This window comes from Gottfriedia acidiceleris (genome assembly GCF_036421055.1).
Taxonomy (GTDB): Bacteria; Bacillota; Bacilli; order Bacillales; family Bacillaceae_G; genus Gottfriedia; species Gottfriedia acidiceleris_C.
Genome location: NZ_JAZGQS010000009.1, coordinates 115,343 through 209,127, shown reverse-complemented (window position 1 = coordinate 209,127; position 93,785 = coordinate 115,343). Strand labels below are relative to the sequence as shown.

The following is a 93,785-nucleotide window of genomic DNA, read 5'->3' as shown; positions in this document are numbered from 1 at the left end:
TTAATTTTTAAATTCTAGGTTGGTAGTCCTAATTTAAGTCTGTCTAAAAATTGAAAAATCCCTAAATTAAAACCTTTTTGGTTTGGTGGTTTGACAGTTTCGTTCATATCAGTTGCATAAGCATAAACCAATAATTTATCTAGGAGCTATTATTTTTAATATTAACGATTTAAAGGTATCCATGAAATTACATCAGTAATTTATCTCTTACAGGTTGTAATCTTTTAAATTTTTTATTATAAGATTGTCTAACTAACAATTCTTCTACCAATTTAATAGCATCTTCTTTTCTATTAGCTTTTACATAACTTTCAATGATTTCTATATATTGTTTGTCGTAAGGAATTTTCTCATGTTTAATTAGATCAAATGCCTTATCGAAGCAGTTAGTAGCATTTATAAAATCATTTAAATTAAGATATGTACCACCATTACCTACATGTAAATCAGCACGTTGTAGAACATTTAGTGCTTGTATCTTTAAACCTTCATTTCTAATTTGAATTGCTTTCTCAAATTCTTTTCTTGTCTCTGCATTAAATGCTTCACTATGAAAATGGTCAAACTTAGTTAAATTTTTTCTAGGCTTTTTTGTTTTAAGTATGAGCCATATAAAGACTAAATCAACTATTATTGTTAACAAATCATATACTAGTTTTTCTAGACTAAAATGTCCCCAATTTCTATATATTGTATGAATAATATGCCATGTAAGGTTTATGTAAAATAAATATAAAATAATTTTACTCACTTAAATACCAACTTTCACTTTCTAAGATTATGTAAATTTATTATACATTATAGATATATATATAGCGCCCATATATTTAAATTATAAACTAAACTGAAATTGTTATTATGCAACTAATCTGCCATTTACTTTAATAAGAAAAAGCTACCGAAGTAGCTTTTAGGTTGTTAAACTATTGCATGCTTTAGTTGAAGAAGATTTAACAAATTTTTTTATAACTTACAAGCGTCATTTTTTCATTTAAGCGTTTTGTTTCTCCTGTGAGGCTATAACCCATTTTTTCATATAAATAACAGTTACGCTTTTCTTCTAAGATAGTTCTTAATTCCCAAGTAGTTGCTTGTGGAAATTGTTTCTCAATTAACTGGATAGCTTTCTGTGCAATTCCCATTCCTTGGTACTCGGGTAAAATGAACATCGGACTGATCCAAAATTGCGTTTCTTCTTTCCAATAGATACAAATTGCACCTACAAGAATATCATCGTGCAAAATTTTATAAAACCCTCCAGTAGAGTAATTAATTCTCTTAATTACATTATCAATCGGTTCGTTCGCTGGATTTGTATCGGTATCTTTATATTTCTCTAACAATGGCATAAATGCTTTCACTTGCATTTCAAAAATTACTTGTACATCTGCGTCTGTTGCTTTGTCTAATCTTAAGTGCACTAATTCTCACCTCTAAATACTTTATTTTCAATTAATTATTAAATTCTATATCATTTCTTGTTTTCCTTGTTCAACTAAAACTACCAATTAGCTTAATAAAAAAAAATCGACTATCCAGCCGATATTGTTCAACTTTTGAGTGCGTTAGTTGTATAGTTTAATTCCACTCGTTTACTAATAGACCGTAAATAATATGGTCTACATAATGATCATATAACCATTCTGCATGCCTGATTTTACCTTCTTCAACAAATCCAAATCTTTCAGGAAGTGCTCTGCTTTTGTTATTTTCAGCAGCGACACTAACTTCAATTTTATTCAGTCCAAGATCTTTAAATCCATAATCAATTATAGATTTAAATGCTTTTGACATAATTCCTTTACCTTGGAAATGTTCCCCTAACCAAAAGCCTATTGTTCCAATTTTATTTGACTTATTAATGTCGTTAAAACCAATTGTCCCTGCAATTTCCCCTTTATAAATAATAGCGAATGACCTTGGTATTCCACCATTTTCAGCAAATGATTTCAACCTTGCATTAATGTTTTGAGCAGTATCTTCTACACTTTCAATAAAATCTAACCAACCAAGCCATTCTTTTAAATAAGCCTTTGAACTGATCGTTAAATTATAAAATTCTTGAGCATCTTCAATATTCAACATTCTTAACGACACATCTTCGTCAACCTTATGTAATAACATTTCTTTCCCCTCGCTTATAAAAACCTTTTAAATATTTTACCAAAAATAATCTATTACTTCATACTTCTTATTGAACTATCCTGCCATTTAAAAAACGATCCTTCGTTATTGAAGAATCGCATTAGTTAGTTGAATAAGGAATATCACTTAATAATAGGGATTTGGACCTCATTCAGCCAATCCTCGATAAATGGAGCCTGATGAGAATTTAAGTTTTTAGGAATATCATTTTTATTTAGAAAACATAATTCAATACTTTCATCATTATGTTGTAAAGTTCCTACATAATCAGTTATATGAAAAATAATTTGTACACTAAATACTTTATCTCCATTCGCATATTGAGCAAATCCATTTTTGCCAGAGTATATACCAAATAATTTAACATTATTAATAGTCAAATTTGTTTCCTCAAAAACTTCTCTTTTAACTGTATCTTCAAAAGTTTCCCCTAATTCTAATAGACCACCAGGAATCCCCCAAACATCATAATCAGTTCTACGTTGTAGAAGAATTCGTCCCGCATTATCTTCAATAATTGCACCACAGCCAACCGTTAATATAGTCTCATTTCCAACCATTTCTCTCATTGTTTTAATATAATCGTTCATAAGAATAACCTCGTATATTTTTTATTACTTATTTCGACAAAAAACGTAAAACCTCCTGCTTTTGAATTAATACATCAACCTACATTTAATTTTTCTTATTGAACTAAACTGCCAATTAGTTGAATAAAAATATCAACAATATACTTTAACAGAGCCTATTTATTAACAAATATTAGTACACATACAAAAAATAAAAAACTTAAAATAAAAGATAGGTAATTTCGTTTAGTTCGAGGCATTAGTATAAAAATAATTAAGTAACTTAACAAAAATAAACATGTGATTAATACCTTCACAATACTTTCTATCATAAAACGTGCATTTAACATAATAAGAACACCCTGTAACCCTGATGAAATATTTAGTATTCTATTCAAAGTAAATTCTTTTTCGTCATTTGGAAAAACATTCTCATCCATAATCTTCAATTACTCCTTTTTCAAAATTAATCTATAAAATCATTTTCCATCAACATTCCTCAATTATAATACATCTACTATATCCTAAATAAAAAAACATCCATATTATTCCATTACTAGAAATTAAATTAAAATGCTTATATTTATTAATATTATAATCCAAATATTGGTAAATTTGTTAAAAATCCTTGTTCAACTAAACTGCCATTTAGTGCAATAAAAAAGACCGACAAATCGTCGATCCTGTTATGTAATTAACGCATGCTTTAGTTGAATAAGGAAAAAAGAATCTTCAATTTTTGAAAATCCTTTTTTTCATTTCCGATATTCATTTTTTGGTTAACCTTGATGTAACTTTGAAAATCGAACCTCATTGATTTGTTCTTTCGCAGAACGTGTTGCAGTAGCAATTTCATTAAACATGCTATTCTCTGTGATGTTTTTCCAATCGTTATTAAATTCGCTATAATAACAATATGTAATTCCTCTAGAAGACGAAATGACTGCCCCAAGACCTTTTTCGTCAAAATATGCTTTCATATCTTCAGCCTTACCACCTTGTGCACCTAAACCTGGAACTAGAAAAATTGAATGCGGCATTAATTGTCTTATTTTTATTGCTTCTTCTGGATATGTTGCACCTACAACTGCACCGATGAAAGAGTAGTTATTCTCTCCAAGTGTTTTTGATGCTAATTTATTAATCTCTTTTGCCATGTTCGCATATAGTATTTCGCCATTCTCTAGTTTCAGATCCTGAATTTCGAATGATGAGGGGTTTGATGTTTTGATTAATAGAAAGATTCCTTTTTCATATTTATTAGCCGTTTCAATAAACGGCATATATCCATCACTTCCTAAAAAAGGATTAACAGTTACCATATCACCACTTAACTTACTTGTTCCTAGAAATGCTTCAGCATACGCCTCTGATGTTGAGCCGATATCCCCTCTTTTAGCATCTTGAATTACAATAAGATTTTTTAAACGTGCGTACTCAATTGTTTTCTCTAAAACTTCAAGACCTAAACTACCATACACTTCGTAATAAGCTAATTGTGGTTTCACTGCTACGGCATGTTCATGAACCGCATCTATTACCAGTTTGTTAAATTTTAGAATAGCATGACAAACCTCTTCATTTGTTGCATCAGCTTCTAATAAAAAAGACGGAAAATACTTAGGATTAGGATCCAATCCAACCACTAAAGCTGTTTCTTTCTTTTGAATGTGTTCTATTAATATATCCACAAAATTTTTCATACAATTTTTCTCCTTAATAATTTAACTAACACTATTATACTATAAGTAATTTTTTCCAAATTGAAAATTTAGAATTTTTTCACCAGAATTCATAAATTATAAAGGGAATTCAATATATGTTTATTATTCCTTATTCAACTATCCTGCCATTTAGTGACATAAAAAAAATCGACTAAACAGCCGATCTTGTTGTTCAACTAATGCATGCTTTAGTTGAATAAGAGTTTTGGTAATATTTTATATTCGTTAAATATCCAATAGTTCCATTACTCCTATGAATAGAAACATAATTCCGCTCAATATCCAAGCATCAAAATTATTTGTTTCTTTCTTTTTTAAAATTTTATGTTCAAGACTATTTAATAATAATAAAGTTGCTAATGAAAGATAGAATATACCTTTGTATATATGATTAACGTTCTCAGACGTAAAAGAATAAACCAAATATATCAACATTAACACGCTCAACATTTTTCTAATAAGTGAAATTTGTTTAATTTCGATATTATATAATTTATTTATAAATTTTCTAAAGGTAGTTCTCATATTAATCTTCCTCATAAACATATTATAAAAGTAAAATATTTAACAACATTTTTATTTACATTTTAATTCTAAAATTACCCTATCTTATTGAACTATCCTGCCATTAACTTCAATAAAAAAACTGCAATTAAGCAGCTTGTGATCTTCAACTAATGCATGCGTTAGTTGAATTAATTAATTAATTTAAATTGGATTTTTGTTATTTACTATTTATAGGTACTTATGTGTAACTATCGCATGCGTTAGTTCAATAAGGTTTTGTTCTTTTCACTTTCTTTTGAACTAAAAAAGTAAATGCACCTAGCAATATTAGGAAGACAATTCCTCCTACAATTAAATTAAAGGGACTGTATTTCGATCCAGCATACTCACCTTTTCTAATAGCTTTTATATATTTACCATCAGCTTCAACTGCTATTGCTATTTTCGTACTTATGCCTTTTATTGAATAATATTTTGTACCCTTTTCATAAACATTGGAAAAATTACCATAATAATTACCTTCAACGTCTGAATACTTTGTAACTGACCCTATTTCTCTTCCGATTTCTGTTACATACTCATCGCTAATAACATATGTGTAATCATTAAAAACAACAAACTTATATGCCCACTTCGCTAGCGTATTGTTGGGGTATAAAAATAAAATCATTAATGTTATAAATGTGATAAAGATAGGCAAGTACTTTCCTCTCATACTATCACTTTTTTCAAATTTTAAATATGGATGTGACATTCCAATTCCTCCATGTATCCTAATTCAACTAATGCATGCGTTAGTTTCATAAGTTCTAAAAATTCACTTTACCTCACGACAACCTCTTCGATCATGTATTTTAACCTATTTTTCGTTTCTATAAATTTAGCTTTTTCTTTGATATTATTCTTTTGTTCCTCGTAGTAAAATGGTTCTCCTTCAAACCTCGGTATGACGTGCATATGATAATGCTTCAAGTCGTTGAATTTTCCACCGTTTTGGCAAATAGTAATACCATCAGGATGAAATAATTTTTTTAGTGCCTTTGAAATGGTCATAGATGCTATCATAATAGCATTTGCTGTTTCAACATCTAACTCTTCGGTATCTAAATAATGCTTTTTCGGAAGAATTAAAGTATGTCCTTCATTAAAAGGTTCGATATCCAAAATGCAACAAACATATTCATTTTCATATACAATATTCACTGTTTCAAGTTGGTTAGATAGTCTGCAACCTAAACATTCTGAGTTTAAAATCATAAGTATCTCCTTTGGTAAGTATTTAATTAATATATTACCAAAAATATCCACTTACTTAATACCCCTTGTTCAACTAATCTGCAAAATACCTAAATAAAGAGCAGCCAGCGGCTGCTCTGGATCTTCAACTAACGCATTCGTTAGTTGGATATCTGTTTAAGAATTCGCCATTACACGAACAATATCCCAAAGATGTTCTTTAATATCACTTAATTGAACTCCTATGTAAATTAAAGCCCCAACACCTATAAGTAAACAAAGCGTTTTAATGATTCTATAAGTTTTTTCTTCCATATCTATGTCTCCCTTAGACTAACTTTTTTATCTATTTTTTTATAAATTCATATACAAAATTAATATTCAATTTAAAATTGAATATCCCTTTTCTGATTAAACTATACTGCCATTTAGTTAAACAAGAAAGTAGGGAAATCTCTCACGAGACTTCCCCCTTATCAAACCGTACGTGCCCTATTAAGGCATACGGCTTATCCATATGTTATATTGATTACCAAGAAGTTGCGTTCCAGGCATTATGCATCCACTCTTGGCTCATTACTATTCCATATCTTTTCTTAATGTTCATCCAATCGGTTTTACCGCAGTAACTCGATTGTTAACATAACATCTTGTCCATGACATGGAGCCATAGGTCGTTCCCCTTCCATTCATTCGGTGTTATGGTCACCGAACTACTCCTGTACTATGAGAACGTCTGACTTCTCCACCTGCTCTTCATCACTTCGGATTACCCTTATAGATTAGAACCCTGCCTGTTCGGTAAGGTGGAGATCTCACGGGGGCATCGCATTTTCCTTCAAGACATACCCTGCACCATCACGTTATAAGCCACATTTTCTCGCTCTGACTTCTAAAGAAAATGCCGTTTTAGTGGGCTTCCTCACTTTTCGAAGAGTCGCCAACTTATCCCGCCGCCGTGCTTCACACTTCTTGCATTAGGGTCTATCTTTTCGTCTACGGGTCTCTCGATTTACCGCATCTCCTTCAGACACTACCTCACGATAATGCCCTAGATTAGACTTCTCGAGCTAGGTCAGTCTCCTCGAGTATGGATTTTCACCATCTGGAATTCATTATTTTATCCTTCATTCAGTCGTTACACCGCAATGCCGTCTCTGTCCAGTTAAGAAAATGAAGGTTGCTGACTAGGTCAGCAACCTATGCGACTGCCCGTCGCACAAAAAGAGCTGCCGAAGCAACTCACGTTGTACAACTAACGCATGCTTTAGTTGCATACTTTATTAAACATTTGTTCGAACATCAAAGGAAGATATTACGGAAGTATCTTGTCAATACTCCATGCGTGAGGCGAGTGCAATAATAGGGATACAATACTAAAAATCATAGCTGAGCGAGCAAACCATTTCCCTTCTTGCTTTAATCTTCTATTCTCTATTGATAAAACAAAACTAATACTAGCAATTGTTACACCAATTGTAGCGAATACTATATCTCTTGTTGGTACAAAAAATGACAAGATTGCCAATATTAAAACTAATTTTGAATTAGTGATTGTTTTTTTCATTAAATTCTAGCCTCTTTTCTACTCTGTTAATAAATATTTTAATATATAATTCGTAAAAAGTATTCACATTCCTTATGCAACTAAACTGCCATTATGTTGAATAAGAACAAGCAAATTTATCAATTTTTTATATATTTTACTTTTGTTATGGTTGTGTTTTCTTGTCTAATCATATAGATAGAAATTTATTAGGTTTAAGGAATTATTATATAGTTTTGGACACTTATAACTGATATTTCAATTGCTATTATTTTATTCTTTATCTACAAAGAAAAATAAAACCATCTAAAACACAACAAAAAAATACCTATGTTAACAAATGTTATCAAAGGTATTCTAATTCAATCGTAAACGGTGCGTTCCGACGTATAGGGTTATTTGGTGATAAGTTTTTCAACTCTGAATCTAGTATACGGTTATAATGTATCTTACGTATAAACCGTTTTAAGTGAGTATTTACTTCCATAGGGTCTGCATTACCATTTTCAATATCATCCAACACAGATAAAACATTAGACAGCTTTTCTGTTACTGTTGAAGTATTAGTATTTGCAAGCCTAACAGTCAATTCTTCGCGTTCTACATTAAGTGATTCAATTGTATCGGTTATGGTTTCCTTCTTACTTGCTATTTCATTAACAGTAAATACACCACTAATGGCTAATTCAATTAATTTATTAAACTGTTTTGTTTGCTCTTCTATTTTCCCATTTATATGAATTAACTGTTCTTCTAAATTGGCTGTTAAATCAGTTGTATCATTATTAAGTAGGCGTTCAATTTCAAGCTCTATTTCTCCTCTTAATTTACCTACTTCCTCCATTACCAATTCTTCAACGTAAATAACATTAATACCCATATTGGGGCATTTGGTACCATCTTCCATTAAGTACTCGCACCCTTTAATGTAATAACTTGCATTTCGATTGTTTTTACAAATCACTAGCTTTCTACCACAATTATGGCAATAACATAAATCTTTTAAAATAGATACGCCTGTAATAGAGCTAGGTCGTTCTCTAATTATCTTTGCCGTTTCTGCCCTTGCATCACGAATACCGTTAGCCTTTTCCCAATCCGCAGCGCTAACAATTGGGGGGTGTGCATTTTCTACCTCAATCGTATTAAGGTTAATATAAACATACTTTCCATTCTGCTTAATTCGCTTACGATCATTAAACACTACCATCCCCTTATAAGCTGGATTACGAATGATACGTCTAATACTTGGTAAGTTAAACGCTTTACCTGTGGCACTTTTATATCCCTCTGCATTAAGTATATCTCGTATACGATAGCTACCTAATCCTTCATTCTGCAGCTTATATATGTAACGAATAATATCTGCACTTTTCTCATCTATTTCTAACCGTTTAGTATCCTTATTACGTTTATATCCATAAGGTACAGAACCACTAACATGCATTCCTTGTTTAACCATTGATAACTTATTATTTTTACTACGAGCACCAATTAAGGAGTGTTCTTGTGAAGCAATTAAACTTCCAAAACGGTACATTAATACGTCAGATTGACTATTCGCCAAATCGTAAATACGTTCTCTTGTAATGATTGGTTTATTATAATCTACACATGTCTGCAACACTTTTTCACTGATCAGTCCGTTACGGCTTAAACGGCTTAATTCAACTACCAAAATACCGTCGTATAACTCTATATTGTTTAACATGCGTTGAAGTTGCGGGCGCTCACTTAACTCTGATTTTCCACCGCTCATTACTTCTTGGTAAAGTTCGTATGCCCACCCACATTCCTTCGCATATTCCATTAACATGGATCGATGGTTTAGTAATGTGTCTGCGTTTTCGCCTTTCTTCTCTTGAGATATTCTTAAGTAAATAGCAACGTTGTTTATGCTGCTAGCTATGTTATTTTTTTCTAAGATATTCAAAGTAACCCCCCCCTTAATTATTATTACTGTGTAAATGGTTAAAACCGTACAAAATTTTGTATAAAATTAATAATACAATGAAATGAAAAGTACTGCATTATAAAAATGCAGTAGGTACTGCATAACCAGAAGTATGCCCACGTAACCCTTCAATAATTTCCAATCCTTTTGCAACTGGTGCTCTGAAATGACCGATTCCTTCTGACAAATCACATTGATAAATATAATATGGTCTGACTCTTATTTTTACTAAGTCATGCATTAACTTTTTCATGATCGGTACGCTGTCATTTATCCCTGTTAAAATAACTGATTGGTTCCCAACTGGAACACCAGCATTTGCAAGCATTTCACATGCTTTTTTTGCTTCTTCGGTTACTTCGATGCTCGTATTGAAATGAGTGTTTAACCAAACAGGATGGTATTTTTTTAATATTTCACATAAGTTTTCAGTAATTCTTTGCGGGAATACTACAGGAGCTCTAGTGCCAATTCTAATAATTTCTACATGATCAATTGCTCTTAAATTTTTTAAAATATATTCCAAAATATTGTCATTAATTAATAATCCGTCTCCTCCTGAAATTAGAACGTCCCTTACTTCTTCATTTTCACGTATATATGCAATTGCTTCATCTAATTGTTTTTTCGGTACTCCCATACCAATTTGACCCGAAAATCGACGTCTTGTACAGTAGCGACAATACATTGAACATTGATTTGTAACTAAAAAAAGCACTCGATCTGGATATCGATGGGTTAATCCAGGAACTGGACTATCATCATCTTCTCCTAGTGGATCTTCCGAATCATATTTTGTTTTATTTAATTCTTTACTAATTGGTACAGACTGCATTCTAATGGGGCAGCGTGGATCGGTTGGATTCATTAATGAAGCATAGTAAGGAGTAATATTTAATGGAATTGTTTTAGTAGATATTCTTACGCCTTCTTCTTCATCCTTTGTTAAATCGATCACTTGTTTCAAGTCATCCAATGTTCTGACTGTATTCGTTAATTGCCATAGCCAATCGTTCCATTGTTCATCCGTTACATCTTTCCATAGAGGAATGTCTTTCCAATGTCTTTGAGGTTTATAAAGCTGATTTTTCATTTATGGTCCTCCTTGTTTAATAGGACAATTTAAATTTACTAAAATAAGTAAAAGTTTCTAGTTATATACCTACTTCTTTATATGCATTTAATAAAAAGTTGGTGAAAAGTGTAATACTTTAAAAAATAGTATGAATACTGTTAAAATGAAATAAACCGACTAACAAAATCGTTAGTCGGTATCTGTGGCTGACGCTCAATAGTTTTTAGCAAGTTACAAAAGACGCACCGATGATAATTAATAAAATAAACAATACAACGATTAACGCAAATCCTCCGCCGCATCCCCAGCCACAACCGTAGCCTCCGCCGTAGTATGGTGAATATCCCTTCATATAGATTGCCTCCTTCACTTAACTTTTAGAAATCACAATAAAGTATATGTAAGGTTTACAATCCTTGTTACATAGGCATTTGACTATATTTCATTCAAAGTTAAAACGATTTTTGGATATAAACATGAAGTTATAGGTCTATGAATGAGTAATTAAATTCTTGAAAAATCAATTTAAACAAATAAAAAAGTCTTGAGATCATTCTCTCAAGACTCTAAAACTTAATATATAAATGATAATAGATATGTCCAAATACAAACAAATGCTAGTAATCCAAAACTATATTTTAATGTCATCTTTGTTAATGTTGATTCCTTACCTGTTTCTCCTACTGCAGCTGTTGCGATTGCGATTGACTGAGGTGAAACTAGTTTTGCGATTACCCCACCTGCAGTATTTGCAGATACTAATAACGAAGGATTTGTACCTAAAATATTACCAGCTGAAACTTGAATCGGTGCAAATAAAGTATTGTTATTTACGACAGAACCAGTCATAAATACCCCAATCCATCCTAAAATTGGAGATAAGAATGGGAATGCATCTCCAGTGTGGGCAACTGCTTGACTTAAAGCACTTGTTAATCCTCCATAAGTCATCAATTTTGCGATACTAATAATTGCACAAATCATTATGATCGGAATCCAAAATTCTGAGATTGTTTTTTTAAGTAGCGATAATCCCTTACCTACATTGATTGATTTAGAAGTGAAAATTGTAACTAAACCTGCTAATAAAATCGCAGTACCTGTTGCTCCAATTAAATCAATGCTGACATTTATTGTAGAACCTGGAACAACGAATTTTACTATAGTAGATGCTAAAGCTCCTCCATCAGCGAATAAACCTTTAAAAGATTTTAAGCTCCAAATTAATACGAAAATTGTTAGTAAATAAAATGGTGACCATGCTTTAATCACATCTGACATTGAATAAGATTCAATTTTAAATTCTTTCCCATTTAGTAAGAAAATATTTTTAGGTTGCCATTTTTTAAGAAATAATGCTAAAACACCCATTGTTAATAATGAAGGAATAATATCTGCTAACTCTGGACCTAAAAAGATTGTCATAATTGCTTGAGAAATTGTATAAGTAAAAGACGTAACTAAAATGGCAGGTAAAATTTCTTTAATTCCTTTGAATCCATCGATTAACCAAATTAATAGAAATGGAATTGTAAAATTTATAATCGGTAATGTTAATGCAGTCATAATTGAAACTTTCATTGAAGTTACACCATGTAATCCAAATGTATCAATAATTCCAACTGGTATTCCAATTGCTCCAAATGCACCAGATGCACCATTCGCAATTAAACAGAGCATTGCTGCTTGTAATGGTTTAAAACCGACTGAAACTAATAATACCGCACAGATAGCAATCGGTACTCCAAAACCTGCTGCCCCTTCAAGAAATGCATTAAAACAAAATCCAATCAATAAAAACTGAATCCGTTGATCACTTGAAATACCAACTATACTGCTACGTAATATATCAAACTTTCCGGATTCTACTGTTATTTTGTATAACCACACAGCCATTACAATAATATAACCAATTGGCCATAACCCTTGAATCGTTCCTTGGGTAACACTTCCAATTGATGCACCAATTGGTAATTTAAAGATCGTTAGTACAATAATAAACGTAATTCCAAGGTTTAATAACGCTGCATAAATACCTTTCATTTTTAATACTGTTAAGCATAAAAGAAATAAAAGAATCGGTATTGCCGCCACTAGTGCAGAAATTGCAAGATTATCAAATGGATTAAAACTATCTACTAACATTTGGTTTGCTCCTTTTTTTAGGTTCTAGATTTACTTACAAAATCTAGCATCCAACCTAACTTTTTTTGTTTAAATAACTTCACAAACATTATTATTTATAATATTGCCATATAAAATAATTAATATTATTTAAAACAAGTGACATTTTTGTGAAATATTTCACATATAGGTATAAAAAATAAAATCATTTTGGCTAATTCCTTATTATTTATTGTGAAGTATTTAACAAAGTTAATTTTATACTAAGAATTATTTCATAACAATCAACTATTATTTCCAGTTATGGATAAATATGGTATATCTCTTTTTTCCTTTTTTGTTATGTATTTTCAAAATATTTGAGGGGAATTATAAAGAAATACATAAAAAAACCAACTAACCTATAGAAGGAGTAATAGATTCATGTCAAAGTTCTTTCGAATATGCCTTCTTTCTTTTCTTGTTTTCTTTCTGGCCAGTTGTCAAATTAAACCATCAGGCAATGGCCAAAGCCAATCAAATCCACTAAGTGAGCAAAAAATGAGCTTTAAAAATAAACTTTTAAAAAACTCATTATTTTTCCTTGTTATAGGAGTTGATTCGAGGGGCGAAAAAAATTCACGTTCAGATAGTATTGCAGTAGTTCAATATAATGTTGATGACCGCACTTTAAAAGTCGCCTCAATTTTAAGGGATTCATACGTAAAAATTAAAGGATATAAGTATCATTACGGAAAAATTAATCAGGCCTATTATTTAGGGGGCGAAAAACTACTAAAAGAAACAATATATACTAATTTCGGTATTCCAATTGACCATACGGTTATAATCGATTTTAAAGGTTTTGTCGGGATTGTAGATACACTTGTTCCAGAAGGTATTACAGTTAATGTTAGTCAATCAATCATTAATGATATGAACTTAAAATTGAAACCTGGCATAAATAAACTACATGGAGAACAGCTCTTAAAATATGTACGTTTTAGACATGATCATGATAATGATTTTGGAAGAGTTCAACGACAGCAAGAAGTATTGTTAAAAGTCGTAAGTGCCGTTAAAGAAAAGTTAAATACATTTGGTGGGATCGCCAGAGTTCCTCTTTTATTAGACGAAACAACAAAATATGTTTCAACTGACTTAAAATTAGATGAAGTACTTTCGCTTGTTTCCATTGCATTTTCTCAACCAATTGAAAAAATTGACCGATTAAGTATTCCAGTAGATGCTGGCTTTACAAACGAAACAGTTGAACATTCAGGTGCAGTACTAAAATTAAACTTTTCTAAGAACAGACAAACAATTAAGCAATTTTTTAAAGCACCTGCACCTGTAATAAAAAGTAAAAATAGTAATGGTGATAAAAAGTTGAAAAATAAATGATTTATTGAACTTCACAAAAAAGAGAAGGTTGTATCCCTTCTCTTTTTTTGTTTAATTTAAAGCTATCTCGTTTATCTTTAGATTTTATTGATTAAAAGAAATGACTTTATATGTATCAAATGCGTATTCTAAGATTGTGATACTAGCGTTTTTTATTTCTAATTCAATATTAAACTCCTCTGAAAATTTTTTTACAATATTACGAATTGTATTTCCATGAGTGACAATTAATACATTTTCATCGTTTTTATTATTTTCAATGATTAGTTCATTTAAGCCTTTTTCAATTCGATCCCATAACTCGGAGTAGTTCTCAGCATGATGGTATGGATCAGATTCTTTGATAAAATTTGTAATATCTTCTAGAGACCGATTTCTTATTAGTTCTCTAAAGGAAGAATAACCGTGATCATTTGCGACTTTACCTAAGGCTACTGCTGAGAATTCTCCTTCAAAACTACCAAAAAAGGACTCTCGGAAGGCTTTTGTTTTTCTAATTACAGGTATTTCGTAACTGTTTTGCTGTAAAATTAGTTCTGCTGTTTCGACAGTTCTACCTGAATCGCTAGTATATACACGGTCAAACTGGATATTTGATAATTTATTTCCACATTCAATCGCTACTAGTTTTCCTTCTTCTGTTAATGGACTATCGGCCCATCCTTGCATTCTTTTGTAACGATTTAAATAAGTTTCACCATGTCTAATTAAATATAAATGAATTCTATTTTTCATCTAATCACCCACAATGTGAATTTTAAAATCTAGTTAAAGCAAGGGAAATGTTGATCCTTATTTGCCAAAACCTTACCTAAGTAAATCCCACTAGCCGCTGCTTGGGATAAGGAGTGAGTAACTCCAGAGCAATCTCCAATTACAAATAAACCCTCTAAACTCGTTTGAAAGTTTGAATTTGTTTCGATAATCGGTGAATAAAACTTTCCATCCATTCCGTAAAGAAGTGTATCCTCATCAATTGTCTCTCCAATAAATTCTTCCAATTGATTCAAAAATCCTTGTAAAATATTTAAATATAAAATAGGAACTTCATTTTTAAGGTCACCGCAATCGGCATCTAATGTTGGCTTTATACTGTTTTTTTCCATTTTGACATTAGTTGTAGTCTCACCGTTTAGTAAATCACCTAATCGTTGAACAACGATTCGATCTAATCCATTATTTATTTTTCCTATAATTTTATTAGCATAAAGATTTGCTTCTTTCAGTGATGGAAAATATTTAGGTGTGAATAGTGTAAAATTTAAATTAGTTGTTCCTGATTCTTTTTCCTTAAAATTTTGTCCATCAGGCATTACTAATCCTTCTTGAAACTTACGAACGATTCTACCTTTTGGATTCATACAATATGTAGTTGAAATTAATTCATTAGATTCAAAAGCGAGTTTCGTTTCGAATGTATCTTGTAAAATTGTCCGAAGCTGTTGTTCTTTCATTTCAACTCTAATTCCTAAATCTAACCGAGTTCTACCTTGTTTAACTCCAAGTGATGTACACTGATCATTTAACCATTCAGTACCAGACCTACCTGTTGCAAATACTACGTTTTTAGATTCGAATTTTCCTAAGTTAGTATCCAAATAGAATAGGTTATTCACCTTTTTAATCGTTTGAGTATCGACTTCAAAGAGAATATCAATTCTACTAGATAATTCGTTATATAATCGTTCGAATATTTCTGTTGAAAGACGCGTACCCAGATGTCTAACTTCAGTCGTTAACATATGTAAATTGCAATCTCTGGCTTTTTTCGCCAACTTTTCATTTACAGTCGAATACTTTTCTACAGAACCTCCCCCAAAAAGGCATAATAAATCGTCAACCTCTTTCATTAATTTTTCAAGATTTTCTTTCCCTACCTTTTTAGCTAGTTCTCCTCCAAAATCACATGAATAGTTAAATTTTCCTTCTGATTTACCAAGTCCTGCAAAGCCATAATATTTTCCACAAACATCGCATTGGCATATTCCGCCTTTGTCTATAGCACAGGCCCTTTCCTCTAAAGACTTTCCTTTTTCAAGAATTAATACTTTTTGATTTGTTTGTAATAATGTATATGCTAGAAAAATACTACTTACACCTGAACCGATAATTGTAATATCATACATCTTATTCACCTACTTGATTTTTTCACTTATTCTAATTGTACAATAGTTACTATACTTAAGTGAAATCCCAAACTTATAATGATTAGGTATTATCTTTAGTAAAAAAAAAACGCCTTTTTGGCGTGTTCAAGAATTTTTATTCTTATCCTTATCTTTAAACTCTAAAATGGCGATCACAAACATACCAAAGCTAATCATTAGTGATAAAACTTCGAAAGTAACTATATAAACCGCCTCCTTACTTTTAAGCCTTCCCGGAACCAAGTTTGTCCTATACATTCATCGATTTTTTTTTATAACTTCTTTAAATAAAGGGACTAACCTGAAGGTCCTTCAAAGCTAGGAGGAGTTAATTCATTTTCTTCCACAAAACGATAAATGTCTATTTTTTACTAAAAATTGGAACAATATTACCATAGGAGGAATGTAAATGAATCATTTCGAAGCATTTTTAATTAGTAAGAATTGGATTGATAATGATCTTGATGCAAGGTATATAAATATAAACCACCCTTATGCGATTTTAATTTCAGGAGATGAAGGACAAATTACTTTAAGAGGAAACACCGGTATTGATAATGGTCAAAACGGTGAAGAGATTTTCTCCTTTACATCATTAAAAGAGCTTCAAGAGTGGTTTGAAGGTAATATTGGAGAATGAATTTGTACAATAAAATAAGTTATCCTACTCATGCCAAAATCTTAAATAATTGGCTGAGTTTTTTTTATTGCATTGTAAAACGCATAAAATAATTCAATGAATCTAAGAGATTGTAAAAATAAATTTTTGAATTTAAAAAAGCAAATTTACATAAAGGAAATTGAAGCATTTGTAACGAATAATTTTCTTTGGAGGTGTTTGATATGAGCAGTAATAATAATGAATTCAATTTTAATAAAGAAGATTTATATCTTGAGGTAATCAACGAAATGAAAGGAATACAAATTCATTTATTAGAAGAGATCAATCGGTTAAACAGCGAAGTTAATTTTTTGATATCAGTTGTTCTACCAAATATTGATAGAGATAATTTAAATAATGATCAATTGGCCATGTTTGGAGAAATCGTTTTGAATAAAAGAAGTTAACTATTTATTAGTATTACTTGTAATTCTATCAGTTTAAAATTGACAAGTTTCTGAAGCAATCAAAACAAATTATGTTTCGCAAAATTGTTCCCTTTTACCTCTTATAACTTTTACCACTTAAAATTGATTGTTAGATTGATGAACCTGAATCGATAGGTTTAACAACATTTAATGTAATGATCATTATCTTAATGTAAACAGCAATTACCGTTTTACTCTTCAATCTTTTTAGAAAAAATTTTACCGTTATTCAATTGACACCAGTCCAAATCTGTAGTTTCACTGTATTTTGAGTTAAATTCATCTATCGAAAGGAAAACTTCAATATTACCTTTTTCAAGCTCTAAAAGAAGTGTATATGGAGTTAAACCGTAAACATTCGAAACAGCAATTAATTCACCTATATGTATTTTTTCTGAAAAATCAATTTTATCTTCCATTTCAATCTCTCCTTACCCTTTAGAATTGATCGTCATAAATATACTTTTATATACTGCCCTTAATAAAAATATATCTTAAAAAAATTTAAATTTTTTAGAGTTTAATTAAAATAACCATTCGTACGAGACAATCATCAATTTAAAAAATATATTCAAAATAGTAAAATGACTCAAGTATTTTTCTTGAGTTATTTTATTATTGGCTTTACTAACAGAAATAATTGTATTAGTAGAAATTTTTTTGTTTCTATTATTCCCTTTAATATAATTAACAAAAAAGACTCCAATTGCTAGGAGTCTTCATTTAAAGCTATTTATTTTATTCAATAGGAAAAACCGGAATAAATTTAAATTCATTTACATTAAACAATCCTTTAGTAGTTAGTTTTATACTCGGAATTACAGGCAGCGCTAGAAAAGATAATGTTAAAAATGCGTTAAATGTATTGTTTGGTCTAATTTGGAGTAATGATTTTTCAATTTGATGTAAACCGGCTTCTACTTCTTCTGCAGATTTATTGCTCATTAAACCGCCAATCGGTAATGATAATTTTGCAATAACATTTCCAGACGATACGACTACTATTCCACCGTTCATTTCTTCAATTGTTTTAATTGCAAGATACATATCATGATCATTCATACCGGCAACGATTAATTGGTGTGAATCATGTGCAACAGTTGTAGCGATTGCTCCGTCAATTAGATTTAAACCTTTAACGATTCCTAGACCAATCTCTTTTTCAGAATGATAGCGATCGATTACTGCTAATTTACATAAGTTTTCTGCGACACTTGGAACAAAATGAGTAGATTCAATTGATAAATTTTCAATTAAATGGTTTGTTACGATACTATTCGGATTAATTTCAATTATATTTGCAAGCGTTCTAACACCTGTTTTTAATTCAAGATCTTCAATCTTTAGATCACCTAAGCTTACTTTTGAATCAATTAAATTGGACTTTTCATTTTTATTTAGGTTTCTAATTTGTTTGTTTTCAACGATAAACTCATTTTTACACCAAACATCAGTAACTTCTACTAATTCTAAGTCGTTTAAAAATACAAAGCTTGCTTCATACCCAGGAGCAATTGCACCTTTTTGTTTTAAACCATAGCATGTAGCTGGATTTAATGTTGCCATTGAATAAGCAGTCACCGGGTCAATTCCATATTTGATTGCTGTTCGTATACAAAAATCAATCGAACCTTCTTTCATGATATCATCTAAATGTTTATCATCTGTGCAATACATAATTCGCTGTGCATTTTGATCATTTACTGCAGGTAATAAATCCTTTAGATTTCTTGCAGCGGACCCTTCTCTAAATGCAACATATAACCCTGCTCTTAGTCTTTCCATTACTTCCTGGACATTTGTACATTCATGATCAGTTGAAATACCTGCATATGAATAAGTGTTTATTTCGTTTTTAGATAATCCAGCTAAATGACCATCGATTGGCTTTTGATAAGCGTGAGCTAATTTTAATTTATCGATCATTTGTTTTTCCATCGACATAACTGCAGGATAATCCATTACTTCAGCCAATCCAAGTACTCTCGGATGTGTCATAAAAGGCTCTAAATGTTCTGCATAAAGTATGGCTCCCCCACGCTCTAAAGAGGTTGCAGGTACACAGGACGGTAACATAACTCTAACGTCTAACGGAATATTTTCTGAAGCGTCTAACATCATTTTAATTCCATCCACTCCGGAAACATTTGCGATTTCATGTGGATCGCAAATAACAGTTGTTACTCCATGTGGTAGTACAGTTCTGGCATATTCACTAGGTAAAACCATAGATGATTCAATATGGACGTGGGAATCAATAAAGCCAGGTGATAAATATTTCCCTTCTGCATCTATTACTACATTAGCCTCATAATCACCAATTCCAACGATTATTCCATTTGTAATTGCAATTGAATCTTCAATAATTTCTTTTGTAAAAACATTTACTATTTTGCCATTTATTATTAGAAAATCAGCCTTTTCAGCTTTTGTTGACGATTTCATTTCATGTAAGTTCAAGTTTGTTTCCCCCTAAATATTTAGGAGAGAATATGCTATGTCATATCTCTCGTAGTCAAACTATATCGGCAGCTTGGTAGATACTTTTGGACCGGTTATTTCCAAAATTATACGAGCGTATTAAGAATCTCTTTATTTTTTTGACTCATATTAGAAAAACAAGTTTTACTGAATCATTTAAATGAAAGTGAATGAACTTAATTAGCTACTATTTAATTGTAAAAAACTATATTGATAGTATTCTATTAAATTTTAACTCTAAAAAGCAATAACTATTTTGATGGTTTTAAATATAAAATAATTCATAATATTCCTGTAAATGAATACTATTTTAAATGGGATCGTTGGATGGTAATCATAGGAGGTATGTAGTTTGAACAAAGTCGTACAAAAAAGTCGTATAAGCCCAAATATTTTTAATCATTTTTCATCCTATTCAAAAAAAGAGGACAATTTGTTTCATGTAAATTATAATCGATTTGATTCGTTCCAAAGTCTAATAAATAATCATTCACCAAAAAGTTATAAAAAGGACATTATAATAAAGCAAAATTTAGCTTTTATAAGACTCATTAATGTTTTACCAAAAAAAATAAGAATAGACATATATATTAATCGTACGAAATTTATTTCGAATCTTGCCTTTAAAGAATCAACTCAATATTTAACTTTGCCTTCAGGGTTACACTTTGTTGAAATTTTTAAAACGAATGATCAATCAAAACCAATACATTCAGAACAAATCTCTTTTCTTGCTGAACAAAATTATACGATTGCTGTTGGTCAAAATTTAGACCAAATTTCACTATTTTTATATATGGATAATCATTCCTTGCCTCAAGGAGAAGCTAAAATCAGGTTTATCAATTTATCCCCTAAATCACCTAATCTAGATTTTGCAGTAAAGTCTGGTGAAGGCGACGTTGTGTTTTCAAATGTCCCATACCGAAAAGCCTCAGAATATCTGCCTATATCGCCTATGACTGTTAATTTGGAAATACGATTAACAGGCACAAAAATCATCCTATTTCCCCTTTATAAATCAAAGTTTGAAGAAAATATAGTATATGATTTAATTTCAGTAGGGTGTGTTGAAGAGAAGCCAAAATTTGAAGTAATTATATTATTTTAGATCGTACATTAGAGTATATATAAAATAAAAAACTCGGACTAATCATCCGAGTTTTTTAATGCCTCTTTTGGCAATGTTATGTAAAATGCTGTCCATTCATCGTCAGATAGACATTCAATTTTGCCATCATGTTTTTCAATTATTTGTTTACATACAAATAAGCCAATTCCAGTACCATGATTTTTTGTCGTCACAAATGGTTCAAAAATTGTTCGTATGCTTTCTTCACTAATTTTAGGTCCATTATTTCTGATTTGAATTTCAATCTTATCCTCTTGATCCGAAACTTGATAATGAATCTTTTTTTGACCATCGTTTTCCGCCAACGCATCAATTGAATTCATTAATATATTCAGTAAAACTTGACGAAGTTCATTCCTGAAACCCGGTATGTATATTTTTTGTGAAATTCCTTCTTGTAAAATGACATTCGAATTTACAATACTGGGATATAAGAATTCTGTGATTTCTTTAAATAAATCATTAATTAAAAAAGATTCCACCCTTTGGTCATGATCCTTTTTCGAGACATGAAGAAATTGATCAATTCTAAAATTTAATTGATGCAACTCATGATCTATAATGTCTAAGTATTTTAAATGTGGATGATCTCCTTTAAGTAATTTTACAAAACCAATAATTGATGTAAGTGGATTTCTAAATTCATGAACGAAACTAGCAGACATTTGTCCTAAGATTGTAAGTCTCTCTTTGTGGGTCTCGTCAATGAACTGTTTTTTCTCTTCTATATCTTGTGTAATGAGATACGAATATTCTTTTACTGTAAAATAAATAAACTGGTCAAAAACGTAGTTAATTTTATCAATCAGCGGCTGAAGTAGACTAATACTTTCTTCAAATTCGGATAAATGTTTAAAAAGTTCACTTCTAGCTATATTTGAGTTATACACAAAATCTCCGATGTTAGCACTTGCTTGAGCTCGTTCAAGGGCGATTTTATATGCCAAATCTTTGACTTGATCCTCATTTATTTTTCCCTCAATAAATAATAATGTAAAGTCAATCAATTTAGTTCCATTAATGATAATCTCGGTTTTAAATGGATCATTATCGCTAATTACTGCTTGAGCGACCCAATTCTTTGTTAATGTAGGCATACTTTCCTGTATGAAAGTGCTATACCTACTCTCTATTGACATATCAATAAGGAACACCTCCAATAAAAAATCTATTAATTAAATAGTAACAAATTTTTAAATATTCGTTAAGTAAAAAAATAAAAATTTGTCGAATTTATTACGAAAAAGTAATATTTTTTACAATTTTCTGATTAAATTGTAAATTAAATTTATGAATGTTTCTTACATATCATTCAACAACTGAACTTTTACGATTGTCACTTCGTTCTAGTAATTATAAAACTAAAAGTATACAAAAATGTCAATAATAAGGTGTGTAGAATAGATTAATGTTAGATACAATTAAATTAATAAACTGAAGGTAGGTATTACAGGTGACTGGAAATAAAGTTGAAGATTATTTAATTAAAGGTATCTATGGCGAAAAGCAAATAAAAATTGAAGAACGAAATATTTTTTTAGGAACAATTCGCGAAAGAATTGAAATTGCTTTAACTACAAGTCAAGTGATGGCAAATTCTATTTATCCAATCGTTGAACAATCAATCAATATGAAAAATGTTACATTATTATTAAACGGTACACTTCCCTATAATACAATCTCGAAATATCTTTTAATGGCAAAGAAAAAAAATATTCCCTTTTCACTAGTCAATAATTTACCCGTCCCTACTCCGATTGGGCTTGTCGTTACACATAAAGACGCAGTTGATAAAAATGAAATATTTATTAAAGATGAGCTATATAACTCAACTAATTTTTAACTATTTCGGTATATGAAATTTCTTGCAATGTGGATAAAAGCGCAGCTCAATTGTTTTTACAATTTAAGTTGCGCTTTCTTCTTCAAGTTCAGGTTTTTTAATTGGTTCCCGTGTGAATTCAATTGATTTTATATAATGTCCGTCTAACTTAAGTACTTTAAATGTACAGTTATGATATTTAATCGAATCTCCTTCTTGCACATCAAAATTTTCAGTTAATATCCATCCACCTATTGTATCAACATCTGTATCATCAATGTCCAAGCTAAAAACATCATTAATTTCACTAATTAAAACTTTACCTGCAATGATAAATTTATTTTCGCTTACTTTACTTATATCCTCTTTCTCATCAACATCAAATTCATCTCGAATTTCCCCAACAATTTCTTCTAAAATATCTTCAACTGTTACTAAGCCAGATGTACCTCCGTATTCATCAACTAATATCGACATATGTATATGTTCTCTTTGCATTTTAACAAGTAAATCATGAACCGATATTGATTCAATCACTTGAATGATTGGTCTAATATATTGTTCAAGTGTTTTTACCTCTGCTTCCCCTTTATGAAGAACAAAATCAGTAAAAACATCTTTAAAATTTATTAAACCAACTACATGGTCCTTATCTCCATCGACTACAGGAAAGCGCGTATATTTTTCTGTACTCATAAAGTGAATATTCTCATGAAAAGCTTCACGTAAGTCAATTGCAACCATTTCCGTTCTAGGAACCATTATTTCTTTTGCTACTCGCATATTGAAATCAAATATATTGTTCACATATTTAAATTCAGATTGATTTATTTCGCCACTTTTATAGCTTTCAGAAAGTAGAATTCTTAATTCTTCTTCTGAATGAGCAACTTCATGTTCTGAAGCAGGAGGAAGGCCGAATATTTTTAAGACCATCCTTGCTGAATTATTAAATAACCAAATGAACGGATAGGTAATTTTGTAAAATAGAATCAAAGCCGGTGAAAAGGTTAAAGTAATCTGTTCAGCCTTTTGAATTGCGATTGTTTTAGGTGCTAATTCACCAACTACAACATGAATAAATGTAATGATTCCAAAAGCAAGTAAAAAAGAGATCGTGCCGCTTACAGCAGTAGGTAAATGCAAATCGTCAAGTAATGGATGCAATAATTCATCTACAGCTGGTTCACCTAACCACCCTAATCCTAAACTTGTAACAGTTATACCAAGTTGACAAGCTGAAAGATATTCATCGAGATGTGTTATTACTCGTTTTACAGCTCTTGCTTTTTTATTTCCCTCACCAATTAACTGATCAATTCTAGAACTTCTAATTTTTACGATTGCAAATTCTGATGCAACAAAAAAGGCAGTAAATGCAATTAATACAACAACTAATAATAACTTCGTACCAATTCCAAACAATTGAGTCATCCCTCCAATAGGAAGTGAAGGCCATCTTCGTAATTTATATTTTTAAATTAGGCTTATCTTAGTATATTCAGTTAAATAATTTGTTATCAAAATTTTTTTATTTAGCCATTCTTGAATCAGTATTGAAATGATGTTAGAAATGCTTTGCATTTCTTTCTCTCTTATTACCATTCTTTACCTCATTTCTATATTCCTTCTTCGATTTAGTGTCTTGCATTATATGCTATTTATCTACTTTATATTCTAAAATTAGAAGAATATTTAGCTAAAAACACCTTAAAAGTCCGAGTTTCGATAAAAATCAATACAAAAGGAATTAACTTTACATTTTCAGCCATTTTGAGTCGTTAGAACTTATCTATTCGAAGTATTTTAAGAACTTTTGCCGAGTCAACACTAGTTTTGTCAACCTCAAAGGAATGTACAATTTAATAAAGAATTTTTAATATATAAATTATTTGGAGGAGGAATAGCGTATGTATACAACTTCTCAAGTGGCGGAACAACTGCAATTAACAAATAAAAAAGTATTATTTTTTTTAAAAAAAGGAAATTTAAAAGTAGAGAAAACTCATAATGGATATTTATTTACAGAGGAACAAATCGAACAAATTAAAGAAATTTATGAAGCTTCGATGCAAACAATCGAACCAAAACAAAATGACACTGATCATATTGACATTATAAAAGAATTAACTCAAAAATTAATAAAATTAGAAGAAAAAGTGGAAACAAAAGCAAATGAAGTCGTTTCAGTACAAATTTTGGAACATCGATGTGAAATTGAAGATTTAAAGAAAGTAGTTGTAAAACTTGAAAATCAAGTTGAACAATTAAATGAACAATTGACCTTATTAAAAGCGGATTTAGAGGATCAGAAAAAGATTATTACTTTTAAGCCGAAAAAACGATTTGCAATTTTATCGATATTTGGAGTTTAAATAATCTAAAAACATATTTAAATATTTGCGTGCTTAAAAACGTAGAAGAAAAATTCTTCTACGTTTTTTATACATACTAATTTGAATGTTGGTCAAAAATAAATTCATATGAAAGGAGGAATTACCATGCAAAAAAATGCGCGTCAATATACTCAGGATGCAACTACTGAACTTAAACAAGCAATTGAATGTCTTCAATCTGCATTAGAAACCGTTGAAAAACCGCAAAACCATGAAAGAATCGAACAAGCGCTTCAAGCTTGTCAAACAGCTTATAATCAAACGAATCAGGCTGCAGGTATTCTTGGTCAAGAATAATCTGTAAATTGAAAAACTCAGGATTATCCCTGAGTTTTTCACAATTACTTATCATAAAACATTAATATTTCTTTAAACTCATTTGAATATTTTAATAACTTAATAGCATGTTTAATATCCAATAAAAATGGTACAGCAATAATATCATCACTTATTTCAAAATATTCATCAATCGGTAAAATTTTAAAACCTGCACTTCTAGCAAACATATATAGTCTTTTATTTATTGTACCTATATACCAATCAGCATTAGTATGATTTGCATGATCATAGCACGCTAGTAAAATTTGTTTAAAAAATCCTTTTCCCCTATTTTCCCTAGTAATTAATAATTTACCAATTTCATAGATTTCTTCATTTTGAATGTATTTAATATATTTGTTTTCGGAAAAATTATAATAATATTTATTTTTATTCTCATTTTCAATATTATATTTACTAAACTCGAGGGTACCAATTAACTTTTTATCCGAATTACAAATTCCATAACGAGTAACTTCATTCCTTCTTACTAAGAAAGGTATTTCGTTTTCTTCACAAAAATCTCCCCAAAGCTCGTTAAATAAATTATTCTCTTCTTTTGTATGAATAACACGAAACACTCTCACTCACCCCTAAAATTCCTATATAAATATTCTTATCTTACGTCTATAAAACAACGATTATACCAAATTTTAATATTGCCTCTTTAATTCTATTTAATTATTTTGTTAAAAAAATATTTAATTGGTCTGTTTATATATGGCTCTATTGTATGGTAAAATTTAGCTTTTGGCAACGCTTACACAACTAATTATGTATAATTTGTGAAATCAAAATTATCTCAAAATTAGTTTTTTAGTATAGATTAATAAGCTATTGTAAGTTTTCAACTGAATATTATTTCGTATTTTATACTATAACAATGATTAAAATGTCAAAAACGAATTAAAAAATTATGCCCTATGCCATCGATTGGTAAAGGGCACATATTTGTTTGTTTGACTTTCTAAAAATCAGTTTCAATTACAATGGTACCGCTAAGTTCGATGTAGGATTATTTAAGTTCTTCAAGTGTTCTGTTTATTATTTCTACTAACTCTCTTTCACCTACTAGTTCATAAAAATCCTCACCCTTTTTCTTAGGATAAAACTGAATATAAGTGCCACAACCCGCTTCTAGAACTTTACGATGAACATTACTACCTGGATATAAACAAATTACTTCATTGATCGGTTTTCGCACATATGTCATTTTTCCATTAACACGTTCTACATACTTAAGTCCCCAGTATTTATACATTTGTTCCATTGCTTTTGTATTCCCTACTGGTTGATAAATATTAAACATTGGACTATATTTAATTTCAAAAATGATTGAAGCAACGTATTCTTTATTTTTTTTTCGATAAAAATCTAATCTTATATCCGGTTTTTTCGATTCTTCACCACTAAAAAAATTAGTTCCTTTTAACAGAGAGACTTGTGGACTTCCCTCGATAATTTCGTTGTAAACTAAATTTATTATCCAATTTTTATTTTCAAGAGACACCGATGCTCCATCCATTAGCTCATCGTCTTTTATATGCATTAAAATCTGTTCTGCTAATGGTTCGGAATCATTTTTAAATTTTAGCTTTAAGAAAATATCGCATAACGAGAAAAAGACAAAGTATTCATATAGTAAAAAAGTTGGTTTATATACAGGTAAAAGCATTTGTTTTTTCCCGTATTCCTTTACCTTTTTATCAAACAAACTTAAAGAATGAATAAAATTTAAAAATACTTTCGATGGACTAGTTGGATATTTTGAAGTATCTGTATCCGTCGCTATACGGAAGATTCCAATTGTATATTCTCTAAAATAGACTTCATAAAGTTTCTCCAAAGAATTCGTAATACGTTCTTTTTCTGAAACACTTCTCGTTAATTTTTCTAATTCTAGCTCTTTTAACATTTTTGACTGTCTATACTTGGCTTTTTCTCGATCAGTAATAGAGCCATTCCCAACTACATTTTGCATCATTTTTTCTATATCCTTCACTTGAAAATCGATTTGATCCATTTTATTTCTGTCTTTTACTAATTCATATTTTACGAAGGTTAATAATGTTTCAATTGTAAGTAGAAATTTACGAACTTTATGTTTAGCATATTTTATCTCATCGATATAATTTTCTTCTTGAACTACTGGTTGCATTGTTAAATTAGTTGCATTTGAAATGGCCGGATGCAATAAGGTCCATCTAATTGTATTAAAATCTAATTTTTTGACTTGTCTTTTTAATTCATATTCCTTTTTTTGTTTTCGCTTTAATTTACTTATAAACTGTTGGATTGCAACTAATAGTCTTTCCTCATTTGACTCGATAAATCGAATAATTGGCCAAAAATACATTGTTCCATTTTGCGTAAACGAAGCGGAAGATTTTTTAAAGTATTGCGAGTCATTCATTATTCCATTTATTTGTTGATTTAAAGTTGAATGCATCCACTCTAATTGATCATAATCTAAATTTTTCGGTACTATTTTTATCATTCCATAAAAATGTTGTTCTTGATATATAATACAGAACTCATAATATCCACATCTCCAAGGATAAGCATTCTCTGTTTTACCATGTTCATATATTAATATTTTTCTTTTTTCAGATGTAAAAATAAACTGCTGATCATCTAAGTTTTCTTGTTGAAAATGATAAAGATTATTCCAAACGAACGTAATTTTACCATCAAACTCACCATCGACTTGAAATAAAAATCTTTTTAATTCCTGTATTTCATAGGCAAATAAGTAAGCTTCTTTTGGGTTCATTGTAAGTGCATCAAGAGATATTTTTTCCTCTTTCCCCCTAGTACCGACAAGAATTGCAATCGTAAACGGGAGATAAAGTGGTTCAAAAATTTCTGGACTATTATTAGTTGACATATCCATCAATCTCCAGCTGCTTTCTTTTCTTTTTCAATTCTTTAATAGAATACTCAAAGTCAGAAATTGATCTACCCAAATTAGATTTCATCACCATATTTAGTAACCCTTCCTGCTCGTTTCCATCACCTGTACCAATTAATTCTTCTAAATTAGCAAATAATCCCCTAACTTTCGTTAATACGCGTTGTTTAACAAAAAGATCGATTGCTTCTTTTCGTTCGAACTGAACATGGGAAGGAAGAGTAGGTATGTTAGCTAAATAATTTGATAAATCTTTCATCATACGTGGAGAGATGATTCGCTCACTTAGTGACTGTTCAACTATTTTATTAAACTCATCAAAAAACTTTAATTCATCACTTGTAAGCTCAGATGCACTTAAAGTTTTCTTTGTCCAATTACTATAGTTTTCTGCATTAATATAGATTTGTGGTACAGTTTCATAAATATTTTCATTATTCATCTTTTCTGCATAATTTACGAATGAAGTTGATCTAAGTGAGATTATATTTACACGATCTAACAGTCTTAAAGAAAACTCACTTGACGTTTCATCAAAGTTAACTGTTCCAACAAAAATAATATTATTACCTATTCTTACTTTAGGCTTATAATATTGATTAATGACTACGTTATGATCATGGAATAAAGTAATCACTCTCTTATCCTGAGGCATTTCTAAAATTGAGAGAAATTTACTAAACCAATGTTCAATTTGCGAAAGATTCATTTCATCAAAAATCACCATATACATCCTGTGTGGAAATTGTTCAGCCTCAATCAGTAATTTCGTTAATCCCGTCTCAGAATCGATATAAATCCCAGTAGACGGATTTAAATAGCCTAATAAATCATAGTGTTCGCGATACGATGGCGAAATTGGAACAAATAATAATTCCTTTCCAAATTCAAGCCCTAACGTTTCGCCATATATGCGTGCTAATTGAGATTTCCCAGTACCACTTACCCCACCTAAAATTGTTAGAGCCTGAAATTTACAACAGATATGAAAATTAATAATATCTTTTTTTTCGTATAACAAGCCTTGCTGCAAACAATTTTGATAAAATCGTTCAATAAAAGCATTTTCAGAATCATTACTCCATTCAATAGGAAAAGCTTGTTTCTCAGTAAATTCTTGCGTATAAATAAGTTCTTTGCATTCTTTTTTAAAGTTTTTACACAACTCTTCCCACTGTTTTTCGGGAATAAAATAAATTAAATGATTTAAATGAATGAACGACTTTTTAAGTTCATCTTCATCATAATCTTGAAATGTAACTTCATTTTGTTTTTCTAAATAACTAATATCATTCATCATCGATTTTAAAAACAAATTGCCATATAATCTATTTTCATAAAAGACAAATTCAGGTTGATCAAAGTCATTAAAATATTTTGGCAGATGAATAGGCAAAGAACCTTTTATCAGTCGATTTTCGACCTCTTCACGCTTTCCCTCTCCCCTAAGTTCAATAACAGGCAGAAGATGGTAGAAAGTGTCTCTTTTCCCATCAAAAAACTCAACTAGATCCGCTGTGACTACTTCATTTGCGTATTCAAGGCGAAACATAACTAATTTAGAATCAAAAATCTTTTTTAACCCATCAATAATGTCATCTTTTTTCTTACTTTTAATTAGTGGTTTTATCTTACTTTCATTATTTTTATTTGCAGTTGTCCCTACAAACAAAACATCTTGAGTTGAAAAACTGGCTTTTAACTTTGATGGAATTGGAGATAAGCACTCCACATAAAAACGAATATGATCTTCATCCTCATAGAAAAGTAAATTCTGCTTCTCTTGGTCCACGATTCTTTCTGTAACAATTTTTCCAAGGAATAAAAAGTTGTGAATTTTTTTTGCTAATTTCTGGGTCAATGCGCGTTTTAATTTCAAAGTCATTTCCCCCACTTTCCGACATTTCTCCTACATTTTACGTTCATAGTATAGAAATTATGAATAATACGGCCTTTTTCCATATAAAAACACCCAGGTAGACCTGAGTGTTAAACTTCCCGCCAATTGATCGATTTTCTAATTACTTCGCCTATCTGAGTGCACATTATCATCTAAGGTAACTCCGTTTCTCACAAGTCTTCGGAGCCCTTGAGAGACGAGCGCTTACATTCAATTTGATATCTTTATTTACAAGCTAACACCCAAGTAAAATTGAGTGTTTCCATCGCCTATATAATCTTTTAGAGTTTAGTATTTCAGCTATAGCATTAATTGATAATAGGCAATATCCAACCATTGATTAAATTTCTGGCCTACTTTATAAAAATGACCTACCTTTTTAAATCCCAATTTCTCATATAATCTTTCGCTCACTTCATTTCCGCTAGTAATACAAGAAATATTTGTAGAATGACCTAATTTTTTTGCAGATTCAATCATCTCACTCATTAATGCCTTTGCTAGTCCTTTTTGACGATGATCAGGATGGATATAGATAGATAGTTCAACTGTATGTTTATATGCATCTTTTTCCTTAACTGTGAAAGTGAACAATCCCCAGTTACTTGACTATTTTCTTTAGAAACGATAACTGGATAAAGCTCATTATGGTTGGCAAACCATTTTTTCATTTCTTCTTTTGTTTTTATTTCATATCAAATGTTGCTGTGGTGTTTAGAATCGTATCATTATAAATGGTTACAATTTCTAATACATCTTCTTTTGTTGCAACCTGTATTTCCATTCTTCTTCCTCTTCTAACTTTTTATCTTTCCGTTCATTGTACATGACAAAAACTGATTTTCACCATTTGTTTTAAAAAAATCCTTACACCTAAACATGCACAGTGTTTAGGCTCCTTACATATACTGCGTTAGTCGGAATGATAGGAGGTATGAATATGAGTGAAAAAGAAAAAAACAACGCTCAAGATGAAAAACAAAGTCATTCATCTATTGATCTTCAACATTATTTAAAAAAGGTGGATGATTTAATAGATCAGTCGCCTATTAGAGGTCTATTTGATGAAATTGATAAATTCTTTCATAAACATGGCGTTTTTTCCTCAATCGGTGTAGAGATTATTGAAAACGGTGAGGAATTAATCATTCAGGCAAGTATGCCAGGTGTAAGCAAAGAACAAATTTATATGGACCTTGAAGGAACAATCCTAACAATTGGCTTAAAAACTGATTCGACTACTGAAGTACAAAACGATCAATCAAATTACTCCTATAAAAAATATTCTTATAGCCAATCCCAAAGAGTTGTAAAATTACCTTACCCAATTAATGCAACAACAGCAACTGCAACATACGAAAACGGTATGCTTGTCATAAAAGGTACTAAATTACCTGAATACCAAAAACAAATCTTTTTAGACTAAAAGTAATACTGCATATGACCGACGAAAATATATTCAATTGGAAGTCGGTGTTTTAACTAAAAAACACCATTAACTAAATTCAAATAAAAAAACTGAGTATCTTTTAGAAACTCAGTTTTTTATTAAATCTCTTTACTTAAAGGCAGCTTTATTTCCCTGTCAAAGTTTCAATATCAGATAAAATCTCATCAAATGGCACATTACTTACACCACTATAATCTTTAACGATTTTTCCGTTTTGATCAATTAAATAAAATTTAGTACCATGAATAACTTGTGAATTGTTTTCAGGTTTCTTAACAATCGTTTTAAAATTTTCAGATGCAAATTTTTCAATGTGTTTTTGAGAATATCCAGTTAAGAAATTCCAATTACTAAAATCAGCATTAAATTTATTTGCGAATGTAGTTAATAATTGTGGCGTATCAACTTCAGGATCAATACTAAATGAGATGAAGTCTACATTTAACTTCTTCTCTGCAGCCTTTTGTTGAAGTTTTGCCATATTTGCTGTCATTGGCGGACAAACTGTTTCACAACTTGTAAATATAAAATCTGTTAGCCAGACTTTTCCTTTTAAATTTTTTGTCCCAAAAGCCTTACCGTCCTGGTTAGTGTATGTAAATTTTTCTAGATCCCAATTTAAAGGATTCTCAATTTTATTTCCACAGCCACTTAATAATGCAAGACATAAAATCATTATAAATGTCACAAATACCGAATTTCTCTTCATACTTATCCCCCTATGTTGCATTGTACTTGTCCATTGTATCAAAAACGGATCGGTTCTTTCTAATAATTTAAACTAATTGTCATAGATATTTAAAGTTTTTCAAATGATACTTTTACAAAGTAAAGTTAAACTAAACATATTGATAAAGAATCTTGAAAGGATGACTGATCATGGCAAATAAAAAATATGAAAATTTAGACACAAGTTATCGTAAAACTTTTAAAGATTTTATCAAATGCGGTATTGAAAGAAGTAAGACAAAAAAGGATTATAGTAGTGTCATTCAACAATGTAGTCATAAAAAAATCTCTTATTTAAAAGAAAATCGTGATAAAACAACAGTTACTTGGATTGGACACTCTACTTTTTTAATTCAAATAAAAGGAGTCAATATATTAACTGACCCTGTCTATGCTAATCAAATGGCTTTAAAAAAACGATTGTCAAAACCAGGAATACTTATATCCGAATTACCTCCAATTGACATAATTTGTATTTCTCATGGTCACTATGATCATCTAGATTTTAATACGTTGCGACATTTTCCTAAAAAAACACGGTTTATTTTACCAATCGGCTTAAAACAAAAATTTGTTAATAAAGGCTATAACAATGTCCATGAAATGAAATGGTGGGAGTCAAAAGACTTTTTAGGGATCAATATTTCATTTGTACCTTCTCAGCACTGGACGAAGAGAACTTTATTTGACAGAAATAAGTCACATTGGGGTGGATTTGTATTCAAAACGACCAATGACTGTATATATCACGTAGGTGATAGTGCTTATTTTTCAGGTTTCAAAGAAATCGGTAAAAGATTTAAAATTGATACAGCCATTATTCCAATCGGAGCATATGAACCTGAATGGTTTATGAAACACAACCATATGTCACCTGAAGAAGCTGTTCAAGCGTTTTTAGATGTAAACGCAAAGTTATTTATCCCAATGCATTACGGAACGTTTAAACTGGCAGATGATACTCCTTTTGAGGCTCTCGAGCGATTATGTTCTGAATGGAAAAGGAAAAAAATACAACCCGAAAAGCTAAAAATTTCATTACTTGGTGAAACAATTCACCCCTCAATCGTTGGAAATAAAAAAGAAGAAGCCATTATTTATTAAGCTTCTTCTTTCTTATGTTAAAAATGAAATGTTGAATCTAGAAACTATTCTGCATAAAATACGAAGCCAATCGCACCTTTTCCAGTATGTGTACTAATTACTGGAGTTGTATAACCTGTTTCATCTAATTCTAGGTTCGTTAGCTGTTGTATTGATTTTCTAAGATTTTCTGCAAGTTCTGTAGCATCTGCATGTGCAATTCCTACACCTTTTATCGTTTTTCCTAATGTGTCTTGTTCAAAATATTTAGTTAAAGTTTTTACTACTTGCTGATGGCTACGTACTTTACCAACTGGAGAATAGACTCCTCCTTCAAGTGATGCAATCGGTTTAATATTTAGTAATGACCCAATGAAAGCTTTACCCTTTCCAATTCGTCCACCTTTAACTAAGTTTTCAAGAGTATCTACCATTATATATAAATACGTGCTATTTTTAATTTCCTTAAGACGGTTAACGATGTCTTCTACTGTGTATGCCTCTTTTGCCATTTGTGCTGCCTCAATGACTTGAAAAGCCATTGCTCTTGTAATAAAAGCTGAATCAATTACAGTTACATCACCTTCAACCATCCCTGCCGCTGCACATGCGGTTGAATAAGTACCACTTAAACCACTAGATAAGTGAATTGAAATGACCTTACTTCCATCGGCTGTCAATTTATCAAATGTTTCTACAAATGTTCCTACAGCTGGTTGAGATGTCTTTGGTAATTCAACTGATTGTTGCATTTCATCAATAAATTGCTTTGGAGATATATTAACCCCATCTAAATATGTTCCACCATTTATTTGAATTGTTAAAGGAATGACTGTTATATTTAAATTTTCAATTTCTTCTTTTAATAAGTCGGCTGTTGAGTCAGTTACTATCTTTATGTTTGCCAATCAATTCACATCTTTCTTCTAAAATTCTACAAATTTTGCAAAGCAAATTCATTATATCATTTTTACTATAAGTTGACAGTAAATATTAAAGTTCTATTAAAATTTCAATAATTGTTTAAAAATCATATTGACATAATGGGGAGTTTTAAGTTTAAGAATGGACAAGATGTGGCGTTTGAATAAAATGCGTAGATAGAAAATTTTCAAAAAAAAAACTCGGTACGATTACCGAGTCTTTTACTGATTTATTTGCCGTTCTTTTCGTCTTTGTCTTCTAAAAGATCATTTGTTAATCCTTGTGTAGAACGCTTAAATTCTCTAAGAGTATCGCCAAATGCTCTTCCGATTTCAGGTAATTTTTTTGGTCCAAATATAATTAATGCTAAAATTAAAATTAAAATTAAACCTGGAAAGCCTATGTTAGCCATTATTTTCCCCCAACTTCCATCCACTATTAATAAGTAAGTACCAAACTTTCCTTATATAGTAATATTGTCAAAAATTTGTTCATTCGTCAAATAATTTCAAGGAATTTTAATAAATTTTAATAACTTAATACGTTTCAGTTTACATAATAATGTTATTAGTTCTTTTTTATTTTTAAATTAAATTAATTTTTCTTTAAATTGTAAGTACTCTTCTTTATTACTAGGTACCACTAAATCACCATTTTGAATTTTATCCTTATATTCATTAACCTTTACTAAAATTTTGTCCTCAACATTATGATCAGCCTGAATTAATTTTATACCATCTTCATTTAAACCATAAATTAAAGTTTTACCACCATGAAATTCATTCGACTTTGCTTGTTTAGCTAGATCATATACTGCCTGGTCAATTTTTTTCACAAGTGAGATAAGAGTTACGTTCTCAGGTAAACCGTGTTTATACTCGTTACGGTCAGCTCCTATTACCCATACTTCCCCTTGATTTGATCTCCTAATTTTTTTTGCAGTAGTAAATACACCTTTACTTGTTAAACCCGCTACTGGAAAAATGATATCAACGTCTTTCATAAAAAAGTCATTTGCTATTCTTGAACCTATTTTAGGGTCATTAAAGGTATTAGAATATGCTGTTAGAACTTCAATGTCTTTATTTACTGATTTTACCCCTGAAATAAATCCATACTTATACCTGTTAATAATTTCATTGTCGTCCCCACCGATAAATCCAATTTTTTTAGTTTTTGTTTTCATCGCTGCAATTACACCTGCTAAAAAACTTCCATCTTGTTCAGTAAAATCGATACTAATTACATTTGGTTGGTCAACTCTTGAATCAATCACACCAAATTTAGTACTATTATTGTTTTCTGCAACTTTATTTAATACAGTAGATAAATTATTCCCTATTCCAATAATCAAATCATAATTTGCATCAGCCAATTTAGTAATTTTTTTTTCAAAACCTTTTTTACTGCTAGTTGTAATGTATTTATAATTCTTATCTTTTTTTAAATGTTCCTCTTTAGCAAATTTAGTAATACCTTTCATAGCAATTGAGTTTAAATAACTATTATTTTTACCATTTGAATCTGAGACAATCCCAATATTGAAAGTATTACTAGACTCTTGATTATTACTGCAAGCCGAAATGACGACTGCAATGATCGAAATTAAGATTAATGCAGTCTTTTTTATATACAAAATCATTCACCTCATTCGAATACAATTATTTCTAGTATGAATTTTCGATTATTGTTTTATTCGTTGAAAAGATGAGGGAATAGGAAAAGGTTATTTTCAACAAAGTAAAAGCAGGTAGTTCCTTGTACTTCCTGCTTTTAAACTTTATTCATTCAAATGTTCCTTTTACTAATACTTCTTTATCTTGCATCATTATTTTTCCTTTTGAAATAACTGCTTCAATTTCTAGTGTGTCTTTATTTAGGAAGACTAAATCTGCATCGGATCCATTTTTGATTTGTCCTTTTTGTAATTTTAAAATATTAGCTGGGTTTTTAGTGATGACGCTAATTGCATCTTCAAGCTTAATGCCTTCATTTAAAATTGCGTCTTTTACTTCGTTATATAAACTGCTTACTCTTCCAACTTTCATTCCTCGGAGTATTCCGTTTTCATCAAAATCGGGTAGACTCCCTTGTCCATCAGATGTAAACGTGATTTGTTTAATGCTAACACCTGAATTGAGCATTCTTTTCAACCCTACACTACATTTCACTTCACCATTATTTAAAAAGTGAGGGATTGAGCTAGTTGTAAAGTCTACAAACCCTCCTTTTTTAGCATAGTTTATTCCTGCTTCAAATAAATAGCTATTGCGGTTAATATGTGTTGGGTCCACCTTCACCTCCACCACCAATAAGATGTACATGAGCATCAATGAAGCCAGGCACAATATAGTAGGCAGATGCATCAAATATTTGTAAAGGAACCGAAGATAAGGTAATGTCTATTCCTTCATGAACATACTCAATTTTTTCATTTGAAATTAAAATATCGTTTTTACCAATTGATTTCGGGGTGAAGATTTCACCATTTTTTATCAGTAGCATATTTACCTCCATTTAGATAATTTTGATTAATTCGGATTACCATATCTATTTGATTTATGATTCATTCTTGCTTTATAGAAACTGTTTAAAATAATCTATCAAAATATACATAAAGCTATTAAATATTGAAAACATTAAATCTCTAGATTTGTTCATAATACTCTCATGGATGAAAATGATTCAATAAAATTAGGAGGCATTTTTATGAGTAGAGCAATGAAAGAAGAATTAGCAAATGCTATTACTCATGGGATTGGTGCAATACTGAGCATCCCAGCACTATATTATTTAATTAGTAAGGCTATGCATAAAGGGACACCATGGCATTTAATTTCCTTTACAGTCTTTGGTTTGTCTATGCTGCTACTTTATATTTGCTCAACATTACTTCATAGCGTTAGAGACCCAAAGTTAATTAGGCTATTTACAATTTTAGATCACTCGGCAATTTATTTATTAATAGCTGGAACTTATACTCCATTCTTACTCGTAACTTTAAGGGGGAGGATTGGTTGGTCTTTATTTACAATTATTTGGTGCTTGGCAGTTTCAGGTGTAATCTTTAAATTTATCTATGTTAATAGGTTTGAATTATTTTCAACGTTTGTTTATTTAATTATGGGTTGGTTAATGATGTTTGCAATTAAGCCGATATATGTAGGACTATCTGGAATAGGTTTTTTCTACTTATTATTGGGAGGGCTATTTTACTCAATTGGAACAATTTTTTTTCTAGTTAAACGCTGGCCATATAGTCATGCAATATGGCATTTATTTGTATTATTAGGTAGTGCGTCTATGTATTTTTGTATCTTAAAATTTGTTGTTTAAAAAAGCGCTTCATTTTAAATGAGCGCTTTTCGTTTTATTTTTCAATAATCTCTTTTATATAGTTAGTTAATTCTTTCGGATCAGTCATTCCAATTTGTTCAGGATAAACTGGTGGAAATACTTTTAGTGTAACATTTGCTGGTTTAATTCGATTACCATTAGCTTCTAAAATATTATAAGTCCCTTCAATTTTTACAGGAATAACAGGAACCCCTGATTTCGTCGCTAAATGAAGACTCCCTGATTTAAATTCACCCATTTGACTACCCTTACTTCGTGTACCTTCTGGAAAAATAACTAATGAATGGCCATTTTTAAGTTTATCAATGCCCTCTTTTATAGCATTAAGTGATTGTCTTCGATTACTTCTGTCCATAAATACACTATGCATTTGTTCCATCCAGTCTGGTACGATTGGTAGTTTTTTTAACTCGGCTTTTGCAATAAATCCAATAGGCTTATTTAAATATCCTAATAATAGCGGAATATCAAAATTACTTTGATGATTACTTACAAATAGGACCCCTTCGTCTCTAGGAATATTTTCGATTCCTTCAACCTTTACTTTACTACCAGTACAACCAATCATCATTTTCCCGAAGTAATCTGGAAATTGGTGCATTATACGGTCTTGCTCATGTACAGGTAAATCTTTTGGTATTTTTTTTACTGATGATAATTTTAGCTTTGCTTCAATTACACCAACTACAATGCGTGTTGCAGCATATATTGTGCGAAACATAATAATCCTCCGATAATTGAGTATGTTAATTATTATACAAAATGCCCAACCACTTGAAAAGTATTATCCATCCTGATTATTTAATAAAACGAGAATCACAAAAAAAGAATCGGCTTTTATTTGCCGATTCCTTAATATAGTGAATCTTTAGTTCGAAACTTTTGCTCCACTGAATTCTGCAGCAAGAACTTTAGCTTTTTCAATTGCATTAGCTTTAATTTCTTGTGCTTTATCTGGCATTGCAGCCATACCTTCTACGAATAATGTAGTTACATCAGTAACACCTACAAAGTTTAAGATACTTGTTAAGTATGGGCTAGAGAAGTTAATTCCAGCTGCTGGACCTTCTGAATAAACGCCACCGCTTGCTTGGATGTGTAATGCTTTTTTATTCTCAAGTAAACCAACTGGACCATTTTCAGTATATTTAAATGTTTTACCAGCAATTGAGATATTATCAATAAAGTTTTTTACAACTGATGGGAAACTAAAGTTCCAGAATGGTGTAACAAATACATACTCATCAGCTTGAGTGAACATTTCTAAGTTACGATTCATTGCAGCTAAAGTTGCTTGTTGATCAACACTTAATTCTTCAAAAGCAGTACCATTTCCTAATTTGCCCCATGCATCAAAAACATTTCCATCTAACATAGGAACATTTTCTTTAAATAAATCAAAATGAATAACTTCATTTTCAGGATTTGCTTTTTTGTATTCATTAATAAATGCTTCCCCTACAGATAGACCAAATGAATTTTCAATTGCATTTGGGTTTGCAGTAATATAAAGTAATTTTTTCATTTTAAACATCTTCCTCTCAGTTTCGTTTATCTTTAATTCGAGATTTATTTTTAAAAATTAAGGGATAACTAAATCCCTTAACCTCATAATAATATCTTTAATTCAAGATGTCAACACTTTTTTTCATAAACAAAATATCTAAATTTAATTTTTGATTTTTCATCAACTTGTACATCAGAAACAGATTTAATATTCCATTCTTCCTTTGAAAAATTCGGGAAAAAAGTGTCACCTTCAAAGTTATGTTCAATTTCAGTGATATAAAGTGTATCTAAATATGGGAATGTTAAATTAAAAATTTCAGCCCCACCAATAATAAATAAATCTTTATTTTTATTTTCTTCTACATAACTTATAACGTCATTAATGACAGTAACACCTTCTGCTTGAAAATCCTTTTGTCTTGTCACAACGATATTTTCTCGGTTTGGAAGTGGTCTACCAATCGAATCAAAGGTTTTTCTTCCCATAATAATCGTATACCCAGTTGTTACTTTCTTAAAATAAGCAAGCTCTTGTGGTAGATGCCAAGGCATCTTGTTATTTAAGCCAATTACATTGTTTTCTGACATCGCTACTAATGCAGCAATCATACACTTACTACCCCTTTGATCGCAGGATGGCACTCATAATCTTCTAATGTGAAATCCTCATATTTAAATTCAAAAATGTTTTTAATTTCTTTATTTAACTTCATTTTTGGTAATTTATGTGGCTCTCTAGATAGTTGTAATTTTATTTGTTCAAGATGGTTTGTATAGATATGTGCGTCTCCAAATGTATGTACAAAATCACCTAATTCTAAATTACATACTTGAGCAATCATCATTGTTAATAGTGCATAAGATGCGATATTAAATGGAACTCCTAGGAAAATGTCAGCTGACAAAATCTTCAACCAAGTTCGTTAGGCTTGGCCCGTTCATATAAGAACTGCTGCATATCACCATGCAGATGAGACTATATCACGACCTCATATAAGGCCCCTTGCATTTCGGGTGCCAATCACTTGCACCCTACTCCATATTTGGATAGTCGTTAGGCATTTATATTCTTTATCGTCCCAAAAGAATAATTTTAGCACGGGATTGTCTTAATTTAAGAGTTTCCCCGTTTAGCAAGGTTTTCGATACAGATTACTCTGTAAAGGCGCTCAGAATTAACGCTGATAAAGCTGACAAGAAAGTTTTCCATTATTCACATAAAATTGGAAAAAACAATGACAAGGTGCTAAAGCCATCTTATCAAGTTCCCCAACATTCCAAGCAGAAACAATCATTCTTCGGGAATCTGGGTTTGTTTTGATTTGATTAATTACATCTGTAATTTGGTCAATTGTAGAGCCGTCTGCAGCTTTCCATGATCTCCATTGTTCACCATATACAGGGCCTAAATTACCATCTTCATCTGCCCACTCATTCCAAATCCGAACACCATTTTCTTTTAAGTATTGAATGTTAGTGTCACCTTTTAAAAACCATAATAATTCATGAATGATTGATTTTAAATGCACTTTCTTTGTTGTTACTAAAGGGAAGCCATCTTGAAGATTAAATCGCATTTGATAACCGAATGTACTAATTGTTCCAGTTCCAGTACGGTCTGTCTTTGTCATGCCATTGTCTAATACGTGTTTACATAAATCTAAGTATTGCTTCATATTGACCTCCTAATTATGTATTGTTAATTCTTAATGATCTTCTTTAATTTCAATATAGCCAAAATGAAATTCTGATGATTTGCGAATTAATTGATTAAATCCATATTTTTTAAATCTTTCACTTCTAAAATGATCTTTCAACACTATTCTTTTTTTAGCAACGCGCTTAGCTTCATTGATTACTTCATATGTTAAGTCATCATATGATGCTAAATTTTTCAATGCTGCAATACCCGAAGAGGCTTCGATATTTTTTTCAAACATCGGATCAAAATAAACGATATCAAAAGATTGATCTGGAAGTGTCTTCATATAAGTTTTATAATCTATATTTTTTACTTCAATTTTGTTAATGATATTCGACCAATCTAAAATGTTCTGTTTATTTGTTTTTAATCCTTTCTTAGTTAGGTAAGCAATAATTTGGTTTTTCTCTAAACCTAGAACTTTACCTTGGTCACCTACAACGTAACTTGCAACAATACTATCTGAAGCCATTCCAAGTGTACAGTCTAGTAGGGAATCACCTTTTGTTAATAAACAAGCGTCACAAAATGGATCATGTTCACCCTTCATTAATCGTCTAATCCTAAAAACTGAGGAGTTAGGATGAAAAAAATATGGAATTGCATTGCCATCCTCATACCATTCTAATCTATTTTTACCTAAAACAAGTATAGGTTTTTTAAATTTATTATAGATTTCTTCAATGCTATATTCTTTCCGGAGAATTAGTTGCCCATTTAAGTCTGAAGCAATTATCTCTGCTTCCTTTTCTAAATAAACATCTGGTCTTAAGCAAGTTGTAATAATCATATGTCTCCTTAATTAAGAAAAAAAGAGGAGAAATCCTCTTTTTACATTTGTGCAAATATCGATTGAATTCTTGCTTTAATATCTTCAGGAGTTGATCCTTCAATTTGTTCACGAGGAATAAATCCAACTACCTCTTTACCTTTAAATACTGCCATTGAAGGTGAAGATGGTGGGAAGTCAGCTAAATATTCTCTTAACGTTGCAGTTGCTTCCTTATCTTGTCCAGCAAACACTGTCATAACATTTGCAGGTTTTTTCTCTGACTCAATAACTGCTTGAACTGCAGAAGGTCTAGCAAGTCCAGCTGCACAACCACAAACTGAATTGATTACAAAAAAAGCAGTATCATTTAATTCATTCATAAATGATTCGACTTCTTCCCCGGTCGTTAATTCTGTAAAACCATTTGAAGTTAATTCCTCCCTCATTGGCTTTACGATCCCTTTCATGTACTCATCATATGCATTCATTAGTTTGTTTCTCCTTTTTCATTTTCTATTTTATTACGTTCAGTCATTTGTTTCCAAACTGAACCAAGTGCTTCCTCACCATTCTCAATTCGATGCAAAGCAAGCTGAACTTGTAATTTCACTTCGAATTCTGGGTCTTCTAATGCAGCTTTTAATGCTGGAATTGCACTTTCATCACCTAGTTCAAAAAGAAACATTGCTGCACGCCATCTAACTAATTTACTAGGATCTTTTAATGCTTCAATCATAGCTGGCATGGCTTCTTCAAATCCTAAGTCTGATAGACAATCTCCAGCAATTCGTCTTACACCGACTGCCTTATCCTTTAAAGCCTCATATAAATAAGGTAACACTAATTCTGATTTTAACATACCTAGATAAGCTGTAGCTAATCTTCTTATTGAAACATGTTCATCTTTTAATGCAATCTCTAGTAAAGGTAAATCTTCAAGGGTAGGATTGATTTTTACAAATCTCGCATATCTTTTTTTCCAATCTTTTTCTTCAAAAATATCTGCAGTAAATGGTTCAAATTTAGGAACTTCTTTTTTCTCAATAGTAGATGCATCATTCGTCATCACTTCGTTGACGATATTTTTTATGTCGTTTTCAGTGTGTGTAGCCGTTAATTCATCAATAATTTCTTTCTCGATTGTTGCTAATTCACCATATCGAATTCCATAATCAATCCATTGTCTTTCAAATACTACATTTGATGCAGATGTTGTTAGTTTCATGATTGCTTCTTTATAAAAAGGAGGTAAAGCGGCTCTTTGTTCTTCACCATTTACAATTAATTTCAACTGCATTGGTATATTATGATACATTTGAACAAATACTTGTACCTCTCCAAAATGATTATCAATTATCGTTTCATTAGTAGCTTCATCATTTACTTCTTCACCAAATACATTTCTGACTTGAAGTAAAATGGTTTGCCAATTCGCATTTGACTTACGATCAATAGCAATAAAATCAGCTACATGATAGACACTTTTGATTCCTTCTATTCCTAATATTTCTTGAATGATTAATGGTGCCTTGTCAAAATTATCAGTAGAATAATGATTTCTACTTCCTGAAGGCAATTCCTCATCTAATAGCACTTTCATTGTATTAGGACTTGGTGTTGGCTCGATTGACTTAATTTTCATCTTAATCTCCTCTTCTTGTTATTTAGTTCATTCTATCAAAAAGAGGAAAAACTCACTATTGTAACGCCTTAACAAATTCTTCGAAGTCATTTGTACTAGATTCGATTGCGTTGTGAGTTAACTCTTCAGATCGACGAGTAAAAAGGTGAAATTTCTCAACTATTATTTCCGTCACATAAATTGGTTTTTCAGATTCCTTTACATAACTTGAAGTTTTTATCATTCCTTCAATAGAAACTTCCATCCCTTTTTTTGCTTTTTTAGTAGCATATTCAGCAATGGGCCCCCATAATTTTACTGAAACATAGTTCGTTCTCGTTTTTTTCAGATAATCTGAATAAACATTCGTAGCAATGTTAATAAAAGTTGTTTTTCTTCCATTTGGTGTAGTTTGTAAAATGGGCTCCTTCGTTAATCTCCCTACTAATACAACATTGTTTATCATTATTACCATCTCCTTTATTTTTTTCTACAATACAAAATTTTTGTAAGTCCGTAAAAAAAGGAAAATAGTATTTTAAACAAACTTTTATTTAAAAAAATTCATTATGAGATAATAAAACAGGAGTAGTAAAATGAAATTAAATTCCAAAACTCAAAATTAATACTCTACTTTAAACTTTCAACTAAATCACTTAAAACTGACCAACGCTCCATTTTCTGTTCTAATTGAGCTTCTTTTTCCTCAATATCTTTAGAAAGTTTATAAGCCTCATCAAAATTAGAGCCTACACCTTGTAACTTTTCATTTAATTGCTCAATCTCAATTTCCAGTTTTTCGATATCAGATTCAATACTATCCCATTCTTTTTGTTCTTGATAAGTTAATCGCTTTTTCTTTTGTTCTTTTTGATAAACTGGTTTTTCTATTGTTTCTTTTACCGCTTCAACTTCACGTTTTTCATTTGATTGTCGTTCTAAATAATCTGTATAGCTTTCTAATGTAGATGAAATTTTTCCTTCACCTTCAAAAATTAATAATTTATTTGTAACTTTATCTAAGAAATAGCGATCATGTGATACGGTAACGACTACTCCACTAAAATTCTCAATATAGTCTTCTAAAACTGTTAAAGTATCAATATCTAAATCATTTGTTGGCTCATCAAGTAATAATAAATTTGGAGCAGTCATTAAGAGTCTTAATAAGTATAGTCTTCTTTTTTCGCCACCTGAAAGTTTTCCCAATTGTACTCCGTGCGATTGAGTAGGAAATAGGAATGTTTCCAGCATTTGTGAAGCTGAAATTGTTTTTCCATCTGGTGTATGAATGACTTCTGCTTCTTCCTTAATATAATCAATCATTCTCATAGTTGGATTCACATTTTCTTGAATTTGAGTATAATATGCTACTTTTACTGTTTGCCCAATTTCAATTTCACCAGAATCAACTTGCTCTTCTCCTACAAGCATTTTCAATAAAGTTGTCTTACCTGCACCGTTTTCTCCAATTATTCCAATTCGATCAGTTTGAAGTAAAAGTAAGTTAAAATCATCTAATATTTTTTTCTCGTTAAAGGACTTATTAACATTTATAAACTCAACAACTTTTTTACCTAATCGAGTTTGTTGAAAGTTCATCTCTAATTCCGCTTTTTCTTGATTGTTAAGCTTACCCGAAAGCTCATCAAATCGTTGAATACGAGCTTTTTGCTTAGTCGTTCGAGCTTTTGCCCCTCTACGCATCCAAGCTAATTCTCTTCTAAATAAATTATTTCTTTTTTCATTAGTAGCTGCCTCTTGCTCTTCTCTAGCAGCTCTTTGTTCAATATAATACTGATAGTTTCCTTCATAACGATAGATATTGCTATTTGATAATTCTAATAATGCTGTGGTAACTTCATCTAGAAAATAACGATCATGTGTAACAAATAATACTGCGTTTTGTAGTCTTTTTATGTATTCTTGTAAAAATACGATACATTCATAGTCCAAATGGTTCGTAGGCTCATCTAAAATTAATAAATCACATGGATGTATTAATGCTTTTGCTAAGGCTACTCTTTTCTTCTGACCACCTGAAAGTAATGAAACATCTAAATTTAAATTTGATAAGCCTAATTTCGATAAAATTGTCTTTGCATTTGCTTCTAAATCCCAACCATTTAATGAATCCATTTTAGCTTGTAATTTTAATAATTCATTTTGTAACCCTTGATTAGATGGATCTTCTCCAAGTGCTTGTAAAGTTTTCTCATATGATTTTACTAAAACCATTACTTTATCATCACTCTCAAATACTGCTTCAAGAATCGTTTGCTTTTTATCAAAATCTTCATGTTGTGGCAAATAACTTATGACATAATCCTTTGGAGTCGTAATTTTTCCATCATCAGCTGACTCGACACCAGCAATGATTTTTAATAAACTTGATTTACCAGTTCCATTAATACCTAATAATCCAATTTTCTGCCCTTCGCTTACAGTAAATGAAATTTTATCGAATAAAGTTTTTTCCCCATATGTTTTAATTAAATTCTCTACACTTAAAATCTTCATATTTTAAAATTCCACTCTTTCATAAATTCATCGATGAATTTTTCTACAAATAAATGTCTTTCTTCAGCCATTTCTAATGCTGTTTTTGTATTCATTAAGTCTTTTAGTTTTAATATTTTTTCATAGAAGTGATGTAGCGAAGAACTTTTATCACTTCTATATTCTTCGATCGTCATGTTTTCTCTTATTTTAAACTCTGGGTTAAACATACTACGACCTTTTTTTCCACCGTATGCAAACGTTCTAGCAACTCCAATTGCTCCAATTGCATCCAGACGATCAGCATCTTGTACAATTTTACCTTCTAAAGTGGTCGGAATTACCCCATTCCCCCCTTTATAGGAGATATTTTCAATTATGTACATGATTGCTTCTACATCTTTATTATTATTTAATAATTCATTTAGAATTGATTCTAATTGTATTTTTTGAGCTTCAAGATCATCATGTAACTTATCATCTATTACATCATGAACTAATGCAGCACATTCTACGATGAATTGATTTGCATTTTCTTTTTGAGCAATATGTACAGCTAAGTTTCTAACCCGGTCAATATGATACCAGTCATGTCCAGAACTATCACCTTGATGAAGATTTCGAACATAATTTTCTAATTGTAATATGATTTCATGCGTATTCAAACTCGTACCTCCATAAATCGACTAGTGATATTATATCATTTTCTATCACCGTAAAACATTATTAGGTTATGTGGGAATTAAATTCACGAAAAAACCTTCACTTTTAGTGAAGGTTTCAGTAACAATCTAATTATATTGAGTAGTATATTTGTTCTTATATCCATTAGGATTCGTTTTATGCCATTTCCAAGCGTCTTTAATGATTAAATCAATGTCTTCATTCTTTACTTTCCATCCTAAAACTTTTTTAGCTTTCTCAGAAGAAGCAACTAGAATACTTGGGTCACCTTCTCTTCTAGAACTGATTTTATATGGTATTGAATGCTTAGTTATTCGACGAACTGCTTCAACAATTTGTAATACTGAATATCCCTTATTATTTCCAAGGTTAAAAATATCACTTTTTCCACCATTAAAAAGGTAATTAAGCGCTAGTAGATGAGCATTCACTAAATCTTCAACATGAATATAATCTCTAATACACGTCCCGTCAGGAGTGTTATAATCATCTCCAAAAATAGTAATTTCTTTTCTTTGATCTAAAGCAACTTGTAAAATTAATGGAATTAAATGTGTCTCAGGAGAATGATCTTCTCCAATTTCAGCTGAACTTTTTGCTCCAGCTACATTAAAGTATCTTAAGGAAACATAATTAATACCATATGCTAAACTACTCCATTTCATCATCTTTTCCATGATTAATTTTGTTTCACCATATGTGTTCGTAGGATCTGTAATAATATCTTCTGAGATTGGTATGATGTTAGGTTCACCATATACTGCAGCCGAAGATGAAAATACGATGTATTTAACATTAAACTCATTCATCACTTCTAATAAAACATGTGTGCCAACTACATTATTGCTAAAATACTCCAACGGTTTTTCCATTGATTCACCAACTAGACTATTTGCTGCAAAATGTAACACCCCATCAATCTTTTCATTTAGAAAAACTGACCTTAAAAATTCCTTATTACGAATATCACCATGATAAAAAATGGCGTCTGAATGGATAGCTCCTTTGTTTCCTGTCTGCAAATTATCAACAATTATTACGTTTACGCCATTTTCAATCAGCATGTATACTGCATGTGATCCTATATATCCAGCTCCGCCAAGTACTAAAATATTCATATTGATCACATTCTTTCGTTTTCAGATTGTTTTATAGTCATATTTCTATGTTTAAAAACAAGTAATTTTTGACCGAAATAATTTAAAACCGTATATAACCCAGAACTAATTAAAACAGCTAAGTCATTTTTAAAGTTTAGAGATATAAAATCTTGTAAATTTAAAATGTAATCAATTATTTTAGCTCCAAGATTAAATGCTATAAAATAACAGGTTAAAATGACAATGATAAACATTGGGATACTTTTTTTTACAGAGCCTTGGCTTTTAAACGTAAAATTCCGATTTAAAATATAACTGATACATGCTCCTAAAGAATTTCCAATAAATGTTGAAATCCAATAAGATAAACCAAATAAATGAAGCAGTAAATAAATGAATGATAATCCTACAATTGTATTTGCAATTCCTACTGCAATAAAACGGAAGAATGTCGTATTCATCTTTGAACCTTATGGACTAGTTCAGTTTCAATCATTGTATATAAATCTGTTTCAATAGCATATCTAGGACGTTTTTTGACTTCGTGATAAATCTTTCCTATATACTCACCAATCATACCAATTCCCATTAATTGAACTCCACCTACAAACCAAATTGAAACCATTAACGATGGCCAACCAGTTACTGTATTTCCTAACACATGTTCAACCACTGCATAGCCAGCTGCTATTAAACTAAATATGATGGCTAAAAATCCAAGCAATGTTACAAATCTAATCGGAGCTATACTAAAAGAAGTAATTCCGTCGAATGCAAAAGAAAGCATCTTTTTTAATGGATATTTTGATTCTCCTGCAAACCTTTCTTTTCGATCATAATAGACTTTCGTTGAAGAAAATCCTACAAGTGGAACGAGACCCCTTAAGAATAAATTTGTTTCTTTATATTTAAATAATTCATCTAATGCTCGTTTACTCATCAGTCTAAAATCTGCATGATTGGGAACTAGATTGATGCCTATTTTCTCCATAAATCGATAGAAGCCAAGTGCAGTGGAACGTTTAAAAAATGTATCACTTTCTCGACTATCCCTAACGCCATAAACAATATCAAAACCTTCTAAATACTTTTCTATAAATTTACGAATTACATTTATATCATCTTGTAAATCTGCATCAATTGAAACTACACAGTCAGACTGCCTATTAGCAACTTCAAGGCCAGCAATAAGTGCATTCTGATGTCCCACATTTTTTGCAAGCTTTAATCCTCTAACATAATCATTTTCATTACTTTCATTTTCTATTAGTTCCCATGTTCGATCTTTACTTCCATCATCAACAAACAGGATTTTACTATAGTCAGAGATTAGCGAATCATCTATTAATTCTTCAATTAAGTAGGTAAGTTGTCTTGTTGTTTCCTCAAAAACTTCCTGTTCATTGTAACAAGGTACAACTATTGTCAATAAAGGTAGTTTCATTTATCATCACATCCATTTCAGTCGTTATTTACCTCGTAAAGATAGATACGCCATGCAGAATTTTTATTATTAAAAACTTTCTTCAATAAAAGTCCATTACTACTAGCATTTTCAATTGGTACAGCAGCAAAAATATATTCTCCACCCATTTTTTTAAACTCATTAATATTTAGATGTAAATTGTGAATTTTTACGTTAGAGTCCTTTTTGAATTCATAATTTTTACCTAGTTCCGCAACAAATAAATAGCATCTTCCACCCCAATGATCAAAGTAATTTTCAAGTAATGGACTTTTATCGAGTTCAGGGGCAATTATTTTTCTAAATTGGTGCTTATATTTTAGCGAATAAAAATTATTATATGTATCGAGCGTGTAAAAACCGTTATACTGTGCAATCGCAGGGTGAATGCCTATACTTGCAACCCGATAACTATTTTTAGGTTTTCCAATATATTTGGCGACTTCATTAAATTGATTTACAGCATAAAATTGTTTGTATGATGGTTTCCCCGCAACTCGATATACAATTTCATCATTCGCACAAAACAGTACAAATACTTGAACTACTAAACAAATTTTCACAAACTTTTGCCAGCCATTACCCTTTAGCCAAAGAATATAGGCTCCCACAGCAAACATTAAATAGATTATTAGAGGTCTTAAAAAATGAAATCTAGCAAAATTAAACGTATTTAATAGTTGAAATTGTTCTTTTACTGGCTTCCATCCTTTATAAAACCAAAAGGCGTACCATACGGATAATAAAAAATTAAGAATAAATAAGTATAGAAATCTTTTTTCAATACTTTCTCTTTTTTTATTTCTTAAAGTCCAGAATACAATAAAAGATAAAGGTACAATGACAAGAGTGTGAAGTGTTAGAACATGGGTATGTCCTAAAAAATAATTCTTAAACACTAATCGAATCGTATGCCAAAAACCCAATGTAGAGCTTAAAAACTCATTTCTACTTGTTGGTTCAGATGGGATGACTAGTGAGAATACAAGACGATATTCTATTGCTAAATACATTAAAGTCATTAATAAAATACTTAAAAAAAACATTGGATTGATTTTCTTTTTTACAAATACATCTCTTAACCATAGCAATCCCATAAATACTAAAAAGAAAAAGAATCCTAACACAAAACTAGAATAAAAGGGTAATAATATAAGAGTAATCCAGTCTTTCCAGGAATATTTTCCAATTCTTATATTTAGAAACGCCCATAGTGCTAGTGGCATTCCCAATGTACTTAGCATTCCAGACGGCCAAAATGGTGTCAGTGCAAAAGCAAGTGAGACCCATACTCGAATTAAGTAATTTTCTTTTGCAGTTATAAAATGCTTTTTTAACAAAAGATACATCCCAAGAAATGCAAAGATCCTGGTAATTGTCTGACCTATGGAATAAGCTAGCATTGGCGGAAAAAGATTATTTAGCCACTGTATACCGCTAAATTCCGTTCCATAAGCATTTCTTGGCAATCCATTAATAATCTGGGGGATTGTAGAATTTAATTTACCAAATAGTTGTCCTGAGTTTCTAAGTGTTTTATACCATGCAATATTTGAATCTAAATTATCATGTACTCGAATATGTGCATTTTCCCCTAAAATGAATAGTGGAGAAACATAGAAAATCATTAAGAGTGTTGCAATGACTAAATGTTTATTTTCCTGGCTTAATTGTTTAAATAATTTCATATTTATTACACCACTTTGTTTATATTTAGTTTTTGGAATCCTGATTAAAATTCCCTCCTTTGTTCGCCTGAGTTCGATCCTTCTATTTTTCTTACTTTAGTAATTAATGAATAAAGATTTCGATAGTCAATTAATATTAAAATTCTTTTCTGAAAATCAGATGAAAATTTGACTAAAATTTCATTTAAATTTTCTCAATTATTTTCAATCAGTAAAAAATATTAATTTTATAATGTGCATAAAAATTTGATTAGACTAATTTCTTTAATAGTATAAAAGTTTTTAGAAGTAATTAAATCATGTACTAGAGGTGCAATCATGCTGATTTTTGTGGATGACGAACAAAAAAAGTTTCATCTAACAAACGGAAGAATTAGTTATGTATTTTATGTCATGAAAAATGGTCATCTTGGGTCTTTGTATTTCGGAAAAGCGATTGACATTCATTCAAATTTTGCGTATATCCAAAATGATAATTCTTCTACAACATATACTTCTTATTATTATGCTGATCGATCAATAAGTCTTGAAACAATCAGACAGGAATTTCCTGTATATGGCACTTCTGACTATCGTGAACCGGCATTAAGTATTCGTCAGTTAAACGGTAGTCATATTACTAATTTTATCTATAAATATTATACAATTACAAAAGGGAAACCTATTTTACAAGGTTTACCTGCCACTTATACAAACAATGAAGAAGAGGCTGAAACAATACAGATTGTACTAGAAGATTCAACCCTTAAAGCTGTGCTTGTAATTTCCTATACAATATTTAAGGATTTATCTGTTATTACTAGAAGTGCATATATTTGTAACCAAGGAATTGAACCATTTTATTTAGAGCGATTTATGAGTGCTTCGATTGATTTTCCTGACCATGATTTTAATATGATTCAACTAAGTGGTGCATGGTCTAGAGAGAGACATATAATGGAACGACAGTTAGTAATGGGTACACAGGGCATATCGAGTTTACGTGGTTCCAGTTCCCATCAACATAATCCATTTCTTGCCTTTAAAAGAAAAGAGACTACAGAAAATCTTGGTGAAGTATTTGGTTTTAATTTAGTTTATAGCTCAAATTTTATTGCTCAAGCTGAAGTTGATCATTACGATACGACTCGAATTACGATGGGAATACATCCGTTTCGTTTCACTTGGAAATTATCTGAAAACGAACACTTTCAATCCCCTGAAGTAGTGATGGTATATTCTGATCAAGGTATGAACGGAATGAGTCAAACTTATCACGATTTATATCGAAACAACCTAATTCGTGGTAAGTGGAAAAATAATGAACGACCTATTCTAATAAACAATTGGGAAGCCACTTATTTCAACTTTAATCAAGAATCCTTACTTCAAATCGCTAGAGTTGCAAAAAAGCTTGGGATTGAATTATTTGTATTAGATGATGGATGGTTTGGTAACCGAAATAATGCTACTAGCTCTCTTGGCGATTGGTATTCAAATACCGAAAAATTCCCTAAAGGAATAAATAATTTTGCTAATAAAATTAAAGAGTTAGGTTTAAAGTTTGGTCTTTGGTTTGAGCCTGAAATGGTTAGTCAAAATAGTAATTTATTTAAAAATCATCCAGATTGGATTATTTGTACACCTAATCGACAAGTTTCTTTAGGAAGGCATCAATTAGTGTTAGATTTCTCAAGAAAGGATGTTGTCGATTACATCTATAAAAAAATGGCAGACGTTATAAAAAATACAAATTTAGACTATATAAAATGGGATATGAATCGAAATATTACTGAGGCTTATTCTAAGAAGTTAGCTAATGATCAGCAAGATGAATTTTTTCATCGGTATATTTTAGGTGTGTATGAATTATACGAACGACTAGTAAGTGATTTTCCAAATGTGTTATTTGAATCATGTGCTGGCGGTGGTGGTCGATTTGATCCTGGCTTATTGTTTTATGCACCACAAGCATGGGCTAGTGATAATACAGACCCTATTGAACGTTTAAAGATTCAATACGGTACCTCATTACCATACCCAATTTCTAGTATCGGATCACATGTATCAGCATCACCTAATCATCAAACATTTCGTAATACCCCATTATCAATTAGAGCCGATGTCGCTTTCTTTGGAACATTTGGTTATGAATTAAATCCTTTGATACTTACTGAAAAAGAAAAGTCAGAAATTAAATCGCAAATACAATTTTACAAACATCACCGATCATTAATTATGAAAGGAGATTTTTATCGGTTACTTGATCCTTTTAAGGAAAACGAAGTAGCTTGGATGGTAATAAGCAAAAACAAAAATGAAGCCATTATAGGTTGGTACAAAATATTAGCAAGTCCAAATCCAGTAAAGTACCAGACTTTAAAACTAACAGGTTTAAATCCCAATAAGAAATATTTACTAAACAATACGAATCTTACTTTTTATGGAAACGAGTTAATGGAAAACGGAATCCCTTTACCACTCGAATTTAATGGTGCCAATAAAAAAATTGCAAAACGAGCAGGCGATTTCCAATCTTGTATCTTTCATCTCGTTTGCCCTGATTAAATGTACGAATCTCGGCCTTAATGTACTACGATGAAGTTTGTAAAAGTTGAACTATTGACCAATCAAAACGCTTGTCTTTTGTGGGGCAAATCTTTTCAGATGTCCGATAAATACAAGCGTTTTTAAATGGTCTTTACACCATTCAACATTAAAGAAGGTTCTTAAGCTTTCAATAATTTCTCAATGGTCGATCTCATCTCTTGAGGATTTGTTTGAGGAGCAAATCGTTCAATGACTTCACCATTTTTATCAATAATAAATTTAGTAAAATTCCATTTTATTGATTTTAACCCCATAATACCAGGAGCTTTTGAGCTTAAATATTTAAATAGTGGATCTGCTTTATCACCATTTACATCAATTTTTCCGAAAATAGGGAATGTTACACCAAAATTTAATTCACAAAAACTTTGAATTTCTTCATTTGAACCTGGTTCCTGATTCATAAATTGATTACATGGAAAACCAAGAATTTCTAGTCCATCTTCTTTATATTCTTCATATAATGCTTGTAAATCTTTATATTGAGGAGTATATCCACATGCACTTGCAGTATTTACAACAATCATTACTTTATCTTTATATTTTGAAAGAGATACATCTTGGCCCTTGCTATCTTTTACTTCAAAATCATAAATACTCATTTCACATTCCTCCTACTTCCTTATATTGTTAATAGTAATTATTTTCCATCAAAAAGTCTATTGTAATTACAATTTTTTGAAAAAAACCTTCAATCCTATTAGTATTTACATTATAGTTTAATTAAACTAATTTCTTTACCTTTTAACCAAAGAATGGAGGTATAGTATGCAAGATTTAGGTTTTAATACATATTTAATTGATTTATATGATTTATCGTTTCAGGAACGAACTGGTAGCTATATTATATTAGATGAAGATATTACAATCATTGAAACAAGTGCTAGTCCTTCCCACGAGTATTTATTACAAGGATTAAAAGAGCTTCAAATTTCATTTGACAAAATTAAAAATGTTATCGTAACACATATTCATTTAGATCATTCAGGTGGCGCAGGCTTACTAATGGAAAAATGCCCTAATGCAACTCTATTTGTTCATCTAAAGGGAGCTAGGCATTTAGAAGATCCGACAAAATTAATTTCGAGTGCAAAACAAGTTTATGGTGATGATTTTGATCGTTTATTTAATCCAATTCTACCAATTGAATCTACTAGAATTTATCAGGTAGCCGATGGTGAGGAGCTTGTTATTGGTAAAAATCGTAAATTAACATTTTTACATACTCCTGGTCATGCTAATCACCATATTTCAATTTTCGATTCTTCTAGTAAATATATGTATACAGGAGATACATTAGGTATCTATTATCCACAACTTCAAAAGGATATAGGTACGTTTATTTTACCATCTACATCGCCTAATCAATTTTCATATGAAGCAACGTTAAGTTCATCTAGAAAAATTCAAAAGTATAACCCAGATGCGATTTGCTTCGGTCATTATGGTTTAACTAAAGATACAAATTTCGTATATGAGTCTTTAAAACTATATTTAGATCGTTTTATCAAGCTAACTGCTTCCACGATTGAAAATAATCAAGAAAAACCTTTTTATGAGAAAAGCAGGATTCTCTCAGCAGCACTATACAATGAAGTAAAGGATGATCTTCAAAGTAAGAATATAGATGAGAATCACCCAGTTTTCCAAATTATTAAGTTAGATTTGGAAGTTTCAGCTATGGGATTAGTTCTGGCTATGGATCAAAATTAAAAAACTTCAGCCATTAGGCTGAAGTTTTTATTATTTCTTAATTTTTTTTATTGGTTTATTTTTGCTTGAAACAGGTTTTTTATGTTGATTTGTAACTGGTTTCGTTCTTTTTTCATTTGAATGATTTTCGTTCACTTGTTTTTCTTTCATTTCGACTTTTTGTATCTCACCGTGTGATACGGTTAACTGTTCAAAAAACAATTTTTGCGTTCCTCTTAAGCTAAATAAATTCTTTTTCTCACGAGGTGTTACCAAATTTATGACAGTACCTTGTTTACCCATTCTACCTACACGGCCACTTCGATGTGTATATTGTTCAACTTTTTCAGGTACATCAAGTGTTATGACATATGGTAACTCTTGTAAATCGATACCTCGTGCTGCTACGTCAGTTGAAAATAGTAAAGTAGTTTTACCTATTTGAAGCTCTTTTAAAACTCGACTTCTTTCCATTTTCCCTAGCTTTGAATGCAGTACCGCTGTTTTAATTCCTCTAAAATTTAATTTAGAAGCGTATCCTTCAAGTTTAAATGGATCATTACTAAATACGATTGCTTTCATATTTTGAACAGAAGCAATTCTTCTAAGTAATTCTAGCTTCTCTCTTTCTTCACAAGGAATAAAACCATGAATAATATTTCCTTCCAAGCTTTGTTCAATCGAAATTTCTTTTAGATTTGAACTTGTTTCCTTTGCAAATTGCATTGCCCCCGGTGTAATTGTTGCAGATAAAAATACTAGTTGGCGATCTTTCATCGTTGCTTTGACAATTTGCGGTAAATCTTTTTGATCATCCGTTTTTAATAATTCATCTACTTCATCAAAAACAATTGTTTTAACACAATGCATTTTTAATTTTTTCTGTTTAATTAATTGTGAGATTCGCCCCGGTGAACCAACGATAATTTTAGGCTTCTGTTTTAATTTTTCAATCTGACGTTTTATATCAGCTCCACCAACAATTGAAGCCACTTTTATATTTGTATTTTGTGTATAGTCTTGAACAACTTGAAAAATTTGCATTACAAGTTCTCGAGTTGGGGCCATAATAATAATTTGAGGATTTTCTTCCAATTCGTTCACTTTATTAATTAAAGGTAAAACATATGCAAGAGTCTTACCAGTACCAGTTGGAGATTGTGCTATGACATCATTCCCATCTAAAATCGCTGGGATTGCTTCCTCTTGGACTGCTGTCCATTTCGTAATATTATTTGCTTTTATTTTTAAGATTGTTTGTTCTGCTAATTGAAAATGTTCCATTTAAATCTCCTTTAATATTTGCTCATCGTACCATTGTAACATTATTTCTGTAATCTGTATCAATTCTTCTATTAGATCAAAGTCATCTTCGGTCATTTTATTTTGAAATTTTATGTTTACAGACGATTCAATGATATTTTTATCTAAAATAGAGTGTTTAATGTTATAAAATGGAGTGAATTGCTCATTTGTCTTATTTTGAAATAAAAGTAGACTTCTTTGAATGGTTTCGATTTCTAATGGTTTTGGAAAGGAAAAATCAATTTCAATATAACATCCTACTTCAGTATTTCCATTAATTAATTCATTATATAAATCACTAGCTGATGTACTCATTGAAAATGTGCAACTTGTTGTCTTAGTCGACTTGTTTAATTTTTTAAATCGAATGGAGAATAATCGATCCATTTTGGAAAGATTAACATAGTCATTTCGATCAGTGATTTCATATTCTCCATCTAAATCTTTGTCATATAAAAGCCCTTCTACTATAACCTTCATATTATCAAAAGCGGTCGGATCAAACATTATCTAAACTCCTTTAATCAATAGATTCCTAAGTTCGCTTATTTACTATTATCTACCATAATAAACGAACCACACAAAAAATAATCCGATAAAATTATTTTAATTCAATTTTATCGGATTATTTTTTATTTTATTATCTCAAATTGGCTATTATAAAGATTTGTGTAGAAACCTTCTTTTTCCATTAATTCCTTATGCGTACCTTGTTCAATAATATCGCCATCCTTCATACAAAGAATTAAATCTGCATTTCGAATCGTCGAAAGGCGATGCGCAATCACAAAACTCGTTCTTCCTACCATTAAATTGTCCATTGCTTTTTGAATGAGTGCTTCAGTTCTCGTATCAACACTACTTGTTGCTTCATCTAAAATTAATATTTGAGGATCTGCCAAAATTGCACGAGCAATCGTGATTAGCTGCTTTTGACCTTGGGATATATTATTCACTTCTTCGTTAAGTATCATGTTGTATCCATCAGGCAAAGCTCTTATAAAGTGATCAGATTGAGCAGAAATAGATGCATTTGTTACTTCTTCATCCGTTGCATTAAGTCTACCAAAACGGATATTATCTGCAATCGTACCATTAAATAGCCAAGTATCTTGCAGAACCATTCCAAATAATGATCTAAGTTCATCCCTTTTAAAATTCTTTATGTTATGTCCACCGATTGTGATTTCCCCACTACTAACATCGTAAAACCGCATGATTAAATTTACAATTGTTGATTTACCAGCTCCAGTTGGCCCAACAATTGCAATTTTTTGGCCAGGTTTAACGACTAAATTAAAATCATGAATAATCATTTTTTCAGGTGTATAACCAAAAGCAACATGATTGAAGCGAACATCACTTGTCAATTCATTAGGCTTAATTGATATTGCATCTGTCACTTCAGGTACTTCTTCTTTCTCTTCTAAAAATTCAAATACTCTTTCTGCAGCAGCTGCTGTTTGTTGAAGTATATTTGAAATATTAGCAATTTGTGAAATTGGTTGCGTAAACGAACGAACATACTGAATGAAAGCTTGAATTCCCCCAACAGTCATTGATCCATTTGCTGTAAAATATCCACCTAATATACAAATCGCAACATAGCCAATGTTCCCAATAAAACCAGTAATTGGAATCATCAGTCCCGATAGAAAATTCGCTCTCCATGCCGATTTATATAACTCGTCATTATACTCACTAAAAGCTCTTGTAGATTCTTCTTCACCACTAAATGCTTTTACTAAAACATGATTTCCTAACATTTCTTCTACGTGTCCATTTACTTTCCCTAAATATCTTTGCTGGTTAATAAAATGTTTCTGAGATTTTTTAACGATCATCATGACAAATACCATTGATAGAGGCAATATGCATAGCGCAACTAACGTGAGTTGCCAGCTGATCGAAATCATCATAATTGTTATACCAATAATCGAAGTAATCGATGTAATGATTTGTGTTAAACTTTGGTTTAATGTTTGATTAATTGTTTCAACATCATTCGTTATTCTAGAAAGAACTTCACCGTGACTAGTCTGATCAAAATAGCTTAAAGGTAATTTATGAATTTTATCATTTATATCACTTCGAAGCTTAAAAGTTACCTTCATCGTAACACCACTCATTACGTAGCCTTGAAGATAAGCAAAAAGTGAGCTTAATAAATATAAACCAATTAGCCATAAACCAATTACACTTATTTTTCCAAAGTTAATTTTTCCACTTCCGCTTATTTGTTTCATGACACCGGAAAAAATTTCATCTGTCGCTTTACCAAGAATTTTTGGTCCTAGTATCGTAAAAACAGTTGAAATAATTGCTAGTACAAAGACAAAAACGATGGTCTTTTTGTGTGCACCTAAATAACTCATCAATTTTGCCATCGAACCTTTAAAATCTTTTGCCTTTTGACCTGGTGCCATTGGGATATTTCTTCCAAACATTTGACCGGGCCCGCGTCCACTGCCATGATTATTAAAAGTATTTTTATTAGAATTGCTCATGCTAATTCCTCCTTGGATAACTGCGATGAAGCAATTTCTAAGTATTCAGGGCAATTTTTCAGAAGTTCTTTATGAGTACCTTGGCCTACAATCCTGCCATTATCTAAAACAACAATATGCTCTGCATTCATGATCGTATTTACACGCTGGGCAATAATGATCATGGTAGATGATTTTATCTCTTCATTTAACGCTTTTCTTAGCGTAAAATCCGTCTTAAAATCAAGCGCGGAGAAACTATCATCAAAAATAAGAATTTCAGGTTTCCTTGCTAAAGCCCGAGCAATCGAAATTCTTTGTTTTTGACCACCTGAAACATTATCTCCACCTTGAGAAATTTCAGCATTAAATTCCCCTTCTTTTTGAGAGATAAATTCACTAGCCTGAGCGATTTGGGCTACTCTTTTCATTTCTTCATCAGAAATATTTTTATTTCCGTATTTTAAATTAGAAGCAATTGTCCCTGTTAGTAAAAATCCTTTTTGAGGTACATACCCTATTTTAGTACGTAAATCCTTTTGCTTTACTTCCCTTAAATCTACACCATCAACTAAGACTTCCCCTTTTGTAACATCATAAAAACGTAATATTAAATTTGCAATTGTTGATTTTCCCGAACCAGTTGGACCAATAATGGCAGTTGTTTGTCCAGGTTTTGCAACAAACGAAATATTATTAAGAACATCATTTTCAGCACCTTCATATCGGAAAGAAACATTTTTAAATTCTACAAATCCTTTTTTATCTACTTCAAAATTTTTATTTAGTTCTGGATCAATAATTGATACATTTGTAGATAATACTTCTGAAATACGAGCAGAAGAAACAGCAGCTCTAGGGACAAGGATAAACATGATCGAAATCATTAAAAATGCTGTAATGATTTGCATTGCATATTGCATAAATGCAATCATATCACCAACTTGCATGTTTGATTTAGCAATTTGATGTGCACCTACCCAAATGATTAATAGTGATGAACCATTCATAATTAACATCATTGAAGGCATCATCATTGTCATGATTCGATTGACAAATAAATTCGTTTTCGTTAATTCGCTGTTTACCTCTTGGAATCTCATTTTTTCATGTGAAGCATTTCCAAAAGCTCTAATAACCATCAATCCTGTTAAATTTTCTCTTGAAACTAGGTTTAACTTATCAATTAGCTTCTGAATCAATTTGAACTTTGGAATAGCCACTGTCATGATTACCATAATTAAAGAAAGTAGAATGATAACAGCTAATGCAATAATCCAGCTCATCGAAGCAGATTTGTTAATTGCCATTATAATTCCGCCAATTCCCATTATTGGTGCATAACAAAGCATTCGAATCCCCATCATTAAAAGGGTTTGAATTTGCATTACATCATTTGTACATCTTGTAATTAGAGATGCTGTTGAAAATTTATCAAATTCATTGTTTGAAAAGCTTTCAATTTTTTTGAAAACATCTTTACGTAAATTCCTAGCGACTCCAGAGGCAATTCTTGAGGACAAGAAGCTGACTAAGACTGTTGCTATTCCTCCAAGTAAAGCAATCACAATCATAATCAATCCAATTTTAACGATATATAAACTTCCTATTTTATGTAAATTTACACCTAATTCAGTATAAAATGCTTTCGTCATCATAATCCCACTTTGGTTTAGTAAGGTTTTATCCAATGATATTGCTTTATTATGGGCATTTATTATCGCATTTTTGGGAAGTTTATCAAACATTGGTTGTAACTCATATAGCTTTGTTAAATTAATCTTATTTGAACGTGGCGTACTACTAGTTCGTGCATGACTTACTTTTCCAGTGGCTTTTTCTTGGATAATATTTAATAACGTCCAAGTGGAAGTACCAAATGATTGATCAAGTTGTTTTTCATTTGTCATATTTAATTTTTTCTTTACGTATATGTTGTTACCTGCCTTTTTGTAAATACTTATGTATGTTTTTCCTTTTGAATTTTTATCATTTGAGGATTTTAAATCATAATTTTTAAATATTATTTCTTTTTCCTGATCTGTCATAAAGGTAGTCATTAGTTTCATACCTTTTTGACTAATTGCTTCTGGAGCAACATGCAATATACCATTTTGCTGAATACCATTGTTTACAATTTCGGACATATAGTTAGGTAAGTTCAAATCACACATGGCCTGACCAAATAAAAATAATATAGCTAAAATTATACTTGTACTAAATGCTTTTAAATACTTAGCTAACTTGATCAAATGAGTATCTCCCCTAATAAGAAGTTTTTTAAACACTAAATATACTGAAAAAACTCGCATCAAATGCGAGTATGTTTTTTAGTATGAGTTAGTAAGTTAGTTAAAACAATCCTTTTGGACGGCCAAGTTCATCTACGTCCATATTTAATGCAGCCGGTTTTTTCGGTAAACCTGGCATTGTCATTACGTTACCTGTTAGTGCAACAATAAAACCTGCACCAATTGATGCTTTAAGTTCTCTTATTTCTACTTTAAAACCAGAAGGTCTTCCAACTAAACTTGGTTGGTCTGATAACGAATATTGGGATTTTGCCATACAAATTGGTAGGTTGCCCCATCCATTCTCATTGAATTCCAAAATTTGTTTTTTTGCTTTAGGAGAAATATTCACTCCGTCTGCACCATAAACTTCTTTTGCAATTTTTTCTATTTTATTTTCAATTGAATCTGATAATTCATATAAATAATTAAATTTTTCTTTAGGATTTTTTAACAAACTAACAAGAGATTCAGCTAGCTCTACGCCACCTTTACCTCCATGTTCCCAAACCTCTGTTAAGACGATCTTAATTTCGTTATCTTGTCCCCATTGTTTTAATACACTTATTTCTTCTTCTGAGTCAGTAATAAATTTATTAATTGCTACAACAACAGGTACGTTAAATTTACGAACTGTTTCCACATGCTTTTCAAGATTTTGAATGCCATCTTTCACTGCTAAAGCGTTTTCATTAGTCAATTCATTTTTATTTACTCCACCATGCATTTTTAATGCTCTAATAGTTGCAACTATTACGACTGCATCAGGTGTAACCCCTAAAGCTCTAGTTTTGATATTTAAGAATTTTTCTGCTCCTAAATCTGCACCAAAACCAGCTTCCGTTACAACATAATCCCCTAATTTCATAGCCATTTTCGTTGCAATAACACTGTTACAACCATGAGCAATATTAGCAAATGGGCCACCATGTATAATTGCTGGAGTGTGTTCAATAGTTTGTACAAGATTTGGTTTAATCGCATCTTTTAGTAATAATGCTAACGCACCTTCTACTTTTAAATCTCCAACAGTTACCGGAGTTTTATGTATAGTATAGGCAACAACAATTCGTTTAAGTCTTTCTTTTAAGTCCTGAATTGATGTCGCTAAACAAAGAACCGCCATGATTTCAGAAGCAACCGTTATATCAAACCCATCTTCTCTTGGAACCCCACCAGATGGACCACCTAAACCTACAACGACATTTCTTAAAGCACGATCATTTAAATCGACTACTCTCTTCCAAGAAATTCTACGCACATCAATTTCTAGTTCATTACCTTGATGGATATGATTGTCAATAAATGCTGCTAAAGCATTATTCGTCGTAGTGATTGCATGAATATCACCGTTAAAATGCAAATTTATATCATCCATCGGTAAAACTTGAGAATAGCCTCCTCCAGTTGCACCGCCTTTTACTCCCATTGTTGGACCTAACGAAGGTTCGCGCAATGCTACAATTGCATTTTTGCCGATTTGGTGGAAAGCTTGTGCAAGCCCAACAGTGACCGTTGATTTACCTTCACCAGCAGGAGTAGGATTTATCGAAGTAACTAAGATTAATTTTCCATCTTGATTTTCTTTTAATCGATCTAAAATTGATAATGACAATTTAGCTTTATAATGCCCATAGTTTTCAACTTCTTCATCAAAAAGATTTAAATTATCTGCAATTTCGGTTATTTTTTTCATTTCTGATTCAAAAGCAATTTCTAAATCTGACTTAACTTGACTCATTCAATCATCTCCAATTGCACTTCATTATAATCAAAATTATAGCACAATTTTACAAATTATTCATTTTTAAAAATTCAAAATTCTTTCAACAGATCATTTAAAATTACTAATACTTTCTACTTATCAATGGAATACAAAGTCACATACTAATGATAAGGCATTAAATGAGAGGAGTGTAATGAAATGTATCGTCATAAAAAGCATAAAGAACATAAACGTAATCACAATTTACCAAAGGATCAAAACGAAGAATATAGTGCAGAGTTTTATCCCACAAGGAATGTGTTTTATTCGGAAACAACTTCAGATAAATCACATGCTTCAGGAATTGTAATTGGATACGTAGCTCTATTTTTTTCACTATTTTCGTTATTTTTAATGCCTGTTTTATTTGGAATCGTCGGAATTGCACTTGGAATATACTCTGTCACTAAAGGCCATTCTACTTTAGGATATACAGCAATTGGATTTGGATTATTTTCTGTAATAGTAACTATTTTCTATAATTTACTAATTGTCCTAAGTGCAATTCTGTAAGAATAGATTAAAAAAAAGACCTTTAAGGTCCTTTCAGAATTTTACACACTGAAAGAACCTTAAAGGTCCATTTAAATTTTCCGCAAAATTTCACTACTCATTGTTCATCAATAACAATTGGTATCTTAATATAACATAACAAATCGAAAGACATTCAATTTCATTAAACATGAACGACAGACCATTCGTCATCTTTCTTTGAATAAGTTAAATTTGCGATATGATTTGTCAGGTCGCGATATTCTTCAACATTTTCCAAAATTTCATCTACACCAGAATAAAAATCAACTCGGAAAATAGGGATTTCGATTACTTTTCTATTTTCAACTCTCTCACTTAAATCAATGATTAATCCATCCTCCATTAAAGGATATAATGTCAACATTAATTTAATATTGATTGGAGTAATTTGTTTTGAACGATTAAATATATTTAAACTTCTTCTTTGAAGTTGTGTAATTTTATAAGATATGACATTACAAAGCATAAAAATAAAGTCATTAGTTCGTTTATAATAAACTTTTTGATACATTCCATCACTTATATTCATATAAGCAAAAGAATTGTTTAATCTTGGTATAAAGGGCTTTTGTAAAGGTTCTTTTTTGTGAGCAAGATAGAGTAATTCTGCAATTTCTTTAGGCTCCAGCTCATCTAAATCTGCTAATTCTTCAAAATCGATCCAACATAAGTCATCGTGTTCACTATGCTCTAATATAAATTGATTAATATATTCCCTTTCAACATAATAAAAAGAGGAATTTAAATTAAATTCGGACCATTGAATATCGTGTTTTAGCAAAAGAATGTTTTGAAGAGGAAAAGGAAGTCCTTGAACAAACTCTTTATAATTTATACCTGATGTTATAAAGCAATGATTATGGTTATCACCATAAATATAGATTATCTCCTTTATTGAATCAATTCCCGCCAACGATATTGCCACCTTTAATTTTTTTCTCTATCATATCATACTTTATACTAAATTTATCATCAAAAATGATAAATTTAATTCTTTTTACCTAATATATTTTTACATTTTTTACCAAAATTTTGCATCTCAAACTAAAATTTTTTTATACAGGGGGCCTACATAAAGATGTAGTTTTTGTTTGAATTGGTTCTTTTGTAACAGAGCGAATACTCCATTCACCGTCATCATTTGAAAAGTTAAATTTAACAAGAGTAAAAGGTGGTTGTTGATCTTGTTTATATGCAATTAATTGAATTGTTGCTCCAAATACGTATGTACCATTATATTTCTTTTTTATATTTGTTATTGTTGCACAGTTATATTGTTCTCCTGGACCGAACATTTTATATAAGCGGTTATTTATACTAGGAAAAAGGATTGACAACACTGCATCTTCTAATACTTCATTTTGTACTGCAAATGTATTTGCCGGTTTTGATGTCGCAATTAAGCACATTAATAGTATGATAATTAATCCTCTTTTCATATCTAATCCTCCATCTTAATGTTTTAACAAATTACTCAGTATCTATTCTTTACAATTTACTGATTGTTATGAAAGAGAGTTTAAATGAACTGGGGTAGGAATTTAATGGAATAAAAAAAGAAGACCATGAAATGTTTTTTTTTCGTGGTCTTCTTTTTTCTTTTAACTACGCTATTGATGATCCCAATAGTATTTACTCAGGATATCTGAGAGCAAGTCAATTGTTCTATAAAGTTCTGGTAATGTATTATCGACCCCACCTACTTCAATTAATATAGAGTGTGGTGATAAATCTTGGTTATACACGCCATTTCCTTGTTTATAGTTTTTACTAAATATTCCTCTCGTTAAACCTTTGTTAAATTTCATAATTTCATTATTTAAATCTTTAGCTAATGCTAAATTTTTTCTATAATTTTTGTTTTCTACCCCAACGATAAAGTAAAGCTTTGCGTATTTTTGCCCATTTATCTCAGTAGTTGTCACATTTTTTCTTTGGTCATCACGATGTATGTCAATAAGATAATTTAAATCTTGATCTTGAGAAAGCGCATCTTGTACAACCAATCTAGACATTTTATATGAACTTCCCCAATTCCAATTCCTTTTCGTTAATTCAGCCCCTATATTTGTTTTATCGTCAATCGCACCGATTCCATTTGCTTCTAAATTCTTTTTCAATCGTTCTCCTAATAAACTAACATTTACTTTTGGAGAAGAAGCTTGATTTGGCGACTTTGCACCTGGGATTAAAGGTAAAAATGATTCCCAGCTATGTGTGTGATAAATAAAAAAGACATCTTTTCCATTTGTAGTTTTTGTAGGTGGATTTGTTGGATTTTTAATTGGTTCATTCACTGGATCTTTAACAGTTGGATTTTGGTTAATTTCGTCAAGAGTTAAGCTTGATTCTATTGGAAGATTCGTAAAATCAATACCTTCTCCAGCAACTAAAATATTATTTTCGAATTTTGTCATACTAGATATTTCATGTACTAATAAACTTTTTGGATCATACAGTCTAATATTTGTTATAAATGAAAAAAGTATATTACCGATAGGTTGTCCATTTTTAGTAGAATCGTCACCAACCTTAAAATGACCATTTTCATATTCAAACGCTTTAATAAATCCTTCATAGCTCATTTTTTCAAACCATTGATGCACATAATATGATTTCGCATTTTTCATAGAAGTTACAAATAAACTCGCTAACAAAAATAATAAGACAATGCCTACAAAGACACTTGCCGTTACACGTTTAAGATTAATTGATTTTATATAGATTGATTGTCTCATTAAATCACCTCTAATAAAACGTATGTACAAGCCCTAAAAAATAGAATGAAAAAATTATTAAATACTTTTAATTAAAGTCTACTTATTTAAAAAGAGGTTTTAGTGGAACTTAACTCATTTATACTTTTTTAGAAATTAGATTACTAAAAAAAGAGATGTCGTAAAAGACACCTCATAAAAAAGTTCATAATTCAATTAGTGTAAAAGCTCTTTTTTAAATAAATTACATATTATTATTATTGTTGCAACGATTAAATGCTGTGAACGGATTTGCAACGCAACTATTTCTTGCAGCTTCTAATTGAGTTTCACAAAATGAGCTTGTTGCTGGCGATACCATACTGTTATTCATATTTCTATTTCTATTTCTTCTACATCCACCGCGTCTATTATTACTCATATTTCTGTTTTCATTTCTGTTTTCATTTCGGCTATCGTTTCTGTTTTCATTTCTGTTTGAATGACTATTATGCATATTTTCACTCATAAATCTGCCATTGTCATTATGCATACTTTCACTCATTACTCTGTGATGGTCATTATTTCTATGGCAATCACATTCATTACAAGGTCTACGAACTTCAACAAACTCTCTCATATCTCTTACTGGTGATACTTCTTCTCTTTCTTCTCTTCTACGATTGCAACCACAAAATCCCCACATTTAAGAACACCTCTATAATTATTTATTGTACATTTATAACATACGTAGAAATTTAGATATTGAATGTGTACATGTCTAGATATGAACAAGTTTTTTATATAATTTTTCTATTTTTAATGTCATTTCGGTAAATGTAAATTTAAAAACAGTCATTTTTATAAGAATTTAATAATTGTTTATCCTAACAGTATAAAAAAAATGAGCCATTTAGGCTCATTTTACTTGTTACGGTATACATACGCATCTTTTGGTGGTTGAATTTCCTTAATATTAGTGACGTCTAAATAAGGAATGTTTACTTTAAATGGTTGATAGTACATTTGTTGTATTTTACCAGTAGCTTCAATCCATTGATCATTTTTTAACGTTTGTCCATCAGGCAAATCAATTAGCACACCATATACACCAGAATCGGCAACACAGTGGATAATTCCAAATCTAAATAAGAAAACCTGATTTTTTTTCAATCCCTTCTCATGATAGATAAAGCCTTTATAGGTTAATTGCTTTCCTAAATATTTCCCTGGCTCATCATATAAAACTTCCATTCCTTTAAGAAAGTCATAATCATTTAGGACAATGCTTTTTTTATTTATATATTCTTTTGATTCTTGTTTAATTAATTTTTGATATCCTTCTTGCCCATAGTAGATACTCAAATCAGGCTTTAAATACTGCCTTTGCATAAAAGGATCATTATTACCCGGTTCTGAAACAGGGAAATGGAATCCTTTTGCTTGTACAATCGTAGAATCCAATGTTGCAACAGGTAAAAATATACCTGTAAACAATGGAAAGATGAAAACTAAGCCATTTAAAAACTTTTTAAAACCTTTTGCTTCTTTATGAACATGTCCATGTACACAAGTATGATCACAACTATGATCATGGTCGTGGCTATGGTTTTCATCTTCATCATGACTAGTTCTTAACGTATGAATTACTTGAATTAAAGTTAGAAATGCAAATAATATCCCAGCTGTCAGAGATAAATAAGAGTATTTCATATTAATATATTTTGAGATCGTACCCTTAATATGCAATTGCATTAAAAAAAAGGTAAATCCTAATAGTACATATGCTCTTGCCATATTGATTCTCCCTTAAATGAATAATGTTGTGAAAAACGTTAATACAATAACTAATCCAATAATAATGAATACATATCGACTTTTGAAATGTTGGAATAACATTAATGTATTTTTAATATCGATCATTGGACCAATAACCATAAACGCAACGATTGAGTTTAAAGAAAACGTACTTTGAAATGATGATGCTACGAATGCATCAGCCTCAGAACATAGAGATAAAATAAAAGCTAATGCCATCATTACTAGAATACTAGCAACTTGTCCATTTCCTATATGCATTAACGTTGAAGTTGGAATATATGTTTGTACGAATGCTGCAATAAATGCGCCTAAAATTAAAAACTTACCCATGGAGAAAAATTCTTCTATAGCATGTACACAAACACTCCATAATTTTTTCCTAGCAGGAATTGAATGATCAACTGGAATTGTAACTAGATCGTGTTTTAAAGGATTCTCGATTTTTAAATAGGATAAAACAATTCCTATTATATAAGCAATTATCATAGCAGTCCCTGCACGATAAATAACCATTTCAATATTATTACCAAATGCAATAAATGTTGCAAACAGTACAATTGGGTTAATGATTGGCCCTGTTAACATAAACGCCACGGCTACATAGTGTGGCACACCTTTTTTTATTAGCCTACTTACAATTGGTACAATTCCGCACTCACAACCTGGGAAAATAAATCCCAATAAAATAGCGACTAATACTGCTTTATATCTATTCTTAGGTATTAATTTATATAACATTTCTTCCGTAATAAATATTTGAATAATCCCCGATATAAATACACCAATTAAAATAAATGGCAATGCTTCTACTACAATCGAAATAAAGATCGTATTCATTTGTAGAAATGAATGATAAAAATTCGTACTCATACTCTCTCTCCCATGTACTTTAAAAAATGAAAACTCACAAAACCTCCGAATGACCGGCGGCTTTGTGAGTTAAAAGTACCTTTTTTTCCAAAATATTAGTGCAATTGTTGTTGATAATATTGCAGATATGCCAATTACAATTGGAAACGCATGTGGTATATTTGCTAATGGAATATGATCAACGTTCATCCCATAAAAACTTGAAACCATTGTTGGGATTGATAAAATAATAGTAATAGAAGTTAAAAATTTCATTACAATATTTAAATTATTTGAGATAACTGAAGCAAAAGTATTCATCATTCCACTTAAGATATTACTATATACTTCTGCCATCTCTATTGCCTGTTTATTTTCGATAATTACATCCTCTAATAAATCTTCATCATCTTCATACATTTTTAATATATTCCCTTTAAGAATTTTTTGCATGACGATTTTATTCGATTTAAGTGAAGTAGTAAAATAAACAAGACTTTTTTCAAGGTTCAGCATTGTAAATAATTCTTGATTTCGCGTGGATTGATGTAATTCAACTTCAATTTCATTTGTTTTACGATTAATTTGTTTAAGATAACGTAAATAATATGATGATGTCGTGTGCAATAGTTGAAGTGCAAATCTAGTCTTTTTAAACGTAAAGAAACCTTTAACTTTTTGGTAAATAAATCGTTCAAAGATTGGATTTTCACTTAAACAGATTGTGACAAAAGTGCTGGATGAAATAATCATCCCGATTGGTATTGTATCAAAAATTGTGTGCCCATTATCATCATGAGCTACAATTGGTATATCAACAATAATTAGAGTGTGTTCCCCTTCAACCTCTATCCTTGAACGTTCTTCATCATCTAGTGGGTCTTTAATAAAATCTAAATCTAAGTCTAATTTTTGAACTAGATATTGAATTTCTTGTTCTGTTGGATTGATCGCATTGATCCAACAACCTTTCTCAATTACATCGACTTGATTTAGTTTCCCTTGTGCATCTGAAAGATAAAAATTTAGCATCTTAATTCACCTCTAATTCTAAAACAAAAACTACACAATAATAGCATACGAAACATTTTTATATGTTTCAACCTTTATTAAAAAGAAAGTCCATTTTCTAATAATCAAACGGTTAATGCAGCTATTGTAGTGAGCATTTATACTATTCACAAATAAAGAAAAAGGCCACTTATAGTGACCTATTTTTTAGTATCCGCTTTTATAAAAATAATACATATCACTTAATTGATCAATGTATTGATAAACTTCTAACTGACTTTGTAATTGCTCTTTTGTATGTAATGAATAATCTTCTGTATTCAATTGATTTTGAACATTTGAAAGAGTATTTGATAAATCAGATTTTAATGCATCATACGACATAGAATACATAAAATTCATCCTTCCAATTTGAAATTTATCATATTATATGTAATATAATGTAAAACAAATCATATTTATTTTATTTTCTACCTTTTCCTACTAATTTTTTTATTAAAAAATATACAACAAATAGTGCAATCGCTATAATGATTATCATAGGTGTATATGGCGCTAAAACAGATTTGGCAGTTTCCCAGTTTTCACCTAATTTCTCACCTATTTTGATAAATAGGATAGACCAAGGAATGATTGCAATAAGTGTATAAAGTGTAAATTTACTTATTGGCATTTTTGCTAATCCGGCTGGAATCGAAATAGCATGTCTAACAACAGGAATAAAACGAGCCGTAAACACTACTCCTACGCCATATTTAGAAAACCATTTTTCAGCTAAATCAAGATGATGCTTATTAATTAGAATATATTTACCATATTTTTCAATGATTGGTCTACCACCAAAATAACCTAACCAATATAAAAATAGCTGTGCAATCGTTCCCCCAATCACACCTGCTAGTAGAGCACCTGAAAAATTGATATGTCCTCCGGCTACAAGATAACCAGCATATGCTAAAACAATCTCACTCGGAATAACCTCTATCATTAATCCTAATGCTACCCCTAAATACCCTAATGAGGCAAAAAATTCTAATATTTGATGTATGATATTTGTCAATAGGATCCCCCTCTCAAAAACAACTTGTACTACAATGATAATACATAGCAACATTAAATATGTCAAAATAAAGAAATACACAGGTTAAAGTATCATTTCATAAAAAAAGGCTGTCCAAGTCAGTGACCTGACATTAGAACAGCCTTTTATCATTTATTAATTATTTAATTACAACGTTTTTGTAAGTGTAATCTGGTCCGAATGCATGCTCAATTAATCCAGTTACTTTTGGCTTCATAACGTACGCAATAGCACGTTGGTAAATTGGAAGAATTGCAGCATTGTCTTGTACTAAGATTTTCTCTGCTTTTAAGAATGCATCAGAACGTTTAGTTGGATCTAATAAGAATTCAGAACCAGCTTGTGAGATTAACTTATCATACTCTTTGTTAGAGAATCCCATTTGGTTGAATGGGCTTTGACTAGTCCACATATCGAAGTATGTCATTGGGTCTTTGTAGTCTGGACCCCATCCGCCGAATGAGATGTCATAATCTTTCTTAGTGTTTAAGTCTAATTGTTGTGCAAATGGAACTGATTTAATGTTAATTTTTAAACCTGGTAAGTTTTTAGTGAATTCACCTTGTAGGTACTCACTGATTTTTTTGTTTGTTTCAGTATCTGAACCTAATAATTCGATTGAAACATCTTTCTTACCGATTTCTTTTAATCCTTGTTCCCATAATGCTTTAGCATCAGCTGGATCGTATTTTACAAGTTTTCCAGAAGCATCACGGAAGTCTTTACCATTAGCATCTAAGAAGTTACTTGGAGCTAAACCGTATAAAGGTACTGAACCGTTATTTAAGATTACGCTAGTGATTGCTTCACGGTCAAATGCTTCATTTAAAGCTTTACGGATGTTCACGTTTTTAAGAGCTGGATTTTTCGATTCGTTTACACGTAAGAAGAATACAGTTGGCTCTTTAGTTGTTCCGTAGTCAGGGCTAGATTTATATTTGTCAACAAACTCTGCAGTTAAACCAGCACGGTCAACATCACCAGACTCATATAAGTTAACTCCAGTTTGTGGGTCTTTTACGATTTTAAAGTTGATTTCTTTTAGGCTTACGTCTTTAGCATCATAGTAGTCAGGGTTTTTAACTAACTTGTAGCTTTCATCATGTTTCCATTCTGATAATTCAAATGGACCATTGAAAATTAAATTAGATGCTTCTAAACCGTAGTTTTTACCTTGAGATTCAACATATTTTTGATTTAAAGGTAAGAATGTTGGGAAAGTTACTAAAGAATCAAAATATGGAATTGCTTTTGCTAATTTAACTTCTAAAGTTTTATCATCAACAGCTTTAACTCCTAATTGATCAACTGGTTTTTTACCAGTAGTAACATCTTCACCGTTTTGTAATACATTCAACATGAATGCATACTCAGATGCATTTTTAGGATCTGCAGCACGTTTCCAAGCATAAACGAAGTCTCCAGCAGTTACAGGCTCTCCATTAGACCATTTAGCATCACGTAAGTGGAATGTATAAGTTAAACCATCAGCTGATTTATCAAAAGATTCTGCGATACCAGGTTGTACAACATCATCTTTACCTAATGTGTTTAGACCTTCCATAATGTTACCTAAAACGTTGAAAGATTCAGCATCAGTACTAGTACTTGAATCTAAGCTTGGTAGTTCAGCTCCGCCTAGTAAGTTCAATACTTGTGGTTTTGCTTTTGCTGTTTCTTTTTTACCATCCTTTGAGTTATCTGAGTTACATGCAGTTAAAAGCATGCTCACAGCAACAGATAAAGATAGAAAATATGATACCTTCTTTTTCATTAGATTGCCTCCCCAAAATTAAACAATTAGACTTAAAAACTATTAAAATATTCAAACAATTTTTATTGTCGGAATAGTTAATAACCTTTAACTTAATTCTTATTTTACATACTTTTTTGAAAATATCAACAAAAAATCGACATTTTTTTCAAAAAAATTAATAAATTTAAATAAATCTTTACTTTCTTGTAATTAAAACCTACATTTTGAAGTCTTTTTTTGCATATTAAATCAAAACTATTAATAATTGCCCCAATTTCAGTAAATGATTAATGTTGGACAAATATGTATACTTTTTTTAAATAAAATGATATTATTCCATTTTAATTTTTTTCAAGTCCTAAATTAAAACGGTATCTAGCTAAAAAGTGATCCGTCTTGACACCCTTTAACATTCACTTTTAATTTCTGACTTGTTCACTTATAAAGAAAATATAATTATCAATCAAAACTAAATTTCTAAAAAAAGAGAAGGGTTGTCCCTTCTCTTTACAGTGTAAATTATTATTTTTCGTTAGATGCCCACTTGTAAGAGAAATCTCCGCCAAATTTGTGCGCAATAATCCCTTTAACTGAATCTTTTTGTAAATATGCACGGCCACGTTGGTAAATTGGTGAAATACCAGCCTCATCCATAATTACTTTTTCAGCTTCTACCATATCATCCCAACGTTTTTGAGGGTCTGCTTCTTTCTTAGCAGCAGCTACAAGCTCATCATATTTTGGATTGTTGTATGCCATTTCATTGAATGGACTGTTAGAGATGAACATATCAATGAATGTCATTGGATCTGGATAGTCCGGACCCCAACCTGAGAATGAGAAGTCGTAGTCTAATTTTTTCTCGTTATCGAGTTTGATCTCAAACGGTTGTGGAGCTACCGTAATTTTTAAACCAGGTAAATTCTTCTCAAGCTCACCAGCTACATACTCAGCAGCTTTTTTGCGAGTAGTATCATCATATGAAAGCATTTTTAACTCAAATGTATCTTTACCAAGTTCTTTCTTAGCTTCAGCCCATAACTTTTTAGCTTCTTCAACATTATATTTATTGAAATCGCCGTTATGGTCACGGAAGTCTTTAGAATCTGGGCCTTTTACCCACTCAGAAGGAACTAACCAATAAGCTGGTTTAGAACCATCATTTAAAATTGAAGATGTAATAGCTGATTTATCATAAGCTAAATCAAATGCTTTACGAGCTTTAGCATTTTTAAAGATTGGTAGTTTTTCATTGAAACGGAAGAATACTAAACGAGCATCTAATTGAGTTTTGTAATCAGGGTCATTTTTATATTTATCAACATACTCAGAATCAAGCATTACTTTATCAATATCGCCGTTTTCATATAAGTTAACTGCAGCTGAAGTATCTTTAACTACATTGTATTTGATTTCATCTAACTTAACCGAATCCTTGTCCCAATATTTTGGATTCTTCTTTAATGTAAAGCTTTGCTCATGCTTCCACTCACTTAATGTAAACGGACCATTATATAATTGAGTATTTGCTTCTAAACCATATTGAGTTCCTTTAGACTCAACCCACTTTTGGTTTTCTGGTAAGTATGTACCAAAAGTAGTTAATTGTAAGAAATAAGGAGTTGGTTGTTCTAGCGTTACTTGTAAAGTTTTATCATCTAGTGCTTTCACACCTAATTGGTCTTTTGGCATTTTACCATTAAAAATTGCTTCAGCATTTTTCACATAGTATAAAATGAATGAATATTCAGATGCAGTTTTTGGATCAACAGCACGTTGCCAACCATAAACGAAATCATTAGCAGTTACAGGCTCACCATTTGACCATTGTGTATCACGTAAATGGAATGTATATGTTAGACCATCTTTACTAACTTCAATCGAATCTTTTTTAGCAACTCCGTCTACTACTTCGTCACCTTCACCTAAACGAAGTAAACCTTCATTTACATTGTCTAAAACTTCAAATGACATTGAATCAGTAGTTTTTGCTGAATCCATTGAAGGAATCTCAGTAGTTGTAGTTAACCTTAACGTTTGCTTCTTTTCCTTCTGTGAGTTAGTTGCTGTCTTTTCTGTGTCTTTGCCACAAGCCGCTAGTACCGTACTTAGTACTAATAAACTTGAAACAGTTGTTGCTAATCTACGCTTCATTAGAGCACCTCCATATATTAGTGATTATTCATTTTATAATTTACTTATTTTTCTGAAAAATCACTTTTTACTTTTTCAATATACTACATATTTTTCAGAAAAAAAAGTATTTTTTTAATATTTAATTTATTTTTTATTAAATTCCCTCAAATTTTTAGTTCAAATATCATATTTTTTCTTAATTTTAGTGTAGTGCAATATGATTGTAATACTATTCACATATTTTTTCGGTGCAAAATACGACAATTTTCAATAGAATTTATGTCGATTGTACAAACATTTTATGAACTTAATTATTAGATTCCATTATTACTAAATTTTGGGTTATAATATATCTTATTGAATTTGAGCATATCTATTTTTTATATCAATTTTAGGAAGTGAATGTATGATAAGAAAAAGTATTCCAAACCTATTTACTCTAGGGAATTTATATTGTGGGTTTCTATCGATCGGCTTTGCGGCTAAAGGAGAATTTAGAAATGCCGCAATTCTTATTTTAATAGGAATGATGCTCGATAGTATGGACGGTCGAGTTGCTAGAGTTTTAGGAGTCCAATCACAATTAGGAAAAGAATTAGACTCTTTAGCTGATATAGTTACTTTTGGAGTTGCACCTTCTTATTTGGTATATTGTACACAATTTTCCACTGAAGGTATCCTTGGTCTTGGAATTGCTGGTTTATTCCCACTGTTTGGGGCATATAGATTAGCAAGATTTAATGTTACACCGATTTCAACATCTCTAAAATATTTTACTGGAGTTCCAATTACAGCAGCTGGTGGTCTTGTTGCCTTTTTAACATTATTCGGAAGTCGTATACCGCAAATAGTCATCATTACAGTTTTTGTTGCATTAGCATTCTTAATGGTTAGTAGAATAAAAATTCCAAGCTTTAAAGATATTCCCATTCCTAAATATGCTACAATTATTACCATTTTTTTAGGATACGCATTATATCTAGTATGGCATGCTAAAAAAGAACAGTGGCCATTCTTTATTTATATAGCAATTCCGCTTTACATCTTCTTTATTTTCTTTCAATTTTTTAAAAGTAAAAAGAAGCAATCAAATAATGAAAATAAGAAACCACGTAAATTCCGTTTAAAAAGAAAATCTTAATAAAAAGTATGTTTTGATGCATTGTTTCTCATCAAAGCATACTTTTTTTATAATTCTCCTCCTAAAAACCCCATTTTTCTTGCACATTAATCATTACTGTTCTATAATGACAAAGGATTAAATCGTATTTATTACGATTTTGAATCTTATAATTTATGTATCTAATTGTTTGATAAGAATTATCTTACATTTTTTTTAAAACATAAAAAGGAATGATTACGAATTAATTAAAATATTTTAACTTTATTCGTTTAGTTACAGCCTAATTATAAAATACTAAAATGAATAATTTTTTTAGGGAGAGAATAAAATGAAATTTAAAAAATTAGCAATAACGACTCTGCTATTAACTAGTACAGTTCTGTCTGCTTGCAATAAAGGCACACAACAGGAAAGTACTAAAAATAAAAATAAATTAACCGTTTATACAACCATATATCCTCTACAAGATTTTGCTGAAAAAATTGGTGGTAAATACGTTGATGTACACTCCATATACCCTACTGGTGTTGATACTCATGATTTTGAACCAACTTCCAAACAAATAGTAAAAATCGCAAACTCAGATTTATTTGTTTACAATGGTGCAGGTATGGAACCTTTTGCAGATAAAATCAAGGATACACTTAAAAATAATCATGTTGCAATCTTAGAGGCAACTAAAAATATTGATTTAATAAAGTCAAACGAAGAAGAAATTGAGGAAGATGAAGATCATCATGACGTTGATCCACATGTATGGTTAGATCCATCTCGTGCAAAAATTGAAGCACAAAACATCAGAGATGAGTTAGTTAAATTAATGCCAAAAAACAAACAGTACTTTGAGGCAAATTATGATAAAATTGAAAATCAATTTGATGAACTTGATAATGAATTAAGAAATTTAGTTTTACATTCCGCACGTAAGGATATTGTCGTTTCACATGCAGCTTATGGATATTTGGAACAACATTACGGAATCGAACAAATCCCGATCACAGGCCTTTCCCCTTCTCAAGAGCCGTCACAGAAGGATTTAAAGAAAGTTGTTGATTTTGTGAAAGAACATCATGTCAAATATATTTTGTTTGAAACGTTTGCTACACCAAAAGTAGCAACTGTTGTAAAAAATGAAACCCATGCTGAAATCTTGAGACTTAATCACCTAGCAACTATTTCAGAAGATGATTTAAAGAATCACAAAGATTATTTCGACTTAATGCAAGAAAATATTGACACACTAGATAAGACATTGAATAACCGTTAAAAAAGACAAGCGCTTGCAATCAGTCTAAAAATCAAGTTTTTAGTACTTTGTCTACACACTGAGAGGATCCATTTTATTGGATCCTCTTTTACTACTACTTATCCTACCTTCATATTTTCAGAAAACGGTTCAGTTTTTTTCTTGATTTGTTTAAACATTAGTTCAAATAAATATGCTCCAATCAAAGCCAGGATTGAAATTATGCTAAATGTCCATTTATATCCAATTAACCCAGCTAGTGGAATTGTTAATGGTGCAATAGTTCGTCCGAGTGACCATCTTAAACCTGCTGCTGCAAAATACTGTCCGCGTTGATTTTCAGGAGCAATTTTTGCAATAAATGAGTTTTGATTTCCTACGACTAATATCTCACCTAAAGTAAAGAGTGCCATTGCAATAAAAATAACATAGGCTGATAGCGTGAATCCAAACAATAACATGGATAAAGCATAGCAAACAGATGATGCAAAAAATAAAAGTCTTTCATTAAACTTATTGGCAAATTTTGTTATTAATACTGTAAATAATGCTACGATTAAACCATTTTCGGCTATGACCCAGCTAAATAATGTTTCACTATTCGTCTTTAAAGTATAATCGCTAAAACTAAATAATGTTTGAACAGGAATACTTTCCTTTATATAAACGGCTAGTAATAAATCTAATTGAGTAAAAGTTTGGGAGATTAATATACCAGCTGCAACAAATAAGAAAAAAACCTTATCAGTAAAAATAATACGATAATTCTTTACTTGTTTTATTAAAACTTTTGAAATAGACGCTTCTTTTTCTTGTCTTATAGAGTCTGGTAATGACTCCTTTATTAATAGTAGAATCATAAATGCGACAATTAAAAAGATCAATGAGGATGTAGCAAATAATAAAAATCTTGCTTTGAAAAATAAAATTCCACCGATAATTGGACCAATTACTACATTTATGTTGATCATCGTATAAAAAACAGCGAACACTAGGTTTCTTTCATCTTTATCTTCTACTGTATCTGCTACCATAGCCGAACTCGCTGGATTATAAAGCATTCCTGTGACACTAATAATTGCAAACCCCAAAAAAGTTAGCCATGGAGAATCTAAAATTGGTGAATTTGCAACCGTTAATAAAATCATTCCTCCAGCTTGAATGAAAGCTGAAATGACCATCATTCGTTTTCGACCATACGTATCAGCCAAATATCCACCGATTAAATTTGCAAATACCCCAACAGCTTGAGAACACATAAGTAAAATCCCCGCTGTCACTTTACCTAATTCTTCGGCAAAATAGATTGCTAAAAATGGTAAATACATCCAAAAGAATAATCCAAAGAAAAACTCAGCAACAAGCCTAATCTTCATATTAAAATTCCATTTAAGTATATTCATGATGTCCGTCCCCCTAACCTTCTCACTTTAACATAATAAAAAAAATGCGTAAATTGAATATTAATTAGAACTTCCTTGTTCTATGAAATCTATAACAGTAAATCCAAGTTAATTTGCTTATAAAATTTTACTAAGGAGCATGTCTATTTTCGTAAAAAGTATCATACAATTTAGTACTACATTTAGGAGGACTTCCTATGAAATTCAACTTTAGTAAAGAAGCTCGAAATATAGCCTTTACATATGTCGGAACAGTAATTGGAGCAGGTTTTGCCACGGGTAAAGAAATTGTAGAGTTCTTTTCAATTAACGGGGTATATGGTGCTATGGGGATCCTTTTTGCCACTATATTATTTTGTTGGTTTGGAACTAAAATTATGACAATTGCTCATACATATAAATTAAATTCTGCTCAGCAATTTAATGTACTATTGTTTGGAGAACTCGGAGGAAATATTATTAATGGGCTATTATTTTTTGTTTTAATTGGCGTTACAAGTGTCATGTTGTCTGGTGCTGGAGCTGTATTTAAAAATTACTTACATTTTGATTCTTTTATCGGATCAGTATTTTTTATCATTTTGACTTTTATCGTTTTAAGAAAAGGGACAAGTGGTTTATTCAGTTTAAATAATACGGTAGTACCAATTATGTGTGCTTTTATCGTCGCAGTTTTTATCAACTCACACTTACCATTTACGATGCATGAAATAACATTAGACCATATTCTACCTTCTATAAATACACTTAACTATACAGTGTTTACAAAACCAATAACCTATGTTTGTTTAAATATGGCATTAGCCCAAGCTGTTTTAGTACCGATTGGTTTTGAGTGTAAAGAAAAATCTTCTATTGTACAAGGCGGAGTTTTAGGCGGTCTAATATTAGGCACTATTTTATTACTAATTCACTTGAACGTATCAGGTGTAACCAATTTTCAACAATATGAAATTCCAATGGTAGAGGTCATTAAAAAAATCCATCCAATTTTCTATTACTTTTTCCTAATGGTTATTCTAGCTGAAATTTTCACTACACTAGTTGGAAATATATATGGGATGTCTAGACAAATTAATTCTTATATCCGATTAAATACAAATTTAGTCGTTATCTTATTATTAATATCCTGCTTGTTTATTAGCATTATCGGCTATGGACCATTATTAACATTCCTCTATCCACTTATCGGTTGGATTAGTTTTCTTGTAATCTTAACCTTACTTAAACCTAAAAAATCATCTTAATCGCAATCATCGCAAACTTCATAATATAAACCAAATTCAATGTGTAACTTTGGCTTCCATTGAATCTTAAACATCCTACTTTGCCAACGTTCTAATACAAATTGAATTGAATTTTCATCATGATCGTTTATTAATATCATTTGATGAACTTGTAGGCTTTTTACTGAGAAGCGATTTTCATTTTCGATATACCAATCAATGGTTAACTCATCGTATTCATTTATAATAAACTTAACATACGTGCTCGGTTTATCTTTCAGACTCATCTCGCTAAATATACCTTCGTCAGTCACAATAATCGGATAATTACCTTTATCATTTTTTTCTAATTTTATTTGAAAGGTATTTTCTAAAAAACAAATCATTTTGTCACCTTCTAATTTTTTATGATATGTTGATAGTTTAACAAATTAAGACAGGAAAAGACAGGAATATGCCAATGCCAAAGATCCTGTTAGGCTTGATATGCTGAAATTTTGTTCTCAAATTGAAAAAGGTTTTGCTCATACATGAAAATGTGAAAACGGACATTAAAAGAACATTTTATTAATGAAATGATCTTTTTTGGAAGATCTTTTAATGGTATTAAATGTAAAGCTGTTAGAGCAATTTGTGATTCCAATAACAAAAGAAATATTTTTTTAAGTTAAAAAATTATGAGCTAACTTTTTTGATAAACAAGTTCTACTGATTAGTTTTATAAATGTTCGATCTTAATTTACTACAAACTGATTAATAAAAAAAGGTAGGTTACTCTAAGTAAAGGTCTATTTGATTAGGGTTTATTGCATACTTTTTTTAATGAACAAGTAAATTTGGTAAATGAATTGATATGGTTGTTTTTCAACAACGTAAAAAAGGATTACTCTTAAATCATAGAGTAATCCTTATAAATTTATTTCCGTTTGTATAAAGCTTTATATTTAGACCATGTATTTCTTCTTTCTTTCATTAAACTAATGAATTCCGGTTTACATTCATCTAAATTTGTTAACGCTACTAGTTCGTTATTTTTCCATATTGTCACTATACCTTCAGTAGTATAAATTAAATATTGGTATTCTAAGTAACTTCCTAACGTTGATAAGCTTATTTGTTCAAAAATATTTTCTGCAAAACTGTTAGAAAATGATACACATACCGGCCTAGTGCCCACCCGATCCAAGTCAAGGACATGTACAATTTTCCGATTACAGTCTATACATAATGAATAGACGGAAGGAACAATTCCACCAGTTAGAAAAACTTGTTCGTTGCTATAGAATTCCTTCACTCTAATCCTCCTATTATCATTGTATATAATTATATGCAATAAAAAATAGAATTGACTAGTTAAATTACATTATGCTCCACTTTATTTTATGGAATTTTGGATAAACATAATCTTCCCTGATTCATTGAGTTTTAAAGACGCCTCAAATTCTTTTCCATCCTTAGAAAATCCTTTTATAACTTCTGTAGTCTCACCATTTAATAACTGCTTCATTAACGCCTTGGTAATTGTTTTTCCTAATATTTTTTTTGAAATTGTTACGCCACATTTTGTTTTTTGGAATTGATCACAACCATAAAATGAACCTTTATCGATCATTTTACCATCGCATTTAAAACATTTTCCAACACTAGTTGATTTTTTCTTTGGACCAAACTTTGAATTTTGCATATCTTCAATTTTAAACTCTGAAAAATTCCAAATCTTCTCGTTTTCATATGCATCAAGAATTATTTTTTCAGTTAATTTTTTTGTTTGTTCCATAAACTCAAGACTACTTGCCTTTCCTTCTCCTATTTCACTTAATCTCTGCTCCCATTTTGCTGTCATTTCAGGTGAAGTTAAAATATTTTCACCAAGAGCATAAATGATAAGCTTCCCTTTATCCGTTGCGAAAACTTGATTTTTCTTAACTTCAATATATTTTCTATTTTTTAAAGTACCAATAATACCAGCCCTAGTTGCCTCAGTACCTAGTCCTTCTGTTTTATTTAGTATTTTCGTTAATTCAGGATTATCAATATGTTTTCCGGCAGACTTCATTAATGTGATTAATTGACCCTCTGTATATCGTTTAGGTGCTTGGGTTTTCTTTTCTTTTACCTCAACCTTTTTAACAATTCCTTCTTGCTGAGTTTCTACAACGGGTAAATTTTGTTCTTCTGTATTTTTTTCTTTTGATTTTTCGAATATGACTTTACGCCAACCTTCTTGAACCATTATTTTCCCTTTTGAAATAAAAGTTGCTCTCCCATCTACTATCGTATGAATTGTTGTATAATCAAAAATTGAATTAGGATAATGTGCACTAATTAAACGATTGACAATTAGTTCATAGATTTTCAATTCCTCATCATTCATTTTATGGATATTTGGCACTTGCTCAGTAGGAATAATTGCATAGTGATCAGTGACCTTTTTCTCATTAACGAAGCGACTATTATTTAATATAGATTGATTTGGCAGAGGGAAGAAATTTGAAAATTGCTCAATATTTTCAAGTTTCTTCAATATATCTGGAAGCATCATTGCTTCTTCTTTCGTAATAAAACTTGAGTCTGAACGTGGGTATGAAATATTCCCTTTAACATAAAGTTTTTGTGCAATCTCAAGTGTTTTTTGTGGAGAAAACTTATATTTACTGTTTGCATCAGCTTGAAGTGCTGATAAATTATAAAGAAAAGGTGGTTGAAACTCTTTTCTTTCTTGCTCAATATCAGTAATTTTTACGTTTTTATTTTCACAAAAGCCTGCAATTTTTTCAGCTAATTCCTTTGACATAATTTTAGATTCTAATTTATTATGCCATTTTCCAAAAAACTTTTGCTTATCAAACTGAAATGTAGCATAAACCTCCCAATAAGGTTCGGAATTAAACCTTTCAATCTCAAGTTCTCTTTTTACAATAAGAGCTAATGTAGGTGTTTGAACTCTTCCTAACGAAAATACATCCTGAATTCCTTTTTTTTGTAGATGTAATGAATATACTCTTGATGCATTCATTCCAACTAACCAATCAGCACATGCACGGCTATACGCCTCAAAGAATAAACTTTTTGTTTCACTTTCATCCAATAGTTGACTAAATCCTTTTTTAACAGCATTTTCTGTTAATGACGAAATCCAAAGTCTTCTCATTGGCTTTTTATTTCCAGCTAAATTTAAAATAAGGCGAACGATATGTTCTCCTTCACGTTCACAGTCGCCTGCAAGAATTATTTCAGTAACCTCATCTAAATGGACTAAATTCTTAATGATTGAAAATTGATCCCATTTTCCTTTTGATACTTTATGCCCAAAACGATTAGGTATAATTGGCAAAGTATTCAATGACCACTTTTTCCATTTTTCATCATATTCTTCAGGTGATAATAACTCACATAAATGCCCAATAGCCCAAGTTAAATAAGCACCTTTTGGAAAAAACTCGTTAGGCTGAATGACTAAGAACCCTTTTTTCTTTTGAAACTTAAAAGGGGCTGCAAGCTTTAAACCTTGATCAGGCTTTTCGGCAATAATTAATTTCATTTTCTTCCTCACAATTTAAACTAATTTTTATATCACTTTTTTTGGTAGATATAGTTATTATATAACTTATGTAATGGTAGGGAAAGCAGGAAGAAACAGAAAAAGGCAGTGCCTAAAGAATTCAGACTGCCCTTTCTTTTCTTAATTATTAGAGGCTTTTTAATTACATGCTGGATTACGTGGTATTTGTATAAATTCTACTTCTTCTAATATTTTGATACGTTTTGTTACGATGACAACATAGTTAGCTGTCCATATATATTGAGGAAAGTTATTTTCGTCTACCATCATTGCTTGAAATGGATCATTCATCATTTCTTCAAATTTTTCCTCTGTTATCAAATCATTTTCAATTTTAAATTCAATCCAATCACAATGAATCATTTTCATCTCTCCGTCTCTTTATAAAGTGAAATCAAGATCGATTCTTAATAGTAATTAATTACTTACTATGGTTGTAGTATATCATGTACGATCCATCTTGTGAATTTTTTCACAAATTAATCTTGATTTTTTAGTTTAATTATGAAATTTTTAAGTCCGTTGTATGTATATTTTGATATTAAGCGCTTACTTGACTTATATTCTTAATAGTTGTATATTAATTTCAACATTTATTATTAAAATTATTAATAAATGGAAATTCTTTCGCGCTTCATGTGCAATGTTTTAGGAGGAAAAGAAAAATGCAAGGAAAAGTAAAATGGTTCAACAATGAAAAAGGTTTCGGATTCATCGAAGTTGAAGGTGGAGACGATGTATTCGTACATTTCTCAGCAATCCAAACTGAAGGATTCAAATCTTTAGAAGAAGGTGCAGAAGTTTCTTTTGACATTGTTGAAGGTAACCGTGGACCTCAAGCTGCTAACGTAGTAAAGCTATAATATGAACTTGACTACATAAAGGACTGATTTATCAGTCCTTTTTTTATTTTAACTAAGGAATGGCATTATTCAGTATACTTAAACAAAAAAATCCTCTCGCTTTTCATGATTCCTATTATATTTGGGAATACTACGAAGTGAAATAAGGAGGGTGTTTATGTCAAACTTTAATAATTTTGAGGATGTTGAAATGAAAGTGAAAGCTGCTCAAAAGCTTGTAGGCTATGCAACAATGAGCATGGACGAGCAACAATTAACAGATGCAACAACTGCAGTTAACCAAGCAAGAGAACAGCTTGAAAAAATGAAAGGTCTTGCTACTGATTTAGATGATGAGTTTTTAAAGAAACAAGAAGAAGACTTAATGCAAATTGAGCAACAAATAAGAGAAGCTCAGATATAATTGAAAAAGAAGGTACTTTTATTAGTACCTTCTTTTTATGTTTAAATAAGTAAGTGCTAACTAACAGTCAGAAGTTAATTGCTTACCGATTGTTTTTATTTTTTCTCCAATTGTACATTTATTAATACAAAATGATTGTGCGAATTTTTGGCTATGGTCTTTTCTAAAATGTTTATAGACAAAACAGCCATCGCAATAGGTCTTTATTAAAGTATCTATTTCCTCTAAGATTTCTTTACGTTCCATAATTCAATTCACCTCTTTAAGTCACTTCAATCGTACTTATTATCTTATTCCCTTTAAGTGCTTGCGTTGCTAGATTATGAGCTTCTTTATTATCATTCCGTTTAACAAGCTCTAATTGTAACGTTAATTTCAAGTTTTTACATTTTCTTTCGATTCGATTTATGAATCGTTCATGTTGTTCTTCATAACAAGGCCAATCACCATTTAATTGATTAATGACTACTTGTGAATCTCCTTTAATAACAATCGTTTGTCCTGTTATATTCATTTCCTCTAATAATAGGATTGCATTTTCAATTGCAGCAAACTCCGCTTCATTATTTGTCAATAACCCATCTAATTTTTCATTAAACCTTTTTCGATAGTTTTTACCATTTTGACTAAAGTATAAGCATACACCTATTCCAGATATAGAAGTTGATAGATCAAATCCACCGTCAAAATATATTGAAATATTATGAGGTTCCTCCTCGAGTTCTTTTAAGTACTTTATTACTTGTTTTTTAGTCCACTCTGTGTCGAATTGATCTAAAAAGATAATTTCTCTTGTTCTACCGGTACTTTCAAAATCTTCCGCTAAAAGTAGTGCTTCTTTTATTTCTAACCAATCAGTTTCAAGTGTAATTTGATATTTCTTCTTGGTTTGATACTTCCAACTGATCTTTAGTTTCATTCGACACACCTCTACTATTGTTTATTTTAGACTTGCTATGGTTTTAATATAAATTACTTCATTTCATATTTTAAGTTTTCATTTTTTTGAATATATACTAAAATGGTACATATATAAGTTTTGGAGGTTTACTATGATTGAAGTTTATATTGACGGAGCTTCCAAAGGAAATCCCGGGCCCTCAGGTGCAGGTATTTTCATAAAAGGAATTAAAGAACCTGTTTTTTTAAGTATTCCATTAGATTCGATGTCTAATCATGAAGCTGAGTTTCATGCACTGCTACTTGCTCTAGATTATTGTGTAAAGAATAATTTAACAATTGTTTCATTCCGTACAGATTCAAAAATCGTCGAAGAGAGTATTGATAAGAAATATTCGAAAAACGATTTGTTTATTCCTTTATTAGAGAAATCACTAAAGTTGATTAATCAACTTGAACTTTTCTTTATTAAATGGATTCCATCAAGTGCAAATAAGGTTGCTGATGAACTTGCTCGAAAAGCTATAAAATAAAAAAGGAATGGACGATATGAAAAATAAATTAATCGCTTTTTCTTCTTTACTCTTTGTGTCCTTCATTTGGGGTTCTTCGCTTTTCATTGTTAAAGAAACACTAAAGTTTGTCCAACCATTTACATTTAATGCATTACGATTTATTGTAGCAGCAATTGTATTATTTACAGTTCAAACTTTGTTAAATCGAAAAAATAATAAAAGAAATCGCGGGAAAGCAGGTTTTATTTTCCCCGGAATCGTTATAGGATTATTTTTATTTCTAGGTTTTGTATTTCAAACATTTGGATTACATTACACGTCTATATCCAAATCAGGTTTTATAATCGGTATTAGTGTTGCGATTGTTCCTTTTCTTTTATTCTTTAAGTATAAGAAAAAACCTACTTTACGGGAAAATATATGTGCAATTATTGCCTTCATCGGATTATTTTTATTAACACTATCCACAAATTCTAAGTTTAATTCTGGTGATATTATTTCCTTTTTCAGTGCGATTGCGTTTGCTCTTCATATTATTTATTCAACGATCTACTCACCTAGTTATAATTCACTACAACTAGCAACTGTACAAATAACTTTCGTAGGGTTAGCCTCATGGACATTTGCTTTAATCTTTGAAGATTGGCAAGTCATTTTCAACCATGCATTATGGACAAATAAATATTTGGTTTTTTCAATTCTATTTACAGCAATTTTTTGTACCGCTGCAGCTTTCTTTATCCAAATGTTTGCTCAACGTACAATAAGTGCGACTGAAGTAGGGATTATTCTCGCTACTGAACCAGTTTTTGCAGCGATTACTGGTTATTATTATGGTGGAGAAAGATTACAAGAAATCGGTTTATTCGGTTGCAGCTTAATTTTAGTTTCTACAATCGTAACTCAAATTAGAAAGAACAAGAGTAAAAAGCAATTATATAAAGAAGAAAAAACCATTCACAAAATGTGAATGGTTTTTTTTCCCGCAAATGCCGTTGTTCCTTTTATGCCTAAAGTAAACCGAACTCCAAGGTGGATGTCCTCACAAGTAACTTTCATCCTCCTATAAATAGGCACGATGTTGTTACTTAAATATCGGTCTTCCTATACAAAATCATTGGTTTAAGGCATAAACTGACAACGCACACAGCAGGTTTTGTTAATTTGTATTCTCATTCTATACCAATTAAATCTATTTTGCAACTAATTATTTTTCTTATTCACAGCATTTTCCTCATAAGAAATCCAGTCACTAAAACTTCCCGGATAAAGTTTTACATTCGTATATCCAGCTTCAACTAATCCTAAATAATTAACACAACCAGTGACACCTGAACCACAGTAAACAACTGTTTCATTGTGATTGTTAAATGGTTTGAAATGGATTTGTAATTCTTCTATTGTTTTAAACTCTCCTTCTTCATTTAAAACATCTTTCCAAAAAGAATTTTTTGCTCCAGGTATATGACCAGCAATTCGATCAATCGGTTCATATTCGCCAAGATATCGAATAGATTCTCTAGAATCAATTAAATTGAAATCCTCTTTATTACTATTCTTCTTAACTTCATTCATCGAAGTAATCATATACTCTTGAACATTTATCTCGAATTTTTTAGGTTTTACTTCTTCAATTTTAGTAGTTACTTCAAAATCGTTATCCAACCATTTTTTATAACCACCATTTAAAACAAAAGTAAACTGATGTCCTACTAAATTACATAAAAACCAACATCTTGCGGCATTATCATTCGTACCATCGTCATAACAAATAACAATCGTATCATGGTCAATCCCTAAATTTCCTAAAAGATTTCCAAAATCATTTAAATTAGGAAATGGATGTCTGCCTCCATGCTTTTGTACAGGACTAGATAAGTCATTATTTAAATCAACATAACGAGAAAGCGGAATATGATTTTTCTGATACTCACTAAAACCATATTCAGGATTTGACAATTGAAATCGGCAATCTAAGAATACAACATTTTTATTTAAGCGCAATTTATTTGCAATGTTTACATCAATAATATTTTTCAATTTTAATTGTCCACCCTCATATTAAATTAATTTTTTAAATAAGTTTAATACTTTTTCATCTACTACTACTTCATTTAAGTTTTCAGTTGCTTTAATTGTTTGTTGAACATCATTTTCGATTTGACTGCTGCAGTTGTCCAATACAGAATTTAATGCGTCAACATATTGATTGTGATAATGCTCTGCAAATAAGCTATTCATATTTGCTAAATAGTCTTTTAATGGTGTTCTTAATTCATTAATGCATTCATCAATCATTGTTTCTTTCATATTTTCAACAAAAAAGCTTTTTGGATTTTTAAAGTAATTCTTTAAGCTTTCAAATCGATCAACATTAATAAATTGATCAGGATTCTTTATCGTAACAGGTAAGATCTCATTAATTTCACTCTTTTGAACAATAAATTCTGATTGAATAGAATGTATTTCATCAATTACTCGATCTTGCGACATTGAAATTTCATTCGTTAAAAACTTTTCTAATCTAAATCCAGTTACTCTTAATTCCTTTAAAATCTCTTCCAATACTTCATAAATAAATTCACGAATTTTCGTTACAAATAATTGTTTAATATTTTTCGTTGTATTATTGAAAATACTTGGATTAAAGAAATAAGGGAATAAATCACGCATCCTTAATTCAATACGTTTTTCGATGAAGAAAATCAATTGCTCGTTTTCTTTCATAAATGCTCTTGGTAAATTAGTAGGTTCTGCCTTTTTAATCGCTTCTTTAACTTTTTTCTGAATTTGCTCAAGTTCGTTGAAGAATTGATCTTTTTCACGTTTAATTCTTTCGAAACGATTAATCGTATCACGTAAGATTTTTTCAATTGTTAATATGTCATTAATAAATGTTTTAAAGACTTCATTCGCAATTTCAAATTGGAAGAAATTTTGGATTTTCGTATTTAATTTCTTATAATTATTCTGTATTTCTAAATTTACTTCTGAGTCACCATACCCCTTCATTTGAAGCATACTTGAAATAGCAAACACAGATGGGAAACGAACTCCTAATTTCGTTAATTGATTTACAAAGAAATTTTGTACGATTTCGATTTCGTTTTGATCCTTTGCTAAATCCGAAGCATTTAAAACAAAATAAACTTTATCACTATCAAAGCTTTCTCTCATTCGTCCGATTTGCATTAAAAATGACTCATCTTGACGTGTAAAGGCATGTTGATAATGTGCAACATATAAAATTAAATCAGCTTTTTTCAAATAGTCGAATGCTAGTTCAGTATGTCTTGAATGGATACTATTTCCTCCTGGCGTATCCACTAATACAATTCCACTTAATGTGATCTCACAATCAAAATAAACTGTACTTTCTTTTACAAAACACGCTCTATTTTCTTCACTAATAACACTTACATACTCACTTAAGTCATATCGCTTAGTAGTACCTAGTAAGCTTCTCATTTCTTCATAATTTTGACATACGCTTTCTGCATAAACGAAAGCATCTGTAGGGATTTTATCCTTCTGTTTCTTAATTAAATTTTGAAGGGTACTAAACCACTCTTTTTCATTCGCTTCCACACCCCATTTTTTGAAGAAATCAAGAAACTCTTCTTTTAAAGATTCTTCTGATTTATAACTCACATCAGCTTTCTTATTACCAGATTCATCTGTTGAGCGTTTTATTTTACAAATTGCTGCTGTTGTTGGGTGTGGAGAAACAGGTAGTACACGATCGCCTAATAAAGTATTGATATACGATGTTTTTCCAGAACTAAACGCTCCGAATAACGCAATTGTGTATTCGTTTGATTTTATTTGTTCTCTTTTTTCTTTTAAGGTGCCGATTTTACTCTGGATAAATTTATTTGATGTTAATTCGTTTAATATTAAATCAGCGACTTCATATTTAGCTTGAATTTCTTCGTTTGAATATTTCTTTGAATTACTTTGTTCAAAGTCAGTATTAAGTTCTTCTTTTATTTCCGGTGTTTGAACAGTTAAGATTTTGTGATTAATTAATTCACTAACTGATATTAAAGTAGGCTTAATTTCAGGCAAGTCTTGAATTAACTCTTGATGATTATTTAAAATCGTCCTAATTTCTGAAACCATATGTGAAATTTTTTGATTATTAAACTCTAATTCATCAAATCCATCTATTTTTGATTGTAAATCATTCTTTCGATTTTTTAATTTTAGAATAGTTGATTCATTTTGAACCTTAAGTTCTTTTGAAAGTGTGTATATAAATTCAGCAATACTTTTACGATAAACCGCTTTAATTCCTTCACTAACTTCCTTCGTATACTGTAATAAATAATTTCCACCTGTATCGATCAAATGAGATGGCTTAGGACAAATTACCTCTTCACTCAAATTAGGTTCTAAGATTTTATCAAAGTCACTGCTATCAATTTTATTATTTTCAATTTGTTTTACAGTTCGAATTGCTGCTTCTTTTACAAAATACTCAATTTGTTTATTTGTTAATTCTTTTACCTTTTGAATAAATTGACTTTTAGATTCATGTAAAGCATTTTCAAGTTTTTTTCTAGATTGAAATAATCCTTTATTTTGCAATGCCTTTTCTGATTCTAAGTAGTTTGATGCTAATTCTCTCATTTCAAATGGTGTAATGTTTGAATTAGTAAGAACTTGTTGTGTAGACTGCAAACAATTTTCCTCAAATGTAGAAACTGATGTTTCAATAACTTCAATTTCATTATTTAAATCATTATACTCTGATCTAATCTCATCAGCATTTTGATCTAAGTCAATGTAATCGTTCTCAAGTTGTTGTATTTGTTCGTTCATAATTGTTAAAAAACTTGCATAGTCATTTTCAATTTGCACTACATCTTGATGACTATATAAGTCATTTAAATAATTAATAAACTGGCTATATTCATTATTATCTACAGATTTATCTCTTGTAGAAATATAAAAAACTTGTAAGTTACCCAATCCTTGTTTTTTCAAGTTTCCAATTACACCATGTTTAAACTGTTCGAACGTCAATTCTGTTTCATCGTGTTTATCAATACAGGTAATAACTAGACAAACTTTATTATTTTTTTCTACTAAATTATGAATAAAATCGATATTTGTTTTCGAATGAACATGTTGATAATCCATTAAATAAAAAATACTATCCGCTAGATGAATGACTGAGTTTGTCGCCTCTAAATGATCCATATCTGTTGAATCAATTCCTGGGGTATCAATTAAAACAGATCCAGCTGGAATTTTAAATATTTCTTGTGCCCACTCGAGTTCAATAATAGAACCACTATCAGAAGCTAACTTTTTTAGTTCATCTACTTGAATATCCTCTTGAATCTGATACATTTCACCATCTTTAAGGGTAATTAACATTTTACTTTCGCCGGTTTTTAATTTTACAACATTTGCACTTGTAGGAATTGGGCTTGTAGGTAGTTTTTCTACTTGTAAAAGATCATTTAGTAAAGATGATTTACCAGCAGAAAAATGCCCACAAAATACGTAATAACTTTCCTTATTTTGTATTTTGTATGCTAATTTTTTTAATTGAAATAATTCCTTTGAATTTCCTTGTTCAGAAAGTAAATTGATACCTGAAGAAACCTTATTCAGTAATTCCCCTCTGTTAATCTTTGTGTTTTGCAACGTGATTTCCCCATTTCATTTCATACTAAAATAATTTCCCTAGCATTATTTTATCCCCATATATATTAATTTGGAAGAAGAATGTATAGGCAAATACATATAAAATAAAAAAACTAGGTAACATCACCTAGTTTTGAACTTGTTTAAGTACATATTTAGTTAATAAAAAGTATAAAAGAATTGTAGCTGACACAAATCCAAGAACCATTTGACGCACAACCTTTCGAAATTGATAATGATAATGATTTTCATTCTACATTAATCATAATCAGTTATTTTCCATTTGTCAATAACTATTCGATTGATTGTAAAAGCGCTTTATCTTCTTCTCGGATTCTTACTTTTAATAAAATTAAATTACAAATAGAAAAGATTACAGTTGTAATATACGCATGAAACATAATAGGTATTACTAATAATTCAATTGTAACGATCATGTAATTTGGATGCTTGATAAATTTATAAAGCCCACGTTTTACTAACTTTTCATTAGGTAAAATAATGATTTTTGTATTCCATCTTTCTCCTAACGTTGAAATAACCCATACTCTTGCTAATTGTAATATGATAAAAACAATTAGGAAAAAGGTAAAAAATCTAATTTCTAAATAATGAATGAAATAATTCTCAATTAGAATTGATATAAAAAACATGGTATGTAAGATGATAAAAAACTTATAGTGCTCTTGGCCAAATTCAAGTGCGCCTCGCATTTTTAGTTTTTTTTCATTATTCTTTGCTATGCCTAGCTCAATCACTCTTTGTATGATAATGAATAAAAAAATAATCTTTAACATTAGCATTCTACCCACTTTAACAACGATAACTCTGAACTAAATCCTGGTCCTAAAGCACAAAGAAGACCGTACTCATTCGTTTTTCCTAACTTCATATACTCACTTAACACAAATAACACAGTACAAGATGACATATTTCCAAATGATTTTAAAATTTTTAAAGAAATTCCGATTTTCTCTTCAGAAAGATTTAAAGAATCGATATATGCATCTAATACTTTTTTTCCGCCAGGATGAGCAATGAAATGAGTTAGATCCCTTATTGTTAGTTCATTTTCCGATAAAAAATTTGAAACAACTGGTTTTAACCAATTTTTAACGATGGATGGTATGTCCCTTGAAAAAATGACAAATAAACCATCATTCCGAACATCCCATCCCATTACGTCTAATGAATTTGGCATTAGAGTTGAATTAGTTTGTTCAATTGACGGTAAAGATTTATGGATTGTTCGATTTTTCAATTCACTCTCATCGCCAATAACTAGAACCGCTGCAGCTCCATCAGCAAATAATGAAGTTCCTATAATATTACTTTTGGATAGATCTTCTTTTTGAAATGTTAAACTACATAATTCAACTGCAACTAGTAAAATATTTGACTTTGGATGGGCTTTACAATAATCAAATGCTCTAGATATTCCACTTGCACCACCAGCACACCCTAAGCCCCATATGGGAATTCTTTTAATCGAAGAATTAAATGGCAGGATATTTGCGATATGTGCATCAATGGTAGGGGTTGAAATTCCAGTTGATGAGACAAAAATAATTCCATCAATTTTTTCATATTGTATTTCTGAAGATAGAAATTCATTACTTGTCAAACAATTTTTAATAGCTTCTATTGATAATTCGATTGAGATTTCAGTGTAAGCTTGATTTTTTTGTTCAAAGCTATGCTCTTCACTATACCAAGAAAGCTCCTTAGAAATATATCGACTTTGAATCTCACCATTCTGAAATACAGACAATAAGCGATCGATTGAAGGATACCTTTTCAAAAAAAGATCTCGAATAAAAGGCACTATGTTT

General features: G+C 30.6%; 88 protein-coding genes, 1 other RNA gene, 4 pseudogenes and 1 riboswitch (1 of these 94 cut by a window edge). Of the genes and pseudogenes, 20 read left to right on the top strand and 73 right to left on the bottom strand.

Annotation, left to right across the window (positions count from 1 at the left end; genetic code table 11):
* Positions 1 to 187: 187 nt before the first annotated feature.
* From RAH41_RS15605 to RAH41_RS15545, 13 genes and pseudogenes are all read right to left on the bottom strand, one after another.
* Entirely contained in the window at positions 188 to 751 is a 564-nt protein-coding gene (locus RAH41_RS15605; protein ID WP_331223740.1) for a hypothetical protein, read from the bottom strand.
* A 199-nt stretch (positions 752 to 950) separates the two neighbouring features.
* Positions 951 to 1,367 carry a GNAT family N-acetyltransferase gene (locus RAH41_RS15600; RefSeq protein ID WP_419471614.1) on the bottom strand — a complete coding sequence of 139 codons (417 nt, stop codon included), beginning with the start codon at positions 1,365 to 1,367 and terminating at the stop codon, positions 951 to 953.
* Positions 1,368 to 1,578: 211 nt separating this feature from the next.
* Positions 1,579 to 2,124, bottom strand: a complete 546-nt coding sequence (locus tag RAH41_RS15595) for a GNAT family protein (protein ID WP_331223737.1) — start codon at positions 2,122 to 2,124, stop codon at positions 1,579 to 1,581.
* 143 nt (positions 2,125 to 2,267) lie between these two features.
* Positions 2,268 to 2,735, bottom strand: coding sequence for an NUDIX hydrolase (locus RAH41_RS15590; RefSeq protein ID WP_331223735.1), 468 nt, complete (start codon positions 2,733 to 2,735; stop codon positions 2,268 to 2,270).
* A gap of 758 nt (positions 2,736 to 3,493) precedes the next feature.
* On the bottom strand, positions 3,494 to 4,417 hold the full coding sequence (pyrF, locus tag RAH41_RS15585; RefSeq protein ID WP_331223734.1) for an orotidine-5'-phosphate decarboxylase: 924 nt from the start codon (positions 4,415 to 4,417) through the stop codon (positions 3,494 to 3,496).
* Positions 4,418 to 5,210: 793 nt separating this feature from the next.
* Complete coding sequence (locus RAH41_RS15580; RefSeq protein ID WP_331223732.1) at positions 5,211 to 5,699, bottom strand: hypothetical protein; 489 nt, start codon at positions 5,697 to 5,699, stop codon at positions 5,211 to 5,213.
* 68 nt (positions 5,700 to 5,767) lie between these two features.
* Positions 5,768 to 6,202 (bottom strand): HIT family protein, encoded by a 435-nt coding sequence (locus RAH41_RS15575; RefSeq protein ID WP_331223749.1) that lies wholly within the window; start codon positions 6,200 to 6,202, stop codon positions 5,768 to 5,770.
* Between the two features lie 156 nt (positions 6,203 to 6,358).
* On the bottom strand, positions 6,359 to 6,496 hold the full coding sequence (locus tag RAH41_RS15570) for a hypothetical protein (protein ID WP_331223730.1): 138 nt from the start codon (positions 6,494 to 6,496) through the stop codon (positions 6,359 to 6,361).
* Positions 6,497 to 7,496: 1,000 nt separating this feature from the next.
* Positions 7,497 to 7,748: a hypothetical protein gene (locus tag RAH41_RS15565; RefSeq protein ID WP_331223728.1), complete on the bottom strand. Its 252-nt coding sequence runs from the start codon at positions 7,746 to 7,748 to the stop codon at positions 7,497 to 7,499.
* Between the two features lie 325 nt (positions 7,749 to 8,073).
* The gene (locus tag RAH41_RS15560; protein ID WP_331223726.1) at positions 8,074 to 9,660 is read right to left on the bottom strand and encodes a recombinase family protein; all 1,587 of its coding nucleotides are present in this window, start codon (positions 9,658 to 9,660) and stop codon (positions 8,074 to 8,076) included.
* Between the two features lie 109 nt (positions 9,661 to 9,769).
* A pseudogene (locus RAH41_RS15555) lies at positions 9,770 to 10,774 on the bottom strand (KamA family radical SAM protein); the annotation flags it as partial.
* Between the two features lie 205 nt (positions 10,775 to 10,979).
* Positions 10,980 to 11,108, bottom strand: coding sequence for a YjcZ family sporulation protein (locus RAH41_RS15550; RefSeq protein ID WP_088010572.1), 129 nt, complete (start codon positions 11,106 to 11,108; stop codon positions 10,980 to 10,982).
* Positions 11,109 to 11,329: 221 nt separating this feature from the next.
* Positions 11,330 to 12,901, bottom strand: a complete 1,572-nt coding sequence (locus RAH41_RS15545) for an L-lactate permease (protein ID WP_331223723.1) — start codon at positions 12,899 to 12,901, stop codon at positions 11,330 to 11,332.
* Between the two features lie 402 nt (positions 12,902 to 13,303).
* On the opposite strand from RAH41_RS15545, the gene RAH41_RS15540 reads away from it, so the two are divergent.
* Positions 13,304 to 14,263, top strand: coding sequence for an LCP family protein (locus tag RAH41_RS15540; protein ID WP_331223722.1), 960 nt, complete (start codon positions 13,304 to 13,306; stop codon positions 14,261 to 14,263).
* An 84-nt stretch (positions 14,264 to 14,347) separates the two neighbouring features.
* Here the strand turns inward: RAH41_RS15540 and RAH41_RS15535 are convergent, their stop codons facing one another.
* From RAH41_RS15535 to RAH41_RS22655, 3 genes are all read right to left on the bottom strand, one after another.
* Entirely contained in the window at positions 14,348 to 14,998 is a 651-nt protein-coding gene (locus RAH41_RS15535; protein ID WP_331223721.1) for a histidine phosphatase family protein, read from the bottom strand.
* 29 nt (positions 14,999 to 15,027) lie between these two features.
* A complete protein-coding gene (locus tag RAH41_RS15530; RefSeq protein WP_331223719.1) occupies positions 15,028 to 16,389 on the bottom strand; it encodes an NAD(FAD)-utilizing dehydrogenase in 1,362 nt (453 codons plus the stop codon).
* 126 nt (positions 16,390 to 16,515) lie between these two features.
* Positions 16,516 to 16,668: a putative holin-like toxin gene (locus RAH41_RS22655; protein WP_419471613.1), complete on the bottom strand. Its 153-nt coding sequence runs from the start codon at positions 16,666 to 16,668 to the stop codon at positions 16,516 to 16,518.
* Between the two features lie 151 nt (positions 16,669 to 16,819).
* On the opposite strand from RAH41_RS22655, the gene RAH41_RS15525 reads away from it, so the two are divergent.
* Positions 16,820 to 17,050, top strand: coding sequence for a hypothetical protein (locus tag RAH41_RS15525; protein ID WP_331223717.1), 231 nt, complete (start codon positions 16,820 to 16,822; stop codon positions 17,048 to 17,050).
* Between the two features lie 203 nt (positions 17,051 to 17,253).
* On the top strand, positions 17,254 to 17,478 hold the full coding sequence (locus RAH41_RS15520; RefSeq protein WP_331223716.1) for a hypothetical protein: 225 nt from the start codon (positions 17,254 to 17,256) through the stop codon (positions 17,476 to 17,478).
* Between the two features lie 212 nt (positions 17,479 to 17,690).
* On the opposite strand, the gene RAH41_RS15515 is transcribed toward RAH41_RS15520, so the two are convergent.
* Positions 17,691 to 17,918 carry a hypothetical protein gene (locus tag RAH41_RS15515; RefSeq protein ID WP_331223714.1) on the bottom strand — a complete coding sequence of 76 codons (228 nt, stop codon included), beginning with the start codon at positions 17,916 to 17,918 and terminating at the stop codon, positions 17,691 to 17,693.
* A gap of 319 nt (positions 17,919 to 18,237) precedes the next feature.
* A complete protein-coding gene (gene ade / locus RAH41_RS15510) occupies positions 18,238 to 19,944 on the bottom strand; it encodes an adenine deaminase (RefSeq protein WP_331223747.1) in 1,707 nt (568 codons plus the stop codon).
* Between the two features lie 47 nt (positions 19,945 to 19,991).
* Positions 19,992 to 20,094: riboswitch (purine riboswitch) on the bottom strand.
* Between the two features lie 238 nt (positions 20,095 to 20,332).
* On the opposite strand from ade, the gene RAH41_RS15505 reads away from it, so the two are divergent.
* Entirely contained in the window at positions 20,333 to 21,091 is a 759-nt protein-coding gene (locus RAH41_RS15505) for a DUF4397 domain-containing protein (RefSeq protein WP_331223712.1), read from the top strand.
* Between the two features lie 38 nt (positions 21,092 to 21,129).
* On the opposite strand, the gene RAH41_RS15500 is transcribed toward RAH41_RS15505, so the two are convergent.
* Positions 21,130 to 22,251 (bottom strand): HAMP domain-containing sensor histidine kinase, encoded by a 1,122-nt coding sequence (locus tag RAH41_RS15500; RefSeq protein ID WP_331223710.1) that lies wholly within the window; start codon positions 22,249 to 22,251, stop codon positions 21,130 to 21,132.
* 314 nt (positions 22,252 to 22,565) lie between these two features.
* Here RAH41_RS15500 and RAH41_RS15495 point away from each other — a divergent pair, with 314 nt between their 5' ends.
* Positions 22,566 to 22,955 (top strand): YueI family protein, encoded by a 390-nt coding sequence (locus tag RAH41_RS15495; protein ID WP_331223709.1) that lies wholly within the window; start codon positions 22,566 to 22,568, stop codon positions 22,953 to 22,955.
* Positions 22,956 to 23,018: 63 nt separating this feature from the next.
* Here the strand turns inward: RAH41_RS15495 and RAH41_RS15490 are convergent, their stop codons facing one another.
* Positions 23,019 to 24,368 carry a hemolysin family protein gene (locus RAH41_RS15490; protein ID WP_331223707.1) on the bottom strand — a complete coding sequence of 450 codons (1,350 nt, stop codon included), beginning with the start codon at positions 24,366 to 24,368 and terminating at the stop codon, positions 23,019 to 23,021.
* Positions 24,369 to 24,844: 476 nt separating this feature from the next.
* On the opposite strand from RAH41_RS15490, the gene RAH41_RS15485 reads away from it, so the two are divergent.
* Together RAH41_RS15485 and RAH41_RS15480 are read left to right on the top strand one after the other, a co-directional pair.
* On the top strand, positions 24,845 to 25,309 hold the full coding sequence (locus RAH41_RS15485; protein ID WP_331223705.1) for a MerR family transcriptional regulator: 465 nt from the start codon (positions 24,845 to 24,847) through the stop codon (positions 25,307 to 25,309).
* Positions 25,310 to 25,435: 126 nt separating this feature from the next.
* Positions 25,436 to 25,627: a hypothetical protein gene (locus tag RAH41_RS15480; protein WP_331223704.1), complete on the top strand. Its 192-nt coding sequence runs from the start codon at positions 25,436 to 25,438 to the stop codon at positions 25,625 to 25,627.
* A gap of 44 nt (positions 25,628 to 25,671) precedes the next feature.
* On the opposite strand, the gene RAH41_RS15475 is transcribed toward RAH41_RS15480, so the two are convergent.
* From RAH41_RS15475 to RAH41_RS15460, 4 genes are all read right to left on the bottom strand, one after another.
* Positions 25,672 to 26,229: a hypothetical protein gene (locus RAH41_RS15475; protein ID WP_331223702.1), complete on the bottom strand. Its 558-nt coding sequence runs from the start codon at positions 26,227 to 26,229 to the stop codon at positions 25,672 to 25,674.
* Between the two features lie 434 nt (positions 26,230 to 26,663).
* Positions 26,664 to 28,535 (bottom strand): hypothetical protein, encoded by a 1,872-nt coding sequence (locus RAH41_RS15470; protein ID WP_331223700.1) that lies wholly within the window; start codon positions 28,533 to 28,535, stop codon positions 26,664 to 26,666.
* Positions 28,525 to 30,438, bottom strand: a complete 1,914-nt coding sequence (locus tag RAH41_RS15465; protein ID WP_331223698.1) for a hypothetical protein — start codon at positions 30,436 to 30,438, stop codon at positions 28,525 to 28,527. Before RAH41_RS15465 ends, RAH41_RS15470 begins: the two co-directional genes overlap by 11 nt.
* Positions 30,439 to 30,759: 321 nt before the next feature.
* Complete coding sequence (locus tag RAH41_RS15460; protein ID WP_331223696.1) at positions 30,760 to 31,053, bottom strand: N-acetyltransferase family protein; 294 nt, start codon at positions 31,051 to 31,053, stop codon at positions 30,760 to 30,762.
* A gap of 346 nt (positions 31,054 to 31,399) precedes the next feature.
* Here RAH41_RS15460 and RAH41_RS15455 point away from each other — a divergent pair, with 346 nt between their 5' ends.
* Positions 31,400 to 31,885 (top strand): Hsp20/alpha crystallin family protein, encoded by a 486-nt coding sequence (locus RAH41_RS15455; RefSeq protein WP_331223694.1) that lies wholly within the window; start codon positions 31,400 to 31,402, stop codon positions 31,883 to 31,885.
* 148 nt (positions 31,886 to 32,033) lie between these two features.
* On the opposite strand, the gene RAH41_RS15450 is transcribed toward RAH41_RS15455, so the two are convergent.
* Positions 32,034 to 32,618: an SCO family protein gene (locus tag RAH41_RS15450; RefSeq protein WP_331223693.1), complete on the bottom strand. Its 585-nt coding sequence runs from the start codon at positions 32,616 to 32,618 to the stop codon at positions 32,034 to 32,036.
* A 170-nt stretch (positions 32,619 to 32,788) separates the two neighbouring features.
* Here RAH41_RS15450 and RAH41_RS15445 point away from each other — a divergent pair, with 170 nt between their 5' ends.
* Positions 32,789 to 33,742, top strand: a complete 954-nt coding sequence (locus tag RAH41_RS15445) for an MBL fold metallo-hydrolase (protein ID WP_331223691.1) — start codon at positions 32,789 to 32,791, stop codon at positions 33,740 to 33,742.
* A gap of 44 nt (positions 33,743 to 33,786) precedes the next feature.
* Here the strand turns inward: RAH41_RS15445 and RAH41_RS15440 are convergent, their stop codons facing one another.
* The 4 genes and pseudogenes from RAH41_RS15440 to RAH41_RS15425 all read right to left on the bottom strand — a co-directional run bounded on the left by RAH41_RS15440 (position 33,787) and on the right by RAH41_RS15425 (position 37,162).
* The gene (locus RAH41_RS15440) at positions 33,787 to 34,629 is read right to left on the bottom strand and encodes a DegV family protein (RefSeq protein ID WP_331223690.1); all 843 of its coding nucleotides are present in this window, start codon (positions 34,627 to 34,629) and stop codon (positions 33,787 to 33,789) included.
* A gap of 245 nt (positions 34,630 to 34,874) precedes the next feature.
* On the bottom strand, positions 34,875 to 35,060 hold the full coding sequence (locus RAH41_RS15435; RefSeq protein ID WP_025672166.1) for a twin-arginine translocase TatA/TatE family subunit: 186 nt from the start codon (positions 35,058 to 35,060) through the stop codon (positions 34,875 to 34,877).
* Between the two features lie 174 nt (positions 35,061 to 35,234).
* Positions 35,235 to 36,281 (bottom strand): BMP family ABC transporter substrate-binding protein, encoded by a 1,047-nt coding sequence (locus RAH41_RS15430; RefSeq protein WP_331223688.1) that lies wholly within the window; start codon positions 36,279 to 36,281, stop codon positions 35,235 to 35,237.
* Between the two features lie 148 nt (positions 36,282 to 36,429).
* A pseudogene (locus RAH41_RS15425) lies at positions 36,430 to 37,162 on the bottom strand (amidohydrolase family protein).
* 192 nt (positions 37,163 to 37,354) lie between these two features.
* Between RAH41_RS15425 and trhA the strand changes: the two are divergent.
* The gene (gene trhA, locus RAH41_RS15420) at positions 37,355 to 37,981 is read left to right on the top strand and encodes a PAQR family membrane homeostasis protein TrhA (protein WP_331223686.1); all 627 of its coding nucleotides are present in this window, start codon (positions 37,355 to 37,357) and stop codon (positions 37,979 to 37,981) included.
* A 34-nt stretch (positions 37,982 to 38,015) separates the two neighbouring features.
* Here the strand turns inward: trhA and RAH41_RS15415 are convergent, their stop codons facing one another.
* The 15 genes and pseudogenes from RAH41_RS15415 to RAH41_RS15345 all read right to left on the bottom strand — a co-directional run bounded on the left by RAH41_RS15415 (position 38,016) and on the right by RAH41_RS15345 (position 51,042).
* A complete protein-coding gene (locus RAH41_RS15415) occupies positions 38,016 to 38,723 on the bottom strand; it encodes a lysophospholipid acyltransferase family protein (RefSeq protein ID WP_331223684.1) in 708 nt (235 codons plus the stop codon).
* Between the two features lie 147 nt (positions 38,724 to 38,870).
* On the bottom strand, positions 38,871 to 39,527 hold the full coding sequence (locus tag RAH41_RS15410; protein ID WP_331223682.1) for an FMN-dependent NADH-azoreductase: 657 nt from the start codon (positions 39,525 to 39,527) through the stop codon (positions 38,871 to 38,873).
* A 110-nt stretch (positions 39,528 to 39,637) separates the two neighbouring features.
* A complete protein-coding gene (locus RAH41_RS15405) occupies positions 39,638 to 40,120 on the bottom strand; it encodes a dihydrofolate reductase (RefSeq protein WP_331223680.1) in 483 nt (160 codons plus the stop codon).
* A pseudogene (thyA, locus tag RAH41_RS15400) lies at positions 40,117 to 40,413 on the bottom strand (thymidylate synthase); the annotation flags it as partial. The pseudogene thyA (RAH41_RS15400) and the gene RAH41_RS15405, both read right to left, overlap by 4 nt.
* A gap of 276 nt (positions 40,414 to 40,689) precedes the next feature.
* Positions 40,690 to 41,187: pseudogene (thyA, locus tag RAH41_RS15395) on the bottom strand (thymidylate synthase); the annotation flags it as partial.
* Between the two features lie 30 nt (positions 41,188 to 41,217).
* Positions 41,218 to 42,003, bottom strand: coding sequence for a class I SAM-dependent methyltransferase (locus RAH41_RS15390; protein WP_331223679.1), 786 nt, complete (start codon positions 42,001 to 42,003; stop codon positions 41,218 to 41,220).
* A 41-nt stretch (positions 42,004 to 42,044) separates the two neighbouring features.
* Positions 42,045 to 42,473 (bottom strand): BrxA/BrxB family bacilliredoxin, encoded by a 429-nt coding sequence (locus tag RAH41_RS15385; RefSeq protein ID WP_025672116.1) that lies wholly within the window; start codon positions 42,471 to 42,473, stop codon positions 42,045 to 42,047.
* The gene (locus RAH41_RS15380; RefSeq protein ID WP_331223677.1) at positions 42,473 to 43,627 is read right to left on the bottom strand and encodes a conserved virulence factor C family protein; all 1,155 of its coding nucleotides are present in this window, start codon (positions 43,625 to 43,627) and stop codon (positions 42,473 to 42,475) included. The genes RAH41_RS15385 and RAH41_RS15380 overlap by 1 nt, the downstream gene beginning before the upstream one ends.
* 55 nt (positions 43,628 to 43,682) lie before the next feature.
* Positions 43,683 to 44,072, bottom strand: coding sequence for a single-stranded DNA-binding protein (locus tag RAH41_RS15375; protein WP_331223675.1), 390 nt, complete (start codon positions 44,070 to 44,072; stop codon positions 43,683 to 43,685).
* Between the two features lie 164 nt (positions 44,073 to 44,236).
* Positions 44,237 to 46,126 (bottom strand): ABC-F family ATP-binding cassette domain-containing protein, encoded by a 1,890-nt coding sequence (locus tag RAH41_RS15370; RefSeq protein WP_331223674.1) that lies wholly within the window; start codon positions 46,124 to 46,126, stop codon positions 44,237 to 44,239.
* Positions 46,123 to 46,770: an HD domain-containing protein gene (locus RAH41_RS15365; RefSeq protein WP_331223673.1), complete on the bottom strand. Its 648-nt coding sequence runs from the start codon at positions 46,768 to 46,770 to the stop codon at positions 46,123 to 46,125. The genes RAH41_RS15370 and RAH41_RS15365 overlap by 4 nt, the downstream gene beginning before the upstream one ends.
* 126 nt (positions 46,771 to 46,896) lie before the next feature.
* On the bottom strand, positions 46,897 to 47,907 hold the full coding sequence (gene galE, locus RAH41_RS15360; RefSeq protein WP_331223672.1) for a UDP-glucose 4-epimerase GalE: 1,011 nt from the start codon (positions 47,905 to 47,907) through the stop codon (positions 46,897 to 46,899).
* Between the two features lie 5 nt (positions 47,908 to 47,912).
* Entirely contained in the window at positions 47,913 to 48,350 is a 438-nt protein-coding gene (locus RAH41_RS15355) for a GtrA family protein (protein ID WP_331223670.1), read from the bottom strand.
* Positions 48,347 to 49,333, bottom strand: a complete 987-nt coding sequence (locus RAH41_RS15350; RefSeq protein WP_331223668.1) for a glycosyltransferase family 2 protein — start codon at positions 49,331 to 49,333, stop codon at positions 48,347 to 48,349. Before RAH41_RS15350 ends, RAH41_RS15355 begins: the two co-directional genes overlap by 4 nt.
* Before the next feature lie 17 nt (positions 49,334 to 49,350).
* Positions 49,351 to 51,042: a DUF6044 family protein gene (locus tag RAH41_RS15345; protein WP_331223667.1), complete on the bottom strand. Its 1,692-nt coding sequence runs from the start codon at positions 51,040 to 51,042 to the stop codon at positions 49,351 to 49,353.
* A 318-nt stretch (positions 51,043 to 51,360) separates the two neighbouring features.
* Here RAH41_RS15345 and RAH41_RS15340 point away from each other — a divergent pair, with 318 nt between their 5' ends.
* Positions 51,361 to 53,589 carry an alpha-galactosidase gene (locus RAH41_RS15340; protein WP_331223665.1) on the top strand — a complete coding sequence of 743 codons (2,229 nt, stop codon included), beginning with the start codon at positions 51,361 to 51,363 and terminating at the stop codon, positions 53,587 to 53,589.
* Between the two features lie 161 nt (positions 53,590 to 53,750).
* Here RAH41_RS15340 and RAH41_RS15335 read toward each other — a convergent pair whose 3' ends face one another.
* Positions 53,751 to 54,233 carry a glutathione peroxidase gene (locus tag RAH41_RS15335; RefSeq protein WP_331223664.1) on the bottom strand — a complete coding sequence of 161 codons (483 nt, stop codon included), beginning with the start codon at positions 54,231 to 54,233 and terminating at the stop codon, positions 53,751 to 53,753.
* Positions 54,234 to 54,399: 166 nt separating this feature from the next.
* On the opposite strand from RAH41_RS15335, the gene RAH41_RS15330 reads away from it, so the two are divergent.
* Positions 54,400 to 55,344, top strand: a complete 945-nt coding sequence (locus RAH41_RS15330) for an MBL fold metallo-hydrolase (protein ID WP_331223663.1) — start codon at positions 54,400 to 54,402, stop codon at positions 55,342 to 55,344.
* A gap of 30 nt (positions 55,345 to 55,374) precedes the next feature.
* On the opposite strand, the gene RAH41_RS15325 is transcribed toward RAH41_RS15330, so the two are convergent.
* From RAH41_RS15325 to RAH41_RS15305, 5 genes are all read right to left on the bottom strand, one after another.
* On the bottom strand, positions 55,375 to 56,607 hold the full coding sequence (locus RAH41_RS15325; RefSeq protein WP_331223662.1) for a DEAD/DEAH box helicase: 1,233 nt from the start codon (positions 56,605 to 56,607) through the stop codon (positions 55,375 to 55,377).
* A complete protein-coding gene (locus RAH41_RS15320; protein WP_331223661.1) occupies positions 56,608 to 57,135 on the bottom strand; it encodes a hypothetical protein in 528 nt (175 codons plus the stop codon).
* A gap of 125 nt (positions 57,136 to 57,260) precedes the next feature.
* Positions 57,261 to 59,135, bottom strand: coding sequence for an ABC transporter ATP-binding protein (locus RAH41_RS15315; RefSeq protein ID WP_419471612.1), 1,875 nt, complete (start codon positions 59,133 to 59,135; stop codon positions 57,261 to 57,263).
* Positions 59,132 to 61,366, bottom strand: coding sequence for an ABC transporter ATP-binding protein (locus RAH41_RS15310; protein WP_331223660.1), 2,235 nt, complete (start codon positions 61,364 to 61,366; stop codon positions 59,132 to 59,134). The genes RAH41_RS15315 and RAH41_RS15310 overlap by 4 nt, the downstream gene beginning before the upstream one ends.
* A 100-nt stretch (positions 61,367 to 61,466) precedes the next feature.
* Positions 61,467 to 63,146, bottom strand: a complete 1,680-nt coding sequence (locus RAH41_RS15305) for a formate--tetrahydrofolate ligase (protein ID WP_331223658.1) — start codon at positions 63,144 to 63,146, stop codon at positions 61,467 to 61,469.
* 183 nt (positions 63,147 to 63,329) lie between these two features.
* Here RAH41_RS15305 and RAH41_RS15300 point away from each other — a divergent pair, with 183 nt between their 5' ends.
* Positions 63,330 to 63,683, top strand: coding sequence for a permease (locus RAH41_RS15300; protein ID WP_097979382.1), 354 nt, complete (start codon positions 63,330 to 63,332; stop codon positions 63,681 to 63,683).
* 163 nt (positions 63,684 to 63,846) lie between these two features.
* Here the strand turns inward: RAH41_RS15300 and RAH41_RS15295 are convergent, their stop codons facing one another.
* The 11 genes from RAH41_RS15295 to RAH41_RS15245 all read right to left on the bottom strand — a co-directional run bounded on the left by RAH41_RS15295 (position 63,847) and on the right by RAH41_RS15245 (position 75,072).
* On the bottom strand, positions 63,847 to 64,617 hold the full coding sequence (locus RAH41_RS15295) for an oxalate:formate antiporter (protein WP_331223656.1): 771 nt from the start codon (positions 64,615 to 64,617) through the stop codon (positions 63,847 to 63,849).
* Positions 64,618 to 64,759: 142 nt separating this feature from the next.
* A complete protein-coding gene (locus RAH41_RS15290; protein ID WP_331223654.1) occupies positions 64,760 to 65,143 on the bottom strand; it encodes a DUF3888 domain-containing protein in 384 nt (127 codons plus the stop codon).
* 171 nt (positions 65,144 to 65,314) lie between these two features.
* Entirely contained in the window at positions 65,315 to 66,442 is a 1,128-nt protein-coding gene (spoIIP, locus tag RAH41_RS15285; RefSeq protein ID WP_331223652.1) for a stage II sporulation protein P, read from the bottom strand.
* Between the two features lie 223 nt (positions 66,443 to 66,665).
* The gene (locus RAH41_RS15280) at positions 66,666 to 67,106 is read right to left on the bottom strand and encodes a hypothetical protein (protein ID WP_331223651.1); all 441 of its coding nucleotides are present in this window, start codon (positions 67,104 to 67,106) and stop codon (positions 66,666 to 66,668) included.
* Positions 67,107 to 67,324: 218 nt separating this feature from the next.
* Entirely contained in the window at positions 67,325 to 68,197 is an 873-nt protein-coding gene (locus tag RAH41_RS15275; protein ID WP_331223649.1) for a TIGR03943 family putative permease subunit, read from the bottom strand.
* 12 nt (positions 68,198 to 68,209) lie between these two features.
* On the bottom strand, positions 68,210 to 69,091 hold the full coding sequence (locus RAH41_RS15270; protein ID WP_331223647.1) for a permease: 882 nt from the start codon (positions 69,089 to 69,091) through the stop codon (positions 68,210 to 68,212).
* Between the two features lie 69 nt (positions 69,092 to 69,160).
* The gene (locus RAH41_RS15265; RefSeq protein WP_331223646.1) at positions 69,161 to 70,102 is read right to left on the bottom strand and encodes a magnesium transporter CorA family protein; all 942 of its coding nucleotides are present in this window, start codon (positions 70,100 to 70,102) and stop codon (positions 69,161 to 69,163) included.
* A gap of 186 nt (positions 70,103 to 70,288) precedes the next feature.
* A complete protein-coding gene (locus RAH41_RS15260) occupies positions 70,289 to 70,474 on the bottom strand; it encodes a hypothetical protein (protein WP_331223645.1) in 186 nt (61 codons plus the stop codon).
* Between the two features lie 70 nt (positions 70,475 to 70,544).
* Positions 70,545 to 71,195: a DedA family protein gene (locus tag RAH41_RS15255; protein WP_331223644.1), complete on the bottom strand. Its 651-nt coding sequence runs from the start codon at positions 71,193 to 71,195 to the stop codon at positions 70,545 to 70,547.
* Between the two features lie 106 nt (positions 71,196 to 71,301).
* A complete protein-coding gene (locus tag RAH41_RS15250; RefSeq protein ID WP_331223643.1) occupies positions 71,302 to 72,936 on the bottom strand; it encodes a peptide ABC transporter substrate-binding protein in 1,635 nt (544 codons plus the stop codon).
* Positions 72,937 to 73,440: 504 nt separating this feature from the next.
* The gene (locus RAH41_RS15245; protein ID WP_331223642.1) at positions 73,441 to 75,072 is read right to left on the bottom strand and encodes a peptide ABC transporter substrate-binding protein; all 1,632 of its coding nucleotides are present in this window, start codon (positions 75,070 to 75,072) and stop codon (positions 73,441 to 73,443) included.
* Positions 75,073 to 75,460: 388 nt separating this feature from the next.
* Between RAH41_RS15245 and pssA the strand changes: the two genes are divergently transcribed.
* Together pssA and RAH41_RS15235 are read left to right on the top strand one after the other, a co-directional pair.
* Positions 75,461 to 76,195, top strand: coding sequence for a CDP-diacylglycerol--serine O-phosphatidyltransferase (pssA, locus tag RAH41_RS15240; RefSeq protein ID WP_331223641.1), 735 nt, complete (start codon positions 75,461 to 75,463; stop codon positions 76,193 to 76,195).
* 310 nt (positions 76,196 to 76,505) lie between these two features.
* The gene (locus tag RAH41_RS15235; RefSeq protein WP_331223640.1) at positions 76,506 to 77,444 is read left to right on the top strand and encodes a metal ABC transporter substrate-binding protein; all 939 of its coding nucleotides are present in this window, start codon (positions 76,506 to 76,508) and stop codon (positions 77,442 to 77,444) included.
* 98 nt (positions 77,445 to 77,542) lie between these two features.
* Here the strand turns inward: RAH41_RS15235 and RAH41_RS15230 are convergent, their stop codons facing one another.
* Positions 77,543 to 78,826: an MFS transporter gene (locus RAH41_RS15230; protein ID WP_331223639.1), complete on the bottom strand. Its 1,284-nt coding sequence runs from the start codon at positions 78,824 to 78,826 to the stop codon at positions 77,543 to 77,545.
* A gap of 197 nt (positions 78,827 to 79,023) precedes the next feature.
* Between RAH41_RS15230 and RAH41_RS15225 the strand changes: the two genes are divergently transcribed.
* Positions 79,024 to 80,073: a hypothetical protein gene (locus RAH41_RS15225; protein ID WP_331223637.1), complete on the top strand. Its 1,050-nt coding sequence runs from the start codon at positions 79,024 to 79,026 to the stop codon at positions 80,071 to 80,073.
* Here the strand turns inward: RAH41_RS15225 and RAH41_RS15220 are convergent.
* From RAH41_RS15220 to RAH41_RS15205, 4 genes are all read right to left on the bottom strand, one after another.
* On the bottom strand, positions 80,070 to 80,438 hold the full coding sequence (locus RAH41_RS15220; protein ID WP_331223635.1) for a DUF3979 family protein: 369 nt from the start codon (positions 80,436 to 80,438) through the stop codon (positions 80,070 to 80,072). The genes RAH41_RS15225 and RAH41_RS15220 overlap by 4 nt on opposite strands.
* 530 nt (positions 80,439 to 80,968) lie before the next feature.
* Positions 80,969 to 81,346, bottom strand: a complete 378-nt coding sequence (locus tag RAH41_RS15215; protein ID WP_331223634.1) for a hypothetical protein — start codon at positions 81,344 to 81,346, stop codon at positions 80,969 to 80,971.
* Positions 81,347 to 81,427: 81 nt separating this feature from the next.
* Positions 81,428 to 83,593: a DNA topoisomerase III gene (locus RAH41_RS15210; protein ID WP_331223632.1), complete on the bottom strand. Its 2,166-nt coding sequence runs from the start codon at positions 83,591 to 83,593 to the stop codon at positions 81,428 to 81,430.
* A 159-nt stretch (positions 83,594 to 83,752) separates the two neighbouring features.
* A complete protein-coding gene (locus tag RAH41_RS15205) occupies positions 83,753 to 83,977 on the bottom strand; it encodes a hypothetical protein (protein WP_331223631.1) in 225 nt (74 codons plus the stop codon).
* A 302-nt stretch (positions 83,978 to 84,279) separates the two neighbouring features.
* On the opposite strand from RAH41_RS15205, the gene cspD reads away from it, so the two are divergent.
* A complete protein-coding gene (gene cspD, locus RAH41_RS15200; protein WP_098846788.1) occupies positions 84,280 to 84,477 on the top strand; it encodes a cold-shock protein CspD in 198 nt (65 codons plus the stop codon).
* A 157-nt stretch (positions 84,478 to 84,634) separates the two neighbouring features.
* Complete coding sequence (locus RAH41_RS15195) at positions 84,635 to 84,880, top strand: DUF2564 family protein (RefSeq protein ID WP_098231404.1); 246 nt, start codon at positions 84,635 to 84,637, stop codon at positions 84,878 to 84,880.
* A 60-nt stretch (positions 84,881 to 84,940) separates the two neighbouring features.
* Here the strand turns inward: RAH41_RS15195 and RAH41_RS15190 are convergent, their stop codons facing one another.
* The gene (locus RAH41_RS15190) at positions 84,941 to 85,126 is read right to left on the bottom strand and encodes a zinc-finger domain-containing protein (protein ID WP_331223627.1); all 186 of its coding nucleotides are present in this window, start codon (positions 85,124 to 85,126) and stop codon (positions 84,941 to 84,943) included.
* A 16-nt stretch (positions 85,127 to 85,142) separates the two neighbouring features.
* On the bottom strand, positions 85,143 to 85,799 hold the full coding sequence (locus tag RAH41_RS15185) for a reverse transcriptase-like protein (RefSeq protein ID WP_331223626.1): 657 nt from the start codon (positions 85,797 to 85,799) through the stop codon (positions 85,143 to 85,145).
* Between the two features lie 133 nt (positions 85,800 to 85,932).
* Here RAH41_RS15185 and RAH41_RS15180 point away from each other — a divergent pair, with 133 nt between their 5' ends.
* Together RAH41_RS15180 and RAH41_RS15175 are read left to right on the top strand one after the other, a co-directional pair.
* Positions 85,933 to 86,313, top strand: a complete 381-nt coding sequence (locus RAH41_RS15180; RefSeq protein ID WP_098429800.1) for a reverse transcriptase-like protein — start codon at positions 85,933 to 85,935, stop codon at positions 86,311 to 86,313.
* Positions 86,314 to 86,329: 16 nt separating this feature from the next.
* Positions 86,330 to 87,265, top strand: a complete 936-nt coding sequence (locus RAH41_RS15175) for a DMT family transporter (protein WP_331223620.1) — start codon at positions 86,330 to 86,332, stop codon at positions 87,263 to 87,265.
* Positions 87,266 to 87,271: 6 nt separating this feature from the next.
* Here RAH41_RS15175 and ssrS read toward each other — a convergent pair.
* The 5 genes from ssrS to RAH41_RS15150 form a co-directional block, all read right to left on the bottom strand.
* Positions 87,272 to 87,454: non-coding RNA, 6S RNA (ssrS, locus tag RAH41_RS15170), on the bottom strand.
* Between the two features lie 44 nt (positions 87,455 to 87,498).
* Positions 87,499 to 88,335 (bottom strand): sulfurtransferase, encoded by an 837-nt coding sequence (locus RAH41_RS15165; protein ID WP_331223618.1) that lies wholly within the window; start codon positions 88,333 to 88,335, stop codon positions 87,499 to 87,501.
* 21 nt (positions 88,336 to 88,356) lie between these two features.
* Positions 88,357 to 91,953: a dynamin family protein gene (locus RAH41_RS15160; protein WP_331223617.1), complete on the bottom strand. Its 3,597-nt coding sequence runs from the start codon at positions 91,951 to 91,953 to the stop codon at positions 88,357 to 88,359.
* Between the two features lie 293 nt (positions 91,954 to 92,246).
* Entirely contained in the window at positions 92,247 to 92,750 is a 504-nt protein-coding gene (locus tag RAH41_RS15155) for an isoprenylcysteine carboxyl methyltransferase family protein (RefSeq protein ID WP_331223615.1), read from the bottom strand.
* A protein-coding gene (locus tag RAH41_RS15150; RefSeq protein WP_331223614.1) for a type III polyketide synthase crosses the window boundary here: on the bottom strand, positions 92,750 to 93,785 show its 3' portion. The gene runs 56 nt beyond the window's last position; the window shows 1,036 of its 1,092 coding nt (coding positions 57–1,092); its start codon lies off the right edge, out of view — the gene reads right to left on this strand; its stop codon occupies positions 92,750 to 92,752. Before RAH41_RS15150 ends, RAH41_RS15155 begins: the two co-directional genes overlap by 1 nt.

Bases quoted from the DNA above. Each gene is read 5' to 3' on its own strand.
- RAH41_RS15600 (WP_419471614.1), bottom strand. From the start codon at position 1,367: ATGCAAGTGAAAGCATTTATGCCATTGTTAGAGAAATATAAAGATACC.
- RAH41_RS15595 (WP_331223737.1), bottom strand. From the start codon at position 2,124: ATGTTATTACATAAGGTTGACGAAGATGTGTCGTTAAGAATGTTGAAT.
- RAH41_RS15590 (WP_331223735.1), bottom strand. From the start codon at position 2,735: ATGAACGATTATATTAAAACAATGAGAGAAATGGTTGGAAATGAGACT.
- pyrF (WP_331223734.1), bottom strand. From the start codon at position 4,417: ATGAAAAATTTTGTGGATATATTAATAGAACACATTCAAAAGAAAGAA.
- RAH41_RS15580 (WP_331223732.1), bottom strand. From the start codon at position 5,699: ATGTCACATCCATATTTAAAATTTGAAAAAAGTGATAGTATGAGAGGA.
- RAH41_RS15575 (WP_331223749.1), bottom strand. From the start codon at position 6,202: ATGATTTTAAACTCAGAATGTTTAGGTTGCAGACTATCTAACCAACTT.
- RAH41_RS15570 (WP_331223730.1), bottom strand. From the start codon at position 6,496: ATGGAAGAAAAAACTTATAGAATCATTAAAACGCTTTGTTTACTTATA.
- RAH41_RS15565 (WP_331223728.1), bottom strand. From the start codon at position 7,748: ATGAAAAAAACAATCACTAATTCAAAATTAGTTTTAATATTGGCAATC.
- RAH41_RS15550 (WP_088010572.1), bottom strand. From the start codon at position 11,108: ATGAAGGGATATTCACCATACTACGGCGGAGGCTACGGTTGTGGCTGG.
- RAH41_RS15545 (WP_331223723.1), bottom strand. From the start codon at position 12,901: ATGTTAGTAGATAGTTTTAATCCATTTGATAATCTTGCAATTTCTGCA.
- RAH41_RS15540 (WP_331223722.1), top strand. From the start codon at position 13,304: ATGTCAAAGTTCTTTCGAATATGCCTTCTTTCTTTTCTTGTTTTCTTT.
- RAH41_RS15535 (WP_331223721.1), bottom strand. From the start codon at position 14,998: ATGAAAAATAGAATTCATTTATATTTAATTAGACATGGTGAAACTTAT.
- RAH41_RS15530 (WP_331223719.1), bottom strand. From the start codon at position 16,389: ATGTATGATATTACAATTATCGGTTCAGGTGTAAGTAGTATTTTTCTA.
- RAH41_RS22655 (WP_419471613.1), bottom strand. From the start codon at position 16,668: ATGTATAGGACAAACTTGGTTCCGGGAAGGCTTAAAAGTAAGGAGGCG.
- RAH41_RS15525 (WP_331223717.1), top strand. From the start codon at position 16,820: ATGAATCATTTCGAAGCATTTTTAATTAGTAAGAATTGGATTGATAAT.
- RAH41_RS15520 (WP_331223716.1), top strand. From the start codon at position 17,254: ATGAGCAGTAATAATAATGAATTCAATTTTAATAAAGAAGATTTATAT.
- RAH41_RS15515 (WP_331223714.1), bottom strand. From the start codon at position 17,918: ATGGAAGATAAAATTGATTTTTCAGAAAAAATACATATAGGTGAATTA.
- ade (WP_331223747.1), bottom strand. From the start codon at position 19,944: ATGAAATCGTCAACAAAAGCTGAAAAGGCTGATTTTCTAATAATAAAT.
- RAH41_RS15500 (WP_331223710.1), bottom strand. From the start codon at position 22,251: ATGTCAATAGAGAGTAGGTATAGCACTTTCATACAGGAAAGTATGCCT.
- RAH41_RS15490 (WP_331223707.1), bottom strand. From the start codon at position 24,368: ATGACTCAATTGTTTGGAATTGGTACGAAGTTATTATTAGTTGTTGTA.
- RAH41_RS15485 (WP_331223705.1), top strand. From the start codon at position 24,845: ATGTATACAACTTCTCAAGTGGCGGAACAACTGCAATTAACAAATAAA.
- RAH41_RS15480 (WP_331223704.1), top strand. From the start codon at position 25,436: ATGCAAAAAAATGCGCGTCAATATACTCAGGATGCAACTACTGAACTT.
- RAH41_RS15470 (WP_331223700.1), bottom strand. From the start codon at position 28,535: ATGTCAACTAATAATAGTCCAGAAATTTTTGAACCACTTTATCTCCCG.
- RAH41_RS15455 (WP_331223694.1), top strand. From the start codon at position 31,400: ATGAGTGAAAAAGAAAAAAACAACGCTCAAGATGAAAAACAAAGTCAT.
- RAH41_RS15450 (WP_331223693.1), bottom strand. From the start codon at position 32,618: ATGAAGAGAAATTCGGTATTTGTGACATTTATAATGATTTTATGTCTT.
- RAH41_RS15445 (WP_331223691.1), top strand. From the start codon at position 32,789: ATGGCAAATAAAAAATATGAAAATTTAGACACAAGTTATCGTAAAACT.
- trhA (WP_331223686.1), top strand. From the start codon at position 37,355: ATGAGTAGAGCAATGAAAGAAGAATTAGCAAATGCTATTACTCATGGG.
- RAH41_RS15415 (WP_331223684.1), bottom strand. From the start codon at position 38,723: ATGTTTCGCACAATATATGCTGCAACACGCATTGTAGTTGGTGTAATT.
- RAH41_RS15410 (WP_331223682.1), bottom strand. From the start codon at position 39,527: ATGAAAAAATTACTTTATATTACTGCAAACCCAAATGCAATTGAAAAT.
- RAH41_RS15405 (WP_331223680.1), bottom strand. From the start codon at position 40,120: ATGATTGCTGCATTAGTAGCGATGTCAGAAAACAATGTAATTGGCTTA.
- RAH41_RS15390 (WP_331223679.1), bottom strand. From the start codon at position 42,003: ATGATTATTACAACTTGCTTAAGACCAGATGTTTATTTAGAAAAGGAA.
- RAH41_RS15385 (WP_025672116.1), bottom strand. From the start codon at position 42,473: ATGAATGCATATGATGAGTACATGAAAGGGATCGTAAAGCCAATGAGG.
- RAH41_RS15380 (WP_331223677.1), bottom strand. From the start codon at position 43,627: ATGAAAATTAAGTCAATCGAGCCAACACCAAGTCCTAATACAATGAAA.
- RAH41_RS15375 (WP_331223675.1), bottom strand. From the start codon at position 44,072: ATGATAAACAATGTTGTATTAGTAGGGAGATTAACGAAGGAGCCCATT.
- RAH41_RS15370 (WP_331223674.1), bottom strand. From the start codon at position 46,126: ATGAAGATTTTAAGTGTAGAGAATTTAATTAAAACATATGGGGAAAAA.
- galE (WP_331223672.1), bottom strand. From the start codon at position 47,907: ATGAATATTTTAGTACTTGGCGGAGCTGGATATATAGGATCACATGCA.
- RAH41_RS15355 (WP_331223670.1), bottom strand. From the start codon at position 48,350: ATGAATACGACATTCTTCCGTTTTATTGCAGTAGGAATTGCAAATACA.
- RAH41_RS15350 (WP_331223668.1), bottom strand. From the start codon at position 49,333: ATGAAACTACCTTTATTGACAATAGTTGTACCTTGTTACAATGAACAG.
- RAH41_RS15345 (WP_331223667.1), bottom strand. From the start codon at position 51,042: ATGAAATTATTTAAACAATTAAGCCAGGAAAATAAACATTTAGTCATT.
- RAH41_RS15340 (WP_331223665.1), top strand. From the start codon at position 51,361: ATGCTGATTTTTGTGGATGACGAACAAAAAAAGTTTCATCTAACAAAC.
- RAH41_RS15335 (WP_331223664.1), bottom strand. From the start codon at position 54,233: ATGAGTATTTATGATTTTGAAGTAAAAGATAGCAAGGGCCAAGATGTA.
- RAH41_RS15330 (WP_331223663.1), top strand. From the start codon at position 54,400: ATGCAAGATTTAGGTTTTAATACATATTTAATTGATTTATATGATTTA.
- RAH41_RS15325 (WP_331223662.1), bottom strand. From the start codon at position 56,607: ATGGAACATTTTCAATTAGCAGAACAAACAATCTTAAAAATAAAAGCA.
- RAH41_RS15320 (WP_331223661.1), bottom strand. From the start codon at position 57,135: ATGTTTGATCCGACCGCTTTTGATAATATGAAGGTTATAGTAGAAGGG.
- RAH41_RS15315 (WP_419471612.1), bottom strand. From the start codon at position 59,135: ATGAGCAATTCTAATAAAAATACTTTTAATAATCATGGCAGTGGACGC.
- RAH41_RS15305 (WP_331223658.1), bottom strand. From the start codon at position 63,146: ATGAGTCAAGTTAAGTCAGATTTAGAAATTGCTTTTGAATCAGAAATG.
- RAH41_RS15300 (WP_097979382.1), top strand. From the start codon at position 63,330: ATGTATCGTCATAAAAAGCATAAAGAACATAAACGTAATCACAATTTA.
- RAH41_RS15290 (WP_331223654.1), bottom strand. From the start codon at position 65,143: ATGAAAAGAGGATTAATTATCATACTATTAATGTGCTTAATTGCGACA.
- spoIIP (WP_331223652.1), bottom strand. From the start codon at position 66,442: ATGAGACAATCAATCTATATAAAATCAATTAATCTTAAACGTGTAACG.
- RAH41_RS15280 (WP_331223651.1), bottom strand. From the start codon at position 67,106: ATGTGGGGATTTTGTGGTTGCAATCGTAGAAGAGAAGAAAGAGAAGAA.
- RAH41_RS15275 (WP_331223649.1), bottom strand. From the start codon at position 68,197: ATGGCAAGAGCATATGTACTATTAGGATTTACCTTTTTTTTAATGCAA.
- RAH41_RS15270 (WP_331223647.1), bottom strand. From the start codon at position 69,091: ATGAGTACGAATTTTTATCATTCATTTCTACAAATGAATACGATCTTT.
- RAH41_RS15265 (WP_331223646.1), bottom strand. From the start codon at position 70,102: ATGCTAAATTTTTATCTTTCAGATGCACAAGGGAAACTAAATCAAGTC.
- RAH41_RS15260 (WP_331223645.1), bottom strand. From the start codon at position 70,474: ATGTATTCTATGTCGTATGATGCATTAAAATCTGATTTATCAAATACT.
- RAH41_RS15255 (WP_331223644.1), bottom strand. From the start codon at position 71,195: ATGTTGCTATGTATTATCATTGTAGTACAAGTTGTTTTTGAGAGGGGG.
- RAH41_RS15250 (WP_331223643.1), bottom strand. From the start codon at position 72,936: ATGAAAAAGAAGGTATCATATTTTCTATCTTTATCTGTTGCTGTGAGC.
- RAH41_RS15245 (WP_331223642.1), bottom strand. From the start codon at position 75,072: ATGAAGCGTAGATTAGCAACAACTGTTTCAAGTTTATTAGTACTAAGT.
- pssA (WP_331223641.1), top strand. From the start codon at position 75,461: ATGATAAGAAAAAGTATTCCAAACCTATTTACTCTAGGGAATTTATAT.
- RAH41_RS15235 (WP_331223640.1), top strand. From the start codon at position 76,506: ATGAAATTTAAAAAATTAGCAATAACGACTCTGCTATTAACTAGTACA.
- RAH41_RS15230 (WP_331223639.1), bottom strand. From the start codon at position 78,826: ATGAATATACTTAAATGGAATTTTAATATGAAGATTAGGCTTGTTGCT.
- RAH41_RS15225 (WP_331223637.1), top strand. From the start codon at position 79,024: ATGAAATTCAACTTTAGTAAAGAAGCTCGAAATATAGCCTTTACATAT.
- RAH41_RS15220 (WP_331223635.1), bottom strand. From the start codon at position 80,438: ATGATTTGTTTTTTAGAAAATACCTTTCAAATAAAATTAGAAAAAAAT.
- RAH41_RS15210 (WP_331223632.1), bottom strand. From the start codon at position 83,593: ATGAAATTAATTATTGCCGAAAAGCCTGATCAAGGTTTAAAGCTTGCA.
- RAH41_RS15205 (WP_331223631.1), bottom strand. From the start codon at position 83,977: ATGATTCATTGTGATTGGATTGAATTTAAAATTGAAAATGATTTGATA.
- cspD (WP_098846788.1), top strand. From the start codon at position 84,280: ATGCAAGGAAAAGTAAAATGGTTCAACAATGAAAAAGGTTTCGGATTC.
- RAH41_RS15195 (WP_098231404.1), top strand. From the start codon at position 84,635: ATGTCAAACTTTAATAATTTTGAGGATGTTGAAATGAAAGTGAAAGCT.
- RAH41_RS15190 (WP_331223627.1), bottom strand. From the start codon at position 85,126: ATGGAACGTAAAGAAATCTTAGAGGAAATAGATACTTTAATAAAGACC.
- RAH41_RS15185 (WP_331223626.1), bottom strand. From the start codon at position 85,799: ATGAAACTAAAGATCAGTTGGAAGTATCAAACCAAGAAGAAATATCAA.
- RAH41_RS15180 (WP_098429800.1), top strand. From the start codon at position 85,933: ATGATTGAAGTTTATATTGACGGAGCTTCCAAAGGAAATCCCGGGCCC.
- RAH41_RS15175 (WP_331223620.1), top strand. From the start codon at position 86,330: ATGAAAAATAAATTAATCGCTTTTTCTTCTTTACTCTTTGTGTCCTTC.
- RAH41_RS15155 (WP_331223615.1), bottom strand. From the start codon at position 92,750: ATGTTAAAGATTATTTTTTTATTCATTATCATACAAAGAGTGATTGAG.